Source organism: Lactimicrobium sp., from assembly GCF_036453465.1.
Taxonomy (GTDB): domain Bacteria; phylum Bacillota_I; class Bacilli_A; order Erysipelotrichales; family Erysipelotrichaceae; genus Bulleidia.
Window position 1 is genome coordinate 1 of record NZ_JAZHUW010000001.1, and the last position, 113,832, is coordinate 113,832.

The 113,832-nt window shown below is 47.8% G+C and carries 127 protein-coding genes and 1 tRNA gene (1 of these 128 only partly in view); 109 read left to right on the forward strand and 19 right to left on the reverse strand.

Features of this window, described 5'->3' with window-relative positions; genetic code table 11:
• The first annotated feature begins 318 nt into the window (after nt 1-318).
• The 8 genes from SOI44_RS00005 (at nt 319) to SOI44_RS00040 (ending at nt 9,108) form a co-directional block, all read left to right on the forward strand.
• On the forward strand, nt 319-1,494 hold the full coding sequence (locus SOI44_RS00005) for a BMP family lipoprotein (RefSeq protein WP_331347196.1): 1,176 nt from the start codon (nt 319-321) through the stop codon (nt 1,492-1,494).
• A 130-nt stretch (nt 1,495-1,624) separates the two neighbouring features.
• Nucleotides 1,625-3,172 carry an ABC transporter ATP-binding protein gene (locus SOI44_RS00010; protein WP_331347197.1) on the forward strand — a complete coding sequence of 516 codons (1,548 nt, stop codon included), beginning with the start codon at nt 1,625-1,627 and terminating at the stop codon, nt 3,170-3,172.
• Nucleotides 3,169-4,296, forward strand: coding sequence for an ABC transporter permease (locus SOI44_RS00015; protein ID WP_331347198.1), 1,128 nt, complete (start codon nt 3,169-3,171; stop codon nt 4,294-4,296). The genes SOI44_RS00010 and SOI44_RS00015 overlap by 4 nt, the downstream gene beginning before the upstream one ends.
• Complete coding sequence (locus SOI44_RS00020) at nt 4,293-5,234, forward strand: ABC transporter permease (protein WP_331347199.1); 942 nt, start codon at nt 4,293-4,295, stop codon at nt 5,232-5,234. The genes SOI44_RS00015 and SOI44_RS00020 overlap by 4 nt, the downstream gene beginning before the upstream one ends.
• Before the next feature lie 68 nt (nt 5,235-5,302).
• Nucleotides 5,303-6,520 (forward strand): class I SAM-dependent rRNA methyltransferase, encoded by a 1,218-nt coding sequence (locus SOI44_RS00025; protein ID WP_331347200.1) that lies wholly within the window; start codon nt 5,303-5,305, stop codon nt 6,518-6,520.
• A gap of 67 nt (nt 6,521-6,587) precedes the next feature.
• Entirely contained in the window at nt 6,588-7,046 is a 459-nt protein-coding gene (locus SOI44_RS00030) for a TM2 domain-containing protein (RefSeq protein WP_331347201.1), read from the forward strand.
• Between the two features lie 64 nt (nt 7,047-7,110).
• Nucleotides 7,111-7,629: a CarD family transcriptional regulator gene (locus SOI44_RS00035; protein ID WP_277008529.1), complete on the forward strand. Its 519-nt coding sequence runs from the start codon at nt 7,111-7,113 to the stop codon at nt 7,627-7,629.
• A 3-nt stretch (nt 7,630-7,632) separates the two neighbouring features.
• A complete protein-coding gene (locus SOI44_RS00040) occupies nt 7,633-9,108 on the forward strand; it encodes an alpha-amylase (protein ID WP_331347202.1) in 1,476 nt (491 codons plus the stop codon).
• A 44-nt stretch (nt 9,109-9,152) separates the two neighbouring features.
• Here the strand turns inward: SOI44_RS00040 and SOI44_RS00045 are convergent, their stop codons facing one another.
• Nucleotides 9,153-9,884 (reverse strand): NAD-dependent protein deacylase, encoded by a 732-nt coding sequence (locus SOI44_RS00045; RefSeq protein ID WP_331347203.1) that lies wholly within the window; start codon nt 9,882-9,884, stop codon nt 9,153-9,155.
• A complete protein-coding gene (locus SOI44_RS00050) occupies nt 9,862-10,866 on the reverse strand; it encodes a helix-turn-helix transcriptional regulator (RefSeq protein ID WP_331347204.1) in 1,005 nt (334 codons plus the stop codon). The genes SOI44_RS00045 and SOI44_RS00050 overlap by 23 nt, the downstream gene beginning before the upstream one ends.
• Before the next feature lie 96 nt (nt 10,867-10,962).
• On the opposite strand from SOI44_RS00050, the gene SOI44_RS00055 reads away from it, so the two are divergent.
• The 6 genes from SOI44_RS00055 to SOI44_RS00080 all read left to right on the forward strand — a co-directional run bounded on the left by SOI44_RS00055 (nt 10,963) and on the right by SOI44_RS00080 (nt 15,972).
• Nucleotides 10,963-11,445 carry a hypothetical protein gene (locus tag SOI44_RS00055; RefSeq protein ID WP_331347205.1) on the forward strand — a complete coding sequence of 161 codons (483 nt, stop codon included), beginning with the start codon at nt 10,963-10,965 and terminating at the stop codon, nt 11,443-11,445.
• Nucleotides 11,442-12,626, forward strand: coding sequence for a cation diffusion facilitator family transporter (locus SOI44_RS00060; protein ID WP_331347206.1), 1,185 nt, complete (start codon nt 11,442-11,444; stop codon nt 12,624-12,626). The genes SOI44_RS00055 and SOI44_RS00060 overlap by 4 nt, the downstream gene beginning before the upstream one ends.
• Nucleotides 12,623-13,531, forward strand: coding sequence for a DMT family transporter (locus SOI44_RS00065; protein WP_331347207.1), 909 nt, complete (start codon nt 12,623-12,625; stop codon nt 13,529-13,531). Before SOI44_RS00060 ends, SOI44_RS00065 begins: the two co-directional genes overlap by 4 nt.
• 284 nt (nt 13,532-13,815) lie before the next feature.
• Entirely contained in the window at nt 13,816-14,037 is a 222-nt protein-coding gene (locus SOI44_RS00070) for a hypothetical protein (RefSeq protein WP_331347208.1), read from the forward strand.
• A 466-nt stretch (nt 14,038-14,503) separates the two neighbouring features.
• On the forward strand, nt 14,504-14,971 hold the full coding sequence (locus SOI44_RS00075) for a hypothetical protein (protein ID WP_331347209.1): 468 nt from the start codon (nt 14,504-14,506) through the stop codon (nt 14,969-14,971).
• A 569-nt stretch (nt 14,972-15,540) separates the two neighbouring features.
• The gene (locus SOI44_RS00080; RefSeq protein WP_331347210.1) at nt 15,541-15,972 is read left to right on the forward strand and encodes a hypothetical protein; all 432 of its coding nucleotides are present in this window, start codon (nt 15,541-15,543) and stop codon (nt 15,970-15,972) included.
• Nucleotides 15,973-16,121: 149 nt separating this feature from the next.
• Here the strand turns inward: SOI44_RS00080 and htpG are convergent, their stop codons facing one another.
• On the reverse strand, nt 16,122-18,140 hold the full coding sequence (gene htpG, locus SOI44_RS00085) for a molecular chaperone HtpG (RefSeq protein WP_331347211.1): 2,019 nt from the start codon (nt 18,138-18,140) through the stop codon (nt 16,122-16,124).
• Nucleotides 18,141-18,299: 159 nt separating this feature from the next.
• Between htpG and SOI44_RS00090 the strand changes: the two genes are divergently transcribed.
• From SOI44_RS00090 to SOI44_RS00115, 6 genes are read left to right on the forward strand one after another with little or no spacing between them, the layout of a single operon-like run.
• Nucleotides 18,300-18,809, forward strand: coding sequence for a helix-turn-helix domain-containing protein (locus SOI44_RS00090; protein WP_331347212.1), 510 nt, complete (start codon nt 18,300-18,302; stop codon nt 18,807-18,809).
• Nucleotides 18,810-18,862: 53 nt separating this feature from the next.
• Nucleotides 18,863-19,702, forward strand: a complete 840-nt coding sequence (locus SOI44_RS00095) for a fumarate hydratase (RefSeq protein WP_331347213.1) — start codon at nt 18,863-18,865, stop codon at nt 19,700-19,702.
• The gene (locus tag SOI44_RS00100) at nt 19,702-20,241 is read left to right on the forward strand and encodes a Fe-S-containing hydro-lyase (RefSeq protein WP_331347214.1); all 540 of its coding nucleotides are present in this window, start codon (nt 19,702-19,704) and stop codon (nt 20,239-20,241) included. Before SOI44_RS00095 ends, SOI44_RS00100 begins: the two co-directional genes overlap by 1 nt.
• Complete coding sequence (locus SOI44_RS00105) at nt 20,238-21,419, forward strand: NAD(P)-dependent malic enzyme (RefSeq protein ID WP_331347215.1); 1,182 nt, start codon at nt 20,238-20,240, stop codon at nt 21,417-21,419. Before SOI44_RS00100 ends, SOI44_RS00105 begins: the two co-directional genes overlap by 4 nt.
• A gap of 27 nt (nt 21,420-21,446) precedes the next feature.
• The gene (locus SOI44_RS00110; RefSeq protein ID WP_331347216.1) at nt 21,447-21,854 is read left to right on the forward strand and encodes a hypothetical protein; all 408 of its coding nucleotides are present in this window, start codon (nt 21,447-21,449) and stop codon (nt 21,852-21,854) included.
• Complete coding sequence (locus tag SOI44_RS00115; protein ID WP_331347217.1) at nt 21,844-22,359, forward strand: hypothetical protein; 516 nt, start codon at nt 21,844-21,846, stop codon at nt 22,357-22,359. The genes SOI44_RS00110 and SOI44_RS00115 overlap by 11 nt, the downstream gene beginning before the upstream one ends.
• Before the next feature lie 4 nt (nt 22,360-22,363).
• Here SOI44_RS00115 and SOI44_RS00120 read toward each other — a convergent pair whose 3' ends face one another.
• A complete protein-coding gene (locus SOI44_RS00120) occupies nt 22,364-23,152 on the reverse strand; it encodes a putative RNA methyltransferase (RefSeq protein WP_331347218.1) in 789 nt (262 codons plus the stop codon).
• 90 nt (nt 23,153-23,242) lie between these two features.
• Here SOI44_RS00120 and SOI44_RS00125 point away from each other — a divergent pair, with 90 nt between their 5' ends.
• Nucleotides 23,243-23,821 (forward strand): TetR/AcrR family transcriptional regulator, encoded by a 579-nt coding sequence (locus tag SOI44_RS00125; protein ID WP_331347219.1) that lies wholly within the window; start codon nt 23,243-23,245, stop codon nt 23,819-23,821.
• On the forward strand, nt 23,814-24,128 hold the full coding sequence (locus SOI44_RS00130) for a hypothetical protein (RefSeq protein ID WP_331347220.1): 315 nt from the start codon (nt 23,814-23,816) through the stop codon (nt 24,126-24,128). The genes SOI44_RS00125 and SOI44_RS00130 overlap by 8 nt, the downstream gene beginning before the upstream one ends.
• A gap of 43 nt (nt 24,129-24,171) precedes the next feature.
• Here SOI44_RS00130 and SOI44_RS00135 read toward each other — a convergent pair whose 3' ends face one another.
• The 3 genes from SOI44_RS00135 to tgt are packed head-to-tail and all read right to left on the reverse strand — an operon-like array spanning nt 24,172 to nt 27,031.
• Nucleotides 24,172-24,858, reverse strand: coding sequence for an epoxyqueuosine reductase QueH (locus tag SOI44_RS00135; RefSeq protein ID WP_331347221.1), 687 nt, complete (start codon nt 24,856-24,858; stop codon nt 24,172-24,174).
• Nucleotides 24,851-25,882 carry a tRNA preQ1(34) S-adenosylmethionine ribosyltransferase-isomerase QueA gene (gene queA, locus SOI44_RS00140; RefSeq protein ID WP_442914571.1) on the reverse strand — a complete coding sequence of 344 codons (1,032 nt, stop codon included), beginning with the start codon at nt 25,880-25,882 and terminating at the stop codon, nt 24,851-24,853. The genes SOI44_RS00135 and queA overlap by 8 nt, the downstream gene beginning before the upstream one ends.
• An 18-nt stretch (nt 25,883-25,900) precedes the next feature.
• Complete coding sequence (tgt, locus tag SOI44_RS00145; RefSeq protein ID WP_331347223.1) at nt 25,901-27,031, reverse strand: tRNA guanosine(34) transglycosylase Tgt; 1,131 nt, start codon at nt 27,029-27,031, stop codon at nt 25,901-25,903.
• A gap of 89 nt (nt 27,032-27,120) precedes the next feature.
• Here tgt and SOI44_RS00150 point away from each other — a divergent pair, with 89 nt between their 5' ends.
• From SOI44_RS00150 to SOI44_RS00170, 5 genes are all read left to right on the forward strand, one after another.
• Entirely contained in the window at nt 27,121-27,582 is a 462-nt protein-coding gene (locus tag SOI44_RS00150; RefSeq protein WP_331347224.1) for a hypothetical protein, read from the forward strand.
• Nucleotides 27,579-27,920: an ArsR/SmtB family transcription factor gene (locus SOI44_RS00155; protein ID WP_331347225.1), complete on the forward strand. Its 342-nt coding sequence runs from the start codon at nt 27,579-27,581 to the stop codon at nt 27,918-27,920. Before SOI44_RS00150 ends, SOI44_RS00155 begins: the two co-directional genes overlap by 4 nt.
• The gene (locus tag SOI44_RS00160; RefSeq protein ID WP_331347226.1) at nt 27,917-28,474 is read left to right on the forward strand and encodes a 3'-5' exonuclease; all 558 of its coding nucleotides are present in this window, start codon (nt 27,917-27,919) and stop codon (nt 28,472-28,474) included. The genes SOI44_RS00155 and SOI44_RS00160 overlap by 4 nt, the downstream gene beginning before the upstream one ends.
• Nucleotides 28,464-29,552 (forward strand): MocR-like pyridoxine biosynthesis transcription factor PdxR, encoded by a 1,089-nt coding sequence (gene pdxR, locus SOI44_RS00165; protein ID WP_331347227.1) that lies wholly within the window; start codon nt 28,464-28,466, stop codon nt 29,550-29,552. Before SOI44_RS00160 ends, pdxR begins: the two co-directional genes overlap by 11 nt.
• A 62-nt stretch (nt 29,553-29,614) precedes the next feature.
• Nucleotides 29,615-30,007, forward strand: a complete 393-nt coding sequence (locus tag SOI44_RS00170) for an Inorganic pyrophosphatase (protein WP_331347228.1) — start codon at nt 29,615-29,617, stop codon at nt 30,005-30,007.
• 44 nt (nt 30,008-30,051) lie between these two features.
• On the opposite strand, the gene SOI44_RS00175 is transcribed toward SOI44_RS00170, so the two are convergent.
• Nucleotides 30,052-30,879 carry a YwaF family protein gene (locus tag SOI44_RS00175; protein ID WP_331347229.1) on the reverse strand — a complete coding sequence of 276 codons (828 nt, stop codon included), beginning with the start codon at nt 30,877-30,879 and terminating at the stop codon, nt 30,052-30,054.
• 550 nt (nt 30,880-31,429) lie between these two features.
• Here SOI44_RS00175 and SOI44_RS00180 point away from each other — a divergent pair.
• On the forward strand, nt 31,430-31,735 hold the full coding sequence (locus SOI44_RS00180) for a hypothetical protein (protein WP_331347230.1): 306 nt from the start codon (nt 31,430-31,432) through the stop codon (nt 31,733-31,735).
• A complete protein-coding gene (locus tag SOI44_RS00185; protein ID WP_331347231.1) occupies nt 31,735-31,911 on the forward strand; it encodes a hypothetical protein in 177 nt (58 codons plus the stop codon). The genes SOI44_RS00180 and SOI44_RS00185 overlap by 1 nt, the downstream gene beginning before the upstream one ends.
• A gap of 95 nt (nt 31,912-32,006) precedes the next feature.
• Here SOI44_RS00185 and SOI44_RS00190 read toward each other — a convergent pair whose 3' ends face one another.
• Genes SOI44_RS00190 through SOI44_RS00205 form a run of 4 tightly spaced genes read right to left on the reverse strand, consistent with a single transcriptional unit; the run spans nt 32,007 to nt 35,418 of the window.
• Nucleotides 32,007-32,870, reverse strand: coding sequence for a zinc dependent phospholipase C family protein (locus SOI44_RS00190; RefSeq protein ID WP_331347232.1), 864 nt, complete (start codon nt 32,868-32,870; stop codon nt 32,007-32,009).
• Nucleotides 32,871-32,890: 20 nt separating this feature from the next.
• A complete protein-coding gene (locus SOI44_RS00195; protein WP_331347233.1) occupies nt 32,891-34,126 on the reverse strand; it encodes a pyridoxal phosphate-dependent aminotransferase in 1,236 nt (411 codons plus the stop codon).
• Between the two features lie 2 nt (nt 34,127-34,128).
• Entirely contained in the window at nt 34,129-34,776 is a 648-nt protein-coding gene (locus tag SOI44_RS00200) for a YggS family pyridoxal phosphate-dependent enzyme (protein WP_331347234.1), read from the reverse strand.
• Between the two features lie 57 nt (nt 34,777-34,833).
• On the reverse strand, nt 34,834-35,418 hold the full coding sequence (locus SOI44_RS00205) for an energy coupling factor transporter S component ThiW (protein ID WP_331347235.1): 585 nt from the start codon (nt 35,416-35,418) through the stop codon (nt 34,834-34,836).
• A 211-nt stretch (nt 35,419-35,629) separates the two neighbouring features.
• Here SOI44_RS00205 and SOI44_RS00210 point away from each other — a divergent pair, with 211 nt between their 5' ends.
• The 5 genes from SOI44_RS00210 (at nt 35,630) to SOI44_RS00230 (ending at nt 41,510) form a co-directional block, all read left to right on the forward strand.
• Nucleotides 35,630-36,838, forward strand: a complete 1,209-nt coding sequence (locus SOI44_RS00210) for a bifunctional folylpolyglutamate synthase/dihydrofolate synthase (RefSeq protein ID WP_331347236.1) — start codon at nt 35,630-35,632, stop codon at nt 36,836-36,838.
• Nucleotides 36,839-36,913: 75 nt separating this feature from the next.
• Nucleotides 36,914-37,795, forward strand: a complete 882-nt coding sequence (locus tag SOI44_RS00215; RefSeq protein ID WP_331347237.1) for a U32 family peptidase — start codon at nt 36,914-36,916, stop codon at nt 37,793-37,795.
• Nucleotides 37,758-39,023, forward strand: coding sequence for a peptidase U32 family protein (locus SOI44_RS00220; RefSeq protein ID WP_331347238.1), 1,266 nt, complete (start codon nt 37,758-37,760; stop codon nt 39,021-39,023). The genes SOI44_RS00215 and SOI44_RS00220 overlap by 38 nt, the downstream gene beginning before the upstream one ends.
• A complete protein-coding gene (locus SOI44_RS00225) occupies nt 39,010-39,732 on the forward strand; it encodes a TrmH family RNA methyltransferase (protein ID WP_331347239.1) in 723 nt (240 codons plus the stop codon). The genes SOI44_RS00220 and SOI44_RS00225 overlap by 14 nt, the downstream gene beginning before the upstream one ends.
• Nucleotides 39,733-39,803: 71 nt before the next feature.
• On the forward strand, nt 39,804-41,510 hold the full coding sequence (locus SOI44_RS00230; protein WP_331347240.1) for a hypothetical protein: 1,707 nt from the start codon (nt 39,804-39,806) through the stop codon (nt 41,508-41,510).
• A 61-nt stretch (nt 41,511-41,571) separates the two neighbouring features.
• Here the strand turns inward: SOI44_RS00230 and SOI44_RS00235 are convergent, their stop codons facing one another.
• Entirely contained in the window at nt 41,572-43,257 is a 1,686-nt protein-coding gene (locus SOI44_RS00235) for a sensor histidine kinase (RefSeq protein ID WP_331347241.1), read from the reverse strand.
• Nucleotides 43,254-43,928 carry a response regulator transcription factor gene (locus tag SOI44_RS00240; protein WP_331347242.1) on the reverse strand — a complete coding sequence of 225 codons (675 nt, stop codon included), beginning with the start codon at nt 43,926-43,928 and terminating at the stop codon, nt 43,254-43,256. Before SOI44_RS00240 ends, SOI44_RS00235 begins: the two co-directional genes overlap by 4 nt.
• Nucleotides 43,929-44,141: 213 nt before the next feature.
• Here SOI44_RS00240 and SOI44_RS00245 point away from each other — a divergent pair, with 213 nt between their 5' ends.
• Nucleotides 44,142-44,906, forward strand: a complete 765-nt coding sequence (locus SOI44_RS00245; protein ID WP_331347243.1) for a TrmH family RNA methyltransferase — start codon at nt 44,142-44,144, stop codon at nt 44,904-44,906.
• Here SOI44_RS00245 and SOI44_RS00250 read toward each other — a convergent pair.
• Nucleotides 44,903-45,190, reverse strand: a complete 288-nt coding sequence (locus tag SOI44_RS00250; RefSeq protein ID WP_331347244.1) for an acylphosphatase — start codon at nt 45,188-45,190, stop codon at nt 44,903-44,905. The two genes, SOI44_RS00245 and SOI44_RS00250, sit on opposite strands and share 4 nt — an antisense overlap.
• A gap of 44 nt (nt 45,191-45,234) precedes the next feature.
• Between SOI44_RS00250 and SOI44_RS00255 the strand changes: the two genes are divergently transcribed.
• The 3 genes from SOI44_RS00255 (at nt 45,235) to pheT (ending at nt 49,699) form a co-directional block, all read left to right on the forward strand.
• Nucleotides 45,235-45,969 carry a hypothetical protein gene (locus tag SOI44_RS00255; protein WP_331347245.1) on the forward strand — a complete coding sequence of 245 codons (735 nt, stop codon included), beginning with the start codon at nt 45,235-45,237 and terminating at the stop codon, nt 45,967-45,969.
• Nucleotides 45,970-46,252: 283 nt separating this feature from the next.
• Nucleotides 46,253-47,287 (forward strand): phenylalanine--tRNA ligase subunit alpha, encoded by a 1,035-nt coding sequence (gene pheS, locus SOI44_RS00260; RefSeq protein WP_331347246.1) that lies wholly within the window; start codon nt 46,253-46,255, stop codon nt 47,285-47,287.
• 15 nt (nt 47,288-47,302) lie between these two features.
• The gene (gene pheT / locus SOI44_RS00265) at nt 47,303-49,699 is read left to right on the forward strand and encodes a phenylalanine--tRNA ligase subunit beta (RefSeq protein ID WP_331347247.1); all 2,397 of its coding nucleotides are present in this window, start codon (nt 47,303-47,305) and stop codon (nt 49,697-49,699) included.
• 207 nt (nt 49,700-49,906) lie between these two features.
• Here pheT and SOI44_RS00270 read toward each other — a convergent pair whose 3' ends face one another.
• Both SOI44_RS00270 and SOI44_RS00275 read right to left on the reverse strand, forming a co-directional pair.
• Complete coding sequence (locus SOI44_RS00270; RefSeq protein WP_331347248.1) at nt 49,907-51,646, reverse strand: hypothetical protein; 1,740 nt, start codon at nt 51,644-51,646, stop codon at nt 49,907-49,909.
• On the reverse strand, nt 51,631-53,601 hold the full coding sequence (locus SOI44_RS00275) for a phospholipid carrier-dependent glycosyltransferase (RefSeq protein WP_331347249.1): 1,971 nt from the start codon (nt 53,599-53,601) through the stop codon (nt 51,631-51,633). The genes SOI44_RS00270 and SOI44_RS00275 overlap by 16 nt, the downstream gene beginning before the upstream one ends.
• Before the next feature lie 136 nt (nt 53,602-53,737).
• Between SOI44_RS00275 and SOI44_RS00280 the strand changes: the two genes are divergently transcribed.
• From SOI44_RS00280 to SOI44_RS00415, 28 genes are all read left to right on the forward strand, one after another.
• Nucleotides 53,738-54,538: a helix-turn-helix domain-containing protein gene (locus tag SOI44_RS00280; RefSeq protein WP_331347250.1), complete on the forward strand. Its 801-nt coding sequence runs from the start codon at nt 53,738-53,740 to the stop codon at nt 54,536-54,538.
• A gap of 88 nt (nt 54,539-54,626) precedes the next feature.
• On the forward strand, nt 54,627-54,917 hold the full coding sequence (locus tag SOI44_RS00285; RefSeq protein ID WP_331347251.1) for a co-chaperone GroES: 291 nt from the start codon (nt 54,627-54,629) through the stop codon (nt 54,915-54,917).
• Nucleotides 54,918-54,947: 30 nt separating this feature from the next.
• On the forward strand, nt 54,948-56,561 hold the full coding sequence (gene groL / locus SOI44_RS00290) for a chaperonin GroEL (RefSeq protein ID WP_331347252.1): 1,614 nt from the start codon (nt 54,948-54,950) through the stop codon (nt 56,559-56,561).
• A 128-nt stretch (nt 56,562-56,689) separates the two neighbouring features.
• Nucleotides 56,690-58,285: a hypothetical protein gene (locus SOI44_RS00295; protein ID WP_331347253.1), complete on the forward strand. Its 1,596-nt coding sequence runs from the start codon at nt 56,690-56,692 to the stop codon at nt 58,283-58,285.
• Nucleotides 58,286-58,346: 61 nt separating this feature from the next.
• Entirely contained in the window at nt 58,347-59,351 is a 1,005-nt protein-coding gene (locus SOI44_RS00300; protein ID WP_331347254.1) for a glycosyltransferase family 2 protein, read from the forward strand.
• A gap of 28 nt (nt 59,352-59,379) precedes the next feature.
• Nucleotides 59,380-60,759, forward strand: a complete 1,380-nt coding sequence (locus tag SOI44_RS00305; RefSeq protein ID WP_331347255.1) for an NAD(P)/FAD-dependent oxidoreductase — start codon at nt 59,380-59,382, stop codon at nt 60,757-60,759.
• 200 nt (nt 60,760-60,959) lie between these two features.
• Nucleotides 60,960-61,172, forward strand: coding sequence for a FeoA family protein (locus tag SOI44_RS00310; protein ID WP_331347256.1), 213 nt, complete (start codon nt 60,960-60,962; stop codon nt 61,170-61,172).
• Nucleotides 61,173-61,184: 12 nt separating this feature from the next.
• Nucleotides 61,185-61,403, forward strand: coding sequence for a FeoA family protein (locus SOI44_RS00315; protein ID WP_331347257.1), 219 nt, complete (start codon nt 61,185-61,187; stop codon nt 61,401-61,403).
• A gap of 19 nt (nt 61,404-61,422) precedes the next feature.
• Entirely contained in the window at nt 61,423-63,585 is a 2,163-nt protein-coding gene (feoB, locus tag SOI44_RS00320; protein ID WP_331347258.1) for a ferrous iron transport protein B, read from the forward strand.
• A 117-nt stretch (nt 63,586-63,702) separates the two neighbouring features.
• Nucleotides 63,703-64,128: a flavodoxin gene (locus tag SOI44_RS00325; protein ID WP_331347259.1), complete on the forward strand. Its 426-nt coding sequence runs from the start codon at nt 63,703-63,705 to the stop codon at nt 64,126-64,128.
• Nucleotides 64,128-64,874, forward strand: a complete 747-nt coding sequence (gpmA, locus tag SOI44_RS00330; RefSeq protein ID WP_331347342.1) for a 2,3-diphosphoglycerate-dependent phosphoglycerate mutase — start codon at nt 64,128-64,130, stop codon at nt 64,872-64,874. Before SOI44_RS00325 ends, gpmA begins: the two co-directional genes overlap by 1 nt.
• Before the next feature lie 163 nt (nt 64,875-65,037).
• The gene (locus SOI44_RS00335) at nt 65,038-66,681 is read left to right on the forward strand and encodes a polysaccharide biosynthesis protein (RefSeq protein ID WP_331347260.1); all 1,644 of its coding nucleotides are present in this window, start codon (nt 65,038-65,040) and stop codon (nt 66,679-66,681) included.
• Between the two features lie 355 nt (nt 66,682-67,036).
• Nucleotides 67,037-67,933 (forward strand): ROK family protein, encoded by an 897-nt coding sequence (locus tag SOI44_RS00340; RefSeq protein WP_331347261.1) that lies wholly within the window; start codon nt 67,037-67,039, stop codon nt 67,931-67,933.
• A 96-nt stretch (nt 67,934-68,029) separates the two neighbouring features.
• Nucleotides 68,030-68,617, forward strand: coding sequence for a TetR/AcrR family transcriptional regulator (locus SOI44_RS00345; RefSeq protein WP_331347262.1), 588 nt, complete (start codon nt 68,030-68,032; stop codon nt 68,615-68,617).
• 174 nt (nt 68,618-68,791) lie between these two features.
• On the forward strand, nt 68,792-70,186 hold the full coding sequence (locus SOI44_RS00350; RefSeq protein WP_331347263.1) for a radical SAM protein: 1,395 nt from the start codon (nt 68,792-68,794) through the stop codon (nt 70,184-70,186).
• Nucleotides 70,187-70,262: 76 nt separating this feature from the next.
• Nucleotides 70,263-71,030, forward strand: a complete 768-nt coding sequence (locus SOI44_RS00355) for a hypothetical protein (protein WP_331347264.1) — start codon at nt 70,263-70,265, stop codon at nt 71,028-71,030.
• Nucleotides 71,031-71,064: 34 nt separating this feature from the next.
• The gene (locus SOI44_RS00360) at nt 71,065-72,102 is read left to right on the forward strand and encodes a 3-deoxy-7-phosphoheptulonate synthase (protein WP_331347265.1); all 1,038 of its coding nucleotides are present in this window, start codon (nt 71,065-71,067) and stop codon (nt 72,100-72,102) included.
• 158 nt (nt 72,103-72,260) lie between these two features.
• Nucleotides 72,261-73,178: a phosphate ABC transporter substrate-binding protein gene (locus SOI44_RS00365; RefSeq protein WP_331347266.1), complete on the forward strand. Its 918-nt coding sequence runs from the start codon at nt 72,261-72,263 to the stop codon at nt 73,176-73,178.
• Between the two features lie 59 nt (nt 73,179-73,237).
• Nucleotides 73,238-74,149 (forward strand): phosphate ABC transporter permease subunit PstC, encoded by a 912-nt coding sequence (gene pstC, locus SOI44_RS00370; protein ID WP_331347267.1) that lies wholly within the window; start codon nt 73,238-73,240, stop codon nt 74,147-74,149.
• Nucleotides 74,146-75,042, forward strand: a complete 897-nt coding sequence (gene pstA, locus SOI44_RS00375) for a phosphate ABC transporter permease PstA (RefSeq protein ID WP_331347268.1) — start codon at nt 74,146-74,148, stop codon at nt 75,040-75,042. Before pstC ends, pstA begins: the two co-directional genes overlap by 4 nt.
• Nucleotides 75,043-75,045: 3 nt before the next feature.
• Nucleotides 75,046-75,798, forward strand: coding sequence for a phosphate ABC transporter ATP-binding protein PstB (gene pstB, locus SOI44_RS00380; RefSeq protein ID WP_331347269.1), 753 nt, complete (start codon nt 75,046-75,048; stop codon nt 75,796-75,798).
• A 6-nt stretch (nt 75,799-75,804) separates the two neighbouring features.
• Entirely contained in the window at nt 75,805-76,458 is a 654-nt protein-coding gene (gene phoU, locus SOI44_RS00385; protein WP_331347270.1) for a phosphate signaling complex protein PhoU, read from the forward strand.
• A gap of 89 nt (nt 76,459-76,547) precedes the next feature.
• Complete coding sequence (locus SOI44_RS00390; RefSeq protein WP_331347271.1) at nt 76,548-77,477, forward strand: PfkB family carbohydrate kinase; 930 nt, start codon at nt 76,548-76,550, stop codon at nt 77,475-77,477.
• Nucleotides 77,478-77,554: 77 nt separating this feature from the next.
• Nucleotides 77,555-77,791, forward strand: a complete 237-nt coding sequence (locus tag SOI44_RS00395; RefSeq protein WP_331347272.1) for a hypothetical protein — start codon at nt 77,555-77,557, stop codon at nt 77,789-77,791.
• A 67-nt stretch (nt 77,792-77,858) separates the two neighbouring features.
• Nucleotides 77,859-78,980: a butyrate kinase gene (buk, locus tag SOI44_RS00400; RefSeq protein ID WP_331347273.1), complete on the forward strand. Its 1,122-nt coding sequence runs from the start codon at nt 77,859-77,861 to the stop codon at nt 78,978-78,980.
• Nucleotides 78,981-79,078: 98 nt separating this feature from the next.
• Complete coding sequence (locus SOI44_RS00405) at nt 79,079-80,377, forward strand: glycosyltransferase family 2 protein (RefSeq protein ID WP_331347274.1); 1,299 nt, start codon at nt 79,079-79,081, stop codon at nt 80,375-80,377.
• Between the two features lie 84 nt (nt 80,378-80,461).
• Nucleotides 80,462-81,079 carry a tetratricopeptide repeat protein gene (locus SOI44_RS00410; RefSeq protein WP_331347275.1) on the forward strand — a complete coding sequence of 206 codons (618 nt, stop codon included), beginning with the start codon at nt 80,462-80,464 and terminating at the stop codon, nt 81,077-81,079.
• Nucleotides 81,080-81,143: 64 nt separating this feature from the next.
• Nucleotides 81,144-81,231, forward strand: a tRNA-Ser gene (locus SOI44_RS00415).
• Nucleotides 81,232-81,268: 37 nt separating this feature from the next.
• On the opposite strand, the gene SOI44_RS00420 is transcribed toward SOI44_RS00415, so the two are convergent.
• Both SOI44_RS00420 and SOI44_RS00425 read right to left on the reverse strand, forming a co-directional pair.
• Nucleotides 81,269-82,324: a site-specific integrase gene (locus SOI44_RS00420; protein WP_331347276.1), complete on the reverse strand. Its 1,056-nt coding sequence runs from the start codon at nt 82,322-82,324 to the stop codon at nt 81,269-81,271.
• Nucleotides 82,325-82,539: 215 nt separating this feature from the next.
• Entirely contained in the window at nt 82,540-83,163 is a 624-nt protein-coding gene (locus tag SOI44_RS00425; protein WP_331347277.1) for a LexA family protein, read from the reverse strand.
• A gap of 144 nt (nt 83,164-83,307) precedes the next feature.
• Here SOI44_RS00425 and SOI44_RS00430 point away from each other — a divergent pair, with 144 nt between their 5' ends.
• The 43 genes from SOI44_RS00430 to SOI44_RS00645 all read left to right on the forward strand — a co-directional run.
• Nucleotides 83,308-83,517 carry a helix-turn-helix domain-containing protein gene (locus tag SOI44_RS00430; RefSeq protein ID WP_331347278.1) on the forward strand — a complete coding sequence of 70 codons (210 nt, stop codon included), beginning with the start codon at nt 83,308-83,310 and terminating at the stop codon, nt 83,515-83,517.
• A gap of 52 nt (nt 83,518-83,569) precedes the next feature.
• On the forward strand, nt 83,570-84,346 hold the full coding sequence (locus SOI44_RS00435; protein WP_331347279.1) for a phage antirepressor KilAC domain-containing protein: 777 nt from the start codon (nt 83,570-83,572) through the stop codon (nt 84,344-84,346).
• A gap of 97 nt (nt 84,347-84,443) precedes the next feature.
• Entirely contained in the window at nt 84,444-84,707 is a 264-nt protein-coding gene (locus SOI44_RS00440) for a hypothetical protein (protein ID WP_331347280.1), read from the forward strand.
• Complete coding sequence (locus SOI44_RS00445; RefSeq protein WP_331347281.1) at nt 84,697-84,879, forward strand: hypothetical protein; 183 nt, start codon at nt 84,697-84,699, stop codon at nt 84,877-84,879. The genes SOI44_RS00440 and SOI44_RS00445 overlap by 11 nt, the downstream gene beginning before the upstream one ends.
• Nucleotides 84,876-85,181, forward strand: coding sequence for a hypothetical protein (locus SOI44_RS00450; RefSeq protein WP_331347282.1), 306 nt, complete (start codon nt 84,876-84,878; stop codon nt 85,179-85,181). The genes SOI44_RS00445 and SOI44_RS00450 overlap by 4 nt, the downstream gene beginning before the upstream one ends.
• Nucleotides 85,178-85,471, forward strand: a complete 294-nt coding sequence (locus SOI44_RS00455; protein WP_331347283.1) for a hypothetical protein — start codon at nt 85,178-85,180, stop codon at nt 85,469-85,471. Before SOI44_RS00450 ends, SOI44_RS00455 begins: the two co-directional genes overlap by 4 nt.
• On the forward strand, nt 85,458-85,676 hold the full coding sequence (locus SOI44_RS00460; protein WP_331347284.1) for a hypothetical protein: 219 nt from the start codon (nt 85,458-85,460) through the stop codon (nt 85,674-85,676). The genes SOI44_RS00455 and SOI44_RS00460 overlap by 14 nt, the downstream gene beginning before the upstream one ends.
• Nucleotides 85,663-85,890, forward strand: coding sequence for a hypothetical protein (locus SOI44_RS00465; RefSeq protein ID WP_331347285.1), 228 nt, complete (start codon nt 85,663-85,665; stop codon nt 85,888-85,890). The genes SOI44_RS00460 and SOI44_RS00465 overlap by 14 nt, the downstream gene beginning before the upstream one ends.
• Before the next feature lie 240 nt (nt 85,891-86,130).
• Complete coding sequence (locus SOI44_RS00470; protein WP_331347286.1) at nt 86,131-86,826, forward strand: YqaJ viral recombinase family protein; 696 nt, start codon at nt 86,131-86,133, stop codon at nt 86,824-86,826.
• Nucleotides 86,827-86,842: 16 nt separating this feature from the next.
• A complete protein-coding gene (locus SOI44_RS00475) occupies nt 86,843-87,817 on the forward strand; it encodes a DUF1351 domain-containing protein (protein WP_331347287.1) in 975 nt (324 codons plus the stop codon).
• A 15-nt stretch (nt 87,818-87,832) separates the two neighbouring features.
• Nucleotides 87,833-88,543 (forward strand): phage recombination protein Bet, encoded by a 711-nt coding sequence (bet, locus tag SOI44_RS00480; RefSeq protein ID WP_331347288.1) that lies wholly within the window; start codon nt 87,833-87,835, stop codon nt 88,541-88,543.
• The gene (locus SOI44_RS00485; RefSeq protein WP_331347289.1) at nt 88,543-89,031 is read left to right on the forward strand and encodes a hypothetical protein; all 489 of its coding nucleotides are present in this window, start codon (nt 88,543-88,545) and stop codon (nt 89,029-89,031) included. The genes bet and SOI44_RS00485 overlap by 1 nt, the downstream gene beginning before the upstream one ends.
• A 2-nt stretch (nt 89,032-89,033) precedes the next feature.
• A complete protein-coding gene (locus SOI44_RS00490; protein WP_331347290.1) occupies nt 89,034-89,558 on the forward strand; it encodes a single-stranded DNA-binding protein in 525 nt (174 codons plus the stop codon).
• An 8-nt stretch (nt 89,559-89,566) separates the two neighbouring features.
• Nucleotides 89,567-90,412, forward strand: a complete 846-nt coding sequence (locus SOI44_RS00495; RefSeq protein ID WP_331347291.1) for a helix-turn-helix domain-containing protein — start codon at nt 89,567-89,569, stop codon at nt 90,410-90,412.
• Nucleotides 90,360-90,872: a hypothetical protein gene (locus SOI44_RS00500; protein ID WP_331347292.1), complete on the forward strand. Its 513-nt coding sequence runs from the start codon at nt 90,360-90,362 to the stop codon at nt 90,870-90,872. The genes SOI44_RS00495 and SOI44_RS00500 overlap by 53 nt, the downstream gene beginning before the upstream one ends.
• Nucleotides 90,869-91,081: a hypothetical protein gene (locus SOI44_RS00505; RefSeq protein WP_331347293.1), complete on the forward strand. Its 213-nt coding sequence runs from the start codon at nt 90,869-90,871 to the stop codon at nt 91,079-91,081. The genes SOI44_RS00500 and SOI44_RS00505 overlap by 4 nt, the downstream gene beginning before the upstream one ends.
• Nucleotides 91,047-91,289, forward strand: coding sequence for a hypothetical protein (locus tag SOI44_RS00510; RefSeq protein WP_331347294.1), 243 nt, complete (start codon nt 91,047-91,049; stop codon nt 91,287-91,289). The genes SOI44_RS00505 and SOI44_RS00510 overlap by 35 nt, the downstream gene beginning before the upstream one ends.
• Entirely contained in the window at nt 91,273-91,686 is a 414-nt protein-coding gene (gene dut / locus SOI44_RS00515; protein WP_331347295.1) for a dUTP diphosphatase, read from the forward strand. Before SOI44_RS00510 ends, dut begins: the two co-directional genes overlap by 17 nt.
• A gap of 178 nt (nt 91,687-91,864) precedes the next feature.
• Complete coding sequence (locus SOI44_RS00520; RefSeq protein WP_331347296.1) at nt 91,865-92,023, forward strand: hypothetical protein; 159 nt, start codon at nt 91,865-91,867, stop codon at nt 92,021-92,023.
• 47 nt (nt 92,024-92,070) lie between these two features.
• Nucleotides 92,071-92,862, forward strand: a complete 792-nt coding sequence (locus SOI44_RS00525) for a DNA-methyltransferase (protein WP_331347297.1) — start codon at nt 92,071-92,073, stop codon at nt 92,860-92,862.
• Between the two features lie 259 nt (nt 92,863-93,121).
• Nucleotides 93,122-93,418, forward strand: a complete 297-nt coding sequence (locus SOI44_RS00530) for a hypothetical protein (RefSeq protein ID WP_331347298.1) — start codon at nt 93,122-93,124, stop codon at nt 93,416-93,418.
• 275 nt (nt 93,419-93,693) lie between these two features.
• Nucleotides 93,694-94,518: a sigma-70 family RNA polymerase sigma factor gene (locus SOI44_RS10375; RefSeq protein WP_442914570.1), complete on the forward strand. Its 825-nt coding sequence runs from the start codon at nt 93,694-93,696 to the stop codon at nt 94,516-94,518.
• 51 nt (nt 94,519-94,569) lie between these two features.
• Nucleotides 94,570-94,986, forward strand: coding sequence for a hypothetical protein (locus SOI44_RS00545; RefSeq protein WP_331347299.1), 417 nt, complete (start codon nt 94,570-94,572; stop codon nt 94,984-94,986).
• A 423-nt stretch (nt 94,987-95,409) separates the two neighbouring features.
• Nucleotides 95,410-95,769 (forward strand): HNH endonuclease, encoded by a 360-nt coding sequence (locus SOI44_RS00550; protein WP_331347300.1) that lies wholly within the window; start codon nt 95,410-95,412, stop codon nt 95,767-95,769.
• Nucleotides 95,770-95,881: 112 nt separating this feature from the next.
• Nucleotides 95,882-96,202: a P27 family phage terminase small subunit gene (locus SOI44_RS00555; protein ID WP_331347301.1), complete on the forward strand. Its 321-nt coding sequence runs from the start codon at nt 95,882-95,884 to the stop codon at nt 96,200-96,202.
• Nucleotides 96,199-96,585 carry a hypothetical protein gene (locus tag SOI44_RS00560; protein WP_331347302.1) on the forward strand — a complete coding sequence of 129 codons (387 nt, stop codon included), beginning with the start codon at nt 96,199-96,201 and terminating at the stop codon, nt 96,583-96,585. Before SOI44_RS00555 ends, SOI44_RS00560 begins: the two co-directional genes overlap by 4 nt.
• A 4-nt stretch (nt 96,586-96,589) precedes the next feature.
• Nucleotides 96,590-98,254 carry a terminase TerL endonuclease subunit gene (locus SOI44_RS00565; RefSeq protein ID WP_331347303.1) on the forward strand — a complete coding sequence of 555 codons (1,665 nt, stop codon included), beginning with the start codon at nt 96,590-96,592 and terminating at the stop codon, nt 98,252-98,254.
• The gene (locus SOI44_RS00570; RefSeq protein ID WP_331347304.1) at nt 98,247-99,515 is read left to right on the forward strand and encodes a phage portal protein; all 1,269 of its coding nucleotides are present in this window, start codon (nt 98,247-98,249) and stop codon (nt 99,513-99,515) included. Before SOI44_RS00565 ends, SOI44_RS00570 begins: the two co-directional genes overlap by 8 nt.
• Nucleotides 99,499-100,263, forward strand: coding sequence for a head maturation protease, ClpP-related (locus SOI44_RS00575; RefSeq protein ID WP_331347305.1), 765 nt, complete (start codon nt 99,499-99,501; stop codon nt 100,261-100,263). The genes SOI44_RS00570 and SOI44_RS00575 overlap by 17 nt, the downstream gene beginning before the upstream one ends.
• Nucleotides 100,260-101,390 (forward strand): phage major capsid protein, encoded by a 1,131-nt coding sequence (locus tag SOI44_RS00580; RefSeq protein ID WP_331347306.1) that lies wholly within the window; start codon nt 100,260-100,262, stop codon nt 101,388-101,390. The genes SOI44_RS00575 and SOI44_RS00580 overlap by 4 nt, the downstream gene beginning before the upstream one ends.
• 18 nt (nt 101,391-101,408) lie before the next feature.
• Nucleotides 101,409-101,681 carry a hypothetical protein gene (locus SOI44_RS00585; protein ID WP_331347307.1) on the forward strand — a complete coding sequence of 91 codons (273 nt, stop codon included), beginning with the start codon at nt 101,409-101,411 and terminating at the stop codon, nt 101,679-101,681.
• Entirely contained in the window at nt 101,668-102,036 is a 369-nt protein-coding gene (locus SOI44_RS00590) for a hypothetical protein (protein ID WP_331347308.1), read from the forward strand. The genes SOI44_RS00585 and SOI44_RS00590 overlap by 14 nt, the downstream gene beginning before the upstream one ends.
• Nucleotides 102,037-102,381 (forward strand): hypothetical protein, encoded by a 345-nt coding sequence (locus SOI44_RS00595; protein WP_331347309.1) that lies wholly within the window; start codon nt 102,037-102,039, stop codon nt 102,379-102,381.
• Nucleotides 102,381-102,779 carry a hypothetical protein gene (locus tag SOI44_RS00600; protein ID WP_331347310.1) on the forward strand — a complete coding sequence of 133 codons (399 nt, stop codon included), beginning with the start codon at nt 102,381-102,383 and terminating at the stop codon, nt 102,777-102,779. The genes SOI44_RS00595 and SOI44_RS00600 overlap by 1 nt, the downstream gene beginning before the upstream one ends.
• On the forward strand, nt 102,776-103,405 hold the full coding sequence (locus SOI44_RS00605; protein WP_331347311.1) for a major tail protein: 630 nt from the start codon (nt 102,776-102,778) through the stop codon (nt 103,403-103,405). Before SOI44_RS00600 ends, SOI44_RS00605 begins: the two co-directional genes overlap by 4 nt.
• Nucleotides 103,406-103,411: 6 nt before the next feature.
• Complete coding sequence (locus tag SOI44_RS00610) at nt 103,412-103,936, forward strand: hypothetical protein (RefSeq protein ID WP_331347312.1); 525 nt, start codon at nt 103,412-103,414, stop codon at nt 103,934-103,936.
• Nucleotides 103,937-104,104: 168 nt separating this feature from the next.
• Nucleotides 104,105-106,636, forward strand: coding sequence for a phage tail tape measure protein (locus tag SOI44_RS00615; protein ID WP_331347313.1), 2,532 nt, complete (start codon nt 104,105-104,107; stop codon nt 106,634-106,636).
• The gene (locus SOI44_RS00620) at nt 106,633-107,349 is read left to right on the forward strand and encodes a hypothetical protein (protein ID WP_331347314.1); all 717 of its coding nucleotides are present in this window, start codon (nt 106,633-106,635) and stop codon (nt 107,347-107,349) included. Before SOI44_RS00615 ends, SOI44_RS00620 begins: the two co-directional genes overlap by 4 nt.
• The gene (locus tag SOI44_RS00625; protein WP_331347315.1) at nt 107,346-109,292 is read left to right on the forward strand and encodes a phage tail spike protein; all 1,947 of its coding nucleotides are present in this window, start codon (nt 107,346-107,348) and stop codon (nt 109,290-109,292) included. The genes SOI44_RS00620 and SOI44_RS00625 overlap by 4 nt, the downstream gene beginning before the upstream one ends.
• Nucleotides 109,293-109,544: 252 nt before the next feature.
• A complete protein-coding gene (locus SOI44_RS00630; RefSeq protein WP_331347343.1) occupies nt 109,545-111,020 on the forward strand; it encodes a DUF859 family phage minor structural protein in 1,476 nt (491 codons plus the stop codon).
• Nucleotides 111,021-111,037: 17 nt separating this feature from the next.
• Nucleotides 111,038-111,691, forward strand: a complete 654-nt coding sequence (locus tag SOI44_RS00635) for a BppU family phage baseplate upper protein (RefSeq protein ID WP_331347316.1) — start codon at nt 111,038-111,040, stop codon at nt 111,689-111,691.
• Complete coding sequence (locus SOI44_RS00640; RefSeq protein ID WP_331347317.1) at nt 111,691-112,977, forward strand: hypothetical protein; 1,287 nt, start codon at nt 111,691-111,693, stop codon at nt 112,975-112,977. Before SOI44_RS00635 ends, SOI44_RS00640 begins: the two co-directional genes overlap by 1 nt.
• A 260-nt stretch (nt 112,978-113,237) precedes the next feature.
• Nucleotides 113,238-113,832: the 5' portion of an RNA-directed DNA polymerase gene (locus tag SOI44_RS00645; protein WP_331347318.1), read on the forward strand. The gene runs 566 nt beyond the window's last position; 595 of the gene's 1,161 nt are visible here — the first part of the coding sequence; its start codon is at nt 113,238-113,240; the stop codon falls past the right edge of the window.

Below are 113,832 nucleotides of genomic sequence, written 5' to 3' on the forward strand. Positions count from 1 at the left end.
TGGTCAGCCTCATACTGTACGGTTTCATCAATCAAAGCACCTTTGACAAAGACGGGCTTATGATGTTCATAGCCGATGCCTTCGCCATTGATGCCGGTTTTTACGATTCGAATCTGTTTCATACGCTTATCCTTTATAAATGCACGCAACATTATACACAATCCCCGTATTTTATCTGAAAGATTTGAAGCTTTGAAAATTGTTTCAGTATAAGACAAACTTCATGCTCTATAGCACCCAAATGTTAAAGATACGTTGCAAACGCTTTCAGATTTTCATAAAATGATAGTAGCGTGAAATCACGTCAGGAGGAAAGAAATGAAGAAATTCTTAACAGCAGCTCTGGCAGGCTTCATGAGCATTTCGCTCGCAGCCTGCGGCTCATCAAGCAGTGGTACTGCAGCCTCATCATCATCTTCAGCGGCTTCTGGTTCTAGTGACAGTTCTGACATGAAAGTGGCCATGATCACTGACTATGGTGACATTACTGACCAGTCCTTCAACCAGACAACTTATGAAGCATCCAAGGCATGGGCAGAGAAGAACGGTGCAAAGTTCAACTACTACAAGCCGGCTTCTGATGCCGATGCAGATCGTGAGGCTTCCATTGAACAGGCCATTGAGGAAGGCTACAACATCATTGTGATGCCTGGCTATGCATTCGCAAAGGCAATCGTGGATGAAGCTGACAACTATCCGGATGTCAAATTCGTTGGTATCGATGTTTCCCAGAGTGATCTGGACACAAATTCCAATGAGACAGGCTGGACAAGAGACAATACTTACACAGCTGTTTATCAGGAAGAGCTGCCTGGCTACATGGCAGGCTATGCAGCTGTAAAGCTTGGCTATAAGAAGCTTGGCTATCTTGGCGGTATGGCAGTGCCGGCTGTTATCAGATACGGCTATGGTTATGTACAGGGCGCCAATGAAGCAGCCAAGGAACTTGGTCTGAGCGATGTTGAAATCAAGTATGTCTATGGCGGCGCATTTGCAGGCAACGCTGATATCACAGCTGCTATGGATACATGGTTCTCCGGTGGAACAGAGCTTGTCTTCGCTGCCGGCGGTTCTATCTACACATCTGCTGCTGAGGCTGCTGCCAAGGTCAATGGCAAGCTGATCGGTGTCGATGTCGACCAGGCTGCAACAATCGATGGCAAGTATGGTGAAGGCATGACAGTAACTTCTGCTATGAAGGGTCTTGCTGCAACTGTCAATGCAGTTCTTGATGGCATCAAGGCTGGCAAGTGGGACAGCGACTATGCTGGCAAGGCTGATAATCTGGGCCTTGTTTCCGGAACAGATCTGAGCAAGAACTATGTCCAGCTGGCTGATTCCACACAGTGGGGCGATGGCTTCACAGAAGATGATTACAAGGAACTCGTCAGCAAACTCTACAATGGCGATCTGAAAGTTGATAATGATACAACTGTTGATCTGTCCAAGTACGATGGTGTTGTCAAGGTTGACTACCAGGGAAGCCTGAAGTAATTACCTTGTTTCATTCCTGAAAATTTACGACTGCAGAGAACAATCTGCAGTCTTTTTTCATTGTTTGTGGGGTACGATTTGCATTACAATAGAGCTAAGGGATTTACAACAAGAAAGGAGATCATTAATCATGGCGGATGAAACACCGTATGCAGTAGAGATGCTGCATATTACGAAGAGATTCCCGGGAATTATCGCCAATGATGATATCACTCTGCAGTTGAAGAAGGGCGAGATCCATGCCCTGCTTGGCGAGAACGGCGCTGGCAAGTCAACACTGATGTCTGTATTGTTTGGCCTGTATCAGGCTGAAGAGGGTACCATCAAGAAAGATGGAAAGGTTGTAGAGATTCATGACCCGACCGATGCCAACCGTCTTGGCATCGGCATGGTCCATCAGCACTTCAAACTAGTGCAGTGCTTTACCGTACTGCAGAACATTATTCTCGGTGTGGAGGATACCAAACATGGCATCCTGCAGACCGACGAGGCAAGAAAGAAGGTGCTTGCCCTCAGTGAAAAGTATGGCATGCAGGTTGATCCGGATGCCCTCATTTCCGATATCACTGTCGGTATGCAGCAGCGTACTGAAATTCTCAAGATGCTGTACCGTGACAATGACATTCTGATCTTTGATGAGCCGACGGCTGTCTTGACACCGCAGGAAATTGAAGATCTGATGCAGATCATGAAGAACCTTGTCAAGGAAGGCAAGTCCATCCTGTTCATCAGCCACAAGCTGAATGAGATCATGGAAGTTGCTGACCGGGTTACTGTATTGCGCAAGGGTAAATGCATTGGCACAGTTAATGTCAAAGATACCAACGAGCAGGAACTTTCCCGCATGATGGTCGGCCGTGATGTACAGCTGGTTGTTGACAAGACACCGGCAAAGCCTGGCAAAACCATACTTTCCGTGAAGAACCTGGTGGTGCCTTCCCGCAAGCACAAGAACAATGCTGTCAAAGGCGTTTCCTTTGATGTGCATGCCGGTGAGATCGTCTGTATTGCCGGTATTGATGGCAATGGCCAGACCGAACTTGTTTATGGCCTGACCGGACTGGAACAGACCACGGGTGGGACCATCACCATCGATGGCAAAGATATTACGCATGATACGATCCGTCAGCGCAACCATCTGCTTTCCCATATTCCGGAAGACCGCCAGAAACATGGCCTTGTCCTGGATTTCCCGCTGGATTACAACATTGTTCTGCAGCGCTATTTTGAACCGGAATTCACCAATAAGGCAGGCTTCCTAAAAACCGGTGCCATCCGCAGCTATGCCAACAAGCTGATCAAACAGTATGATATCCGCTCCGGCCAGGGAGCAGCGACCATTACCCGCTCCATGTCCGGCGGCAACCAGCAGAAGGCCATTGTGGCAAGAGAGCTTGACCGCCAGCACAAACTGCTCATTGCAGTACAGCCAACCCGCGGCCTGGATGTTGGTGCCATCGAATATATCCATAAGCAGCTCATTGCCCAGCGGGATGCCGGCGATGCCGTCTTGCTTGTCTCACTGGAACTGGATGAAGTCATGAATCTTTCTGACCGCATCCTGGTGATGTATGAAGGTGAGATTGTCGGCGAAGTCGACCCGAAGAAAACAACGGTCGAAGAACTTGGCCTGTATATGTCCGGTGCCAAGCGTGATCATCAGGAGGCCCGTTCATGAAGAAGAAAAGTTTCTGGAAACAGCCTGGCGTACAGGCCGTATGTGCTTCTTTGATCTGTATTGTCATCGGTTTGTTGATCGGCTATCTTGTTCTGGTCATCATTTCACCAAAGGATGCCGGCAAAGCAATTTCAACAATTCTGCTCAACTTTATGAGCCGCAATACCACACCGGCAAGACTCAAGGCCCTTGGCAATACTCTTGTCAAGACGGCACCACTGTTAATGTGTGCATTGAGCATCTGCTTCTGCTACAAGGCAGGCCTGTTCAATATCGGTGCAGCCGGTCAGTATGAAGCCGGTGCTGTGGCAGCCCTGTCCTGTGCACTCTTCTGGCATCTGCCCTGGTATGTATGTGTACTTGCCGCAGCGGCAGCCGGTGCCATCCTGGCCGTGATCTCCGGTGCTCTGAAAGCATACCGCAATGTCAATGAAGTCATTTCCGGCATCATGCTCAACTGGATCATGCTGTATATCACCAACACGGTTCTCAGTTCCAACGGTGCCAAGGATACAGCATCCCCATATACACTGTCCCTTGACGCGGCATCTCCATCTTCCCTGATGCCAGGTGCGGGTCTGGGCAAACTGTTTAACAACAATGCCAACGTGACAATTGCAATTCCGCTGTCCATTCTGATTGCCATTCTGATCTGGATTATCCTGAAAAAGACTAAGTTCGGCTATGAAATCATGGCAACCGGTTTTAACAAAAATGCTGCCAAGTATGCCGGCATGAAGGAAAAGAAAAACATTGTTGTCACGCTTGCCATTGGCGGTGCACTCGCCGGTATCGGCGCAGCCTTCATGTATCTGTCCGGCTTCTCCAAGTGGGAAACAACAGCCGCTGCTGTACCGGGCATGGGCTTCAACGGTATCGCCGCAACCTTCCTTGGCGGCCTGAATCCGATTGGTACGATCTTTGCTTCATTCTTTATCCAGTCCATCACCGATGGCGGTTCCATGATCGACCGTATGGTATATGCCTCCCAGATCTCTGATCTGATCTCCGGCATCATCATTTATGCCTGCGGCTTCGTACTGTTCTTCAAGTATGTGCTGAACAAGATCGGCACAAAAGATAAGAATCATCAGAAACCTGAGAAGGGAGGTGCCCAGAAATGACCCTGTTATTACAGTACATGTTAATCTTTGCCTCCGTGCTTGGTTTAGTTGCCCTGGGCGGCTGCTTCTCTGAACACTCCGGCGTCATCAACCTCGGTCTGGAAGGCATCATGGTACTTGGTGCCATGGGCGGTGCTTTGGCCATGAAACTCATGCCTGCCTCCACACCGGCATTCTTCATGATCCTGATTGTCTGTCTGGCCGCTGCAGCCTTTGGTGCTTTATTTGCCTGCCTGCTTGGTGTGGCCTGCATCAACTTCAACGCCGATCAGACATTGATCGGTACCGCTATGAACCTGCTTGCAACCGCGGTGGCATCCGTCATTGTCAGAACATACAACACAGCGCATGATTCCTCAGATGTCAGTACGATTCTGGCATATGTCGATCAGAAAAAGAAGTTTGTCATGTATTTTGGCAGCTTCGAATTCAGCTGGTTCATGGCCATTGCCCTGGCAGCCCTGATCATTTCTTTCATTGTTCTGTATAAGACAAAGTTCGGTCTGCGCTTAAGAGCATGTGGTGAAAACCCACAGGCAGCTGACTCTGTCGGTATCAATGTCTATAAGATGCGCTGGGCAGGTGTACTGATCTCCGGTGTACTTGGCGGACTGGGCGGTATTGCCTATATCACAGCCGGTGTCTCTGAATGGAAATTCGAAGTCGGTGTTGCCGGCTTTGGCTTCCTGGCACTGGCCGTCATGATCTTCGGTCAGTGGAAACCATGGCGCATTGGCTTTGCGGCACTGCTGTTCGGTTTCTTCCGTGCACTTTCCAATGTTTACACCGGCATCCCGTTCCTACGTGCCCTGAATATTCCAAGCACGGTATACAACATGATGCCATACATCATCTCCCTGGTTGTGCTTGCCTTCACCTCTGCCAATTCGGCTGCCCCGAAAGCAGAAGGTATTCCGTACGACAAGGGTTCCAGATAAGCAAATCGAGTGTTTCTTTCCGGAAACACTCTTTTTCTGTGCTAGGATAATGGCCGGGAGAATTGCATATGAAGATGGAAAGAACATACCCAAGGGCTATTGTGACCAAAAAACAGGCTAACCGCATTCATGACGGGCATCCCTGGGTATATAAAGATGAGATTGTTTCACAGGAAGGAAATATAACAAACGGCTGTCTGATTGATGTGTTTGGCAGCCGTGACAATTATCTTGGTACAGGCTTTTACAGTGAACAGAGTAAGATCCGTATCCGTCTGCTGTCACGCAATGCCAATGATGTCTTTGATGAAGCTTTCTGGGCCAGAAGAGTCAGATATGCGCTGCAGTATCGTCTGGATGTCATGCCAGAAGATTTCAGGGCCTGCCGGCTGATTCATGGTGAAAGTGATGAGATGCCCGGTTTAACAGTAGACCGCTATGAAGATATTCTTGTAACGGAGGTTGCCAGCTATGGCATGGAACAGGTCAAGGATATCATCTACAAACAGCTGGTTGATCAGCTGGCACAAAAGGGTGAAGTCATTCATGGCATCTTTGAGCGCAATGAAGGTGAACTGCGCAAAAAGGAAGGTTTGAAACAGTACAAGGGATGGTATGGCGAAAACCATCCGGATACACCCATTGTGCATATACATGAAAATGGCGTTGAATATGAAGTGGATGTTGAAAACGGTCAGAAGACAGGGTTCTTTCTGGATCAGAAATACAACCGTATGGCGGTCAGACATCTTGCCAAAGACAGAACTGTGCTGGACTGCTGCACGCATACAGGCTCCTTTGCCATGAATGCTGTGATGGGCGGGGCAAAGCATGTCACCGCCATGGATATCTCTCAGGATGCCCTGGATATGGCAAAAAAGAATGCGATCCTCAATCACATTGAAAACAAGATGGACTTTCTGCAGGGAGATGTCTTTGAAGTATTACCGAAACTACGGGCAGAACATGCGTTCTTTGATCTGATCATCCTGGATCCACCGGCCTTTACCAAAAGCAGAAAGACATATGGACATGCCCGCAGCGGCTATACAAGCATCAATGCCATGGCAATGAAACTTTTGCCTAGAGGCGGGTATCTGGCCACATGTTCGTGTTCGCACTTCATGCCGACCGAAGCTTTCAAAGACATGTTAAAAGATGCCGCAAGAGAGGCAGGCGTACAGGTGCGCATTGTCGAAGAAAGACATGCCTCCATGGACCATCCGGTTCTGGTGGCAGTACCGGAAACCGATTATCTCAAATATTTCCTTGTCCAGATCATTTGATGCATTCTTAAGAGTCAGACAGCAGGCACCTATGCTATCATGACCTTACCAATGGGGGTGAATGCATATGAGCTGGAAAGTATTGAAAGTTGACCAGGAACACAGAACGGTATCACTTGGGAACTATCATAACAATACATTGAAGGAACTGCCGCTGTCTGCCTTCAACTTTACACCCATGCAGGGTGACAAAGTGGATGTGTATGAAGGAGATGGCAAAGTCATGGCAGTTCTGCATGATGGTCATACAGAACCCGATACCATTGATGAGGCATTTGCCCGTGAAAGTGATACGGTCACAGTCAATGCGGCTGTCTATGCACTGCTGGCCTTTCTGTTTGGCATCTTTGGCGTTCATCATTTCTATGCAGGTGATAACAAGCGCGGTCTGAAGTATCTGTTATTGACACTGATATTTTGGTGGACCATTGCCATTCCGATTATTCTTGAAGTTAAATCCATCATTGCGGCAGTCAAAGTTCTGAGTCAGCCATCTGTAAATGGCATGACCGAGCTGCACCGCTGACCCCATAACTGGAAAAAAAGCCCTTTTTATGCTATAATGTCAGTTAGCGAAAGGGGTGATAACCGTGGATCAGAAAAGATATAAGAAGGGTGACCTCGTTGTATACCGCAGAGATGTATGCAGGGTTGTCCGGATTGCGAAAAGTGACTTTACAGGTGAGCAGTGCTATATTCTCGTGCCATACCTGAAACCGGATGGATCGGTGAAGATGCAGGTCCCGGTTTCCAACAAGGGAGGCCATCTGCGTGACCTTGTCACCCGCCAGCAGATCCGTGAGCTCATTGACAATACACCGGATATTGAGACACTTGTCAGTAAGCCTGCGAACATGAAGAGTCAGTATGCGACGTTGATGAAGGGGGATGACATTGAGGATCTTGTCAGGATCATCAAGACATCCTATGCCCGCAATGAGGAGCGCATTGCCAATCACAAGAAGCTGGCATCGATTGATGATGAATATCTGCAGAAAGCAGAGCGTTATCTCTATGATGAGATCGGTGCTTCCCTTGGCATGAGCTTTGATGAGTCCAAGGCATACTTTGAAAAGGAAGTTCAGAAGGCTTCTGCACAGAAAGAGTAACGAATGTCACAACAGAGCAATGAGACAATTCTGCAGTGCTTTGAGTGGTATCTGAGTGAAGATGGATCATTCTGGAAGAAGGCAGCAGCACTTGCGCCTTCTTTTTCTTCACTTGGACTGACCATGATCTGGCTGCCGCCGGCCACTAAAGGACAGGGCGGCATACATGATGTTGGCTATGGCATCTATGATCTCTATGATCTTGGTGAATTTAACCAGAAAGGCACCATCAGAACCAAATACGGCACAAAACAGGAATACCTGGACTGTGTCAGTGCCATGCATAAGCAGGGGTTGAAAGTGTTGGGAGATGTGGTCTTCAACCAGAAGATGGGTGCCGATGAAACCGAAGAAGTTGAAGCCATTGAAGACAACCCAAGCAACCGCGAACAGGATATCTCCGGAACTGAGACAATCATTGCCTGGACAAAGTTTACTTTCCCAGGCAGACAGGGAAAATATGATCCGTTTATCTGGGACCATACCTGTTTCAACGGTACTGACTGGGATGAAAAGAGCCATCGTTCTTCCATTTTCCGCTTTGTGGGCAAACACTGGGATTCTGATGTGGATCCTGAAGATGGCAACTTTGACTATCTGATGGGATGTGATCTGGATATGACAGATCCCAAAGTCATTGAGGAACTCAATCGATGGGGCAGATGGTACCTCGACCTGGTCCATCCGGATGGGGTACGGCTGGATGCAGTCAAACATATCCACTTCGAATTCTTCCGTGACTGGCTTGCCAATATGCGCAGCTATGCAAAGAAGAATCTGTTTGCACTAGGTGAGTACTGGAATGGTGATGATGGCAGATTGCTGCATTATCTGGATGTTACCAACAACACCATGTCATTGTTTGATGTGCCGCTGCATTATCATTTCTATGATGCTTCTCATGGGTGGGGCAACTATGACATGGGCTCGATCTGGAACAATACGCTGGTATTGCAGCGGTCCGCACAGGCTGTCACCTTTGTTGATAACCATGACACCCAGCCCGGACAGGCCCTGCAGTCATGGATTGAAGGCTGGTTCAAGCCGCTTGCCTACGCACTGATTCTTTTAATTGACAAAGGCATTCCCTGTGTATTCTATGGAGATCTTTATGGCATCCCGCATGACAATTATGGCCCGGTCGCAGAGCTTCCCACACTGATCCAGATCCGGCATCTGTTTGCCTATGGCCAGCAGACCAGTTATTTTGATGATGCCAATGTTGTCGGCTTTACAAGAGCCGGAGATAATGATCATTCAGACAGCGGCATTGCTGTGATCATGAGTGACAATGCCGGCGGATATAAACAGATGTATGTGTCAAAAGAACTGGCAGGTGTGACAATGGTGGATGCCCTTGGCCATGTGAATCAGGAAGTAACGATCAGCCAGGATGGCACGGGTACCTTTGCCTGCAATGGCGGATCCGTATCTGTCTACATCAGAAAAGATGCATTGAACATGATTCATCAGCCGTAAGAAAAGACCTCAGAGCCATAAACTCTGAGGTCTTGCTGTTTCTTTCAGATTTTAATCTTTGGCAGCACGTTGGCAAAGGTATCCTGAATCAGCAGGTCTGCCTGCTGGTCATATGGGGTAACTGATTTGTTAATGAGAACAAGGTGATTGCCACGGTAGTATCTCAATAAGCCGGCAGCCGGATAGACAACCAGGCTTGTGCCAAGCACAATCATGACATCGGCCTGCTCAATGGCATCAACAGCGCCCTGGACAACTTCCTCATCCAGACCTTCTTCATACAGGACAACATCCGGACGGATGATGCCGCCGCACTTGTCACAATACGGAATGCCCTTGCTCTGGGCAACATATTCTGCTGAGAAGTGTTTGCCGCACTTTGTGCAATAATTGCGCAGGGTGGAGCCATGCAGCTCCCACACATGCTTACTGCCGGCTTTCTGGTGCAGGCCGTCAATGTTCTGTGTCACTACACCAAGCGATTTACCTTTCTCTTCCAGCTTTGCAATGAATTCATGGGTATAGTTTGGCTTTGCGTCCAGGTGCAGCATCTTGTCATGATAGAAACGATAAAACTCATCAGGATGCTTGTAAAAGAACGTATGGGAAACAATCTCCTCCGGCGGATAGGCATACTTCATCTGGTACAGTCCGTCCTGTGAGCGGAAATCCGGGATGCCGCTGTCTGTGGAAACACCAGCTCCGGTAAAAAACACAATCTTCTTGCCTGCATCAATAATCTTCTGCAGGGCTTCAATCTTTTCTGGATCGCTCATGTTCTGCCTCCTGCTTACTATTATAGTTTTTCTGAATGCCATCAGCGATGGCAATCATACTGTCAATCAAAGAATGTGGCTTCAATACATGCACCTGATCACCAAACTGCAGCAGCCAGGCTGTCAGGGTAGGGGTGATGGCAGCAGGGATCGAAGCCGTGAAGTGATCTTGATCACGATGCGAGATAATGATATCCATGCCAAACTGATCAAACAGCTGCTGGGCCATACGGTTGTCAAAGACAGCCGTAATAGTATCGGCATCTCCGGTATAGGCATGGAATGTCTTGCGCATCCATTCCTCAGGATCAAAGCGGACCGGATCATGGATTGCATCCATCATACGGGCATCATCCATCTTATCAATGCGGTAAGAAGATAATCCCTGATATTTATCACTCCAGAAGACTGCATAATAACGTCCGTCATTGGCATACAGCCACACCGGCATCATCGTATACACAGCACCATCACGGCGCATCTTTTTCTCTTTTCCCGGAGTTAGATCATAGTAGTGAAAAGAAACAAGATGATACGAGGCAATGGCATTGATCAAAAGACCAATTGTGGCAAGCACCTGCCGGTTTTCCGTCTTCTCTTTGACACTTGTTACAATCGGCAGCATATCTCTTTCCCGATGTGACAAGAGATCTCTAAGCTTCTCATAAAATGCCTGTTTATCTTCCGTTGTCAAAGCAGAAGAAGAACGGATGGCATCCACCAGTACAAATGCTTCACCAAGTGAAAAGCGGTGATCCAGATAGTACGTATAGGCATTGTTTTTATGCACACGCACGAGCGGATATCCTGCTTTTTCCATCGCATCCAGAGTCCGATACAAAGGACGGCGGTCGGCACTGATGCCATGCTCACTCAGAAAGCTCTGCATCTGCACCAGGGAAATGGGGCTGCCGGCATCACTTTCCTCACTCAGATACTGTAATAGTAACAACGTAATATACTCACGATCTCTCTGCTGCATAAGACTCCTTTTTCTTTTATTGTACGCGAACACGTACAGTAAAACCAAATCTTTTCCGTATCATCATAGCTGTCAAAGAAAAGAGGGGATGTGAACATGAATACAAAAGTACAATACCAGCTGATGATGACAGGACTGCTGTTTGCCTATGGCATGGCTGCCCAGTATCTGCAGGTGCCGGCCTTCCTGCTTGGCACAGTCATTCTTGCCATGGCAATCCTACATCTGCATAAAGATATGATTCTTCCGGCCATAATAGGCACAGCGATCATGGAAGGCTATCTGCTGGTGTGCCATCTGTTCTTCAAAGAACCCGTATTTATTCTACTGGAAGCCGATGCTGTACTTGTCTCTGTACGCTATGCTGCCAGACAGGAAAGCTGCATGAAAACATCACTGTATCTCTGTGCATTCTATGCTGTGATGAGAATCATTGCCATGGCCGTACTGGTGCCATCCTGCACTTCCATTCTTGATCTGCTTTTTATGCCAGTGGCAGCCGGGACTGCAAAACAGCTGCTTTTTGCGAAGAGGAGACATGACAGAAGGAGGACAACCGGTGTAGAATACCAGTTATGACGAAATGGCTGGTACAAAAACTGATCCCGGACGCAAAGGATACCCAGAAAGAAAGTGTAAGGCTTGCCTATGGCACCCTTGGCAGCGGGGCAGGCATCGTATGCAATCTGTTCCTGTTTGCCCTCAAGCTCACCATTGGCATGGTAATGCATGCCATGGCCATCACCGCTGATGCCTTGAACAATCTGTCTGACTGCATCACCTGCATCGTCTCACTGGCTGGCTATCACATGGCCGCAAGACCAGCAGACAAGGGCCATCCCTTCGGTCATGGCCGCATGGAATATGTCATCAGCTTCGGTGCATCCATCCTGATCTGCCTGGTCGCTCTGGAACTGTTCAAGAGCAGTATTACCTCAATTCTGCATCCAGAGACAATTACGTTCTCACTGCCGTTATTTATCATTCTGCTGGCATCCGTACTTGTCAAAGTATGGATGGCATCCTTCTATCAATACCTTGGCAAGGCAACCGATAACACCATTCTTCTGGCCAGTGCCCAGGATTCAAAAAGCGATGTACTGACAACCAGTGTCACACTGCTCTCTTTGATCCTTTCCCTGGTTTTTAAAAATTTCCCGATTGATGGCATCATGGGAACTCTGGTTTCCATATTGATTCTGAAATCCGGATTCTCACTTGCCAAAGACATCGTCGATCGGATTCTGGGAAGGCCGGTGGATGCGGCATTGACCAGCCGCATTGAAGCAATGATCCTGGCCCATCCGGAAGCACTGGGCGTGCATGATCTGATTATTCATGACTATGGTCCCGGCCAGAAGATCGGTTCTGCCCATGTGGAGCTTGAGAGTACGATGAGCTTTGTCGGTGCCCACCAGCTGGCCGATACATGTGAAAAGGAAATCCGTGATCAGCTCCATGTGGATATAACCCTGCATACAGATCCAGTTGATACTGAAGATCCTGAGCGGCAGCACTACCGTCAGGAAATCCTTGATCTGCTTAAGGAAATGAATGCCGGCATCACCATGCATGATTTCCGTATCGATCATGATGAAGAGAAGATTATCCTGATCTTTGATCTGCTGGTCCCGTTTGAATGCCCATTGTCACAACAGGAAATTACCCGGAGAATCAATAGTGAACTCAAGTGTGATCCTGCCAGCCTGGAAACAAGAATCACCTTTGACCATGCCTTTACAGAAGGAGACCAGCCATGAAAAACAAGGGAAGCTTTCTGCTGTTATTAACTGCATTCATCTGGGGTATGGCCTTTGTCGCCCAGAGTGCTGCCATGGACAGTATCGGTCCATGGACCTTTAACTGTGTCAGATCCATCATTGGCGGTCTGACATTACTGGTCCTGATGCCTTTTCTCCATAAACTTGTACCACCGGTACATTCCTCAAAGAAGGAACTGATCAAAGGCGGCATTGCCTGCGGCTTATTGCTTGGCATCAGTTCCATGCTGCAGCAGGTTGGAATCATCAGCACTGCGGTAGGCAAAGCCGGCTTTCTGACAGCTCTCTATGTTGTCTTTGTCCCGCTCTTTCTTGCTCTGGGCGGCAGACACCTGCAAAAGCGCATCTGGATCAGCGTAGCTCTGGCAACAGGTGGTCTTTACTTCCTGTGCATGAACGGCTCATTCTCTCTGGCAAAGGGAGACATCCTGTTACTGCTATGTGCCTGCGGCTTTGCATTGCATATCATAACGGCGGATCACTTCACATCCCATACCGATGGCATCTGGCTAAGCTGCCTGCAGTTTTTTACAGCAGGACTGCTGTGTGCCGGACCAATGTTTCTCATTGAAAAGCCATCGCTGCATGATCTGTACAATGCAGCAGTGCCAATCCTGTATGCCGGTATCTTATCCAGTGGAGCAGGGTATACCATGCAGATCATCGGACAGAAAGACACCGAGCCAGCCATTGCTTCCCTGCTGATGTCACTGGAATCTGTCTTTGCATGTATAGGAGGATTTCTGCTGCTGCACCAGGTATTGACCATCCGGGAAATCTTTGGCTGCATGCTGACCTTCAGTGCAGTTATTCTTGCTCAGCTGCCATTGGATAAAAAGAAGGAAACACTGCCGAAAACATCTGCCAGCCGGAATGATTCCTGATCCCAGATAGATATTTGAAAATGTGAAGCTTGCTTCACCAAATTGTGTAACTGCACCAGAACAGGTACAACAGCTCCAGCCTTCCTGGTTGCCATTCTCTGCATACGAAAAGAATTTGCCAGATTCACTGACAGCCAGAAAGAGACTATCTGTAAAACAGTCATGGAAATGATCCGGATTCATGATAATCTGAACGCATGTGTACCTGAGGTATGCCTTGTATGCGGTTCAGAGCGCATATGTTTTTATCGCCGCGATATTCATGGCAGGAAGCACAGATCTGCATGGATACACTTAAGCTGGTTCCCATCAGGAAGACTGCAGAACGGGCTGATGTCTCTGTTAAGTGTGACTTCAACAATCGTCATACGTTTCTCAGTCTTCTGGAAGAGATTCTCGGGAAAGAAAAGGAACTGATGGCAGGAACAACACAATGGTTTCATTGCCATATCACCGGGGAATCTTTAAAGGAGCAGCATTTATTCAGGATCAATGCGTCCTATTAAAGCATTCATACCCATGTGGGTGAATTAAGCATTTTGCTTTTCACTATTGAGAAATGGCTGACTTTTATACATCAACTCTTTCATTTAATTCATTTATCATTTAAAGTATTTCTGAAAAGAGTATAGAGGGATCTGTATGTCAGTCAGCAGGTACAAAAACGGTGATATCTGTAACCACTGATTTATTATGCAAATGTATGATTTTGCTGATTTATCAGGTTTTGAGCTGCTTCTGCTTATTGTACACTTCCTGAGGAAAAAAGCCGAAATAGCTATGTTAATAATGCTCTCTTTTTCGGTAAGCTCGACATGCGTAATACACAGGTAGCGCTGTCAAAGCTCATCAGAGAGTGTGTCGTTTGTTGTGGATTCTATCTGTTTCCTACAGTACGACTTCGTATCTTACAGCAACGCGCTTTTATGTCCAATCAGATGTAACCAGAGGGAAAGGAGCATATTCTCCATCATGGTCACGAAGTTTTTAAACCAGAATATTCTGCTTTCGATGAGTCTTGTTTTTGCTGGTATCTTCAGTGGATGCCAGAAGAAAGATGATGCGGCAGTGCATGTAAAAGGCTGTCAGTTTATTATTCCGCATGGCGATCACTATGATATCGGTACCGAACTTCATCTGGATCAGCCAATGAACAGGCATACCGGAAGTATGCAGATTGAAGACCAGAAATTTCTGGACATGGTCACCATTATTGACAACGCAGACGAATCACTAGATGATACAGATCTTTGTCCCGCTGAAGGGTATACAGCAAGCACAGCCAAGGAACAGATATCTGTAAAGATTCCGGATGATAAAGTGGATGATGTCAAAGCTATCATGAAAGAGTATCAATATAAGATTGCATATGACAGCAGTGACGGCTATCCGGGTTTCTCTTATACTATGACACTTCCGCTGATTGACAAAACGGAATAACAGACAGATATGAATTACCTGCAGCAATTTCCCTGTATGTATTCAGTTGTATTTTGGACAGACAGCTATGTGAACTTGCATTCCGTCTGTGCTTGTTGCTTTGAACTCGTCTGATACGGATGCAGCAGAAATAGTGATAAGACGGGCAGCAGAGGAAAGAAAAAGCGTCTCCTGATTCTTTCATTACTGTCTTGCTTGCGTCCATGATCGGAATGCAAGCCAATACAATGCAATAGATCTGTTGCACTGCGTTTTGCAATTTAGAAACTATCAGGAAAATATTATAGAAATGATGAGACCATAAAGATAGATTGATTGTGACAACATCTATAATTTGTGATTTGGTAAAATGAAACTTCTCAAGGTCGATGTATAAGACTGTTTGAACTTACAAGCAAATACAGAAATATTAGATAAAATAAGTGCAAAAATGAATAATAGTACAAAATAAGATTCTGCTGATCGCTGTACTTGTTTCATTGGGACTGAATGTTTTTCTTGGCATAAAGCTCTATCAGAACAGGACAACGAGATCAGATGTTGAGATCAGCTATGATGCGATCAATCCTGTGGACTTTCAGCAGGGGAAGAATGTGATTCTTGCTCAGGGAACCTCACAGTATCCCCATGATGCACTGAGCTACTTTTTGCTGGTTGACAATGAAGGGCAGATTGAGAAGATCTATTGTCTTGATGGGCAGTATGGTGCGATTGCGTTCAATGATCAGACAGGTGAAGTGGTTGTGCTTGGAGAGAAAAATGTGCTGAGAATTGGGACGTCTGTGGCGCAGAAACAGGATGTCAATCCACAGTTTCTTTCGCAGCAACGCAGTGACATCTATTTTAGCAGGAACCGTATCTATGTGAATCCGCAGCCGGTGAAGGATGAGAGGCTTGGCTTTACGCCGAAGCTAGGCTATGCAGGATTTGTGGATCTTTCTTCTCTTGGTACCGATCTGCATATGATGCCGGTTGGTGTTGTGATTGTTTCGGGAAAATAGATAATTGTAACAATATGGCAGCAGGGGATTTGAAGTGATCTCCTTATCGGGTGCAAGAGCTTGACAGTTTAAGAGGATATAGGATTAGTATAAACTAATTTCTTGCATATGAAAAAGACGCATTGTCATGATGCGTCTTTTCAATGGTGTTACTGATTGTTAGCAGTTTCCTCTTTTTCCGTCTTTTCTTCAGTTTCTGCCTTTTCAGTTTCTGCTGTTTCGCTGTTTTCTTCTGTCCTGGCAGGTTCAACAGGATCTTCTTTGCCTGCGTTGCTTCCGGCAGCTTTCAGCATCAGCTCAGTTACCTTGCGGGTATAAGCAACCGGATCATCAACCGGCAGACCCTGGATTAACATTGCCTGATCATACAGGACACCGGCATAGTCTTTCAGCTGTGCCTTATCATTCTTGTAGGCATCCTGCAGAACTTTGAAGATCGGATGGTCAGGATTGATCTCCAGAATCTTTTCAGCCTTGATATGCTGGTTCATCGGATCCTGGGACATATACTTCTCCATCTCCAGGGAAACACCTTCATCAGAAACAATGATCACCGGATCATCCTTCAGACGGGAAGAAATACGGACTTCCTTGACCTTGCCATCCAGGTCATCCTTAATGGCAGTAAGCATATCCTTGTTCTTTTCAGCAGTTTCTTCCTTGGCTTTCTTTTCTTCTTCTGTATCCAGATCCAGATCACCCTTGGAAATATTCTGGAAAGGCTTGTCAGCATAGGACTGCATGATGCCGGAGAAGAACTCATCACGCTCATCCAGGAAGTAGAGAACTTCATAACCCTTGTCAATGACCTTGGCAAAGATCGGTGAACGCTTGATCTCTTCGATGGAACTGCCGCAGGCATAATAGATCGCCTTCTGCTCCTTTGGCATTCTGTCTGTATATTCCTTCAGAGTGACATACTTGTCTTCCTTGCTGGACTTGAACAGAATCAGATCCTGCAGCTTCTCTTTGTTTACGCCATAGTCACGATAAACACCATACTTCAGATTCAAACCGAAGTTGTCAAAGAACTTCTCATAGCCTGCTCTGTCATTTTTGAGCATTTCTTCCAGGGCATTGTGCACCTTGGTTTCAATGGACTTGGCAATGGCCTTGACCTGACGGTCCTGCTGCAGCATCTCTCTTGAAATGTTCAGATTCAGATCATCACTGTCCACCAGTCCTCTGACAAAGCGGTAATACTCCGGCACCAGATCCTTGCACTTATCCAGGATGAACACACCCTTGGAATACAGCTGCAGGCCTGGTTCATAATCCGAGTAATAGAAGTTGTACGGTGTCTTGGAAGGAATGAACAGCAGGGCAGTGTAGGACACATTGCCTTCGACATGATAGTGAATGACTTTCTGCGGATCTTCCCAGTCACCGAACTTTGCCTTGTAGAATTCATTGTATTCTTCCGGCTTGATCTCATTCTTGTTCTTCTTCCACAGCGGCACCATGGAATTCAGTGTCTGTACTTCTGTGGTTGTGATCGTCTTATCCTTATCGGTTGGATCCGGAATGCTCTTTTCACACTCCATCTCGATCGGATAGCGGACATAGTCACTGTACTTCTTCACAAGATCACGGATCTTGTATTCCTGCAGATAGTCTGAATATTTCTCATCATCGGTATCATCTTTCAGATCCAGGGTGATTCTGGTACCCACACCATCCTTTTCAATCTTGGAGATGACATAGCCATCTTCACCAGAGGAACTCCAGGAATACGCCTGGTCACTGTGCACACTCTTTGTTTCGACAAGCACATGCTTGGCAACCATGAAGGCAGAATAGAAACCAACACCGAACTGGCCGATGATGTTAGTATCCTCATCTGCTTTTTCCATGGCCTGACGGAACTCTGCAGAACCGGATCTGGCAATGGTGCCAAGATTCTTCTCCAGTTCCTCATCTGTCATACCAACGCCATTGTCCTCAATGACAAGCTGACGGGTATCCGGATGGCGCTCAATCACAATCTTGAGATCCTTTGCATCATCAGGATGATCATGATCCGTCAATGATAAATAGTGGCGCTTGTCCAGCGCATCACTGGCATTGGAAATCAATTCACGCAGGAAGATTTCCTTATTCGTGTAAATGGAATTGATCATCAATTCCAACAGTCTCTTGGATTCGGCTTTAAACTGTCTTTTTGCCATCGTTACACACCTCCATTTAGCACTCTTGCTTTTAAACTGCTAATGTATATTAGCACTCCTGTATGGTGATTGCAAACGGTATCTGACAGTATGCAAAAGGTGTAGTTCCATTTATAATGGCAACATAGTGAACAGACAATCAATTGCGGAGGTATAGAAATGTCTAGCAAAGATCATGGACAGGATAACAGCAGAAAACAGGAAGAAAGCCTGCACAGGGTGAATCTCAATATGAGAAAGCTGCGGATCCAGGCAGGAATGACACAGCGCGAGCTTGGTGAGAAGATCGGCCTTGACCACCGCAGCATTTCTGCCTATGAAAACGGGCATTATGAACCGGGTGCCTCAGTCATCATCAAATACTGTGATGTATTTCACACCACCCCGGATGAACTGCTTGGCTATCACTCCCATGAAGAGAATGCCGGATGGCATCTCAGCGAAGAAGAAGTCAAGATGATCATGGCATACCGCCGGCGGCCGGAGTATGTACAGACATCTGTGAAAACACTCTGCCTGCACGGCATGAAATATCTGAGTGAAGAAGAGGATATCCGTCAGGATATGGAGTGGGTGGAAAACCGCAAACGGCAGATGAAGATCCAGAAAAATATGGAAAAGTGGGCCAGAAATGCGAAAAAAGCAAGTGATCTGAAAGGGAAGGAATGAACCGGCAGACAGTGATGATAGAAAACACGGCCTGTTTGTACTAAAATAGTCGTATGAGAGAAATTGAAGCCGGTCAGCTTGTGCCGCTGATCCGTGATGCCTGCGGCCGCATGAATGTCCATTATCAGCCTGATGTAAAGGCTGCCCTGCAGCAGGCCAGAAAGAAGGAAACCGGCATTTCCGGCCAGGTGATGGATATCCTGCTGGAAAATGCGGATATTGCTGCCAAAGAACATCTTCCCATCTGTCAGGATACAGGCCTTGTGACGGCATATGTCACCTTGGGCCAGGATGTTCATATCAACGGACCGCTTGCTGCAAACATCCAGCGCGGTGTGGCAGAAGGCTACACCAGGAATTACCTGCGTGCTTCGGCAGTCAGTGATCCACTGTTTGACCGTCATAATTCCGGTGATAATACACCGGCCATCATCTATACGAATATTGTTGAAGGAGATACTTTTACCATTGATCTGATGGCAAAGGGATTTGGCTCTGAGAATATGTCCGCTTTAAAGATGCTCAAACCTGCTGAAGGACTGGATGGTGTCAGAAAGTTTGTGCTGGATACGATTGCCAAGGCCGGTCCCAATGCCTGTCCGCCCATGGTTGTCGGCGTTGGCATCGGCGGTACCTTTGACTACAGTGCTTATCTTGCCAAGAAGGCACTGCTGCGGCCGCTTTCTCAAAGCAATCCGGATCCCCGCTATGCCAAGCTCGAAGACAGCCTGCTGAACGAGGCCAACAAGCTTGATATCGGCCCCATGGGCCTGCATGGCCATACCACTGTGCTGAAAGTACAGACCGAGTATTATCCAACTCATATTGCCGGCCTGCCATGTGCAGTGAATATCTGCTGCCATGTCTGCCGCCATGAAAGGATCGTACTGTGATGAAAAAAATCCAACTGCCGCTGAAAGAGGAAGATATTGAAAGCCTGCATGCCGGGGATGGCGTCCTGCTGTCCGGGGTTATCTATACAGCCAGAGATGCGGCGCATAAGCGCATGGCACAGCTGATCAAAGAAGGTAAGCCGCTGCCTTTTGATCTAAAGGGCAGTGTGATCTACTATGTCGGGCCGACACCATCAGATGGCATTCATCTGATCGGCTCAGCCGGACCAACCACCTCATCCCGTATGGATGCCTATACTCCGGAACTGCTGGACCTGGGACTGAAGGCGATGATCGGCAAAGGACGCCGCAGTAAAGAAGTCAAAGAAGCCATTGTCCGCAATCAGGCGGTCTATTTCATTGCCGTCGGCGGTGCCGGTGCCCTGATGTCACACTGCATCACGTCCTGTGAAACGATTGCGTTTGACGATCTGCTCTCGGAAGCCATCCGCAAACTGACAGTAAAGGATATGCCGTGTTTTGTCGGCATCGATGCCAGAGGCAATGATATTTATGATCAGAAAGGAAGTCAGTTATGAGTGATTTATACGAAGAATCCCTGCAGCTGCATGCAAAGTATCATGGCAAACTGAAAGTGGAGCCAAAGGTTCCCTGTCAGAATGCCCATGATCTTTCCATTGCCTATACACCAGGTGTTGCCCAGCCATGCCTGGAAATCCAGAAGAATCCTGAAAACAGCTATAAGTATACAGACCGCGGCAACACGGTAGCGGTTGTTTCAGATGGTACGGCGGTGCTTGGCCTTGGTGATATCGGGGCTGAGGCAGCCCTGCCGGTCATGGAAGGCAAGGCATTGTTAATGAAGCGCTTTGCCGGTATTGACGGCTGGCCGATCTGCCTGGATACCAAGGATCCGCAGGAAATTATCAAGATTGTCAAAGCCCTGGAGCCAAGCTTTGGGGCAATCTGCCTGGAAGATATCTCTGCACCGCGCTGTGTTACCATTGAGCGCACATTGATCCAGCAGATGCATATTCCGGTCTTCCATGATGACCAGCATGGCACTGCCATTGTGGTTCTGGCAGCGTTGATCAATGCTCTGAAGCTGCGCCATGAAAAGCCGGAGAATATGAAGGTTGTCATCAGCGGCACCGGTGCCGCGGGATCCAGCATCATCCGCATGCTGTACCACTATGGCTTCCATCACATCTATGCCTTTGATATCAATGGCTGCCTGCGGCCGAGCCACAAAGATGAATACGATGATCTGCGCCAGGAACTGCTGCAGTATGTCAACCTGGATGGCAGAGATTACCAGAGCCTTGCGGAAGGTCTGAAAGATGCCGATATCTTCATCGGTGTATCTGCACCGCGTCTGGTTACCAAAGAGATGGTAGCTTCCATGCATGAAAAGAACATCGTCTTCCCGATGGCAAATCCGGAACCGGAAATTACCTACCAGGAAGCCAAAGAGGCCGGGGCATGGATTGTGGGAACAGGCAGGAGTGACAATCCCAATCAGGTAAACAATCTGCTTGCCTTCCCGGGTCTGTTCCGCGGTGCCCTGGATGCCCATGCGACCAGAATCACTGAAGATATGAAGATCGCCGCTTCCATGGCCATTGCTTCACTGATTGATGAGAAGGATCTCAGCACAGATCACATTATTGCATCGCCATTTGATGAGAGGGTTGTACCGGCAGTTGCCAAAGCAGTTGCCGAGGAGGCAGTCCGCTCTGGCTTTGTACGTTCATAAATAAGAATAAACAGGGGTGGGGAACACATGACACAAGCGCAGGACAGTGATTACCGAAGTTGGCTGACATCCATTCGTATTTCAGGACGGCTGTATCTGCTGGAAAAAGCAGAAATACAGCGGATTGAAAAAGAACATCCGGAATTCAAGGATATGTCGTTTTCACCAGAGCTGATCAAGATCGGCGTAGCCGATGAAACCGGCAGGGGAGAGCTGGAACTGTATCAGTATCTGCTGGAAGATGTGGCAAGGGTAGACCATGTCTTTACCGCTGCCGAGAATCTGTGCGGATCATCCGCAAAACAGATTCTCTGGCATCACTTTGTAGAAATGGATACCCAGGAAGATCTTGCCAGCCGTCTCAGTATTTCCAGAAGGCAGCTGCAGTATGCAATGAACAAATGGATGAAGAAGGTATATGACGATGGACAATGAGTGCACGGATCAGTATACATTTGCCTATTTCAAAAAGGCATGCCGCGGCTATTTTGATGACCTTGGCAGACTGCAGCGGCTGCAGCTGCGCCGCAGCCATCTGATCCACAATGCCGAAGGCGTACATTCCGTTGATCTGAGTAAGGTGATGGGGGCGGACAATCATCAGCCATCCTCTGATCCGCGGCTGGAAATCATGCACCAGAAAGATCTGGTTGAGGAAGAAATCCAGCAGGTGCTGGATCGGATTCAGTATATTATTACCGTATTGGAAAATATACCGGATCCTGGCTGCCGGGGACTGCTGTGGCGTGCCTATGTTCAGCGCAAACCGGTGAATCTGATGGCATCCCATCTGTCTCTGTCAACTGACTATGTTCTGAAACTGTTGAAGGAAGAAGTCAGAGCCAGTCTGAAAAAGATGCAGAACCATGATGCACTGCAGCAGCGCAATGCTGTTGTTTCCGGCAGAGAAAAAGAAAAGCCAGAAGAAATCAGCCTGTGAGCTTTCACAGTTGTTCTTCCGGCTGTTTCTGATAGATACGTATGACAAACTGGGCAGTAAGAGGGAACGATCCCGCCTGCACCAGTTTTTCTTTGCCTCTGGCACCGGTCCGGTAGGCATAGGGTGTCATGGCAAACAATGCCTGCATCAGATCCGCAGAAACGCAGAACGTATCTGAAATCATCTTCTGATCGATCAATGCAAGTGAAGTATCCAGCGGCTTGATGATATTGCGGTAGGGATGATCATACAGAACCTGTTTCATCTCAATCAGATGGTCCGGTCCCGGTGTGACAAAGACAAAATGCCCGCCCGGCACAAGCAGACGTTCCACTTCTTCTCTGGCAAAAGGGGCAAAACAGGTCAGTATCATATCGGCACACTGATCCGCAAAGGGCAGATCAAAGATCGAAGAAAGAAGATATTGGGTTGATGCATCCTGCTTTGCAGCATGTTTCAAGGCATCCTTGGATAGATCAATGCCATACTTTTCTTTCACCGGTATTTTCTGTGTATAGTAGCCTTCCCCACAGGCAAGATCGAGAAATGTATGCGGATGATACTGCTGCACTTCTTTGACAAGCGCATCCCGCAGAAAGCCATAGGCACCGCTGTTTAAAAAGGCACTTCTTGCCTGAATCATTTCCTTATTGTCACCATGAGCTTTCTTCTGCGAAAGAAACAGGTTCAGATAGCCGCTGGAGGCATAGTCAAAGCTATGGCCATTATGACAGACGGCCTGATGATCCTGATGCATAAGCGGCATATGGCAGATCGGACATAGAATTTGCATGGCTCTATTGTAACAAAATCAGACCAGCAGAAAAGGAAAGAATATTGACTGGGAGTCAGTCATGTGCTATATAACTGGCAGGAGGTATCCATGAAAGATAGTAAGAATACAGAAGAAAGAAAACAGGAATTCGTGGATGCGGCGGAAAAGCTGTTCAAGGAGAACGGCATCATGGACACAACGGTCAATAACATCGTAAAAGAGCTAGATGTGGCCAAGGGACTGTTCTACTACTACTTCAAATCAAAGGATGATGTGATTGATGCCATCAGTCAGAAATACAATGAGGCATTCAACCAGTCCATGATGAAGGATATGAGCAGTACTGACTGGAAGCAGCAGGTGGATCAGTTCATTGACAACTGCATTCAGTCCTTTGCGGATATGGACGCAAAGCTGAAGGGCAAGCGGGATGATGTGGATCTTTCTGCTTTGAGCAGCCGCAGTGTTCATGAGGCAAAACAGGCCAGTTCAGCGGCATTGAAGAAGCTGCTGGAAGAAGGAAACCGCATCAAGAAGACAGCCATCTGCAATGCCGATTATTATGCCGATCTGATCACCGGCGGGATTGCCTATATGGTATCCAAGGGTGATAAGGATGCAGAGAAAATCAAAGAGATTGTGTGGGATCTGATTAACAGATCCGGAAAGGATGAAAACAATGAGTGATTTTGACAAGCAGTTTAATGATTTCGCAGATATGGTCGCAAAGTATATCAACGACGGTGCAAAGAAGGTAAAGGATGTGGCTGACTTCCAGGCAAAGAAGATGAAGCTGCAGTCTGAGATCGGTCAGAACCAGCGTGATATTACCAAGGCCTATACAAAGCTTGGCCAGGCATACTATGAGGCAAAGGAAAACAATGCCCAGATGTCTGATGTAGAAGATGTCATGGAACTGATCCGCTCCAAGAAGAAGCTTGTGGACATGCTGCAGGAAAAGCTGGATGCCATGAAAAGCAGTGAAGAAGAGTAAAGAATAAACACCAGAAAATCAATAGAAAAAGACACCGGAATGCTTATTTATCATCCTGGTGTCTTTCTTTGTAGGAATATACACATCCACAGTAATCCTGATGATACAGGTTGTACTGTGAGACGATCTCATCCCGGCGGACCTGGCCGCCTTTTTTCTTGAAATCTGAAACAAAGTAGTGGATATCCGGATAGTCCTTTGCCAGTTCGAGGCCGATCTGGTTCAATACCTGGCTGTCTTTCTGGCGGGAAATCGTCATCACCGTCGTAAACCAGGTAAAACCATGTTCATGGGCATAGTGGAAACCTTCTTTCATCCTGGCACGGTAACAGCCAAAGCAGCGCTTCCAGCCCTCCGGATCATCTGCCCGTGAAGAGAGAATTTCCCTGGTATATGTCTGATTGTCATACGGCGGCACAACAACCCTGACATCCTCCATGCCAAGCAATGGCAGCAGCCTTTCCAACTCCTTTTCCCGCCGTGTATATTCACTGGCAGGGTAGATGTTGGAATTGTTATACAGAATCGTGATGTCAAAATAATCATGCAGAAATTCCAGCGGCCAGCCGGCACATGGCCCGCAGCATGCATGCATCAGCAGCTTTGGCTTTGTGCCGGATGCCTTCACCTGTTTCAGCTCATCCAGTGATTTCAGATACCAGTTGGTACGATTGGATGATTTCCGGCTGGCCAGATAAGCACGGTATTCTTCTTTTTCCTGTTCATTCATGGGTTAAGAACATGCAGTCTCCAAACGAGAAGAAACGGTACTTTTCGTCTACGGCATGCTTGTATGCCTTCATGACAAGATCATAGCCGGCCAGGGCACAGATCATCATGATCAGCGTGCTCTTGGGCAGATGGAAGTTTGTTAACATGCCATCGATTGTATGATACTGATAGCCCGGATAGATGAACAGCCTTGTCTCCATTGTGCACTCATGGAAGCAGCCATACTTATTCCAGACTGACTCCAGTGTACGTACGGAAGTTGTACCGATGGCAATGATTCTTCTGCCCTCGGCCTTTGCCTGATTCAGCGTATCCGCAGCCTCTTTGGACATATAGCATACCTCGGCATGCATCTGATGTTCCTTGACATTCTCTGTATCCATCGGACGGAAGGTGCCAAGGCCTACATGCAGCGTGACATCCACAATGGTGACGCCTTTCTCACGCAGCTTTGCAAAGATTTCCGGTGTAAAATGCAGGCCTGCCGTTGGTGCTGCAGCACTTCCTTCCACTTTGGAATACACAGTCTGATAGCGCTCCGGGTCATTCAGCTTTTCATGAATATACGGGGGCAGGGGTACCTCACCAAGCTGATCCAGAATCTCATTAAAGATGCCATCATAGATCATCTTGAACTTGCGCAGGCCTTTATCTTCTACCTCAACACACTTTGCCTTCAGCCTGCCATCATGGAACGAGACAACCGTGCCTAATTTCACAACATGGGCATTGCCAACCAGGCACTCCCAGATATCATCTTCCATCTGTCTCAATAACAGCAGTTCCACATGGGCTCCTGTTTCTTCCTTGGTGCCGTATAGACGGGCTGGGATGACACGTGTATTGTTGCGGACCAGAACATCACCCTTATGGAAGTAGGACACAATGTCATAGAAATGCTTGTCTTCCAGCTCACCGCTGTTCATATGCACAACCATCATCCGGCTTGCCTTGCGGTCCTTTAACGGTGTCTGCGCAATCAGCTCCTTCGGCAGATCATAATCAAAATCACTTGTTTTCAGATTGTTGATATCCATGTATTAAAACCCTCTTTCATCAAACTTCATGTTTGCCAGCGTTTCCCGTTTGAAATCATCATAGCGGTCTTCTTTAATCGCCTGGCGCACCTCTTCCATCAGCTTTAACAGGAAGCGCGTGTTATGGATCGACAGCAGGCGGGTGCCAAAGCCTTCCTTTGTCCGGGTCAGATGATGCAGATAGGCCCGTGAATAATTTCGGCATGTATAGCAGTCACACTGCGGATCCAGCGTTGCAAAATCATCTCTGTACTGCGGCCGGCTGATATTGATGCGGCCCTGGCTTGTCATCAGGGTGCCATGGCGGGCAATGCGGGTAGGCAGCACACAGTCACACATATCAATGTTCAGCGATACTGCTTCCAGCAGGTCATTGACCGCACCGACACCCATCAGATAGCGCGGCTTGTCAAACGGCAGCTTTTCCTGGGACCACTTTACCATCCTGTACATGGTCGTCTTGTCTTCGCCAACAGATGTACCGCCGATGGCATAGCCGTCAAAATCCATCTCGACAAGCTTTTCAGCACAGTAATCACGCAGATCTTCATAATCACCGCCCTGTACAATGCCAAACAAAGCCTGCTCATCAGGACGCTGGTTGGCATCCTTGCCGCGCTTGGCCCAGCGCAGGGTGCGCTCCATGGACTTCTTTGCATATTCATAGGTAGCAGGATAGGGGATGCACTCATCAAAGGACATCATGATATCTGCACCGATGCAGTTCTGGATATGAATTGATTTCTCCGGAGAAAGAAACAGCTTGTCGCCATTGCGGGGATTGCGGAAGGAAACGCCTTCTTCCTCGATCTTGCGCAGCTTTGACAAAGAAAATACCTGAAACCCGCCGGAGTCTGTCAACATCGGGCCATGGTAGTTCATGAACTTCTGCACACCGCCGGCTTTTACCAGAATGTCTTCACCCGGCTGCAGCCACAGATGATAGGTGTTGGCAAGCACAACCCCAGCGCCCATGTCATACAGCTCTTCCGGGGAAATGAATTTTACGGTTGCCTGGGTGCCTACCGGCATGAACATCGGTGTTTCCACATCACCATGCGGTGTATGAAGAATGCCGGTGCGTGCCCCCGACTGCCGGCATATATGTGTGATTTCAAACTCAACTGGTCTCATAACTCCTCATTTCTGCCTGTCTAGTATAGCAGATACGCGAAAAAAATCAGTGCATGGGAGTGCACAGCCCGGTGTATAATCAGGGAAGTATGAAGTCTCAGTATATCAAAATCAGAAATGTACCCGAAGAAGTCCGCCGCAATGCGGCATCCATCCGGGTCAAGCCATGGTGGCTGCTGTTTGTATTTCTTGCCATTGGCATTGCTTTGCTGATATGGAAACCATATATGTTCGGCATTGCACTGCCAATGGTCATTCTGACCGTATTTGCCATTACCGTCATGCCGGACCGGATTCTGGTGCAGTTTGCCAGTGAGTATATGCTGATGTACAACCACAGCGACCGCACGGAATGCACGATGATTTATTATGATGAAATTGTATCCTGGCACTATGAGTACCACCGTTCGTGTGATCAGCTGGTGGTAGAGCTGGTCAACGGGAACAGTGAAAGTGTTGAGATGTTTTCCCGGATACGGATCCGCAATATGATGAATCTGTATGCACCTGGCAAAGAGATGAAGCGTTCATCGGGAAGGAGAAAGGCATGAAGAAAGACATTGCGGCTGTAGATCCACAGGCTGTACAGGCCTGTAAGAAACAGATGCTGAAAGAAAGAGAATATGATGAGCTTTCGATGATCTTTGAGATGTTTTCAGACAGTACGCGTCTGAAGATCATGAGTGTTCTGTTTACAAATGAACTGTGTGTTTCCGATCTTTCTGCACTTCTGGAAATGAGCCAGAGTGCTGTTTCCCATCAGCTTGGCTCCCTCAAGAAGACCAAGCTTGTCACTTCCCGCAAGGCCGGCAAGAATGTGTATTACCGCATGGCTGATGAACACATTCAGAATATTTACAAGATGGCACTGGACCATATCCGCGAATGAAGATCGCTGCAATTGACTTTGAAACGGCCAACCAGGCAAGTGCATCCGTATGCTCAGTCGGTGTTTCCATCATGGAAGACGGTGCCTGTGAAGAAAGCTATTACACATTGATCCAGCCGGAAAGCAATGTCTCTTACTTCTCAAAATGGAATGTCAGAATTCATGGCATTCATCCCCAGGATGTCAAAGATGCACCAACCTTTGATGTGATCTATCCTGAACTGATGCACCAGCTGGATGGTGCCCTGGTCACCGCCCACAATGCCCGCTTTGACATGAAATGTCTCAAGGATACGTGTCTCAATACCGGCAGGCCCATCCCGGTGCTTTCCTACTTTGACACAGTAGAACTCAGCCGCCGGGTATTCCCGCAATTGACGCATCATGGTCTTGGTGATATGTGTGACTATCTTCATATCGAACTGAATCACCACAATGCCTTGTCTGACAGTTATGGCTGCCTGATGATTGTTGCCTCCGTCATGAACATGACCGGCATTTTTGACATTGAGGAACTGCTCAAGGTCTGCCATACAAGAATCTATGAACTCTGAGAAAAAAGACGCATCCTATCTGATTGTCTATCAGGATCTGCGTGACAAGATCATCAGCGGGGCCTATCCGCTGCATCACTTTCTGCCATCCAAGCGCACCTGTGCCTTGCAGTACAATGTTTCTTTGATCACCATTGAACATGCCATGCGGCTGCTGGATGAAGAGGGTTATATTACGCCCAGGCCAAGGCGCGGCTATGAAGTCATCTATCAGTCCGGTGATCTTTTCAATGTTCCTGTAACAATCACAGAACCAGTGCTGGAAAGAAAGCGGGAAGACTATACAAAGCTGTTTCCTTATCCTCAGCTGGCATCTACGATGCGCCATGTGCTCAGTGAATATCAGGAAGAAATTCTGGAACGTAGTGAGGGCAGCGGCTGCTTGATCCTGCGTCAGGCCATCGCAGCCTATCTTTCCAGAAGCAGGGATATGCATGTGTCACCGGATCAGATCATCATCGCAGCCGGCAGTGAATCTGCCTATGCCCTGATTGTACAGATGCTTTCAAGAAAGCAGATCTATGGCATCGAAGATCCCGGCTATGCCAGAATCAAGCGCATTTATGAAAACGAAGGTGTCAGAGTGGACAGGCTGAAAATGGGGCCAAACGGCATTCAGACAAGTGAGCTGCAGCGCACCCATGCCCATATTCTGCATGTCACACCGGTTTCATCCTATCCAACCGGTGTCAGTGCCGATGCCGGCAAACGCCAGGAATATCTCAAATGGGCTAAAGAGAGACAGGGCATCCTGATCGAAGATGACTATGCAAGTGAATTTGCGGCATCCTCACCAATTCAGAAAACGCTGTTTGCCATGGAACCGGAAAGCAGTGTGATTTATCTCAACAGCTTTACCCGTACCATTGCTCCCTCATTCCGGATTTCCTATATGATTCTGCCTGCAAGACGAAAAGAAGAGCTGCTTGGAAAGATTGCGGATCTTTCCTGCAATGTTTCAACGTTTGATCAGCTTACTGTTGCCCAGCTGCTGAACAACGGCGGTTTTGAGCGTCATCTGAACAGAGTGAAACGCCAGCAGAGAATGCAAAAACATATGAAAAGTTTTCAAAAATAATGAATGTGTTTACATCGTGAAAGATTTTAGTATAATTAGTACGTATATGTGAGGTAGCAGTAATGGCAGATTATGAAAATAATGCTTTCTTCTGGCAGAAAGTAGATACTCTCTTTTTGTCGGGAAAACTTGTCTTATCAAAGAAAAAAGGGGAAGTTCACGATACATTCCGCAATCTTGTTTATCCAACCGATTATGGTCATCTTGGCGATACAAAGAGTACGACGGATGAAGGTGTATCCGTCTATGCCGGCAGCGGGGACCGCAGTCAGATCACGGCACTTGTTGTGGCAGCTGACATTTTAACCAAAGAGCTGGATGTCAAGATGCTCATTGGATGCACGGAAGAGGAAGTGATGGCGGTGCTGCGGTTTCTGAATCAGACCGACTTCCAGAAGACAGTGCTGATCCGCCGCTCCAATGTCATCCCGTCCTGGGGCGTTTCGGATAATTGACAATCAGACTGTGAAGGTGTTCCTTCACAGTTTTTTTATGCCTGTCAGCGCCAGAAAACATGATGGCAATGCAGTGCACTGACCGCTGCCATGTCATACCAGGCTGGCCGGCTGAGCAGGGCAGTATTGTTCTTAAACCACAGAATCACGGCAAACGGTATGGTCATCTGGATCAGGATCATCACCGGTGTATACAGCTTCCCGCAGATTTTTCCCATCAGCTGGTACATGGTTCCATCAAGCGGTTTGCTGATAAACATCAGATTGGAACCTTTCCTCTGATTTAAAATCAAGGCAAGTATACAGAAGAACAGTACATACATTGCATAATAACGGAAATCAGATGATTTCAGAGAGACAAGCCCGCTGCGGTTCATCAGGATGCCAAGATAGGTCATACAGCCATGATACAGAAAACTGTGTATGCTAAGGAAATGAAAAGCAGGAAATGACATCAGTGATGTTGCTGGGTACATCAGAAAGACAATGCCGCCGCACAAACCTCCGGTACAGAGAAATACATCACCGATATGCTGCAGCGTTCCTTTTGCAAAGGCACTCAGAATACCGGCAAACAGGGTAATACTGCAGAAATACAAAGGAACCCATGTGTTGAGCTGCCGGCCATAGCCATAATAGAAACGCCAGCCGATCTTGATGATTTCCAATGTACAAAGCATGACAATTATGGCTTTGATCAAAGACCGGATTTTTGTATAGGACCACTGCAGGGTATGTTTCAAACCACAATAAATACAGAAAACAGTAACGATGATCAGCACAAAATATCCTTTCGATGGAATACCGGCAGCAGGGTATACCCCTTCATCCGCAAAGAATCGTGCCAGAACATCGCGCAGTATCTTTTTCATGTCATTACACCTGTCCTTTCTGCCTCTTCTTACCTGATTCTAGTATTCCTTTTCATGAAGGAGACATAACAGAAATCAAACTGTGTATAGGACAGTTTTTACCGCTTGTATAAAAAAGACTGTGAGAAAATGTTCTCATAATCTTCTTTTCAAGAACAGATTTCCTGCATGCAAAGGTCTGTTCGCAGATGGTATGTCATATCATGCAGGCCGTGAGAAAAGAAACATATCGTTTTATACCAGAGCATGACAATAAAGGGCAGAATCATCTGAACAAACATCGTGACACGAGAATATATTATGTGGAAAAACATCCCATTGGTTGATATGGAAACTTTAAGAAAATAGTAACTATATAATACAAAAAAATAATTATATAGGAATCAAATTTCAAATAAAAGCCTTCTTTATAAATAATAATAATTTACAATGTAACAAAATAGGATAGAAAGGAATAATCATCAGGAAGATTGCAATTGATCAAACAGGAATATATATGATCTGATAATTTTATTTGACCTGAAATCCTTTTTATCAGAAGGAGGAAGAAATGATTCTTAAAAAGGCAATTCCAAGTCTGCTTGCTTTAGCAATGATCTTTTCTCTATGCACCACAAAGATTGAAGCGAAAGAACTACCACAACAGGATACTCCCATTACAGAAGTTGAAGAATCAGAGATAGCAATGAGTGGAGCAGTTGCCACTGCACTGCTCTGGGTTCTTACATACTATCCACAAATTTATAATGTTGTTGTTAATTACGTTAATAGAGCTGCCTGGGCACCTGGTGTATCGCCAATAAAATTGGCAAATGCGATTTACCGATATGCCAAAACTGGCGTCTGGAGCTTCTGATGTTAGAACAGATTTTGGATTTTATCAGCTTTTTCATCATCTATAAAGCAGATGAAAATCTTTCAAAGGGAAGAAAGAAAAAGGCCATGCTTTTGATAATATTATTCGTTGTGTTTTTTCTTGCTATGATAGGATTATTCTGGCTGCTTGATACGCTGAATCTTCAGGAATTTTAACTAAGACTAAGGATTAGAAATGTTATCCTGCATATGTATTTTGACAGGCAAAAAGAAAATGACTGCGGCAAGATCCACAGTCATATCTCATCAATTTATTTGATCGGTTCACCGACAAAGTTCCGGCAGAAATCAGCCTCAGTATGATGGATGATCCACTTTACAGCATCTTTCTCTGCTTTTTCATACAGATCCATGAAGGATTCTGTATGGACTTCCTGTGGTGCATAGACAGGATGCCATACTTCGTGTGCTTCATTCAATGCCGTTGGTTTCTTGTCGTCACTGAGCATCATGCCGCTGACCATCTTTGGTGCCTTGATCAAAGACTCTACGTAGGAAGCCAGATGATATTTGAACTTTGATGGCTTGAGATAGCGGGTCATGCGGTGTACATCCCTGATGTCATCCATCAGCTGTTTCACAGTCAGATCAATGCCAAAGACATTTTTGATCATGCTCTGATACATCAGGGCAAGCTTTTCCGTATCTTCCTGAGAAAGCTGCAGATATTTGTAAACATCGTAATCTTTCCAGCTTCTGCCTTTCAAAGAAAGAATGTAGACATCAAATTCACCTTCGATGCGGAAATGAATTTCACTTTCTGTTCTGCCTGTCCGCATGCTTTCATGATGTGCATAGGCATTGATCAGAGGATGCTCATTCTGATCCAGGGCATAGTGGCAGAGATACCCGTCAAAATAGGACCGCAGGGCTGGATCACGATGGGCATAATTCTCAAAAAAGGACAGGACTTCCCGGATCTTTTCATCGTGCATTTTGCCGCCAATCGGTGCAAGGGTGCCAGGCAGAATGGAAAAACGGGAGAAAAACAGCATATCCGGACCCTGAGATCCCATGTAATACATAGGCATGTCCGTGATTTCCTGCTTCTGTGCTTCCGGCAGGGCACGGAATACATCTTTGGCAAATTCTACATGCGTTGTTGCGGCTGGCATGAATCAAACCTTCCTTCTGTTTACTTCGTCTTTTCAGCAACTTCCTTGATCTTAGCGGCAAGACCATGCACCTTGACCAATGGCAGGGAACAGATGGCAATCCGGATGCCATGATTGACACTGACCGTATAAATATGATTGTCCATCAGTGCCTGGTGCAGACGGTCGCGGTACTTGTTATCATCAATCCGCAGTGTCACAAAGAAGCCTTCATCATATGGATAACAGTCCAGAGCAGCTTCCTTTGCTTCTTTGATGAATAAAGAAGAACGCTCCCGCATCAGATCAATATATTTCTGCTTTTCTTTCAGGAAGGCATCCCGATTCTCAGTCACCGTCCATACAAAGTTGGCCATGGCCGCATTTGGAATGTTGCTCCAGGTAGCACGGGCCTTCTTCTCCATGATGATCTCGGCATCACGGACATCTTCTTTCTTCTGCGCCAGAACAATAGCAGCACCGCAGCGAAGGCCATAGGATGTCAGTGTCTTGGAGCAGGAGAAGCAGATCTCCACCATGACATTATCAGACAGATCATTGAAGTAAGACATATAATGTCTGGCATCTTCCATGGAACGATAGGAATAGTCGATGTAGGCAATATCATTGATCAGGATGATATCGCAGCCTTTCGAAGCTTCATTCAGATAGCTGACAAAATCCTTCCATTCCTGTTCCTTCAGACAGTAGCCGGTAGGGTTCTGGCAGGGATCATTGAGCACAATCACAACTCTGTCCTGCTTTGCCTTGACGGTATTGACACATTCCTTCAGACTCTCCAGATTGAAACGGTCACCATCAAAGTTCTTGTAGGTGATGTAATTCATATTGTTCTCATGTGCCATCAATGCATAAGAACCCCAGGCAATCTCCGGCAGAATGACGGTTTCACCTTCATCCAGGAAGGTTGTAAAGCCAATGGAAACAGCACCGGATCCACCCGGTGTGGCAATGACTGTATGTGCAAGATTCAGCTTCTGGCCGTATGTCACCCAGTTATAAACCTGCTGCCGGTAATCCGGGTTGCCAGTGAAGCTGGCTGCATAGGAAGCTTTGATCCGGTGGTCAATGGCATCATAGTGATTAAAGACGGTATCATAGGCAACCAGATGATTGTCCTCATCATAGAGAGAGCCAATCGTCGCATTGACAACCGCATCGCCATTGACGGCGGCATCTTCCTTAGCCTTGGCAATTACTGCAAAGACCGTATCTACAATCGGGGTTAAATCAGCACTTTTTCTGACAAATGACATGTTCAGTCCTCCTTAAACAGATATGTTCCCACCCGGACCATATTCGACCCGCAGGCGAGTGCTATTTCATAATCACTGCTCATACCCATGGAAAGGGTATGGATCTTTTCTGCACCATAGATGCTCTGCAGATGTTCATATAAAGCATGCGTCTTCATAAACACATCCCGGATCCTCTTTGTATCATCTGTATGCGGGCCCATAGCCATGATGCCGCACACATTCAGATGCGTAAAAGACATACAGGCTTTCACAAAATCATCCGCATCCGCAGGATCATGGCCGCTCTTGTTTTCATCCTCATCCGCCATATGAAACTCACACAGCACATCCACGGTTTTGCCAATCCGTGCACACTGCTTGTCAATTTCTTTGGCAAGCTCTACAGAATCCAGCGATTGAATGCAGGATACATACGGAATGATCGCTTTGACTTTATTACGCTGCAGATGGCCGATGAACTGCCACTGGATATCAGAAGGCAGATCAATCTTGCTAAGCAGCTCCTGGGCATGGTTTTCACCAAAGATGCGCTCACCGGCATCATAGTAGGACATCATCTCTTCTTTGGAGCGCTTCTTTGTCACCACACACAGCTTTGCCTGATCGCCACAGGCTTTCTTCACTTTTTCATAATGTGATGGAATCATACCGCTATTATACTCCGGTAAAACAGCATGGTTATGGGCAAACCGCAATATTTGCACTCAGCGTACAAGTGACATCGGGGATTTCTGTGCCTTGATGAAATGATGGCGGGACAGATAAGGAATGAGCAGATTGACAAGCAGAACGATCGCAACTACCTGGAAGGGATAGAGAATGGCATTCTTGAAAAGACTTTTGCCGGCATAGTAAAGATAAGCTTTACTGCCGCCGGTCAGAATATATGTCCAATAGGATCCAAGCAGTACATTGACACCAAAGGAAGAAACTGCCTTGGCAATGGCAATCTTGAGTACGGATTGTTTCTGATCATACATGCAGAAGGCATAGCACAGAATGCCAAGCACCGCCGTCAGGGTATAGCCGGCAAAAAAGCCATAGCCATCCGGAAACAGCATATAGGACATGATGTCTTCCACTACGGCAAAGATAATGCCTGCGGTGGGGCCCAGAATCATGCCGCAGATGGCATTGATCAGAAAGTCAAAGGAAAAGTACAGGTTGACGCCGACCGGAATCGAAAAGCGCGAGACGACAATGCGCAGGGCAAGAAAGATGGCCATGACAGCCAGCCAGCGCACCGACTTCAGCTTTTCTGCAGATGACTTCCACATTTCTTTTCTCATATAAAAAACCTCCTTTCACCAACCCGTGAAGGAGGTCATATTCACGTTTTGGGAATCAGACAGCTCACCGCAAGAGTATTGTTCTTTTCGTCCGTGTACTTCCCGGTACACAGCACTTGACGCGGACTGTTGACGGCCATACTGTAACGCATACACAATGATCAGGCAAGAAAAAAACAATGTGATACCATGGACACAAAAGAGGAAAGCAATGACACAAACAGAAAATGATGAAAACTGGGTGATGGCACGAAAAAGCAGGCATCATGGCCTGCAGCCATTGCGCAATGCTCTGCATGACACCGGCGATGTACAGAACAAACTGCACTTCATCCATGTGGCCGGCACCAATGGGAAAGGATCCACCTGTGCCTTTCTGATGGAAATTCTAACATCCTGCGGTATCAGAACAGGTATGTTTACTTCTCCTCATCTTGTCTGTCACAATGACCGCATTCGGATTGGACATCAATGGATTCCTCATGACACCTTCACAAAGCTTCTCAAGAAGCTGCTGCCGGTCATTGAAAAATATGACCTTGGCATGTTTGAAATTGATTTTCTGATCGCACTGCACTGGTTTGTGGAAGAAGGCGTGGATACTGCCATCATTGAAGCCGGCATCGGCGGGCGGGATGACAGCACCAATGTGATCCCGGTACCGGACCTTGCCATCATTACAACCATCAGCTATGACCACATGCAGATTCTGGGATCCAGAATCTCCCAGATTGCCTTTGCCAAAGCCGGTATTCTCAAGCCATATGGCCATGGCCTTTGCGGCACTGATGATCCCCATGCCAGAGCCGTCATCTCTGCATATGCACACCAGCAGCACTGTGCTTTGACATATACAAAGCCATGGTATGACCGGGGCAGACAGGCATTTTCCTTTGATCATGATACCTTTCATCTGTCCATGCCAGCCCAGTATCAAAAGGCAAATGCTGCCCTGGCATTACAGGCAGCGTTCCTGCTTGGCATCAATATTCACACACCTGCGGTTCATCAGGCCATCCAGCAGACCCAATGGGCAGGCCGGTTTGAAGTGATATCCACACATCCATGCATCATTGTGGACGGGGCACATAATATCGAAGGTATGGAAGCTCTGTGCAGGACACTTGCAGTTATGCCAGGACCAAAAACCGCTGTCTTCAGTGCCCTGCGTGATAAGCCCGGATACCAGATGGCTGTGATGTTGAAGAAGGTATGTGACCAGCTCATCATTACATCCTTCCAGGATGATAGGGCTGATTCTCTGCAGGAACTTGCGGTGCCAGGAGCGATCTTGATACCGGATCCCGCAAAAGCCATTGCCTGTGCAAAAGAACAGAGGAAAAACGAAGGCTTTGTGATCGCAGCTGGATCACTGCACTTTATTTCACTTGTCAGAAACATGGTTCTTCCAGAGCCATAAAAGCCAAAAACAGTGCATTTTCAGCCGTTTCATATATCATAAAACAGAATCACAATGCAGAAAGGATATACAAATATGCAGTATACACTGACAGCACTGATCGAACAAAAGCGGGATCTGCCAGCCCTTGCCAATGCCGGTGCCACCCAAATCCTGATTCCGCTGTCCGGATACAGTTTTACTTCTGCCAGCAAAATGAATCTTCAGGATGCTTTTGATCTGGCACAATCCGCCCATGCCTTTGGCATGCAGGCAGCACTGCTTGTCAACAAGATCTTCGCCCAGGAAGAAATGCATCTGCTGGATGATCTGTTTGCACATATCAATGATGACATCAAACATCTTTACTTTGCGGATCTTGCCGTGCTGGAAACAGCAAGGCAGTACCACATGGAAAACAGACTCGTCTATCATCCGGATACACTGTTAACCAGCTCTCAGGACATTTCCTTCTGGCACAGCTGCCATCTTGCCGGAGCCGTTGTTTCACCATTGCTGACAATTGAAGAAACGATTGATGCGGCAAAAGGCAATCCGGATGCGATCCTCTTCATCCATGGTCATCCGGTGCTTTCCCGTTCCCACCGGCCATTGCTTTCTGCATGGAAACAGGCATTCTCTTATCCGGAAGAATTGAAAGAGAGAAAGGACCTGTTCCTGCAGGAAGCCAAACGGCAGGGAAAGATGCCCGTCTATGAAGATGAAAACGGCACGATTATCTACTCTGATGACAGGCTGGAATCCTGGCAGGAGATGAACCAGTTCATGCAGGCTGGTATCTGCCACTATCTGCTTTCAGGCCTGTATGAAGACCGTGTGAAATATTTTGAAAGCATCAGGGGCTACAGCCGCATCCTGCAGTCAGAAGATGTGGAATCTGTCACAAATGAAGTAATGACAGCAATGGGAGAAAATGCATATGACAGTGGATATTATCATGAGAAAACCGTCCGGTAAGCTGAAGAAACCGGAGCTGCTGGCCCCGGCAGGTGATCTTTCCAGGGCACGTACTGCCATCCTATATGGCGCTGATGCCGTGTATCTTGGCGGGATGAACTTCTCCCTGCGCTCAAGAGCATCCAACTTTACGATGGATGATATCAAAGCAGCCTGTGATTTTGCTCATGCCCATCATGCCAGAATTCATGTGACGGTGAATGTGATTCCGCACGGCGAAGACTTCATCGGCCTGAAGGAATATGTACAGGCACTGGAAGATGCCGGTGTGGATGCTGCGATTGTCGCCTCCCCATCGATCATGAAACTGATCAAGGAGAATACGACACATATCGAAGTACATGGCAGCACCCAGATGTCGATTACCAATGTGCGTGCCGCAAAGTTTCTGCATGAGACACTTGGCATTGACAGAGTGGTGCTGGGCAGAGAATGCACCATGAAAGAAGTAGAAGAAATCACAGCAAACTGTCCGATTGAAACAGAAGCCTTCATTCATGGCGGTATGTGTGTCAATTACTCAGGCAGATGTACGCTATCCAACCGGATGACCCTGCGTGATGCCAACCGGGGCGGCTGTGCCCAGAGCTGCCGCTGGCAGTACCGCCTGTTTGAAAATGACAGACAGATTAATGATGAAAACAGCTGGTTTACGATGGGTTCACGTGATCTGATGGCAGGCAGATGGATCAAAGACCTGATGAAGGCAGGCGTGTCTTCACTGAAGATTGAAGGCAGAATGAAGACCGAATACTATGTGGCCAATGTTGTGTCGGGATACCGCAGAATGATTGATGATCTGTATGAACATGATGGCAATATTTCTGATGAGAAACTGGAAGCACATATTGCCCAGATTATGAGAGGGGAAAACAGGGAAGTATGTGATGGCTTCTATGGCGGCATTGCCAGCCAGGATTCGATCATCTATCATGAAAACAGCAACAACCATGTTAACCATGACTTCCTTGGCACGATCATGCGCTATGACCGTGATACACACACAGCATGGATGCAGGTGCGCAATGCCTTTGACAACCATGAAAAGGCAGAAGTCCTTTCGCCAGGCAGAGAAATTCGAAACATTACACTTTCATCCATTCAGAATGACCAGGATGAATATCTGGATACCGTGCGCAAACCGATGTCCATCATTCATTTTGCAAGCGAAGACGAATTAGCCGCAGGCGATATTATCAGAAAGGCAGCAGACGATGATACAGATTGAAGGAGGCCTCAGTGTAAAGGCCGCAATGCTGGCAGGCAGAAGACAGATTGAAACAATTTACCTGGATGAGGCAAGACATGACAAAGATGCACATTTCATTGTCAGAAAAGCACAGGAGAAAAACATTTCCGTCATCTTGAAAACACGTTCCTGGATCGATGCACATGCCCAGGGCAGAACCCATGGCGGCCTGATTGCACAGGTATCGCCAAGATCCTTCCAGCAGCTGTCTGAAGTACTGTCAGACAATCCCTTTGTGTTTGTTGTGGAAGGGGTGGAGGATCCCTTTAACCTAGGCTATATCATGCGCTCACTATACAGTGCCGGGGCCAGCGGCTTACTGCTTTCTGCAAGAAACTGGCAGCCTGTAGAGTCTACGATCCTGAAAGCAAGTGCCGGAGCCAGTGAATATCTCAATGTCGTCCTCAGTGAAGATCTGCCGGGTGATATTGCCGCTTTGAAGAAACAGGGACTGAAAGCCTATGCCGCCATGCGCAAAGATGCCATTGCCTATTGGGATGCAGACTATACAGAACCATGTCTGATTGCCATTGGCGGCGAGATGCGCGGGCTGTCTTCCAAAGTACTGAAAGAAATGGACCAGAATATCTATATTCCGTATGCAAACGATTTCAGAGCCGCATTGAACGCAGCTGGTGCTGCTGCAGCTATTGCATTTGAAGGATTCCGGCAGAGAAATGGCCATTAAACCGTTATTTTTCATTCCGGACGATCTGTTTTCTGATAGAATTTTCAAGTAGTCTGAAAAAGGAGGCATCAATGAAAGAAGCTTACTATTATCACAACAACACCGTGATTATCAACTATTCCAAGGTTTATGTGCGCAGCATGCATGAACTTGTGGAAAGTGACTGCTTCAATTCCTTTCTGCACCATTATCTGGAATATCTCGCGCAGCAACATTATGACCTGCATGAATTCCTGTTCAAGGGACATGACTGCGAAGAGTCAGTCCGCCAGGAAATCAAGAAGGTTCTTAATCTGCTGATTGTATTGGAAATGAAGGATATTGACCATCCGTATACAAAAGCACCGCATATCCTGCTGGAGGTTATCGAAGAAGGCTATCATTACTGGCGTTCACTGCAGCGTTATTCTGTGCTGTATACCCACAATGAAGTCGGCTATCAGCTGCAGTCATTTATCCAAGCTGACTCTGAATTCAATGCCACAGCCCTGAAGTTCTACCGTACCGTACAGCAGAAAGTACAGGGATCCCGCAACAAGGTATACCGTCAGCTGCAGGCCGGCACAAATGCCGCATTATTACTGCAGTACTATCAGTGGAAAGCACCTCATGGCTATGAAGTTCTCGAAGGCATTCCGTTCATTCATGAAATCATGCTGCGGACACCGCTCATCCTGCATCCGCATTCCAACAAGCGTACAAACGTCTTCAAGGATGATGACCACAATCCGATCACAGATTTCATCAAAGGTGATGAAGAGTGGGTCTGCTTCCCTGCTAAGGTTGGCAGCCTGCTGATCTACTGCTATTTCCACCGCGACTATCTGACCAGTGCTGTGGCAACAGCAAACCTGTTTGAGCTTGCCAGCATGCAGGATACGATCAACCGCAAGCCGGATGCGATCATGCTGTTTGGCAACCCGGATGGACGTGATGATACTGTCTTCTATCATGATGAGGAAAACGATATCTGGGTCGGCAAGGACTCTGCAACGGAAAAGATTGACTACTTCGGCTATACCAAGAAGACAATCCTGACACTGCACAACCTTGCCATGATCAACCGCGGCTGGCTGCCGATTCATGGTGCCATGGTCAACATCTATCTCAAGGATGGTACCAAGAAAGGCCTGATGTTCATGGGTGATTCCGGTGCCGGCAAGAGCGAAACAATTGAAGCACTCAGCGCCCTGGCATCTGATATCATCGATCATCAGGAAACCGTCTTTGATGATATGGGTACCATCCATCTGGATAAAGATGGAAATCTGCGTGCCCAGGGCACTGAGATTGGTGCTTTTGTCCGTCTGGATGATCTTGACAAAGGAACTGCCTACAAGGACATGGACCGCTCGATCTTCTTCAATCCGGAAAAGCCGAATGCCCGTGTTGTCCTGCCGGCTGCACCATATGATGTTGTCACATCCGATCATAAGATTGACTGCTTCCTGTATGCCAACAATTACACTGACAAGCGCGGCCTCCACTGGTTTGAGGACAGAGATGGCGCTGAGAGTGTCTTTGTCCAGGGCAAGCGGTTTGCCCTTGGCACAACCCAGGAAAAGGGCCTGTCCACAACCTTCTTTGCCAATCCGTTTGGACCAATGCAGCGTCAGGAACAGTGCGGCAAGCTCATCAACAAGATGTTTGATGCTCTGTTTGAGCAGAACATTCCGGTTGGTGAAATCTATACATGTCTCGGTCTGCCGAACAAGGGAGACCATGGCATTGATCAGGCTGCTCAGGCACTGCTCGACTTTGTCAAAAACGGCAAGTAATCAGGCTGTCTGCAAACAGTATCAAAGCATAGTAAAAGAAGCCTCGCGGCTTCTTTTCATGTTATTCAGCATCACCCGGATCTTCCGGGAATTTCACCGTAAATACAGAACCCTTGCCAAGCTCGGAGGCAACCGTGATACGCGCACCACAGATCGCTGCGGCATGTTTGACAATAGAAAGGCCAAGACCTGTTCCGCCCGTTGCCCGTGAATGAGATTTATCTACCCGATAGAAGCGTTCAAAGATGCGGCTCTGCGCTTCATGCGGAATACCAATACCGGTATCTGCCACAGAAAGAACACACTGGTGATGTTCATGATCTGCATAGGTCTTTATCGTGACACTGCCATTTTCATGGTTATAGCGGATCGCATTGTCCAGCAGATTATAGGCAATCTCATAGACAAGCCGGCTGTTAGCCTTGATCGGTGCATCCTGTAGATCCATTTGAATCGTAACATTCTTCTTTTTCGCACTTGCCGCAACAGCTTCCTGTGCCTCTCTGGCAAGGTCTTTCAGCTGCAGATGGCTCACTTCCACAGAAGCATTTTCATCCAGCTGAGACAGCCGGATAATATCATCAATCAGCGTGAGCATGCGGGCACTTTCAAAGCGAATCTTATGGATGAACTTGTCCGTATCCTCCGGCTTGACCAGATGATTTTCCAGCAGTTCCGCACTGCCCATGATCGACTGCAGCGGTGTCTTCAGCTCATGAGAAACATTGGCCGTGAATTCACGTCTTGTCTGTTCGGCTTCATAAACAGAAGTAATATCACAGGCGAGAATACTGGCACCTGTCAAAACACCATGGGATGTGATCGGATGTCCGGTCAGCCGGATATCGGCATCATGGAACTGAATGATCTCCTCACTGCTGCCGCCGGCCAGTGTTGTTTTAGCAAGACGGTGCATCTGTTCAGAGTCACAAAGATCATCCAGCGTATGCACATCCATATCATCTGTTTTATCAAACAGACTGCGGGCCGCATCATTGATGGAGACAATCTCTTCATTGCGGTTCAGCAGAATAATACCTTCCGAGATCGATGAAGTAACGGTTTCAAACTCTTTCTTTTTCTGATGAAGCTCATTCAGCTGCTCATCAATCTGTTCATTCTGCCTGTCGATCCTGACAAGCAGAGGCTGAATTTCATCATATGTATCCTGCTGCAGGGGATGATCCAGATCCAGTGTATTGATTGGTTCGGCAATCTCATCTGCCAGCCGTCTGGCAAGCAGCGATGAAATCGTGATGGCCGCAATCAGAATCAAAAGGATCGGTGAGATCATCCGCATCGTCAGAATGCCCGCTGTGTCATAGTTCTCCGCAATCCGGATGACAGATCCATCCGCACATTTGCGGGCGGCATAGATGGTACGCACAGAAAGCGTATGGGAATACCGGGAAGCAGTGCCACTGCCCTCAGACAGGGCCTCCTTGAATTCTTCGCGGTCACTGTGATTTTCCATCGTACTGACATCCGTTACCTCGGAATCATACTTGACGGTGCCATTGGGGGCAATCCAGGTAATACGGTAATTGGCATTCTGTGTATCCAGACTGTTCAGCCAGTCCTGGGCACCGGCATCAATGCCCGCCTGGGCAAGCTCTGCCTCACTGGCCAGCCGCTGTGTTTCCAAAGAAATAAAGTGATTGTTCAGAATGAGAATCATCACGGCCATGGCCGCTGCCAGGATTACCGCCATGGAGAGAGATACATAGCGGAATATTTTCTTCTTCATGCGTCCTCCTTATAGCGGTATCCAACCCCGCGTACCGTGTCAATATGATGGCTTGCAGAACCAAGCTTCTGGCGCAGTGTACGCACATGCACATCCACCGTTCTTGTTTCACCATCATACTCTGTTCCCCAGATCTGATTGAGCAGCTGATCACGGGTAAAGACAATACCCGGATGGCTCAGCAGAAGATACAGCAGATCATATTCCTTCAATGTCAGAACAACCGGTTCCCCATCCACCAGTACCTCATGGCGGCTGGCATCCATGCGGATTCCGCTGTTTTCGACAACCTGCTCACTGGAAGCATTGACTCTTCTAAGAACTGCCCGGATGCGGGAAACCATCTCCATCATGCCAAACGGCTTGGCAAGATAATCATCTGCACCTGTATCCAGACCCTGTACCTTGTCATATTCTGTACCCTTGGCACTGGCCATAATCACCGGAATATCCCTGGTCACCGGGTCCTTCTTCAGCTTCTTCAATACCTGGGTGCCATCTTCATCCGGCAGCATGATATCCAGCAGAATCAGATCAGGCTTCTCATTATGCAGTGCCGCAAAAAAATCAGCAGCCGTCTCAAATCCTTTTGCCGCAAAGCCAGTCGATTTCAGTGTATAAATTTCAATTTCGCGGATGCTGGCATCATCCTCAACACAATAAATCATCATATCAGGCAGTATCTTTCCTTCCGTAAAACATATTATAAAATGCAGGTAAAATGCATGACAGAGTGAATGTAATAATTGTGTAAAGAAGGTAAGAAAGTGTTAAATTCAGATACACTCATACCGGCAGAATCAAGGTAAACAAAGCAGGAAGGTGAGGATGGCATCGCAAAGTACTGTTTTGTTATGTAAAATGTTGTTCTGAAAAGAGAGAAGGTGAATGGCACCGCCGCAGAAAACGGGGCAAAAGAGCATATGGAAACAATCACTTCACTGCAGAATGCAAGAATCAAGGAATGGACAAAGCTGCATAACAAGAAGGACCGTGATGTGTGCGGCTGCTTTCTGGTAGAAGGAGAACATCTCATCCAGGAAGCCCTGAAAGAAAACTGTGTGGATGTCATCATCACGGATCAGGACTGCCCGCTTTCCTTTACAAATACGGTCATGGTGACACCGGCCATCATGAAAAAACTCAGTGCCAATGTATCAGCAGTGCATCTGATTGCGGTCTGCCATAAAAAGAAATGGGAGAAGAAAGAAATGAAAAGGGTTGTGCTGCTGGATGGCGTGCAGGATCCTGGCAATCTTGGCACGCTTGTGCGCACAGCACAGTCTTTCTGCTTTGATGCTGTGATCTGCTCGCATGCCTGCGCTGACCTCTATAATGAAAAAACAGTGCGCAGCACCCAGGGCGCACTGTTCCACCAGCCCGTTTTCTATGAAGATCTCAATGATGCGATCACCATGTTACAACAAGACCACTTTGCCATCATTGGCACAAGCCTGCAGTCATCCGTACCGATGGCATCCATTGACAGACAGGATAAAATGGCTTTTGTGCTTGGCAATGAAGGCAATGGCGTCTCATCACAGATTCTTGCCATGTGTGACAAAAACATGCGCATTGAAATGTCCGGCTTTGAGTCACTGAATGTCGCCGTTGCCGGCGGTATCATCATGTATCATTTCCGGCCTTAAAAATACTGTCCCATACCGTAGCCAAAGCGTTTCTCACCCGGGACAACCGGCACTTCCTTGATGCTCATATCATCGACCCGGATAAACTGATTGCCAGCCTGCACAGCTTCCAGAAAGCTGTCAATTCCCTCCTGTTCTCCCTGGACAAAGATTTCCACCAGGCCATTGGGAAGGTTGGTGACACTTCCTGTCAGATGCCGCTGCTGGGCCTGCATCATGCAGAAACCACGGAAACCGACACCCTGTACACGTCCTTCGACAAACACATGAAATCTTTTCACCATATGATTTACCTCTTGCTTACATTATAAAAGGAGTGATGCATCACATGACAAACATTCTTTTAAATACAGAAAATTTTGATGAGGACTGGGCATCCCCGACACTGACAAGCTATCTCAATTCCACCAGCAGGGTTTTACTCATGCCATTATCCTATCAGGAAGGCTGGGCCAGCGATGAAGATGCCTGGCGGCAGAGATATGAGGAGCCAGGTGAAGATGTGAATGCATATTACCGCCTTGCCAGACCGTTTCATGCCTATGGCATCCCGGATGAGAATATTCATTTCTTTGACTACTATGAAGAAGATCCGGAACGTGCAGCAGAGAAACTGAAGGATGCGGATGTGATCTATCTGACAGGCAGACATCCCCAGCTGATGATGAACAGTCTGCAGGATCTTGGCCTGGATGAAACCATCAGGCATTTTCCTGGTGTGGTTATGGGCAGTCAGGCCGGTGCATTGATTCAGCTGGAAAGATATCCGATCATTCCGGATCTCGACAATGAATTCGGCTATGGAGACGGCCTTGGCCTTGTCCATGGCTTTGCGGCAGACATGAACTATGATCAGGATTCACGGCATCTGTATGCCATCATCCGTGCTCTGGAGGACTATGGCCAGCCGGTTGTCTGTGTGCCGAGAAAGGGCGGTATTGTTGTGGACCAGGGCACCGTGGATATGCTGGGTGATGCCGCTGCGGCCGCCCAGGATGATCTGGATGCTTTATATCAGGCTCTGGATGATGCCAGAGTGAACGAATACCGCAATGAGTGGTAAGTTCTCTTTGTGACATTGAAACCATGATGCTATAATGGCAGGCGTAAAGCGATAAAGAAAAGACAAGTAGCTGAAACAAAAAGGAAAGTGAAAGAGAGGGATTCCACAGCTGAAAAGATCCTGCTTTCCCAGATCAGTGAATTCACTTTTCCAGCGGGATTAATCCTCCCCGGATGTCTCCGTTACAGACGAATTGAGGTGCGCACGCAAGTGCGAATCAGGATGGTACCGCGTGATCAGCGTTCCTGTTACAGGAACGCTTTTTAATTGTTCAGGAGGAAGTATGGAAGAGATTCAAAGCGTGAAAGAAGAAGCCCTGCAGAAGATTGCCGCAGCCAGTGATCTGGATACCCTGCAGCAGCTGCGTATCAGCTATCTTGGTAAAAAGGGCTCCGTACAGCAGCTGATGGCTGTGATGAAGACACTGCCAAGAGAAGAAAAACCGGCATTCGGTCAGCAGGTCAACCAGGTCAAGAAAGAAATTACCGATGCCCTGAGTGCCCGGATTGAGCAGGTGCAGAAGGAAGCTACGACAAAACGCCTGGAAGCAGAAAAGATTGATATCACTCTGGCTGGTGAAGCCATGGAGAGAGGCACCGTCCATCCGCTGATGATGATCCAGCAGGAACTGGAAGATCTGTTCATCGGCATGGGCTACAAAGTAGCCGAAGGACCGGAAGTAGAACAGGATTACTACAACTTTGAGCTTGCCAACCTGCCTAAGGACCACCCGGCCAGAGACATGCAGGATACGTTCTATATCGATCCCAATACACTGTTACGAACACATACAACTGCCATCCAGATGCGGGAGCTCGAAAAAGCACATGGGCAGCTGCCCATCAAACTGATCTGCCCGGGCAAGGTATACCGCCGCGATGATGACGATGCGACCCATTCCCATCAGTTCATGCAGTGTGAAGGCCTTGTTGTCGGTGATCACATCACTCTGGCAGATCTCAAGGGAACACTGGAATACATGGCCAATGCCATGTTCGGCAATGGCCGCAAAGTACGTTTCCGTCCGTCTTACTTCCCATTCACGGAGCCATCCGTTGAAGTCGATGTTTCCTGCCCGTTCTGCAACGGCAAGGGATGCTCGGTATGCAAAGGCTCCGGCTGGATTGAAATTCTCGGTGCCGGCATGGTCCATCCGCATGTTCTGGAGATGAACGGCTTTGATCCGAAGAAGTGCTCTGGCTTTGCCTTTGGTGTCGGCCTGGAGCGTGTTGCCATGCTCAAGTACGGCATTGACGATATCCGCAACTTCTACACAAACGATGTCCGTTTCCTGAAGAATTTCGACCGGTTTGACTAAAGGAGAGAAAAGATCATGAGATTAAGTTATAAATGGCTGCAGGAATATGTCGATCTGGATGGCATATCCCCGGAAGAACTTGCATCACGTCTGACATCCGCCGGCCTGGAAGTAGAGGGCATTGAACCCATGGCACAGGCTTCCAACCTGGTCATTGGTGAGGTTGTTTCCTGTGAGGATATCCCCGGCACCCACCTGCATGATACTGTCACAAAAGTAGGTGAGGGCGAAGATAAGCTGATCCACATTGTCTGCGGTGCACCCAACTGCCGCAAAGGCCTCAAGGTCATTGCCGCACTGCCCGGTGCAAAGCTGCCAGGAGGTACCATCGAAGCCAAGCCGCTGCATGGCTATCCATCCAACGGTATGCTGTGTGCGCTCTATGAGCTTGGTGTCAGTAAGAAGCTGCTGAATGAAAAGCAGCTCTCCGGCATTGAAGAACTGCCTCAGGACGCCCCGGTTGGTGAAAGCAATGTACTTGGCTATCTGGGCCTGGATGACACCATTCTGGATGTTTCTCTGACTCCTAACCGTGCCGACTGCTCTGCCATGTGGAACATGGCCAAGGAAACAGCTGCCATTCTTGGCAGAAAAGCAAAGTGGCCGCATGTGGAAGGCATGGCCGATGGCGGTGCAGAAAGCAGCTTTGTTCTCCGCAGTGAAACAAAGAAGTGCCCGCTGTACTATGGCAAGGTCGTCAACCATGTCAAAGTAGGACCAAGCCCTGCCTGGATGAAGCAGTACCTGCAGGCGTATGGCATGAACTCCATCAATAATGTTGTTGATATCTCCAACTTTGTCATGCTGGAAACAGGCCAGCCGCTGCACTTCTATAATCTTTCCCGTCTGCCCGCCAGAGAAATTACTGTCAAAGACGGCATGACGATGGACATGACAGCTCTGGATGGCAACACGTTCCACATTGAAAACAGTGATGTTCTGATCACAACCAATGGACAGCCGACAGGTATTGCCGGCATCATGGGTGGTGAAGAAAGCATGATTGGTGATGATACCGATGCCATCTTCATTGAAGCTGCCCACTTTGATCCGGTTGCGATCCGTCATACCAGCATCCGTCTGAATCTTCTGACTGAGGCTGCCCAGCGTTTCACCAAAGGCATTGATCCTCTGGCTGCCCGAAAGGCAATGGACCGCTGCGTAGATTTGCTGACAAGATATGCCGATGCATCCGGCTTTGAAAAGACAGTTGTCTGCGGAGATGACAGTTATCAGGAAAAGGTCATCACAGAAACCCTGGAACACTGCAATGGCCTGCTGGGTACTTCCTATACAATGGACCAGATCACGGATGTATTGACACGCCTGGATTTCAAGCCGGAAGTCAATGGCACCTCCGTTGTCTGCCATATTCCTTCCTATAGAACAGATATGGAAGGACAGGCAGATGTGGATGAAGAAGTCATCCGTCTGCTTGGTTATGATGATCTGCCCAGCACGCTGCCTCAGATGGCACCGACCGTAGGCATGCTTTCACCAGTACAGAAGGCAAGAAGACAGATCCGTGATATTCTCAGCGGCTTCAACCTGCATGAGATTGTCACCTATACACTTGTTTCCAAAGCCTATACCGATGATACCTTCTTTGCGGCAGGTGAGCCGATTGCTCTGAGCATGCCGATGAGTGAAGCACGCACCCACATCCGTACCGGCCTGATGAACTCGGTGCTGGAATGTGTGCAGTACAACGAAGCACATGGCTCAAAAGACAATAATTTCTATGAACTTTCCAAAGTCTATGCCAAAGATAAAGAGCAGGAGAGGCTGGCCATTGTTCTGGATGGCATGTTAAGAAATGACAAGCTGCACAAACAGGAACAGCCGGTATCTTTCTATACACTGAAGGGTATTCTGATGACCTGGCTGGAGCGCAATGGCTTTGCTGCTGCAAGAGTACGGATCTCTGAGAACAAGTATGATACAGAGCACTTCCATCCATACCGCTCTGCTGAAATTGCCCTGGATGGCAAATTCCTGGGTGTCTTTGGTGAAGTGCATCCGGAATACGCGGCTAAGTTTGACCTTGGCAGAGTCTATTATGCAGAACTGGATCTTGATCCGATTTTGACCTGCAAGCCGGGCCGTCTGCGTTTCAATCCGATTCAGCGCTATCCAGGTGTCACCAGAGATATTGCCCTGATCGTTGACAAGAATGTCACTGCCCGCGATATCCTCAACATTGTTTCCCGCAATTCCCACAAGATTGCAAAGAGTGCAGAAATCTTCGATGTCTATGAAGGTGAACATGTCGAAGAGGGTAAGAAGAGTGTTGCCCTGCATATTGTCTATCAGGCAGATGACAGAACCCTTCGCGAAGAGGACATCGCACCGGTACATGAGCGCATTCTGCAGCAGTTTGCTGAAAAGCTCGGTGCCCAGATGAGATCCTGATAACAGACATGTATCTAATATGAAAGGATGCCTCTGTGATGAGACATCCTTTTTTTATCCTGACACACACCTTTGAAACTGGTACAGATAAGCATCATCTTTCTGCTCAGCGGGTATGACCATATTCTCTTTAGAAGTGATATTGATAGAAAAAGAAAGAAAAGAGGTAGACTTAATGATCTTCTGTCTCTTTTCCAGAATGGTATTTCAGAATATCTGATGATCATGATTTGATGTGCCGTTTGCGGAAGTGCGGCATCTGTTTCTGTCTTTTAGATACAGCAGAATGACAATCACAAAGCAAATCATCGAAACTGCAATGCATATATTCCGCAGAATGGTACTTTCATAAACACATATATAGTTTCCAGCCTGATCTGCTTGGAAGCTGACAAGTCCACCTTCGGTTGGCTGTATCTGTATTTCTGTTTTGATGCCATTGTAAATCCGGTACAGATGATAGCCAAGATACCATGTTAATGGCAGTACGATTGTTTTGTTTGTATCTTTGTTTATCAGTGAGAAGGAAAGCCTGTTATAGTCCTTCTCAAAAGAAATATTCAGCGGTTGTAAATCAGAATCCATGATTTCCTGCTTGATCGTGCGGTAATCCACGGAAGGCAGGGGCAGATAATCTCCCCCGGCAAGTTCTACCCGCATGTAGGTTGCCGAATAATACGGATCGCAGAGTTTTCCATTCTGCACATCCTGCCAGCTTGTTGTGCTGGTCATGCCAAACGTCCTTGTAAATACCGGAACAACATGATAGATGCCTTCACAGCACAGCGCACACACAGCGATAACCTGGAGTGTTTTCTTTTGAAAAAAGGAAGAAAAAGCAATGCCGGCTGGCACACACAGACAGACAAGACCGATTTCCAGCAGCCGCCAGGGGAACTGCATGATCCGCAGGACATCCATATAATCCCATGGGATCAAAGAACAAGGCAGCAGAATCGATATATATCCGATGATCAGCAGAGATGTGACAAAACGACTGTTTTCGTTTTTCTCTTTCTTTTTTGCAAACCACAGCAATGGTGCAAAAGTTACAAAATAACCAACATTGAGAACCATCTGCCGGTTATGGGGAAGAGAATTATCTGAATAGCCAAAGACCGTCTTTTCTGCAAAGTATTTCCAGAGTCCCAGAGATCCAGCGCCAAGATCACTGCTGCTGCCATAGTAGTCCAGATAAAAGGTATTGCTGTGCAGCTGCTGCAGCATAGGCAGTGAAAAGAAGACCGTCATCAAAAAGGCTGCCAGAACACCTTTGCATAGAGTGGCAAACTGCTCTCTGGTCATCGTTTTTACATAGAGCAGACACAGAATCACCAGCAGAATGCATCCCATCAAAAAGGTGAGATTATGGCTCAGCAATAAACAGGCCAGCCCGGCTGCCAGCATATACCATCTGCGGCTGTTTTCTACCAGGATGATATACACACCTTCAATGACAATGGGCAGAAAGATCAGGGCCTGCACTTCCCCAAGAGCCCCGCGCACATATACATCCGTGACATGATAATTGGCAAAGACATAGGCACATCCTGCCAGTATGGCAGCACTCTGCTTTTTACTGATGCGGTATACCAGCACCATCATGGCATAGCTGGCCAGCATTGTTTCCAAAAGGATCAGCAGCTTATAGCTGTTGGCCACCGGCATGCCCAGTCTGACCAGCAGGGCACCAGGCAAAAGAAACAGATCATTGTAGAACAAAGGACTGGCATAGCCATAGCCATTATTCTGCAAAGGAAAGATGGCAGGCAGGAAATCCTTGTGACCGATGGCATCTGACAATGCCTGAATTCTTGCTACATGGAAAAACGTATCATGCTCAATCGGCAGTAAGTCTTTGCCAAGATAGGGAATACAGAAAAGCAGGGCAAAGATAACGGATGCCAGCAGAAACCAGCGCTTAGGATGTCTCATCCGAAATACCATGTCGGGAACCACTCCAGCAGCTTGATATATGCCTGACTTGTGCCAAAGCCTGCCGTTGCCGGTAAAAACATCAGGAACAGGAAGATATACACACCTTCAAAGATATGAATCCATTTCAGATACTTTCCATCTTTCTTCAGCAGTGCCTGGGCTGCATAGACAATGGCAAGCATTGTAAAGAAGCTGGTTGGATAGAAATGATAGGCAAACACACAGCGTTTCACCAGCAGCACCCAGGGACCCAGTGCGGTCAGATAGCCAGCCAGGATGATACCGGCATTTCTGTCCTTTCTGCGGAAGAAGTCAACGGCCGTGTAAATGATCGCAGGAAGACCGGCCCAGGTCAGCAGTGGATTAGACAAGCAGGAAATGGAATGCGAAATACCTTCTGCTTTCACACCGGAGAAATACCAGATCGGCCTTGCGTCCACCAGCCACATATACCAGGTGGACTGATACGGATGGGTTGCCTTCAGGTTTGTATGGTAGTTGTACATGTACATGTTCTGCTTCCATACATTAGCAATGGACCATCCATCCCGCCACACATGATCCGGCAGATAAGACAGCCAGTAAATCACAACCGGAATAAAGATATAAAACGGGAAACAGCAGAGGAACGTTGTCCGCATTGCTTTTGGAAATGTAGAAACTACTTTTCTGGCAAATACCTTCTGTTCTTCATTTCCTGATCCCTCTTTCAGAAACTGCTTTGCTTTTCTGTACTCACGCCAGCGGCAATAGAAGCTGGCAAACAGGATGATGGCAAGACCGACGGCGGAATAGCAGGCTGTCCATTTGGTCGCAATGGCAACACCCATTGAAATGCCGCCCCACAGCAGCAGTTTCAATGAACTGGAGAATTTCGTATCGTACCAGCTTGTCTGACACCAGCGGATCATCCAGTAGAACATCAGCAGAATGAAGAATACACTGAACGGTTCCAGGGTACCGATTCTTGATGTTGTCAGATGCATGAAATCCGCCGCACAAAGAATGGTCCCCAGTGTGCACAGACGGATATCGCCAAACAGCATTTTCAAAATGGCATAGAACATCGGGATGATCATGACACCAAAGATGGCACCCGGCAGACGCCATGCCAGCGGATTCATACCGAACAGTTTGATGGAAAGAGCCATGATGTTGGTGCCGACAAGAGGATGCACCGTGGCATACATATACTCAGCATTGGCAATCTCCCAGGCATTGCGCGGATGATAAATCTCGTCAAAGTATGCCTGCTGCATATACGTAGGATGAATGGACACAAGATTCTGTTCATCAATGACAAGTGAAGCCGGATATTTGGATGAGAAGTTGTCATCTTCTTGCACCGTTACCGGCAGCAGGCTGTCTTCACCTGTTTTCTTAAAGGCAATCTCAGTCAGAGTCTGGTTCTTGTTGGCGGCAGTAACACGGATATAGCGGTAATTCCAGCTGCCCTCAATAATCGAGTATTCATAAATCGATCCTTTTTCCAGTGTCGTAATCGGCGTCCAGCTGCTCAGATCATTGGACCCTTCAATCGTCATGCCCTCTACGCCAAGCTGCAGAGAACTGTAGTTGGCGTTGTTGTCACCTTCACCATAAATCACATTGATCTGATCAAACGAAGTATCCTCACTCAGCTTGAGAACAAATGACTGATTCGGCTGATCCGCCTGCGGCTGCCAGGTCGTATGGGGAAATTTTGCACTGCCAAGCTCCCAGAAGGAAAACAGGGCATACAGCACACATGCCGTAATCATGACCAGCCGGTCTTTACGGTTGTAAACAGTACGATGGCTGGCCCGCACAAACGGCAGGGGAAGTGACTGTTCCTTTTGTTCATCCTTTTCTGGCATGGGATGCCTGATGTAATAGAATCTGATGACGAGCAGTATAAGTGCTGCACACAGCAGCAGCGGAAGCAGTTCCGTATCCTGAAACAACAGTAAACTTAATTTTTTCATAGCGCGTTAATTATACCAGCACTGTCATCATGATTCGCCGGGAATTGACGATCTTGAAATAATGTATCCAAAGTCATGGAAGGGCTTGCACAGTTGCAGGATTTTGCTAAGATTTTGATTGAATTTCTTAAGTCTCATGAAAAATCAGCATGCAGGTGAAACAAGCAGACAACTGAAGAATATCAGAAAAAATCTGATTGAACTGGAAGAAGGAAATTCTTTCCACATGATCATGACTGCCGATCTTGACAGTCTTTTCCCTCTGACATCTACTTCCCTCTGGATCATTCATCATATTGAATGCAATACATCCAGCCTGGATCATCTGCTGGACTGTATCCGTACCATTTCGCCAGGCTGTGCAGCTGTCATCTGCGGCCATGATCTTCTTGCCTATCCCATCACCGGGCAGGATGAGAAGGAAATCGACAGGAAATCGCAGGATCTGGCTGCTTATCTCAAGGCAGAGCAAAGCAGGGCAGTACTGCTGGAATGCCCGGATCTGCATGGAACCAAAACACCTGCATATTTATATGGAATATCCATTGGTTTCATACATGATGCCAGAATCATCTATCCCCATGCCAGCTATCTTTCCATGCAGAAAATCCGGTTTGCCCGCATGGTCCGCCTGACGATGGAAAATGATAATCTGCTTGCCGTGTATACTGGCGTGATGCAGTTTCTGGAGAAAGAAGATCCCCATGCCGAACCGTGCACACTGCTTTGTACATACTATCTGGACTGCCGCTGCGATGTGGCAGGTACGGCTGCCATGCTCTATCTGCACCGCAATACCGTCAAATACCGTATCCGCAAAATATCGGCACTGCTTGGCTATGATATAACGGACAGCAATGAGAACATCAATCTCATCGTTGCCTGTGCGCTGAACCGCCTGTACCGTGCAGAAGAAAAAATGTCGAAAAAGTTTTAGCACTCGTATTGACAGAGTGACAGTGGTGCTTATAATAGCAGGTGTTAGCAATCAAAAAGTATGAGTGCTAAAGCACAGGAGGTAACGTATGATTAGACCTTTACATGATTATGTCTTGCTTGAAAAAGTGAAAGAAGAAGAAAAGACAGAAAGTGGCATCATTCTGACAACAAAGGAAGCAAAGGATGAACCGAGCCATGGCATTGTCGTTGCAGTTGGACCTGGCAAGGTTGAAGATGGCAAGCTGACACCGATTGATCTCAAGGCTGGCCAGCAGGTTATCTATAAGAAGTACTCCGGCACGGAAGTGAAGGAAAAGGATGACAAGAAGGATTATCTGCTGATCAGTGCAGATGATATTCTTGCAGTTGTTGAGTAAAGAGATAAATCAGGAGGATAAATAATACATATGGCAAAGGAAATTCTGTATTCCAAGGACGCTAGACAGAAGATGCTGGACGGCGTCAATACATTGGCAAATGCGGTTAAGGTAACACTGGGCCCGAAGGGCAGAAACGTTGTTCTGGAGAAGAGCTATGGTTCCCCGGTCATCACCAATGATGGTGTGACAATTGCCAAAGAGATTGAGCTGGAAGACAAGTTTGAAAACATGGGCGCAAAGCTCGTGTATGAAGCTGCCAACAATACAAATGATGTTGCCGGTGATGGCACAACCACAGCAACACTGCTGACCCAGGCAATGATTACAAGCGGTCTGAAGGCTGTTGACAAGGGTGCTAACCCGGTTCTGATGAGAGAGGGCATGGACAAGGCTGCCAAGGCTGTCTCTGCTGAGCTGCTCAAGGAATCCAAGCAGGTTGAGACCAACAGCGATGTCAAGAATATCGCAACCGTATCTTCCGGCAATGAGGAGATCGGTTCCATCATCGCCCAGGCGATGGAGAAGGTTGGCAAGGATGGCGTCATCAATGTTGATGAGTCCAAGTCTTTTGAGACAACTCTGGAAATGACCGAAGGCATGCAGTATGACAAGGGCTATGTTTCCCCGTATATGGCAACTGACCGTGAGAAGATGACAGCTGAGTTGGACAACCCGCTGATCATGGTTACCGATCAGAAGATCAATACCATTCAGGATATCCTGCCGGTACTGGAGGAAGTTGTTAAGAGCAACCGTGCTCTGCTGATCATCGCTGATGATTTCGATAATGAAGTCATGAGCACATTGATCCTGAACAAACTCAGAGGCACATTCAATGTTGTTGCCACAAAGGCTCCGGGCTTTGGTGACAATGCCAAGAACCAGCTCGGCGATATCGCTGCTATGACTGGTGCTGTTGTATGCGCAAAGGATCTGTCCATGAATCTGGCCGATGTCAAGATTTCTGATCTTGGTTCTGCCAAGAAGGTTGTTGTTACAAAGGACAAGACCACAATCATCGATGGTGCCGGCGACAAGAATGTCGTTGCTGAAAGAGTTGCTGAAATCAAGGCTGCCATCGAAGAGACAAAGAGCGACTATGATAAGAAGAAGCTGCAGGAGCGCCTCGGCAAGCTGACAAACGGCGTTGCCCTGATCAAGGTTGGTGCTACAACTGAGACTGAGCTGAAGGATAAGAAGCTTCGCATTGAAGATGCTTTGAACGCTACAAAGGCTGCTGTTGAAGAGGGCGTTGTCACCGGCGGCGGTCTGGCTCTGGTCAATGCCTACAAGGCAGTCAAGGGCAGCCTCAAGGATGACGTTGTTGATGTGCAGAGAGGCATCAATGTTGTGCTGGATTCTCTGCGCGAGCCGATCATGCAGATTGCTGAGAACGCAGGCTTTGATGGCAATGAAATCTTTGAGAAGCAGCTCAAGGAAGAGCCGAATGTCGGCTTCAATGCCAAGACTGGTGAATGGGTAGATATGTTCAAGGCTGGCATCATTGATCCAACCAAGGTTACAAGAACTGCTCTGCTCAATGCTGCAAGCATCTCCGGTCTGTTCATTACAACCGAAGCTGCTGTTGCTGAGATTCCGGCTAAGGAAACACCGGCACCGCAGCAGATGCCGCAGTATTGATTCCCCGCTGAATCATGACAGGTTTAGAAGGAACCCACGGGTTCCTTTTTTTTGCGTCTGATGTAAAATAGTTCTGTTTGGATGGCAGAAGGATATCAGATCTGCCGCTTAGGAGTATTGCAAATTCTATGAAAAATCTGCTGCTGTATGCACTTGCCGGTCTTCTGGCTGCCATTTTGTGCGAAGGACTTGGCACAGGCATTCTGAAACTGCTGAAAACAGCAAAGCGCGGCTTTGCAGCACCAGCCGGTGCAGCCATACTTTTCACCGTGCTGGAAGTATTTTATATGCCATGCACTGTCTTTCATGCACCTGTTCTGTATGCACAGATCATCACCATCATTGCTCTGACTGCTGCTGCCGGTGTTACGATCTGGCAGTGGAAGGATACCTTCAGGACATTCTGGCAGCGGGATACCATCGGCATCCTGGCATCTGCCTTCCTGTTTGTCATCCTGATTGCCACTGCTGCCAATCTTGACGCTGCCGTCAATGCCCTCAAATCCATTCAGGCAAATTCATTTTCCGCTCATTATTATGATTCTCTCTATCCTCTGCAGGGATACAGAGTACTGCAGGCAGTCCTGCTGCGGTATATGAGCCCGGCAGAGAATATCATGTATTCAGGTGTGTTCTACCATCTGATTTTTGCCGCAGTCTGCCTTAATATCATGCGCACATTCCGCCTCAAAAACCCATGGTTTTCATTCACACTGGTTGTCTATGCACTGTTTTATGCTGCCTTCCGCGGCTGGCAGCTTGCTTTGGCAGGATCCGGTGCCAACTGGCGCATGGTATTCATTGCACTGCTGCTATGGAATCTGTACTGCTGGATCAAAGACGGCAATGAACAGGAAAAGTATGTATCCATGTTTTACATGGCCGGGGGCATGTTTGTATCACCGGGCTTTGGTGTCATCAGCTTTCAGATTCTCTACTGCCTGGCAGCCTGGCTGTTCAAACAGCAGAAGGTACGCTCCTTATTTGATATTACGACACTGATTGTTCCCCATATCATCTATGCCAGTTTTCAGCTGTGCTTTGCACACCCACTGGCTGGTTTCAGTCTGATTGCGGCCTGCATGATCTTCCTGCGCCTGCGCTATCAGAAAAAGCTGCGCCGTCTTTTATGGCGGGCAGAAGACTGGATGTTTGACCATGGCAGTCTCATCCTGTATGTCATTGTCCCGGTATCCCTGATGGCCGTTAATCTGTTTCTGACCATCTTCTTTCCATCCATTCCGGTTTCCCTTGCCAGCTACAAACAGTTTCTGCATGAAGAACCTGTACGCAGCTACCTGTTCCTTGACCAGCGTATCACCACATATGTGCTGGATGTATTCCGTTGGGGCGGCATGCTGCTGTTTCTGCTGCATGCCAAAACCAAACCGCACCAGCAGCTTCGCAGCATGATGCTGCTGATGCTGGTCATCTTCCTCAACCCGCTTACCATGGGTGTGATTGCCCGTCTGGTCGGCACAGATGTCTATGGCGACTGCTTTGAGATTCTTTTCAATCCTTTTACCGACCTGATTTTCTTCATTGCCATCTACCATACATTTGAATGGCAGCCCTTAGGCCAGTGGATTCTGGAACTGTGCCTGATTGCCGCCGTTCTGATTGGACATGGTGCCTCCTGGCTCGATCTTTCCCAGGGGCTTTATACCGATTACATCAAGGATGATGCCAAGCTTGTCGTCCATGACACCCATACAGGCAGCTGATAGGTGTGTCTCAACAGGGAAGACAGGCATGCTATAATACGAATAGATTGGAGGATATGCTATGCAGGAAGCTACCATCATCGTGCCTGTTTATAATGCCGAAAATTATCTGGGCCAGTGTTTTGCATCGCTGCGCCGCCAGAGTGTCCAGAACTTCCGTGTTCTGATTGTCAATGACGGCTCCACAGACGGTTCGCAGAAATGCATTGATGCATTCACAGCGGAAAATCCATCCCGCTATCATGCCATTGTCAAGCCGAATGGCGGCTATGGTTCCAGCATCAAAACAGGTATCCGCAATTGTGAAACACCTTACTTCATGATCCTGGATCCGGATGATACTCTCAAAGAAACAGCGGTGGAAAAGCTCTGCCGCATGGCAGAAGTCTCCGGAAGCGATCTGGTCATCCGAGCCCGTATGGACCAGTATTCCTACAGCAGGCGGCCTGTCTATGACTGCTGCTACCAGAGTGACAGGACCACTCTGCAGAAAGATACGGTATACAACCGTCATTCAGACCATTTCTCTGATCTGTTTCTGGTTGATCCGCGCTCTCAGGCAAAGCTTTACCGGCGCAGCTGTGCAGAAGGCATCCGTTTTGCTTCAAGAATCAGCTATGCCGATCATATGCTGTTCTGGCTCACGCTGTTAAGAGCATCCAAAGTTATCTACACAGATGAACCGCTTGCGGTTTACCGTAAGCGCAGACTGGAACGTGAAGAGGATATCATCGGCCAGATGAAAGGCGAAATCTTCTCTTACCGCAAGATCCTTTCCCAGTCACAGCATATTTCCGATGTTCCGGAAATTTTCTACTGGCGGATGTTTGCCGTCTATCTGGATATCATGGCCCGGCTTGATGGCATCGCGGTACAAAAGGAGCAGAAACAGCAGCTGCTGGATGATCTTGATGTTTACCGGTGTGAACTTGCCGTCTATGCATCAAAGATCAGAGGAGGAGCACGTCAGGCAGGAGTGCCGTTTCAGGAAAGAGTGCGCCATGAAGTCATGCTGTCAAAGGCAGGAGAGCGCATGATGGCTCTGAAAAAGAAGAAATTACAGTAATACGAAGTAACAGGAGAACAGATTGAACATGAAAGATACATATGATGTTGTGATTATCGGCGGCGGGATCGGCGGCCTGATGTGTGCCTACCGGCTGATGGAGAAAAGTCCGTCTTTGAGTGTATTGATTCTGGAGAGGGGCAGAAAGCTTGAAAACAGAAGCTGTCCGATTCTGGCCGGCAAGGTGGAAAAATGCATCAAGTGCAATCCCTGTGCCATTATGGAAGGCATGGCCGGTGCCGGTGCATTTTCCGACGGTAAATACAACATTACAACAGAATATGGCGGCTGGCTGCCGGATGTGATGAAGGCAGAAGATGTTATGAAATACATCCGCCAGGCCGATGATATTCTGGTCCGCTATGGTGCGGATCAGGAGGTATACCATCCTGATAACCAGCTGAAGGCCCTGTGTCTGCAGTATGATCTGCATATGCAGCAGGCAGAAGTGAAACACCTTGGCACCGATGCCAACTATGGTACGATGCTCAAACTGATTCACTCCATGGATGGACATGTGGATATTGAAACCGAAGCGGTTGTCAGTGATGTAGACAAAGAAAGCCATGATGTTATCTTTACCCAGAAGGGAAAAGAAAAACATGTCAAGGGCAATACTGTTGTCTTTGCTGTAGGCAGAATCGGCAACCGCATGTTCCAGAAATGGTGTGAGGATAATCATGTGGCCTGCACAAACAATCAGGTGGATATCGGCGTGCGTGTTGAGCTTCCCTATGAAATCTGGGAACCTTTCTCCAAGCGTATTTATGAACCGAAGATCCTGTACAAGTCCGGGCACTATGGCGATACAACCCGTATGTTCTGCTTCAATGAAAGAGGCTATGTTGTAACCGAAAACAGCGACGGCGTACTGACCGTCAACGGACACAGCTACAAGGACAAGGCAAAACAGAGCAATAATTCCAATTTTGCCCTGCTTTCCAGCACATACTTCACAGAACCGTTCAATGAACCGGTTGCCTATGCCCGTGATATTGCGTCTCTTGCCAACAAGATTTCCGGCGGCTATGTGCTTGTGCAGCGTCTTGGCGATCTTGAAAAGGGACAGCGCACAACCGCAGCCCGGCTTGCCAAGAGCAGTGTCAAGCCAACCCTGGATGCCGTGCCGGGCGATCTGTCACTGTGCATGCCCAAACGCCAGCTCGATAACATTGTGGAAACACTGCATGCCTTGAACAAAGTGGCTCCTGGTACAGCCAACTACGATACCCTGCTGTATGGTGTGGAATGCAAATACTACAGTGCCCGTCCCCATGCGAAGGATTTCGTGCTGGAAGGAACAGATGAGATCTATGCATTAGGTGATGGCGCCGGCTTTACAAGAAGCCTTGCCCAGGCAGCAGCGAATGGTCTGATTGTTGCTGATATCATCGGAAAGAAGCACTGAGACATCATCATTGAAGCTCCGTGGTCAAACATGATCATGGAGCTTTTTTATGTTTCTGCCTAACAAATTACCGAGGCAAAAGCAAGCTGTTTGCTCATAAATCAGAAAGAAAGATTGACGGCATCTGTTAGTTAGCGTAAACTAATATACGTGTTAGATAAATCTAACTATTACTGGAAGCAGCTGAAAGAGAGGTGTATATGATGCCTTTGGCATTTGCTGATCCTGGTCTGGATCACACCGTAAAAAAGATTAATGGAAATGTACAGATGCGCCAGCATCTTGCGGATATGGGCTTTGCGGAAGGAACAACGGTCAAGGTTGTTTCCCGGCTGAATGGCAGTCTGATCGTGAATGTGAAGAACACGCGGATTGCGATCGGTGAAAGCATGGCAATGCGGATCATGGTATAGAAAGGGGACAAAATGACTTTAAAAGAGGCAAAGATTGGATCAACGGTTACGGTTGTGAAGCTGCATGGTGAAGGGGCTGTGAAACGCCGCATCATGGACATGGGTATTACCAAGGGAGTGCAGGTTTACGTTCGGAAAGTGGCTCCGCTTGGTGATCCGATTGAGGTAACGGTTAGAGGATATGAGCTTTCCATCCGTAAAGAGGATGCCAATCAGATTGAAGTTGCATAAATAAGGGGAAAAATGAGAAATGGCTGAAGGGAAAATCAGAATTGCCCTGGCTGGCAACCCGAACTGTGGCAAGACAACATTGTTCAATGCCCTGACGGGTTCCAACCAGTACGTCGGCAACTGGCCGGGCGTCACGGTTGAAAAGAAGGAAGGTAAGCTGAAGAAACATGAAGATGTCATCATTCAGGACCTTCCGGGCATCTATTCATTGTCACCATATACACTGGAGGAAGTTGTTTCCAGAAACTATCTGGTAAAAGACAAACCGGATGTTATCCTGAATATCATCGATGGCACCAACCTGGAAAGAAACCTGTATCTGACTACACAGCTTGCTGAAACAGGCATTCCGATGGTAGTCGCTGTCAACATGATGGACCTTGTCCGCAAGAACGGTGATGATATTGATTTCAAGGCACTTGGCAGCAAGCTTGGCTGCAAGGTTGTTGAAATCTCTGCCCTGCATCAGGAAGGCATCATGGAAGCTGCGGATCTTGCCATCAAGGCAGCCAAAGCACATACCCTGCCGGCGAAAATGAAATATCGCGGCCAGGTTGAAGATGCGATCAATATGATCGAGAATAAAGTGCTTGGCACATGTGATGAAGCACAGCGGCGCTGGTATGCTGTCAAAGTGTTTGAGCGTGATGAAAAGGTAATGGAAGAGCTCACATTAAGCGAGCAGGAAAAAAACATTGCCGAGCAGACAACCAAGGCTGTTGAAACTGCTCTGGATGATGATGCTGAGTCCATCATTACCAATGAGAAATACGAATATATCGCTGCCCTGCTGAAAGGCATCTATAAGAAAAAACATGCCGGCAAGATGTCGGTATCTGACCGCATTGACCAGGTTGTGACCAACCGCTGGCTGGCTTTGCCGATCTTTGCCGTCATCATGACATTGACTTATCTTATTGCTGTATCCGGCATCGGTCAGTGGATGACAGACTGGGTCAACGATACACTGTTTGGCTCCATCATTCAGCCAGGTGTACAGAGCCTGATGGAAAGTGCTGGCTGCTCGGCATGGCTGGTATCCCTTGTCGTTGATGGTATCATCGGCGGCCTGGCAGCACCGATCGGTTTCCTGCCGCAGATGATGTGTGTCTTCTTCTTCCTGTCTGTTCTGGAAGACTGTGGATACATGTCTCGTGTTGCCTTCATCATGGATCGTATCTTCAGAAGATTCGGCCTGTCCGGAAAGAGTTTCATTCCATTCCTGATTTCTTCCGGCTGCGGTGTGCCTGGCATCATGGCTACCCGTACTATTGAAAACGAGAAGGACCGCCGCATGACCATGATCACCACAACTTCCATTCCATGCGGTGCAAAGCTTCCGGTCATTGCCATGATCGCCGGCTATCTGATGGGCGGAACATGGTGGTTTGCACCGGTAATGTACTTTGCTGGCATCGGCGTGGTTGTCATCATGTGCATCATCATGAAGAAGTCAAAGATGTTTGCAGGTGATCCGGCACCATTTGTCATGGAACTTCCGGCTTACCATATTCCAAGCCTGAAAGGCGTGCTGATGCACGTCTGGGAAAGATCCTGGGCATTCCTCAAGAAAGCCGGCACAATCCTGTTCCTCTGCTGTGCAGTGATGTGGTTCCTGGCTTCCTTCGGCATCCAGAATGGTGTCTTCGGACTTGTTGATACCGAAGCTTCCTTCCTTGCCTATATCGGCCGTGCGATTGCCTGGATCTTTGTCCCGCTGGGATTTGGTACATGGCAGGCAGTTGCTTCCTCCATTTCTGGATTCGTTGCCAAGGAAGGCATCGTCTCCACAATGGGTGTCCTGGCTGGCCTTGGTGATGTCGAAGAATACACAGTCTCCATGCATCAGGCATTTGCAGCCTTCTTCCCGACCGGCATTGCAGCTGTATCATTCCTTGTGTTCAACTGCTTTGATTCTCCGTGTCTGGCAGCCATCTCCACGATGGCAAAGGAAATGAACAACAGACGCTGGTTCTGGTTTGCTATCCTGGTACAGAATCTCAATGCATACTGCATTTCCCTGATGGTTTATCAGCTTGGCGGTCTGATGGTTGGTGAGGTTGCCTTCGGCGCTGGTACGATTGCCGCAATCGTTGTTCTGCTGATCTATCTGTATCTGCTGCTGCGTCCGGATTATGAACACCGCACCAGAGCAAAGACAGTTTTGGAAGAAGCAGCCTGAACCATCAAAAATCAAATATTTCAGAAGAGCAGCTGAGCATGCTGCTTTTCTAAAACATATAGGTTAGTATATACTAACTATAGTCCCGTAAGGGAAATGAAAGTAGAGGAATAAATAATGTCAAAAACAGCAGTTGTATATTGGTCCGGTACAGGCAATACCCAGAAGATGGCTGAAGCCGTCGCTGAGGGTGTCAAGGCAGCCGGAGGACAGGCAGAAGTGATCTTCAGTGATAACTTCTCAGCCAATGATGTCAGCAGCTATGATACCTTCGCCTTTGGCTGCCCGGCAATGGGTTCCGAGAATCTGGAAGAGGGCAGCTTTGACCCGATGTTTGCCAGTGTTGAAGGAAGCCTTTCCGGCAAGAAGGTCGGTCTGTTTGGCTCCTATGGGTGGGGTGATCAGACATGGATGCATGACTGGGAGTCACGTGTGCAGGGCGATGGTGCCCAGCTGGTTGAAGATGGCGTAACCTGCCTGAATGAACCGGATGATGCTGCTCTGGATGCCTGCAGAGATCTTGGCAGAAAGCTGGCGGCATGATGTACCGCCTTGTACTTGTCAGACATGGGGAAAGCGAGTGGAATAAGCTGAATCTTTTCACCGGCTGGACCGATGTGGATCTGAGTGAAAACGGTCATAAAGAAGCCATCAGGGCGGGACAGCTTCTGAAAGATGCTGGCTATGACTTCGATCTTGCCTATACATCCTATTTGAAACGCGCCATCCATACGCTTCATCACATTCTGGATGAAATGGATCTCGATTGGATTGAAGAGCACAAATCCTGGCGGCTGAATGAGCGCCACTATGGTGCCCTGCAGGGGCTTAACAAAGCAGAGACAGCTGAAAAGTATGGCGATGCGCAGGTGAAGATCTGGCGGCGCTCCTTTGCAGTGTGCCCGCCGGCATTGGAACAGAATGATCCGCGCAGCCCGGCAAAGCAGAAAATGTATGCCGGCATTGATCCAAAGCTGCTTCCGCAGACGGAATCACTTGCGATCACGATTCAGCGTGTTGTGCCATACTTTGAAACCGAGATCAAGCCGCAGATTCTTGCTGGCAGAAAAGTACTGATTGCAGCCCATGGCAACTCTCTGCGGGCACTGGTCAAGTACTTCGACAATATCTCGGATGAAGAAATTGCCGATGTCAATATTCCAACCGGGGTTCCGCTTGTCTATGAGTTCGATGATCAGTTCCATGTGATGAAACACTATTATCTGGGTGATCAAAGTGAAATCCAGGCAAAGATGAAAGCTGTGGCAGACCAGGGTAAAGCAAAATGATTTTCCAAAATCTTCTCTTCAAAAAGGGAAGATTTTTTATGGCCGGGTCAAATGCCAGACAAAATATGGGATTCTTGTCAAAATGACTGCCTCATTTCTTGAGAAAATTCCCACCATTGCAAGAATCAGAGTACAATAACGAGGCATGAAAGGTAATGTGAAAATGAATAAGGCTAAAAATGCGGATCGTGTCAAAAACAGTATTGTTCTGAGTGGCATGGTTGGAACACTTGGCTTGTTTATTGCCAAGATGCTCGGCCTGTTTTACTCGATCCCGCTGTCCAGCATATTGGGCTCCGACGCCTATATGAGCTACTATGGCACCTCATTCAGAATATACAGCTACATTTTGAATGTCTTCACTGCTGGTTTCCCGTTTGCCATTGCCACAATGGTTGCCAAGTATTCCGTACGCGGCGATGCCAGAGCATTGCGCAAGATCAAGAAGGTAGAGCTTGTTCTGCTTGCTATGACAGGTTTTGTGGGAATGCTGCTGCTGTTTGTGCTCTCCTGGCCGCTGTCACATGTCATTGCAACAGGCACGGATGTTGCAATCATGGGAAAGTGCCTGCGGATTCTGTCACTGGCAATCTTCTTTGTACCGATTCTTTCCGGTTTCCGCGGATTCTATCAGGGCCGCAAGGAAATGAGCCAGTACGCCGTATCACAGGTATTTGAGCAGATTTTCCGGGTTGGCTTTTTGCTGAGTGCTGCCTATGTGATTGTCTATGTCCTGCATATGGACAGACGCTATGCTCTGTATGTGGCAGTCATGTCCACAAGCATTGCGGCTGTGGCAGGCATTCTGCAGTTTGTCTACTTTGACCGCCGCCACTTTCCGGCGATTGAAGAAGCAGCCCGCAGTCAGACAACAAAGACAGTACGCAAGAAAAAGCTGTTTCAGGAACTGATTGCTCTTGCCATTCCGTATCTTCTTGTAGCTGTACTTGGCTATTGTGATGATATTTTCAACTCGGTTCTGCTGCCGGTAGGACTCAAGGTCCATGGCTATTCTTCCTCCCAGCAGAGTATCATCCTTTCTGCCTTCAACTATGTCGGCACCAAGATGACTGCCATTCCGATGATTCTGTCTCCTGGCTTTGCGGCCGCATTGATTCCCCATATCACTGCAGCCCGCACCGAGGGCAACCGTAAACTTGTTTCCCGCAATGTTCTGGACTGCCTGAATATTATTGTCTATATCGGCATTCCGGTTTCCTTCTGCATCTTCCTGTATGCAAGGGATGTCTTCCATATCCTGTTCTATACAAGTGATGAAGTTACCGCAGCCAACTGCCTGCGCTGGCTTGCTCTGGAAGGGTTCCTTGCGACTATCACACCGGTCATCACAAATATTCTGATGGCCCTTGGCATGAAACATGAGGCATTGAAAAATCTGGGTGTCAACCTGGTCATCAAAGGTGCTTCGATGGTACCGCTGATCTGGATGTTCGGCTATGCCGGTGCTGTTCTTTCCACGGTGCCAGGCAACCTATACATCGTCTTTGCGAGTTTCAAGGCAATGCATAAGGAATATGGCATTTCCTTCAGATCGGTCGGCAATATCTTCCTCAAGAGTATCATCTGTGTCGTACTGATGTTTGCCGTATCATCCTTACTTGTCAGATTCGGCATTACCGGTGCCTCCGGCCGCAAGATAGTGGCCCTTGGCAAGACAGTCATTAACGTGATCATCACACTGGGGGTTTACTTTGGAATCAGTGCTGTACTGAAGATGCCGGAGCAGGTATTCCATCGCAAACTTTCGGCGGTGGTCAAAGCGCGTCTGCAGAAAAACAATGCATGATATATCGACAGGATGCATCTTCGCATCCTGTTTTTTAAGGAGCCAGAAAAAATCCCGGCTGTTACACCGGGATTCCTTCAAGGATAAGGTACATCGACACATCTGCCAGTTACAGATTGATTGCGCATACATATGTTAGGAGAACATATTTGAATGGATTGATTGAATTTGAAGGATTGAGGATGTATGCGATCCGTCAATGTAAGTTAGCATTAACTAACTATCATTAATATACAGGATGATCTGTCTGCTGTCAATATAAACATAAAAAATATGAGAAATGAAGTGGAATGGAAAATCTGTATCCTGCTGGCAGAAGTATAATGTGTATAACAGAAAAGCATGGAGGAAGATCATGAGTGAATATCTGACAATTGATGTCGGCGGTACGGCCGTCAAGTATGCTTTGATGAATGAGGAAGCAGAAATCGCAGAGAAAGGTGAGGTGGGGACCCCGCACGGCAGTCTGGAAGACTTTGAGAAGCTTGTTGTCGAGCTGTATCAGAAGTATCAGGACAGAGTTGAAGGCATTGCCATGAGTGCACCTGGCAGGATTGATGCCTCACGCGGTTATTTCTATACAAGCGGAGCGCTTGGCTATCTGGATCATACTGACTTTGCAGGCCTGCTGGCTGACAAGATAAAAGTTCCCTTCAAGGTGGAAAATGATGCCAAAAGTGCAGCCTTGGCTGAACTCTGGAAGGGCAGTATGCGCGGTGTAGGCAATGGCGCTGTTGTTGTTCTGGGCACTGGCATCGGCGGTGCAATTATCATCAATGGAAAACTGTACCGCGGCACCACTTTTGCGGCCGGCGAATTTTCACCGATTGCCACACGTCTCGATCTGCCATTTGATCCTAACAATACATGGGCAGCTCAGAATGGTGTTGGCTCACTGGTCAGGAAGTATGCAGAACTCTCCGGACAGGATGCGTCAGTGCTCAATGGGCGTATTCTGTTTGAGGCAGCCAACCATGACGACCAGCAGGCAATCGCAGCACTGCAGTGGTACTGTCAGGGACTGGCCACAGGCCTTCTGACAATCCAGACCATTCTTGATGTCGAAAAAGTGGCAATTGGCGGCGGCATTTCCAAACAGCCGCTGCTGCTGGAAACACTGCAGAATACCATTGAGAAGATGGCAGCACCATATCTTGCCTATATGCCATTCTCTCTGCCGGAAATCTGTGCCTGCACATTTGGCAATGATGCCAATCTGATTGGCGCGCTCTATCATTTTCTCAACGAATAATTCCGCAGAAATGTGTGAAATTCCGCCAAGCAGTGACAGCGCTTTCATCTGACTTTTTCCATATGGTACAATGCCCGCATATATAGGGGAAGGACAATGGGGTATCGTACAAAAGAACAGTTAATGAAAGCATATCATGATATGACAGTCGAAAATCCTTCTGGCAGGATCACGGTCGTTGATCTTTGTACAAAATGTCATATCCGCCGGCAGACATTTTACAATTACTTTTCAGATATACCGGATCTTGTTCTGCAGTACTGCATACAGCAGATCAGGGAAGGCAGCCGGCATAGCAGAAGACACGCTGACTGGCAGAAAGTGATGCAGTCTGCACTTGCATACTGTTATACAGACAGCCGTTTTATACAGGCAGTATTGTCAACTGATGCAAAAGACCGTCTGATTCAGTACAGTCATGCCAGAATGCATGATTTCCTGTGTGGCCATATCGAAGCAGTGACAGCGGAAACAGCCTTGAGCACTCTGCAGAAAGACTATCTCTGCCGGTATCACCAGCATGCCCTGGCTGGCATCATCACTGACTGGTTTGTACGCGGCATGAAGGAAGATCCCGAAACCGTGATTGATCTGATGGATGATATTCTGAAGGACAGCCTTTCTTCTGCCATCGGCAATTTCCAGGCAAGAAATGATCTTTTTGGCATGCCTGAATGCATATGACAGCAGGAAAATAGAGCGGATTGTCAGATGTAAAGGCATACAATGTTAAATTCTGTATACGGTTTCGCTGTTTTGTCTTTCACATTTTGGGCAGATTCATTGCATACTAGAGATAACACCGGGATATATGCATGAATGTTTCCTGATGAATATGATTGAAAAGAGGGATTGAGTATGGATTATGATATTGCACATGCGGCAGAGCGCAAGGCATTTCAGGCAGCTTTGAACCTTGCCTTCAAGAAAATCGACAAGGATGATGAATCAGGTTACGTTGACATAGTCAATCTTGGCCAGAAGGTATTAGGGGATACCTGGCCGGATGAGGCATGGGATCATCTGCGTACAGCCTTTGGCAAAGAGGGCAAGTACAATCATTTTCTCAACCGCATTCACCGCGATGTCGATGAAGAGTATCTGAAGAAACTTCTGATGGCATTTGGCTTTGAGGCTGGCTTTACTGGCTTCAAGCGCACCCAGAAGGTTGGCAAGAAGGAAGGCATCCGCATTCCGTGGGTCATCCTGTTTGATCCGACCAGTGCCTGCAACCTGCATTGCACAGGATGCTGGGCAAGTGAGTACAGTCACCAGCTGAATCTGTCCTATGAAGATATGGACAGAATCGTGACCGAAGGCAAACAGCTTGGTATTCATGGCTATGTCATGACCGGCGGTGAGCCGATGGTCCGCAAGAATGATATTCTCAAGCTTGCCAAGAAACATTATGACTGCGGCTTCATGATCTTCACGAACGGCACGCTGGTTGACCAGGCGTTCTGCGATGGCATGAGAGAGGCTGGCAACATCGTTCTGTCCATGAGTATTGAAGGCGATGAAAAGGCAACCGATGCCCGCCGCGGCCAGGGTACATTTGCCAAGGTCATGGCAACGATGGACCTGCTGCACAAGAACCGTCTTGCCTATGGCACTTCCATCTGCTACACAAGAGCAAACTGCGAAGCTGTCACATCCGATGAATTCTATGATTTCCTGATTTCCAAGGGTGTTCTGTTCAGCTGGTACTTCCACTTCATGCCGGTTGGCAATGATACCGATATGTCTCTGGTACCGACCGTTCAGCAAAGAGAATACATGTATCATCGTATCCGTGAGGTCAGAAACTATACCGGCGGCAAGGAAATTTTCTGCATGGACTTCCAGAACGATGGCCAGTTTGTCGGCGGCTGCATCGCCGGCGGCAAGTATTACTGCCACATCAACCCGAATGGCGATATGGAGCCATGTGTCTTCATCCATTACTCCAATGCCAACATTCATGACAAGAGCCTGCTCGAGTGCCTCAAGCAGCCTCTGTTCAGAGACTATCAGGCAAATCAGCCGTTTAACCAGGATCATCTCAGACCGTGCCCGATGCTCGAGAATCCGCAGTTCATCAAGAAACTCGTGCATGAATCCGGCGCTCACAGCACCGATATGGTAGATCCGGAGAATGTTGATGAGCTGTCTGCCAAGACAACAGAGTATGCCAAGGAGTGGGCTCCGGTGGCCGAAAAGCTCTGGGCAGAAGATCAGGCAAAGCGTGCCGAGCGCAAAGCAGCAAACAAGTAAATCATCATTGCATCCAAGATGGCTGTACTGGTATCCAATACCGGAACGGCCGTCTTTTTTGTGTTACTATTGCTGCATGGCAAAAACAGAAGAAACCCTGCAGCTGGAAGATGCGCTGCGCACCCGCAGCCGGAAAAAGAGAGAATACGGCTGCGAAGAAGTCACGATCGGCTTTGCCTGGGAAAACAAAGGCAATGAAATCGTGGACTATATGTCAATGGATGCCCATGAGACATTCCGCTGCTATGAGATCAAGATCACAGCATCTGATCTGAAAAGTGACAATGCACTTTCCTGGTATGGCGACTACAACTATCTGGTCATATCAGAAGATCTCTGGATGCGGGATATTGATTTCGACAATTACATTCCGCCATATGCCGGCATTCTTGTGTCAGAGAATCTGCAGACCATGCGCAATGCAAAGAAGAAAGCTGTTTCTGATACAGATCGGGCAATGCTCAAAGACAGCCTGCTGCGCAGCCTGTACTGGCGGATGGTACAGTACCGTGATGCCGGCGATGATGCACTGCTCAGGCAGATGCAGAAGGATCAGGAACAGCTGCAGGCAGAATATGATCAATACCGCCGTCAGGTGGACCGCACGATGTTTGCACAGGAAGACTATGTACGCTACTACGGCCTGAATCACCAGTGCAGTATCAGTCTGGAACAGCAGGCAAAGGTGGAAAGAGAACAGTACTTTCTGCGCAGAGACGGAAAATTTTTATGGCAGAAAGATGAGCAGGGATTATGCTGTCCCGTATGCGGCTATCATACGGATGAAAAGACACCGTTTTGTCCTGCCTGCGGTGCTGATCTGCGCCCTGTGAAACAGAAATGAGGTACAATACACTCCGGTAAAGAGGAATAACAATATGGAAATGCAGATGGAACACATACAGGAGCTGCCAACCCCGGAAGAATTGAAGAAACAATTCCCGCTCAGCCCTGCAATCAAGGAAAGAAAAAAAGTACGTGATGAAGAAATTGCCCGTATTATGACGGGTGAAAGTGATAAATTCCTGCTGTTGATCGGACCGTGCAGCGCTGACCGTGAGGATGCGGTGCTGGATTATATGACCAGGCTTGCCAAAGTACAGGAAAAAGTAAAGGATAAAATCCTGATTGTGCCGCGTGTCTATACAAACAAGCCCAGAACAAAAGGGCTCGGATATAAGGGCATGCTGCACCAGCCGGATCCCCATAAGGGAGAAGATCTGCTGGCTGGCATCATTGCCATCCGCGAGCTGCATACCCGGGTTGCCGAACAGACAGGCTTCTCCTGTGCAGAAGAAATGCTGTACCCGGAGAATCATGCCTATCTGGATGATCTGCTGTCTTATGTTGCCATTGGGGCAAGAAGCGTTGAAGACCAGCAGCACCGCATGGTAGCCAGCGGCATTGGCATTCCGGCCGGTATGAAGAATCCGACCTCTGGTGATCTTAGTGTCATGATGAATGCGATTGTCGCTGCCCAGAATCCGCAGACTTTCATTTACCGCGGCTGGGAAGTACAGACCCAGGGCAATATGCTTGCCCATGTGATCCTGCGCGGCTATCAGGACCGCTATGGCAACCTGCAGCCAAACTATCACTATGAAGATCTGATCCATGTATATAACCTGTATCAGTCTTTGAAACTGAACAATCCGGCCGTGATTGTGGACTGCAATCATGCCAATTCCGGCAAGAATTATATGGAGCAGATCCGCATTGCTAAAGATGTGCTGCACAGCCGCCGCTGCAATCCGCAGATACATGATCTGGTCAAGGGACTGATGATCGAAAGCTATCTTCTGGATGGCAATCAGCCATCGATCGGCGATATCTACGGACTTTCCATCACAGATGCGTGCCTTGGTTGGGAGAAGAGCGAAAAGCTGATTCTGGACATTGCGGACGAACTGGATTAATCAGAATTTAACAGGCTTCGGCCTGTTTTTTATTTGTAAAGTTAAAAATCGTGAGAAAAATGGTGCGATTTTACAAAAACTTTTCATTTGCCCTTCTGTGGACTTTACACAGCCCGTATATCCTTTATTACGTACCAAGGAGGAAAAGAAAGACAGGTATGAATAGAACAAAGGGTATCATTGCTGGTTTACTGACAGCTGCCATGCTGGCAGGCTGTGGATCTTCCACAACTGCTGCTGCAACAAGCGCAGCGTCTACAGCTGCTGCAAAGGATAGCAGTTCTGCTGCTGTTTCCGGAACAGTTACCGCTGCAGGTTCCAGTGCTCTGCTCCCGCTGGCACAGGAAGCTGCTACTGAGTTCATGAAGAAGAATCCGGACTGCGTCGTTACTGTAAACGGCGGCGGTTCTGGTGAAGGCCTGAAGCAGGTTGCGGATGGCAGTGTGGATATCGGCGATTCCGATGTGTTCGCTGAAGAAAAGCTGGACGCAAGTGCAGCCAGCGGCCTGACAGACCATGAGGTTGCTCTGGTTGCCATGGCACCGGTTGTTTCCAAGGATCTTGATGTTGATAACCTGACAACAGATCAGCTGATTCAGGTATTCACAGGCAAGGTTACCAACTGGAAGGATGTCGGCGGACCGGATGAGGACATTGTCCTTGTCACAAGACCTTCTTCTTCCGGCACAAGAGCTACCTTCAAGAAGTATGCTCTGAATGGTGAGGAAGAGGCTTCCAACCAGGCTCTGGAAACAGATGACTCCGGCACACTGACACAGACAGTTGCTTCCACAAAGGGTGCAATTGGTTATGTTGCTCTGTCTTATCTGACAGACAATACAGATCTGAAGGCCGTTTCCATTGATGGTGTTGAGCCGACTCTGAAGAACGTATACAGCGGTGATTATAAGGTTTGGTCTTACGAGCACATGTATACAAAGGGTGATGGCAGTGAAGCTGCACAGGCATTCCTGAAGTTCATGGTCAGTGATGAATTCGCAGCTAACGTCGAAAAGATGGGTTACGGTGTCGTTGCCAGCCTGAGCGATGCGGCTGTTGCCACACACAAGAACTAAACAGGTGCTTAATGATGCCGGCCTTTGCCGGCATCTTCCATGAAGGAGTGATATGCAGCATGATTGATCAATATACTCTGAAAATGGTAAAGAAAGACCGCAGATGGAAAGGCATTTATACCTTCTGCGGTTTCTTTATCATAATCCTTACCGTTGCCATTGGTATCTTCCTGATTCTCAAAGGAAGCGATACCTTTGTCAAAGCTCACCATTCTGTCTTTGAATTTCTGTTCTCCTCTGACTGGAGTCCATCTGATTCCGTCGGCGACTATTCCGGCAGTGTAGGCTCACTTGTCTACATCTGCGGATCTTTGATGACATGCGGTCTGGCACTGCTCTTCTGCATTCCGCTGGCTGTATGCTCGGCCGTCTTCCTCAGTGAAATTGCCCCGAAGTTCGGTGAAAAGTTCTTCCGTCCGGCAATTGAAATCTACGTTGGCATTCCATCCGTTGTCTATGGCTGGATCGGCCTGACCGTTCTGGTTCCATTTATTGCCAATGTCTTCCATGCCAAGATGGGCGGCTTCTCAGTACTGGCAGCAGCCATCGTACTGACGGTCATGATCTTTCCGACCATCACAACTGTTGCGGCTGATGCGATCAAGAATGTCCCACAGGGATATCGTGAAGCAGCCTATGGCATGGGTTCTACCCGCTGGCAGGTCATCCGCCACGTGGTTCTGCCGGCTGCCTTCCCGGGCATTGCGACCGGTGTCATTCTTGGCCTGGCCAGAGCCATTGGTGAAGCACTTGCAGTTGCCATGGTCATCGGCAAGACCAGAAGCTTCCCGAAGAACATTCTTTCTCCAACCAACAACCTGACGGCAGCCATTGCCGCAGATATGGGCAACACTGCCAATGGCGGCCTGCATAATATGGCCCTGTGGTCCATGGCACTGCTGCTGTATCTGATCTCTATCCTGCTGATCTTCATCATCCATCGTATGTCCAGGAAAGGAAAGAAAGCATGAATAAACAGAACGAATCGCTTTATAAACATGCACGTGCTGCTGATCGTGCCATGACCGGCGTCTTCGGTGCTGTCGGTCTCTTCATGGTCGCTTTCCTGATCCTTCTGACCGGTTATATCATCATCAACGGTTTCCGCGGCTTCATGCCGGAAATGCTGTCTACCGGTCAGAACGGCATTCTCAACCAGCTGTTCAATACCGTCTATCTCGTTGTCCTTTCTCTTTTGATTTCCGTGCCGCTTGGCATTGGTGCCGGTGTTTACCTGGCTGAATATTCCCGCCCTGGCAAACTGCTGGATTTCCTGGAAATCAGTATTGAATCACTGTCTTCGCTGCCTTCCATCGTCATTGGTCTGTTCGGCTATCTGGTCTTCATTCTGATGACAGGCATGAAGTGGAATCTGTTTGCCGGTGCCCTGGCAGTATCCATTCTGTCTCTGCCATTGATTACCACTGAAACAAACAGTGCCATCCGCTCGCTGCCGCCGGAGTACAAAGAAGGCTCTCTGGCAACCGGTGCAACTCTTGCCCAGACGATCCGCCACGTACTGATCCCGGCTGCAATGCCGCAGATCCTGACTGGCGTGATCATGGCAGCAGGCCGTGGCTTTGGTGAAGCTGCTGCTCTGCTGTATACCAGCGGACAGTCCACTGTCATCAACTGGTCCAACTGGAATATCACATCACCAACCTGTCCTTTGAATCCATTCAGAGCTGGTGAAACACTGTCACTGCACATCTGGGTGCTGCGTACAGAAGGCTCCTTGAATGCCAATTCCGAGGCCATTGCCGGCTTTGCCTCAGCCGTTCTTGTGATTCTGACATTGTGTGTATCCGTCATCACAAGAAGACTTTCCGACAGTATCCGAAACAGAAATCAGAAGGGAAAATAGTCTATGAGTAAGATCAGTGTTCAGAATATGAATCTCTGGTACAGTGACTTCCATGCACTGCACAATATCAATATTGATATCGAACCAAATGAAATCACAGCCTTCATCGGTCCGTCAGGCTGCGGCAAAAGTACGCTGCTGCGTTCTTTGAACCGTATGAACGACCTGGTGGAAGGATGCCGCATTGAGGGAAAAGTCCTTCTTGACGGGGAAGATATCTATCATGGCAATCTGGACGTCAACGTGCTCCGCAAGCGGGTAGGCATGGTGTTCCAGAAACCAAATCCATTCCCGATGAGTGTCTATGACAACATTGCCTATGGTCCGCGCATTCATGGCATCCGCAATAAGAAGATGCTGGATGAGATCGTAGAAAAGGCATTGAAGGATGCTGCTATCTTTGACGAATTGAAGGACCGTCTCAAGAAGAGTGCGCTTGGTCTTTCCGGCGGCCAGCAGCAGCGTCTGTGCATTGCCAGAGCACTTGCCTGTGATCCGGAAGTACTGCTGATGGATGAGCCGACCAGTGCCCTTGACCCGATCAGTACATCCAAGATCGAGGATCTTGTCACAGAGCTGAAGAAGAAGTACACAGTTGTAATCGTTACACATAATATGCAGCAGGCTGTGCGCATCTCCGATAAGACAGCATTCTTCCTGCTTGGCGATCTGATTGAGTACGGACCGACAGACAAGGTCTTCTCCACGCCGCAGGACAAGCGTACAGAAAATTACATTACAGGAAGGTTCGGTTGATAACTTATGAGAAATCGTTTTGACAATGAACTGCAGACACTTGATGCAACCATGCGGGAAATGGGTGAGCTGTGCGAAAGTTCCATTTCCCTGTGCATCGAAGCACTGATGGACGGCAATCCCAAGAAGGCACAGGAAGTTGTTGCAAAGGCTGTGACCATTTCCCGCAAAGAGCGTGAAGTGGAGAATATGTGCCTGAAGCTGCTAATGGAGCAGCAGCCGGTCGCAACTGACCTGCGTGTGATTTCTGCGGCACTGAAGATGGTCTCGGATCTGGAAAGAATCGGTGATCAGTCCAATGATATTGCGGAAATTGTGATTACGGAGAATCTGTCTGCTGCCAATGATATTCTGAATCTCCGCCATATGGCAGATGTCGTCAATGACATGGTGACAAGCTCCATTGAGGCATTTGTGAAAAGGGATGCCGAACTTGCCCGTCATGTAATTGCCAGAGATGATGAAGTCGATAAGGCATTCAATGATGCCAGACAGAAGCTGATTGAAGTCTTTGGCGGCAAGAACAATGTAAACATGGAATATGCACTGAATCTGCTCATGATTGCCAAGTACTTTGAGCGTATCGGCGATCATACTGTAAACATTGCCCAGTGGGTGATCTTTGCCATCACCGGTGTTCGTGAAGGAAATACGAACTGAAGATTTACAGGCTGCCTGCGGGCAGCTTTTTCATTTTGTCATGTAAGATTCTTTCGTGTATAATCGGCTCCATTAATGGAGGCACAATCATGGGAATTGTCGTTTTCGGAGCTTCATTTGTAGATATCAAGGGATATCCTTTTGGAAAGTATGTGGCGGATGGCCGCAATGCCGGTACGGTTGTGGAAGTGCAGGGCGGTGTCAGCCGCAATGCGGTGGAAGATATCGCAAATGTGGAGCTGAAGCCGACCTATGTGTCCGTACTGGATCATTCTTCTGCCAGCGACGAGATTATTGCCAAGCTGAAACGGCATAAGGTGAATACAGATTATATCCGCAGAGGAGATGACGGTCTTGGCAAATGGCTTGCGATCTTTAATGAAGAAGGGGATGTGGTTGGCTCGATTTCTCAGCGGCCTAACCTGAGTGATATCAGCATTACTCTTAAAGAGCATGGTGATGAGATTTTCTCTGCCTGTGACAGTGTCGTTGTAGAGATTGATATGGACGCAGATCTGCTCAAGGAAATTTTTGCCCTTGCAAAGAAATATGACAAGAAAGTCTATGCACTTGTCTCAAATATGTCGATTGCCATGGAACGCCGTGATCTGATGATGTGCACGGACTGTGTCGTCTGCAATCAGGAGGAAGCAGGACTGCTGTTCTCAGAAGATTATTCGGGTCTTTCTCCGGAAGAACTGGCCCCTGTCATCAGCCGCAAAGTGCAGCAGGCGGGCTATGTTCAGATGGTTGTGACAATGGGAAGTCAGGGTGCTGTCTATGCATGCCATGGCAGAGAGTATGGCGTTGTGCCTGCCCAGCGCACAGCCGTTGTGGATACAACTGGCTGTGGAGATGCTTTCTTTGCGGGTGTGACCATTGGCCTGACCTATGGCAAAACACTGGCAGAGGCCTGCCGCATCGGCACCAGACTTGCGTCCAGTGTCATTGCAACGACAGAAAATGTATGTCCGCGCTTCCAGCCATCAGAATTCAATCTGTTCAACTGCGTGAAATGAAACGTTTCCATTGCATTTTCTTTTGATAATCCTATAATAGAAACTGGCAAAGGAAATACAGTTTCCTCAGGTAACCTATGAATGATTTTCTGACAAAAGAACAATGCAATATGCGCCATTATGCCAATGAGGTGCATGCTGTCATGCATCACCGCTGGGATATGACGGAAATCAATGGTCTGTACTATCATATTCAGATCAAACCGGATACGGTATGGATTCAGGATCCGGACAATTGCAGCAATGATCAGATCATGCCTACGGCAGAATTTGCCAGAATTCTGGATGGCTTTCTTGCCAAAGGAGCGTTCTGATCTTTTTTTCATTTCTGGCTTACATTGTGTCATATAATAGAAGACGTTGAGGAAAGAGGAATAAGAAATGGCGGATGAAGAAAAAGTTTATCATGTCCTGGTGATTAATCCGGGATCTACTTCTACCAAGATTGCTTTGTTTGAAAACGAGAAATGTGTCCTTTCCAGAAGTGTATTTCATGATAGTTCTGAACTGCTGAAATTTCCGACAATCAATGATCAGCTGAATTACCGCATGCATGTCATGCGGAAGTTCCTGAAGGATTCCAATGTCGATCTGCATCATATCGATGCGGTGGTCGGCAGAGGCGGACCATGCTATGCCTGTGCATCAGGCTGCTATACCATTGATCAGAAACTGGTTGATGATACCCGTGCTGTCAAGGGCCACTTCTATCACAGCTCCATGCTTGGCGTGCAGATGGCCTATGAATTCCAGAAGCTGTATGGCGGCATTGCCCTGATGGTCGATCCGCCGGTGGTGGATGAACTTTGTGATGAGGCCCGTATTACCGGTGTCAAGGGTATCTATAGAAGAGCGACGGCCCATGTGCTTAATGCCAAAGAAACAGCCCGCCGCTATGCTGCATCCATTGGCAAAAAGTATGAAGATCTCAATCTGATTGTTGCCCATATTGACGGCGGCATTTCCATTACCTGCCATAAACACGGCCGTATGATTGACGGCAATGATGCCGGCGGCGGTGAAGGTCCGTTCACACCGACCAGAATGGGTTCCATGGCTGTGACCGATGTTCTTGATTATCTGTTTGACAAAGATAAGTCTGAAGTCAGAAAGCTCTGCTCTCAGGCAGGCGGTCTTTCTTCCTGGTTCGGCACCTCCGATTCTGCAGATATCTACTATAACAAAGTGCGCAAAGGCGACAAGATGGCAGCACGTGTCTGGACCGCAATGGAGTATCAGTGTGCCAAGTGGATCTGCATGATGGCTGCTCCGCTGGAAGGCCATGTGGATGCGATTCTGCTGACAGGAGGTCTGCTGCGTATTCCGGGTGTCATAGATTATATGCGTGAACATTGTGAATGGATTGCGCCAATTCAGGCCTATCCGGGTGAGTTTGAACATGAATCCATGGTTGCCTCAGCCCTTGCTGTGCTGCGCGGTCAGCTCAAGCCAATGACCTATACCGGCAAGCCAGTATGGGACGGCTTCCACGACAACGACTGATATAAAATCATAAGCATCCTGCGGGATGCTTTTTTATGTTTGTCTGGCAGCTGTGATACCATAATAGGGCAATCAGGAAAGAATAAAGGGGTGAATATATGCCGGAAGTCAGTATCATTCTGCCGGTTTACCAGGCTGAAAAATATCTTGTCAGGTGCATTGACTCTGTTCTGCATCAGGAATATCAGGACTTTGAACTCATCTGTGTGGATGATGGTTCCAGGGACCACAGTCCTTCCATACTGGATGACTATGCCAAAAGGGATCATCGGGTTGTTGTAATTCATCAGAAAAATGCCGGTGTTTCCACCGCCCGCAACAATGGCCTTGAAAAAGTAAAGGGGACCTATATCCAGTTTCTGGATGCGGATGACTGGATTGCGCCCAATGCCACCATGGAACTGGTACGGGCCATCAGGCAGAGCAATGCCGATATGGTTGTGGCAGACTTCTACCGGGTTGTCGGCAGTAAAGTTGCCCGCAAAGGCTCCATCGTCTCAGATGATGTGCTGACACTGGAGGAATATGCCGACTGCATGAAGCTTTCTCCGGCTGACTTTTACTATGGCGTTCTCTGGAACAAGCTTTACCGGCATGACATCATACAGGAATATGGCCTGAAGATGGATCCTTCCATCAGCTATTGTGAGGACTTCATCTTCAATCTGGAATATCTGCTGCACTGCCATAGCATTGCCCCGCTGCAGATTCCCATCTATTACTATGTCAAAACAGAAGGATCTCTGGTCACCCAGAGCCTTTCTCCCAGCCGCATGCTGCGGTCACGCTCCCTCGTCTTTTCCTATTATGATGCTTTCTTCCGCAATGTTCTCAATGAAGAAGAATACCGCCGTTCCCGTACAGAAATCGCCGGATATCTTGTCTCCGCAGCCTCTGACAACCTGGTCATGCCAATGGCACCAGGCACAATGAAACTTGGCAAAGAGACAGTGCAGGCCGTATGGCGTACAGATGGCAGCTTCCATTACTCTGTTTTGCTGTTCTATCTGCACAAAGCCTATGAAACCCAGCTCAACACCGTTGCCATCAAGAACAATCTTGAACTTGAGGATGTACTTGTCTTTGAGGCAGTGCGCAATTCCAATCTGTTTTCTACGCTTCGGGAAATCATGGATTTCACCGGCCTGTCCTATGCCGCCACAGCCGGCAGTGTACAAAAGCTTGTCTCACGGCATCTGCTGCATATTGAAATCATGAACAGCTTCCACATCAAGACCGGATCCCGCAGTCAGGATCTGTCCAATGATATCGACACAGCACTGGCTGATCTGCGCAATATTGCCGCCAAAGGCCTGGATAAAAGCCAGGCATATCAGATGATGCAGTATCTGCGGACAATTGTCCACAATCTGGAAACCTTTGTGCATCATGTCTGATCTGTACAAGGGCTGCAATACCTTAAGAATCAACCGGTCATTTTCGCTTGCTTTCCACTTATGGCCTGCTAAAATACCAACCGTATGGAAGAAACAACAGAAAATCAGAATATCAGTGCTGTCCTTTGTTCCGTTGGCGATGCCTATTTCAGCGGTCTGGGCATGAAGTCCAATCAGAAAGAAGCACTGCGTTTTTACAGAAAAGCCGCATCTCTTGGCAGCAGTTATGCCATGTTCCGTTTAGGAGAATGCTATGAGAAGGGAACCGGCATTTCCCAAAATACCGATGAAGCCTTTCAGTACTATCAGAAATCAGCTGAATCCGGATGTGTGCCGGGCATGCTGAAAGTCGGTGATTATTACTGGAACGGCACCGATGGTGTTGTTGCCCAGAGTAAAGATATCGCGGCCCAGTGGTATCTGCAGGCACTCAAGAAGAATGATGATGAACAGGACAGCCCGGATGAACCGCTCGTGTATATCAGGATTGCGGACTGCCTGAAAGATGGAATCGGCATGGAGAAGAATCTGCAGGCTGCCCATGAGCTGTATCAGGCTGCTGCCGATGATATGATGGATATCATGCCGTATGACCGTATGTTTGATTACAGCATACTGGAACGGGCAGAAAAGGGGGAAGAAGAACTGCGCAGCAGGCTGCATCTGCCAAAACGTGATCAGGCAGGTCATTTGATTTCCTGAAAACATCTCTTTCCTTTTTTGAAATTTATGGTATCATTAACAAGCGTCATTAATGAGACCACATGCAGGAATACCCAAGTGGTTGAAGGGGCAGGCTTGGAAAGCTTGTAGATCGGTAACACGGTGCCAGGGTTCAAATCCCTGTTCCTGCGCTTTATGCTAAAAAGCCCTTGAAATAGGGCTTTTTTCTTACCGTGGCACCATCGTGGAACCATTTTTAGAATTATTTATAATTTTCATCATTTCGTTATCAGTTGATTCCAGCAGATGCGTGTATGTCTTGAGCGTCTGCTCTATCGAGGAATGCCCTAGCCGCTTTGACACCGCCACAATGTTAACTCCATGATTGATCAGCCATGTGGCATGACTGTGCCTGAGATCATGCAGCCGGATCTTCTTCACGCCGCTCTGCTTGATGGCAGCATTGAAGATGCGGGAGATCTGCGTTGGTGACAGTGCCGACTCACCACCAAAGAGATATCCGGCCTTGTATGCCTTCTTTAAGGCCATCAGCTCATCGTTGAGCGCATCATCAATCTGGATCTTTCTGGCGGCCTTCGTTTTGGTCGGTTTTAAGCCCGTAGAGGCGTCTCTCTGGCTGGCATGGATATTTATCCATCCATCGCTGAGATCGCTGCACTGCAAGGCGATAGCCTCACCACGGCGCATTCCTGTCCAGTACAGTGCGTCAAAGTATGCACGATACAGCGGATTGTCTACGCATGCCAGGAACGAATTGAACTCTTCAGGTGTCCACACCTGCATTTCCTGCATGACTTCCTGATCGGTCCGCTTCAGATTTTTCAACGTTCTGGCCGGATTAGGATAGCCATACACATCAGCTGCATACTGGAAGACAGCCCGAACATATGTCAGTGTGACGTTCTTTGTCTTTGTGGCGAAGTCAGACTGAGACAGTTCATTCCGCCACAGGATCAGATCAGATCTAGTGATGCTGCGGAGTTGCCTGTCCTTCAGATCGGCAAAGCGCATCTTGAAGTGCTCATTGTGCTGCCGGATAGAAGCTGGTGAGCTCTGGATGGATATTTCCCACTCATGAGCAATCTGAAGAAAAGTCTTGCTTGTCGGTATCTCATCGCTGGTGGAAAGCGAGGACTCATACTGCTTTGCTTCGCGTTTGGTAGCAAATCCGCGCTTCTTATGAGTATGCCATTTCCCGGTTAGCGGATCTTTGATCTTAACCTGGACGTACCATGTATTTCTTTTTTCGTCTTTAGCAATCATGTTATAATATACCTGTTCTTGTGTAATGCATTCTTCTGGATCTCATGCCGCTTGTTTCGAAGGCAGTCGGCATGATTTCTGACTGCATCCTTTTTCGCCCAGTGCTGATACACTGGGTGCTTTTTTTATGGTCGCAATTCGGTTGCAATTCCGGTTGCATTATTTTCTAAATGCTTGAAAAAGGAAAATAAGAGGCGGCATATTTTCCTTATGAACTACCCATCCCGGCGGTCGGACACAACGAAGGCAAGCTTGCCCAGACACTTGAAGCTTTCAGCAGGAACGATGATAGGAGTGTAGGCGGGATTTTCAGGGAGCAGGATGATCTGTGTGCCTGATATGCTCAGACGCTTGCATGTGGCGGTGTTATCGTCTATGCAAAAGCAGCCGATCATGCCATTGACAGGCTCAGACTGCTTCTGGAAGATCACCAGATCTCCATCGTGGATGTTGGCCCCTATCATGGAGTCACCATGTGCATACTGAGCGAAGTACTCTTTAGAAGGCGAGAACATCTCAGCAGGCAGAACAACATAGTCTATGATCTGATCATCGACGAAGCCACCGGTCCCGCAGCTGATCATGTCGTATAAAGGAATGCGGAGAACGGGATGATCAGACGCGCTCATGTCGTCTGTGAGATCACGCATGCTGACGCGGAAGTAGTCTGCCAGTGCTTGCATCTTGTCAACTCTGGGATAGCTTGCGCCGCTATGCCAACTGGATACAGTTGACAGTGGGATGTTCAGTGCTCTGGAAATATCTGATTGCGTCTTGCCTGTTCTGCGCATCTCTCTTTTTAGGTTTGTAACAAAAATCTGTCTTGCCTTACTGTTCATACTGTTACCTTCTCTCTATATCTATAATACATTGAAAACGTAACAAATTGCAGACCATCCGTAAAAAAATACAAATAAATCGTTGACGCTACGATTTAACCGTAGTATATTAAAGGAGCCGAAGGAAAGGAGGCCAGGCAAACAGTGAGTGAAAAAGATGTACGAATTGGCTATGCGGCGGCGCGCATAAATGCCGGCTATGAGCAATCAGAAGCGGCTAAATTGCTAGGAATTTCCATGTACACTCTGTCAAATTATGAGCGTGGCAGAACTATCCCAAACTGGGACATGCACAACAAGATGGCAGAGCTATACAGGATCCCAAAGGAAATGCTCTGTCCACCAAAGAAGTGAGTTTTATTATGCAGTTTCAATACGATTAAATCGTAGCAAGAAAGGAGAAACTATGAACGATTTACAGATTTTCAAAAGCCAGGAATTTGGAACCATCAGAACCACAGAGATCAACGGTGAGCCGTACTTCGTTGGGAAGGATGTTGCGGAGGCACTCGGATATGAAAAGCCAAGAAATGCTATTGCGCAGCATGTCGATCCGGATGACGCCCTGAAACAGGGCCTCACCGATTCACTAGGAAGAGAACAAGAAGCAATCTTCATTTCCGAGTCCGGAGTCTATGCGCTGGTCTTCAGCTCAAAGCTGCCGAAGGCAAGAGAGTTCAAGCACTGGGTGACATCAGAGGTTCTGCCAACCATCCGCAAGCACGGCGCGTATGCCACAGCCCCCACGATCGAGAGCATCATTGCCAACCCGCTGAACGGAATCAAGCTGCTGCAGGCACTGGCTGATGAGCAGGAGAAGCGGAAGGCACTTGAAGCACAGAGCGAAGTGATGAAACCCAAGGCACTATTCGCCGATGCGGTAGCTGCAAGTGACACAACGATCCTTGTCAGGGACCTTGCCAAGATTCTCAAGCAGGAGGGATGCGACATCGGCGGCAACCGATTGTTTGCATGGCTGAGAGATCACGACTACCTGTGCAAGAGCGGCAAGTCAAAGAACATGCCAACGCAGAAATCTATGGAGCTGGGATTGTTCAAGGTGAGGGAAGGATCCTACATCAACTCCAAGGGTGACAACATCATCACCAAGACATGCCTTGTCACGGGCAAGGGCCAGATCTACTTCGTGAATAAGTTCAAGGAGATGCAGGAAACAGCATGAAGGCAAATAAAAATGGCGCCATGCCCGACAAGCAAATGAGCGCCATTGATGGTGTACCTAAAACACCATCTCCATTTTATCAGAAAGGAAGTCGCACATGCAGAAAAAGAAGACACGCGCTGAGCTGCTTGCACAGCAGTACCTGTCAAAAAGTGACATCCGGCATCTGCTGATGATGCCATGGGCCACAGCTACGCATGTCTACCAGAAAGCACAGGAACTTGATGATAAAACGCTGAAGTTTCGCGTATATGAGACTCACGTGAGAACATCATCGGTGCTGAAGGTAACAGGGCTAAGTTACAGCCTGCTTGAGAGGCAGATAAAAGGAGAGAGATATGAGAACAGTAATGAGAATTAAGTGGGGCCGCCTGATCGGCGAGATCCTGATCGGAGCGGCATTGGCTATCGGACTTCTGGCAGTGATGGCCGGAGCAGTGCTGCAAGAGAGCTTCAAAATTACACCGCCAACCGCTGAAGAGTTGGCTGAAGATCCGTCACTGGCGGTCTACACGGAGGGATACGGGAAATGATGACTGAGAAGCAAAGAAGAGCAGCGCTTGAAGACGAGACCAACTTCTTCTTTACCCGCAGATTCCCATATCGGGAAGGTGATCCAATCAAGATTACAGAGTTCGAGTTCTATGGCCTGCGGATCTACAAGATGGATATCTATACTACCTGTTTCAATTACGCCGCAAGGCCACAGTTTCATCCTGGATGGCAGTTCCGGTTCTACTTTGTCGATAGCAGAGATGGCACCATCGAAATCATCAGCAAGACGGAAGTGCTTGCCAGAATGAAGGAAGCAGAAAAGAAGGAGGAAGAAGCATGACAATTTTCTTAGCAACAGCAGCAATCGTTTTGTCAGTGGTATTGGCCTTCTGCGTTGCCTTGCAGCAGCGCATGATCGAGGATCTTGACAGAATGGTAAAGATCAATTCAGAGCGCGTCAAAATGACTCAGGACGATCGCAACAGGGACCATACTGACCTGTCTAACTTAAAGGCCAACTATGACAGCACACACCGCCTCGCTTTGCAGGCATATTACGATGTGCAAACCATCATCAACGCCCCGGTAGAAGGTGAGCACGCAGAGGACAGCAGCAATGATCAGATATGAAGAGGACTGCGTTGAGTGCGGTAAGCCGTGCATGACTTCCTGCCCTCTGTACCGTCCCCATCGTCACTACTACTGTGATGTGTGTGGCAATGAGTTTGATCGGGAAGACCTCACTAATGTGGATGGCGTACATGTATGTGGTGACTGCCTGATCGGATATTTGGAAAAGAAAGGAATAATCGGGAGGATTGATGATGACGATTGACGAGCTTGAAACATTCCAGAGAAAGTACCGTTTTAAGAGCACATCCAAAGCAGCCATCGAAGACAGGTCAGCTCTTTCTGACTGGGCATATGGCAGAATCACGCTGCCGGCATTGTTGGCAAGCTTGGCAAAGCACAACGGATGGAAAGATGTGCCGGAAGGCGAACTGTTCACAGAGTACATCGCCACGCTTGGCTATCGGAGACATGAATAAAAAATAAATAGCATAGCAGCAGGTATCATGCAGGGCATCACTCATACTTAGCTGGTCCGGTGCTTACCAGCTCTGCCGCACATCCGGCATCTTGCGATATACAAGAGTAGCTCAAAGCACCAAAAGCAACCCCATATCAAGACTATTGCAAACTCATAATCCCCCTTAATAGCGCACATGTCACTTGGGTGGTGCTTTGCATGATGCCTGCTACTAAATTCAACTAATTATGAAAAATTTATGATTCGATACGGAAAATCACTGTACAAAGACACGGATGTCTACAAGCTGCTGAGGTTTGGAAACCGTGCCGACTGGCTGAAAGGAAGGCTGACAGGCATTGGCGGATCAGATGCATCCGCAGCCATCAGTCATAACCGCTGGAAGAGTGCCAGAGATCTGTGGGCCATCAAGACCGGCAGAGAGCAACAGGAAGACATCAGTGACAGGCCGGTTGTCCGGTATGGAACGGACATGGAGCATGTCCTGAGAGAGTCATTCGCAATCAAGCACAGAGATCAGTACTCAGTCGAGTACATGAAAGACGTTACGTTGCAAAACAATGCCAAGCCATTCATGCTGTACAGCCCGGACGGTCTTCTGGTCGAGAAGAAAACGGGGCGGCATGGGATCCTTGAGATCAAGACGCATCAGGTCAGCAGAAACAGCGGATGGAAAGACTGGGACGGCAAGATCGGCATGGATGAGTACTTCATCCAGGTATTGCATGGGCTGAATGTTACCGGCTTTGACTTTGTGGAAATGATCGTGGAGCTGAGAAGCACGATGGAATACCAGCAGATCAGAACATACCACATTGACAGAGCAGATGAAGGCATTGAAGACACTATGCAGTACATCGATCAGGGAGTCACTGACTTCTGGAACAACTACATACTGACGGATGAAGAACCGCCAGTCATCAAATATCTATGAAAGGAAAAAGACAATTATGGCAGCAGAAAATGCATTGGTTATCCGGTTCTCAACAGCACCGGGAACCGTAGACGAGAATATCGCACAGGTAAGCGCTCAGGTCGATTCCTGGCTTGCCGACTTCCAGAATCTGGCTGATGTGTCAGACGAAGGAAAAGCTGATCTTGACGAGAAGCTGAAGGAACTGAGAGCAGGCAGGAAGACGATTGATGATGAGCGCAAGCGCATCAAGAAGAAATACTTAGAACCACTGGATGCATTTGAGAACAAGGTAAAGCCGATCACAGAGAAGATCGATAAAGCTATTGCCATTGGCAAAGAGCGGTCAGATGAGATCCAGTCAAAGATTGATGAGAAGAAGAAGGCAGAGATTGAGACATGGTGGAATGCCCATAGACCGGGCGGCATCGTGTTCAGCATCGATCAGGTGTGGGACAAGAGATATCTGAATAAGACAGGGCTTGGCATCACCTGGAAGCAGGATCTGCAGGAGAAGATCAGCCGGATCAATAAGGATGAGGATGCCATTGCAAGCATCATCATGGGAGACGTTAACAAGGGCAACTTTGTATCGCTTGACTACTCAAAGAACATGGATCTTGCCGGCGCGCTTAGCCGCTGGGAAGAGCACAAGCAGCAGCTTCAGGCAACCGAACAGCTGCGCAGGGAAGCAGAAGAGCGCAAGGCACAGCTTGAAGCTGAAAGACAGACGCTCGAGAAGGCCGAAAACAAGCCGATACATGCAGATGCCAATGAGCATGAAGAAGTATCAGCACCAGCGACAAATGAAGCTGTGGCAAAGCAGGAAGCTAATCAGGCAGAGCCTGAGCCAACTTACTGGGCCGACTTCACGATTGATCAGGCGCGGCTGCACATTGATCATGCTTCGCTTGAACAGATGAAAGCATTGACGCTGGCACTTAACAACGCATTCGGAAATACCTGGCATGTGGCCAGAGACGAAAACGGAAATCCAAGAAAGGGACACTGAGAGGAGAAATAAATCATGGCAGTTACTAACAGCATCAGACCTGCAGCTGCAAAGCAGGAAACACACGTCACTACATTCATGGCAAATGGCATCGAGGTCAAGCTGACACCTGAGATTGTCAGAAACTATCTGGTATCTGGCGGCGGCAAGGATAAGGTTACGCTGCAGGAGGTTGGCATGTTTATCAATCTCTGCAAATACCAAGGCCTGAATCCCTGGCTTAAGGAAGCATACTGCATCAAGTATGGCAGCGAACCGGCGACGGTTGTGGTTGGCAAGGAAGCCTTCCTCAAGCGTGCCGAGTCCGATCCTAACTTTGACGGCTTTGAAGCAGGAGTTGTTGTTGAGAAGGAAGACGGCACGATTGAATACCGCACCGGAACGCTGATCGTAGACAAAGAAAAGATCATTGGCGGCTGGGCTGAAGTATATCGCAAGGACAGATCACACTCTTACAGGGAAGAGGTCAGCATGCGTGAGTACAGCACCGGCAAGTCTAACTGGGGCACCAAGCCGGCAACTATGATCAGGAAGGTTGCACTTGTCCAGGCGCTCAGAGAAGCATTCCCGGTACGCCTTGGCGGCATGTATACCGCTGAAGAGCAGGGACAGGAAGAGAATGAGCAGCAGACGGCAATGGATGCCATCGATGCTGAGACGGGCGAAGTAAAGCCTGCTGCAGAAGCACCGAAGCCAGCACCGGCTGAGAAGGAAAGCCTGTTCTGATGGGCTACACACTGGCAATTGATCCTGGAACGACGGAGTCAGCGTGGTGCTTGATCGACAGCACTACGCTGCAGCCAGTGCGCTTTGCTAAAGAGTCTAACTATGATGTGATTGAGCATCTAACCGAGATGTACATGAGTACAGATCACATTTGCATTGAAATGCTTGCCTGTTATGGAATGCCTGTTGGCCAGGAAGTACTTGACACATGCAAATGGGTGGGCCGCTTCATGCAGCATCTGATCGATCATGGCGTTGATAAAGATAACGTTGGCCTTGTATTCCGCAAGGATGAGAAGATGACGCTCTGCCACTCCATGAAGGCTACAGACGCAACAATAACGCAGGCATTGGTTGACCGCTTCGCTTACGGCCAGAAGAATCACGGGAAAGGCACCAAGAAGGACCCCGGATTCTTTTATGGCTTCAAAAAAGACATCTGGCAGGCTTATGCGGTCGGCATAACGTACTTGGAAATGAGGAAATAACAATGATCAATAGAGTTGTACTGATTGGCAGGCTGACCAAGGATGTTGAGGTCCGCAAGACGAATTCCGGTCTTTCTGTTGCACAGTTTACGGTAGCGGTTGACCGCAGAGTGTCCCGTGACAGTAATGGTCAGCAGAACGCAGATTTTGTGCCGTGTGTTGCCTGGCGTCAAAGTGCCGATTTCCTTGGGTCTTATGCCAGAAAGGGAAATCTGGTTGGCGTAGAAGGCCGCATTCAGACCAGAAACTATGATGACAAGGATGGCAAAAAGGTCTATGTGACCGAGGTTGTCTGTGACAATGTGCAGCTTCTTCAAAGCAAAGGTGCGTCTCAGGGAACGGATGAGCCTCAGCCCAGATCCTCAGCAGAGTATCGGCAGCAGAAAGCGGAAGAGAAGACAGAGGCGCAGCCCAATCCGTACTCCATGAAGGAGATTAAGAAGAACAGCACAGCGCAGCAGATCGGTGCTGATTCCCTGAGCTGTGGAACGGATACAACCATCAATCCGGACGATCTGCCATTCTAGGAGATGCCATGTCTGATGAAGGATTCATCATAATACAGCGCCGCATTGAGAATTGGCAGTGGTGGGGAAACATCTATGCAATGGCGATCTGGCTGTACATTATCGAGAATGCCAATTGGAAAGATGGCTATTGGAGCGTCACAGGTGAGAAGGTTGAGCGTGGCTGCTTCATAACTTCAAAGCAAAGAATTGCAGAGGAGCTTAACATCAGCAGGAACACAGTAGACAGGTGGCTGAAGCAGTTTGAAAAGTGTGGCCAAATCACATGCCACGTGACAGGTAAGTATACACGAATAAACGTAGTAAACTACGGCAAATATCAAGCTTACGAAAGTGTCAGAGGGCAGGTCATTGAGCAGGAGACTGAGCAGGAGACTGAGCAGGAGACTGAGCAGGAGACTGAGCAGGAGACTGAGCACAATAGAACAAAGAAACAAAGTAACAAAGAAACAAAGGAACAATATAAAAAAGACATGGTCAAATCCGCACCTGCCGGTGCTGAGATTGTTGATGCAGTTGACCTGTGGTTTAAGGAGTTCTGGTCTCTGTACCCGAAGAAAGTTGGGAAGAAACCTGCTGAGCAGAAATTCAAGAAGTGTTGCAAGTCTGAGAAAGACTATGCACAGATCATGTCTGCCCTCAGATCACAGATCGAGGCTAAGTTCTCACACACAGATATGCAGTACATTCCCAATCCGCTGACATGGCTTAACCAGGAGCGGTACAAAGACGAGACTATTGTCTCCACAAAGAAAAATTATCAGGAGAGGATGAGAGAGCTATATGAACAAAACAGAAACAATGAAGATTCTTATGTTGATCCATTCGATCTATCCGCCAAGCAGCGAGATTGATGCAAGCTTTGAGGCGGATGTGTGGACATCACTCTTTCCAGAGTCGTTTGATGTTGTGCTTGCTGCCACAAAGCACTGCCTGCAGACAATGCACTACTGTCCAAAGCCTGCCGACATCAGATCTGCCATGTATGAGACATCAACAGAGATGCTGCCGGAGGATGAGGCATGGAGCATTGCCAGACGTTTCTGGAAGTCCATCTCATCCACACGGCCGTCTGAGATCGAGGAAGACTGGAAGCTGCTGCCGGAAGAAGTGAAGGCAATCTATAAACCTATGGACATGGTGGAGCTTGGCTTCCACCGCACTGTCTCAGACATCGAGAACTTCGAGAGGCAGCGGTTCCACAAGGCATATGAAGCGATGGCAGCCACAAAGAAGAGCAAGGCAATGACAGCAAGAATTGGCTCAGATGATGTTGTGCTGCTGAGCCATGACAAGCCAAAGGAGATCGAATGATCTTGAATTGTATGAAGACAACGATTAGCGTGAATGCCTTGCTTAGACGCATGGCAATTGAGTACATCAAGATGGATGATGCCATCCCAGTTGAAGAAGAAGGCCGCTCAACATTCCGCAATGGTGAGCTGGTCGGCTTCAAGAAAGCAATGAATATTGTGGAGACAATGAGAAATGAAAAAGAAGGCAGAGACAGACATAGCGATTGACAAGCTGCTGAAGCGCATGGGCAAAGATGCATCTGCAATCGCAAGTCTATGCGGTCAGGTTGGGGATACGCTGACATGGTGGCAGGAAGGCAAGGTATGCGACATCATGATCATGGCTTTCCACTGCGGTCAGCTGCAGGAAGCACTTAATCACTATGTCTTTCAGCACATGGATGAAGAGGAGGAGAACGATGAAAGTGAAGATTGATGACGGCGGATATATGCCGAAACGAGCGCATTCAACAGATGCCGGTCTGGATCTATATACGCCAGAGCTGATCGTAGTGCCTGCACATGGAGCATGTGTAGTAGACACAAGAGTGCATCTGGCTATCCCGGCTGGATGGTTTGGCAAGATCGAAAGTAAATCTGGCCTGATGTTCAGGAATGGCATAGTGGTTCCTGGAGGAGTGGTGGACAGCGGATATACTGGCAGCATCATAGTTAAGTTGGAAAACCACACCATGGCACCATACAAGTTTGAACGCGGTGACAAGATCGCTCAGATCATCATCCTGCCGTGTCTGCTTGATGAGCTGCATCAGGTGCCGGATCTTGATGCGACTGACAGAGGTGACGCAGGGTTCGGGAGCACCGGCAGATGACGGATGAAGAGATGAAGCAGTATGTGGATGATCACTGGATCAGCGTGACATTCTGCCATGAGTGCAAGCATCTGAAGTGGGAAATGATGTCCAGTGGATGTCGTGTCAGCTCATGTAGCAAGCTGAAAGTTCCAGTTACTACCACCTTTTGGTGTGCTTTCGGGGAGAAGAAGAAAAGATGATCACAGTGGCTTTTGCACTTCTGCGTGCCATGCTCTGGATGATCTTATGGTTCGTCAGGACACTGGCAATCGCGGCTATCCTGCTCATCTTGATCATGGCGGCGATAGCAGCTTATGCAATGATTAAAGGAAATGATGATGGCGAAGGAGAATAGCATGTCACCTCAAAGCATCCGCACCACAGGAAGGAAGATAAAAAAACATGGCAACAAAGGAAAACAAAGTGGAGCAACACGAAAAGAGAATCAAGATTGAATTGTATAATGATCATTTCGAAAATGCGAAAAGATATCAAATACCTCGTGCGCAACTAATAATTGCAGATATTCCCTACAACATAGGGAAAAATGCATACGGCTCACGATGTGATTGGTATATCGGTGGAGATAAGAAAAACGGAGAAAGCAGTAAGGCAAATTCTGAATTCTTTGATACAGATAAAGACTTCAAGATTTACAACTTCTTTCAATTCTGTACAAGACTTTTGAAGAAAGAACCTAAAGAAACAGGGAAAGCACCATGCATGATAATTTTCTGCTCATGGCAACAATTAACACCTGTTTCAGATTATGCAAAACAATTCGGTTTTAAGCATTCTCAACCGTTGTTCTTCATCAAAAATTATTCTTCACAAGTTCTTAAAGCTAATATGCGTGTTTGTGGCGCAACAGAGTGCGCATTAGTTCTTTACAGAGATAAACTACCGAAATTCAACAACAACGGAAAAATGATTCTAGATTGGTTTAAGTGGGACAGGGATAGTAGATATCCTAAAATACATCCGACACAAAAGCCAGTTGAAGTTATTAAACAACTAGTAGAAATATACACAGATGAATATGACGTTGTGATAGATCCCGTTGCTGGCAGTGGTTCAACCCTTAGAGCGTGTGCAGAACTAAACAGATCATGTTATGGGTTTGAAATTAAGAAAAATTTTTACAAGTTGGCAAAAGAAAATATGCTAACAAATATAACTCCACAATTATTTTGAGAAATGGAGATAAAAGAACATGTATAGAGGTGAATGTGAATGAGGTGTGATTTATGCCCGCTATGCCCAACGCATGGCGAATATGGTGATGATGTGTGCCCGGAGATGGATGGCCCATTAGGAATTGTACACAGAGACGGGATGGGTGGTTGCAAGCATCCGTACAATTGGGTGAAAAAGAGAGACGACGAGTACAGCGACTATCTGGGAAAGATGGGCGAGGAAATGGGAAGAGAAATGATGCAGGAAGGATGCAAAAATGAAGATTGAAAAAAGCGAGCCGTTCTCAAGCGGCACTGAATACGAAGTGTTTTTATACAACTTGTGTGAGAGGTGCGTTCATTACAAGTTAAGAGAAAATGACGGTTTTCCGGAGTTCCCAGAGAATGGCGGATGTCGCATTCTTGACGCGATGGAAAGGGCGCGGTTTGACAGAATGTGGTGGCCGTGCAAAAAGATCGTAACGGAAAAGGATGAGAACGGCGATGTGAAATACTGGCATAAGTGCACCAGCTTTATGAGATCCAAACGGAGTGAAGGCAATGAGGCTGATTAACCCGGACGAGATCCGGTTTGTAGGGGCTCCAATCGCGCCACTTCTTGCTAGAGGGTCCGTGCACTACGAGTGGATAGCATTCCGGGATGAAGTAAATCAAATCCCTAGAATTGAAGCAGAACCAGTGAAGCATGCGCACTGGATCATTAAAGCCTTACACGATGCTAACGGAGAACCCGATTTCGTATGCAGCTCATGCTTTTGTATCTCACCTACACGGGGTTACACCAGGTACTGCCCGAACTGTGGGGCAGAAATGAGTAAGGAGACAGACAATGATTGAAACATTAGAAGAAAAATTCAGCAGAAATACTGCATGGTCAGAAGAATTCAAACGTGGTTATAAAAACGGATACAGTGCAGCAAAATCACACTGGAAATCTGAAATGAAAAAGGCGCTTGACGCTAAAGACCGGGAGAGAGTCAATCTGCTGAAAGTATATCCGTACAATCTGATCCCTTTGATCAATGGAGAAGACGATGACAGCTATCTGCGTATAAACGCCGATGAGGACTACCAAGAACCGAAAAAATACTACTCTCTGGGAATCATGGAAGAAGTCATGAACGAGGTGCTTACTGAACGCGAGAACAAGGTTCTACAGATGCGGTATCAGTGGGGCATGACGCTTGAAGAAGCTGGTAAAGAATGTGGAGTTACCAGGGAGAGAATCAGACAGGTTGAAGCTAAGGCTATCAGAAAGCTGAGATTTCAACAGTACAAAGGTACGTTAAGATGCGTTCCAGAAGCGGAACTGAGAGAAGCGCAAGGTGAAGCAGAGCATTACAAGGCACAGGCAGAATACCTGCAGGCTGAATTGGACAAGATCAGAAATATCACACCAAAACAGAGAGCAGAAGCAGAGAAGAAAGGCACGTGTCTTGAAACTTCGATTGAAGAACTTGATCTGAGTGTGCGGTCATATAACTGCTGCAAACGTGCCGGGATCAATACGCTAGGCGATCTGTGCGGGAAGACATACACCGAAATGCAGAAAGTAAGAAACCTGGGGAAGAAATCACTGCAGGAAATTGAGAAGAAAATGGCAGAATACGGCCTCAGATTCAAACCGGAGGAAGCGAAAGATGAGACTGATTGAAGTCCTCGGTAAGTGCCTTAGCATCGTGTGTACTGCAGTTATTGTGGATATGTGTGCCGAGGAATTAGGATTGTGACGATTGAGGATCTTAAAGAGCTGCGCTATCTTGATTCCGAGATCAAGGCTGTGCAGCAGGAAATCAAAGGCATGTACAACACATACCGGTCTCCGGCATTCGAGAAGATCGGGCAGTCTCCGCTGTCCCCGGGTGATCCTACTTCTGAAGCGGTGCAGAAGATCACGACACTGCAGCAGAAGTATAACCGGATGTTTACAGAGATGGCTGACAAACGGGATCGTATCAATGCCTGGGTTGCCGAGCTTGATGATCCGGAGATCCGCAGCATAATCAGGTGGCACTATCTCAATGGCAAAAGTTGGAAGCAGACCAGCAAACTGGTGTACGGAGCAAACAGCTACTACAACGCAAGGAAGACACTGATGCGCTTCTTCGGCAGGGAGAAGTGACTGTGACGCTCTGAGACAGGCAGAGTATGGCATGCTCAGTCGATCTATACTATTGACGCATAAATTATCATCAAATCAGAGATGTGCCTAAAACGGCCTGAAAACGTCCAATTCAGGCAAGATAAAAAGCGGTCGGCTATTTGCCTTCTGCTTTTTTCTGTACTTTTCTATATCTCGTCCAAATTGTCCAAATTGCCTGTGCTACTATGATACCGTCGAGATCAGCATTGAAAGAGCTGGTCTCTTTTTGTATGGATGACGATGATGTGATCAGAGTGCCGGACGATGAAGATGAAAGCCGTGCGGCGTTACGCCGCCTCGATCAGCTGTATACCTGCCCATGTACGAGCTGCGAGGCAAGGTGCTGGGACACCGGGCACATGCGCAGCTGCCGGCTATATCGCAGATGGTGGAAGGCACAGCATGGCATTAAGTGACAAGCAGGCCAATGCTTTCTATTGGTCAAAGAAGTGGAAGCGCAAGCGTGATGAGATTCTACGGCGTGATCACTACGAGTGCCAGATGTGCAGAGCACGGATCAAGGAGGCCGCTCGCAATGGTGAGCAGCTACATGGTTACGATTCACGCATTCACAGGGCAGTGTGTGTGCACCATATTAAGGAGCTGAAGGATTATCCAGAGTTGGCATTGGATGATGACAACTTGATCAGCTTGTGTCATGTGTGCCATGACAGAATCCATGGCAGAGACAGTGATCATTTGTCTGCTTTCAGGTACACACAGAAATTTCCTGAGAAGGAAGAACTGAAAGAAAAATGGTAACTACCCCCGGTCGATTTTTTGAGTGAATTTGAAACGGACCTAGCGGGCGTTGAGGGGTATAGACAAAACGTCTAAACTGCGCGTAAGAGGTTTCCAGAAAGGAGGATGGACTATGGCAGCCAGGAAAATGACAGAGCAGAAGTTGAGAAAAGCTCTGGTTGAGCAGCTCAAAGAAAAAAATATCATGACAGATTACAACCTGGCCGAAGTCGAGGAGTACATCCGATACTGGAAGGCCAACGAGTTATTGTTTCGAGATATCGAAGAGCGCGGTGTGAAAGTCACTTACCTGACGACTAAGGGCACTGAGACTACCAAGACAAACGAAAGTATCAGTGATGCGCAGAAGAACAGCGCCACGATGCTGAAGATCATGCAGGCATTGGGACTGCAAGATCCGGTGATTAAGGGAAGCAACAGTGACTATCTATGATTTATTTCGTGTGTGGCCTGATTGGTGCCGGTAAAACAACATGGGCAAAGAAGCATTTTCAAACTGTGACTGATGCCGATGAAGAGCGGTCAAAGACAGAACAGATCAGAAAGACACTCACGCTGTCAGAACATGGTGATGTTGCACATATCACTTGCTATCCAACCGAAGAAGAGCGGCTGGTGTTTCCTGATGCCAAATGGATTTGGATTGATACTGATCCGGTGAGGGCAATGACAAATGTCATGACACGAGGACGCATTACTGACATGGTGGATCTTCCACATGTCAGAAATAAAAACGAGATGCTGTATGTCAAGCTGGCAAGCTGCAGTCATCCGATCAGAAGAATAACAGTTTTCAGCGATAACGAAAGGTGGTGATCATATGATTGAATGTGCTGAAATCGATGAATATATTCAGTACATGAACGATCACCCAGAATGGATTAACAAGGATCGCAACCGTTTGATTGACAAAGTTGTGATTCCTACACTGAAGCGTGACGATATCTATTTCGATGCCAAAACGTATCGCAACTGTATCAGATACTGTGAAGCCAATTACTATCCGCTGTTTCCATACCAAAAATTCATCTATGCGTTTGTCTTCATGTACCGGAAGTCAGACGATCAGCCGGTATTTCGTAAGATATTCATCATGATGGGCCGTGGAAATGGTAAAGATGGCATGATGGCACCGTTAGCCAACTTCTTACAGACACCACTATACGGTGTTAAGGGATACAACATTGAACTGGTGGCAAACAGTGAGGACCAGATCAAGGATACGTACAAAGTGCCTTATGACATGTTGTACGGCAATCCAAAATTTAAGGGCAAGTTCTCTGTAACGAAAGAGAAGATCATCAATTTAGAGACGAAATCTGAATTGAAGTACAACACGTCAAACAGCAAAACCAAGGATGGCAAACGTCCAGGCTGCGTGTTCTTCAATGAGATTCACGCTTACGAGAACTATGACAACATCAATGTGTATGAATCTGCTGCCGGTAAGGTTCCTCAGTTTCGAGAAATCATCATCACGACAAACGGATATGTGCGGGAAGGCCCGCTCGATGATACGCTGTCAACATGTGAGCAGATTCTGAGAACCGGTGAGAATCCACTGAGGATCTTTCCATTCATCTGCAGATTGGACAGCAAAAAAGAGGCCGGCGATGAAATGGCCATGCACAAGGCAAATCCTTCCATGGAGTACATGCCTGTGCTTGCCGATGCGATCAGAATGGATTGGCTGGAAGCACAGCAGAATGCATCCAAGCTGCCGGAGTTTCTGACTAAGCGGTGCAACCTGCCCGAAAAGAAGGAACTGGAGGCAGTCACTTCCTGGAATAACATTCTCAAGTGCTCCTACTCTGATCCCGATACAAAGACGCTGAGAGCGTCAGAGGACACAACCGGACAGCTTGCGATCATTGGCATTGATTATGCAGATGTCCGTGATTTTGCATCATGTGGTGTGCTAACCATCGAAAGCGATGGTAGTCATAAATGGAGACAGCATAGCTGGATATGTTCATGTTCTCCATTTTTTAATTCAATTAAATTCCCGATTGCCAATATAGGACAGAAGGGATTTGAAGATTACGAAGTGACAGATGCCCCGTCACTTCCGGCAGATGACATCGTGAGGTACTGCTTAAATCTCATGCAGCAGTACGCTGTGCAGAAGATCACGATGGATACTTATCGGTACACGATCTTTAAAGAGCTGTTTGAACGGTCGGGGATCACGATAGAAAGCAAGGACAATCCGGGCGGTATTGTTCGGCTGGTGCGGCGAGTAGGATCGGCATCCGCAATCATTGCACCACTCATTTCACAGCTATTTGCTGATGGAAAAATCGATTTTGGAGACAGTGCGATCATGCGCTGGTACACAAACAATACGGCGACACAGATCGGGCGGTATGGAAATACCCAATACGTTAAGATCGAGCCGAAACTGAGAAAGAATGATGGCTTCATGGCATTCGTTGCCGCTGAATTTTCTTCCGAGCTGCTAAAGGAACAGGTGATTTATGTTTGATTTTATTTTTCAAAATAAGAATGGCGAGTTGAAAAGCCTGGTTGATCTGATCAGCATCAATCTCGATAAAATCCACCTGTCCGATCTGGCACAGGAAAAGGCGATGTCAATGATTGCCAAGGCAATCGCGAAGAGTGAGATCGTGCTGCTGGATAAGCAGCACAATCAGAGATTTGACCATCAGTACTTTCAGCTAAACGTGCAGCCTAATGACAATCAGACTGGGACGGACTTTTGGTATCAAGCGGCTATGGAGCTGCTTCACAAAGGCGACTGCCTGATCGTCATGGTGAATGGCAAATATTACATTGCACAGTATTATACAGCATCCAACACTGTGCTGTATGGCAAGTCTTACAGTAACGTTTCGGTGTGGGATGGAATAGATTCTTACCGCTTGGATCGGTCATTTACTGAGGCAGAAGTCGTACATCTCAGATATGGCACTGATCAGCTAAGGCTGTGGACCAGGAACGTGCTGAAACTGTACAATGACACGATATCAGCAATCAGGCAGGCAGAAACGATCAGCAATACGCCGTTATTCAAATACAAGATCAATGGGAGCCGTCCGATCTATAAGACGCTGGATGAAAACGGTAATGAGATCACCGTCACGTCAGATTATGTGATCGACAAATTGAAAAAGAAGATCACAGATGGCGGTCTGGTGATCATCCCGGAAGGTGCAGAGGCGAATCTGTCTTACCTGAAGATTGACAGCAATGCATCTGTCGGAGATATGCACACGATGGCCGCTGAGATCAATGAGCAGTGTGCCAAAGCGTTTGATATCCCGCTAGGAGTTTTCAACGGGCAAATAACGGAAAATTCAGACGCAACCAATGAGTTCATCACATACGCAGTACAGCCGATTGCTGAGATCATCGCTGACAGTCTAAACGCTAAGTTAGTTGGCGAAGCTGACTATGTGAACGGCGAAAGAGCGATTGTATGGCTGGCAAAGTTCAAGCACAGAGATGTATTGGACAATGCTGACAAGATAGACAAACTGAGGGCCGATGGATTCTCACTCGATGAGTGCAGAGATTTGGCCGGAATGTGGACGCTTGATACGGACTTCTCAAAGTCTCGTGTGATAACAAAAAACTACTCAACGGAAGGAACCGGGAAGGGTGCTGCTGATGCATCTGATGACGGATCTGATGAATTGGGCAGTGATCAACAAGTCACACAGACAGAACAAAAGAACGTGTCAAAGCACAAAGAAAGGAGGATAAAGCGTGAAAAACGAAGCTAATAGATACTACATGCTTGAGGATGGCGAAGACCATGCTGATCTGTATATCTTTGGTGATATTTCAAGCTGGGGCCAGTGGGGTGAAGATGATCCTACCAGATCCGCTTACAACATTGTCAAAGAGCTGCAGGCAGTACAGGCACCATCTATCAACGTGCACATTAACTCAAACGGCGGTGATGTCAGCGAAGGTCTGGCTATCTACAACACACTGAAAAACAGCGGTAAGACAGTAACCACATACTGTGATGGTTTCGCGTGTTCCGCTGCCAGTGTCGTATTCATGGCTGGAAGTAAGCGCATCATGTCCAATGCTTCACTGTTGATGATTCACAATGCGTGGATGTTCACGATGGGCAATTCGTCCGAATTGCGCAAGCAGGCAGACGATTTGGAAAAGGTGAATCAGACAGCTGTAGAAGTATATAAGAGTGTGGCGAAGATCTCCGAAGATGACATCAAGAAGATGATGGATGAATCAACATGGATCTCAGCAGCAGATGCATTGAGCTATGGTTTTGCCACAGAGATCAGCGGAGAAACAGCCGATGGTGCACCGAAGCAGAGTGCAATGCAAATGATTCATGATCAGCTGACTGCGAAGAAACCAACACCGCAGCCAACACTTGAAGATTTCAAAGAGGCTATGCGTTCCATTTTGAAGGAAGCGCACAAGCCTGAAGAAGTAAAGGAAGAGACAAAGCCTACTGATGGTTGGGCTAATTATTTTGGAGGAAACAGAAAATGAAGATCGATACAAAGACTAAGGAGCAGTTTATCGAAATGCTCAAAAATTCTGAAGACAAGCCTGAAGCTATTTATGACGCTATTTCTGAGTATGTATCTCAGGCAAATGCCGATGTAGTACAGAGCATTCTTGCACAGGCAGAAGAGGACAAGGCAAAGGATGCACGCGATGTTGCAAGATCCTTCCGCCCGCTGACTGCAGGTGAGCGCAAGTTTTATGAGATGATCAAGGAAGGTCCGAAGATGAATGTTACGGGCAGCCAGATCGACTTCATCCCGGCAGAAACGATTGATTACACACTGAACGAGGTAAAGAAGGCATCCGGCATCACTTCCCTGATCACATTCACACCGGCAAACGTTAAGAAATGGCTGTTTGGCAGCAAAACCGGTGCAGCGGCATGGGGCAATCTGACAGATAGCATTACATCTGAGCTCACAGCTGGCATTACTTCCCTGAATATGGATGTATTCAAGCTGTCTGCATTTGTCGTGATTCCAAAGGCCATCCGCGAGCTGGAAGTTGGATACGTTGACAGATATGTAACAGCTATTCTGTCCGAAGCTATGCAGGATGGCATTGTTAAGGGATATCTGAATGGCGATGGTAAGAAGGCACCGGTTGGCATCATGCGGCAGCTCGGCGCTACCGAAACAGACGGCACAGCCAAGGCAAAGACAACTGTCACTACTCTGACTTCCTTCTCTCCGAAGGGCATGGCTGCTGCACTGAAGACACTGTCTCATGGCGGTGTACGCACACTGACACAGCTTGCACTGATTGCAAATCCGGCAGATGTATATGACTATGTCAACCCGGCACTGTATGCTGATTCCATCGTGGCCGGTTATGCTCAGAAGTCTGCGCTGCCTATCACTGTATATGCTGACGCTAACTGTGCACAGGGCACCGCTGTCCTGACAATCCCGGGTGTTTATACCATGGGCTTCCAGGGTGTACAGGTCACCGAGTATAAGGAGACAAAGGCACTGGACGATGCCGACGTCATTATCGCCAAGGTATACGGCAATGGCCGCGCAGCAGATGATGATGCTGCTGTCGTATTTGATCCGACCAAGCTGGCAGAGTATGAGCTGCCTGCGCACAAGACAAAGGCTGCAGCTTAATTAGAGTGAGGTGAGAGCATGGATGAGGTCGCATTTATCAAAGAGATGAGGGAAGACTACCAGCTCCCGCCATATCTTGATGATTCCGTGATTAAACGGGCAGGGGAAGAATGCTCTGCCCGTTTATCTTTTATTGTTCCAGGCGCTGATTTTGACGATGACAAGCAGGGAAGAATGCTGCTGAAGAATGCAACCTATTACCTGATCAATCACAGGTATGAAGATTTTGAGCAGAATTATGCCGATGTAATTCACAGCTGGCAGTTAGGAGCGCGTTATGAATCTAAGTAAGGCAGCGACAGCACCACAGTACGTTGACGGATGCTTCACTTTGTATGACAAGGTGAATGTCTCCGATGGTGACTATCAGGAAATCCGGCTGAAGAAGCGCGACATTCCCCCGATCTGGTACCGAGAATTGTCTGTATATGACCGCACACAGCTGCAGTTTGAACAGGCACACAAGGAAGTTACGATCAAGCTGTCTATCCCACAATGGGATGGCGTGGATAGTAATTGCGTGTTGATGATCAACGGCAAGCAGCATGACGTGTTCAACGCTACTCAGATTATCAGCAAGACCGGGTATCGTGAGACAGAGATCACATGTGTATCACCGGAAATGAATTATGAGGTGGAGAAATAAATGACGAAAGATGAATTGTCAAAGCTGCTGCATAGTGTATCCGGTGTTGAGATGGTTGCGGAAGGCGAAGCAGCTATTGAGGCAAAGGGCAATTATCCGCGCATTGTGTACTGGGAAACGGTATGGACTGACAATATGGCATCTGGTGATGATTATCACGTCACAGTTACCTACCAGATTTCATTCTGTGATCGAAAGCCAAGAAGCCAGGCATTGCTGAACCTCAAAAAGGCACTCAATGATGCCGGATTGCATCCGACATGGTATCACGAGCACGTTGTTCCCACTTCCAGTCCTCAATACTTCCACAGCTATTGTGCCCTGGACGTTGAGGAAGATCTGTAATGTCGATATACGTTGAAAAAAGCGGCTTTGACGATCTTGAAAAAGAGCTGGAAGACATGATGAAAGAGATGGACGACGAGTCCATCACTAATACATTGAAGACTGGCGCGGAGGAGTTCCGAGATGATCTGCTGAAGCTTCCATCGCCGAGATCCAGAATCAATACCGCTGGTCATACGCATTTGCTTGACACGTTTGCTATCAAGCAGGAAGGCACAGGGTGGCTGGTAGGATGGGGCAGATATTACGGCCCTATCATTGAGCGCGGATGGACCGGTGCTGGGAAAAGCCATAAAAGTAAGCATTCTGCAATCCCGCATTTTCGTCCAACATTCGCCAGGAACAAAGAAAAGTATTACGATGATATGATTTCAAAAATTTTTGGAGGAGATAAATGACCACAACATTCAAACATCCCGCCACAGTTGAAACGGTGGGCAATCAGTTTATCTGCTTTGATACGATGGACACAGACGGAAGCTGGACATCCACTTTTGCCACTGATGTTTCCGAGTATCCGACAGTGACTGAGATTGAGGTTGCCGACAATACAGATTCCTATGATTCTTACGCTTCCGGTAAGATTTACGAATCTGATGCACCGGTGACATCAAAGACAATTACCGTCACCAATATTGCGTTTGATTCCATCACAATCGAAAAGATGAAGGGCGCAGATATTGACGGTGGTGTTGTTTTGTCCGGCGGCACAAAAAATACCCGTCCGTATTTCGCATATGGCGTTGATGTCATCAATAAAGACAAGACACACGAGTACAGATGGTATCCTAAGTGCAAGCTGACAGATAATGATGATAAGACATCCACATCTGCCGACAAGCACTCCGATCAGACTAAACAGCTCACAATCACTGCTTATGGCTTCGATGATGATGGCCACATTGATTGCAAAGTGTTCACCAGCGAAAAGGGATACGAGAATGTAAAGGCAGCGGATTTCTTTACTAAGCCTATCCTGACACTGGCAGATGCTAAGAAGCTCGGCACTGCTGCAGGAGCATAATCGGGAATGAATGGAAAAATCGAGGCGGGCAACACCGCCTCTTTTTCTTTAAATCCGCTGTGTGCCGATGATCTTTGGGACCTGGGGGCGTTGATTAAAAAGCTGGGTGTCACGGAAGCAATGCAGGCACTTCCCAAAAAGGAATTGACCAAACTGCAAAACTACAAAGCACCGACAATGCTTGATGATTCCGGCAATGTCGTACCGATGCCGCGTGACAAGTGGAACGACAGGCAGATCAAGGCTGAAGAAGATGCCGAGATTGCACAGAGTATGGTGATCGGCAAGTTTGTCGAATGTATCTTTGATCACATCTTTGACTGCAAGGCTGAGGTGAACAGGCTGCTGGCAAGGGGCATTGGTGAGGACTTAACCGCCTTATCAAAGATGCCGATTACTGAATATGTGCAGCTCATTTACGCATACTTTGACCGGGATGAGATGATCGATTTTTTCAGGCAGGCGCTGAAATCAGCGCCAACACAAATGAAGTCACGGATGTCCTATACCGCCGGTATGGCAGCGCAGTAAATGACATTTTGAATCTGCATATCCGTATGCACGATATCAGTAACTTTATTTCATGGGTGATCCATAAAGAAACGAATGATCGCAAAGATCAGATGATGTGGGAGTTGTATCTGCATACAGGTGCAATGACCGGCATTTCATATAAGGAATGGAAAGAAGGAATAGACAATGGCAGATGATTTAAAGCGTGTTGGCTTGAAGTTCACAGCCGAAGGTGCAGAAGATTTTAAGAGTGCCTTAAAGTCCGTTTCTGCTTCCACCAAGGAGAACTACTCTGAGTTAAAGCTGGCACAGTCTCAGTACGATAAGAACACAAGCAGCACAAAGAAGCTGGAAGATCGGCAGAAGTATCTTGCCAGTCAGACAGAAGACTACAAGAAGAAACTTGGCATCCTTAACACGCAGCTTGCTGAAATGGAAAACGCTGAGAATAAGGATGAGGCTGCTATTGCCAAAAAACGCGCGGAGATCAACCAGACAACTGCAAAGCTTAACGAGTATCAGGATAGCCTGGAAAAAGTCAACAAGGCACTCGAAAACCATGTCGGTGACATTAAAGACATGGGTGCAAAGCTGACCGATATGGGCGGTAAGGTTGAGGGCGTTGGCAAGGCGCTATCTGTAGGCGTTACCGCGCCAGTTACCGCTGCAGCTGCAGCATCTGTCAGTGCATGGCATGAAGTTGACGAGGCAATGGACACTGTCACGACTAAAACGGGCGCGTCCGGTGCGGCTCTGGAGGATATGCAGAACCGCGCAAAGAGTATTGCTGAGACTATTCCGGTTTCGTTCCAGGATGCTGGCACTGCAATCGGTGAGGTTAATACCCGTTTCGGCGTGACTGGTGATCAGCTGGAAGGATTATCCAAGCAGTTTTTGGAGTTCGCACAGATAAACGGAACAGATGTAAACAGCAGCATTGACAGTGTACAGAAGGCTTTATCTGCGTTTGGACTAAGTGCTGATGATGCCGGCAATATGCTTGACACCTTGAACGTTGTCGGACAGAACACGGGCATCTCAGTAGACACACTTGCACAGGAGATGACCGCCAACGGCGCAGCTATGCGTGAGATGGGATTCAGTGCATCAGACGCGGCTAACCTGTTGGGCACATTGGAAAAATCCGGCATCAATACTAACGATGTCATGACCGGTCTGAAAAAGGCTATGGCTGAGAGCCAGAGCACAGGCGAGAGCATGGGCGATGTCCTGCAGCGTGCCTTCAGCAGTGCTGGTGATGCGTCAGACGTTTTCGGTGCAAAGGCAGGGCCGGCACTCTATAATGCCATGCAGTCCGGCATCCTCAGCATGGATATGTTTGTGGCAGGCACGACAGATCTGACGGATGCTGCCGGATCTGTCAGCGATACATTTGAACAGACACTTGATCCGCTCGATCAGACGCAAGTGGCAATGAACAACTTAAAGGATGTCGGCGCGCAGCTAGTTGATGCGGCGGCGCCTTTGATCACTGATGTTCTGGGCGCACTGACAGATGGCATTAAGAATCTCAAAGGCATGCTGGACAGTATGCCGGAAGGCGCGCAGCAGGCCATTGTGCAGTTTGCATTGATGGCGGCAGCTGTCGGCCCGGTTGTGCTTGGAATCGGTAAGCTGATGACTGGCGTTGGTGGACTTATCACTAAGTTTGCTGGGGCACTGGAAAGCGCTGGATCATTTGGAGGTGCGCTGACATCACTGGCGGGTGGCCCTGTTGGACTGATCATAGGCGCGATCGCTGCTGTAGTGGCAGCACTGGTTGCCTTGTACATGAACAATGAGGACTTCCGCAATTTCGTAAATGAGGCATGGACTAACATCCAGAGCGTGATCGGCACGGTAATTGACGCGATTAAAGGATTCTGGGAGAGCACACTGCAGCCTGTATTTCAGGCAATCGGAGACTTCTGCCAGAACATTCTCTGGCCGGTTATTCAGCTGGTGTTCATGTCAATCAGTGAAGTTGTCGGTGCTGTTTTCCAGGTAATTAAAGGATACTGGGACAACATCCTTCAGCCTGTATTCAGTGCCATTGGCAGTTTCTTACAGGGCACTGTATGGCCAATTGTGCAGACGGTGTTTAATGCGATCGGAAGTGTAGTAAGCACTGTTTTCAATGCAATTAAAGCTGTTTGGGATTCTGTGCTGCATCCGGTATTCAGAGCGATAGGTGATGCTGTACAGGCTATGGCTAATGTTATTTCGCCAATTCTTGATGGCATCAAGGGAAGCTTTGAGCGTGTGTTCAATGGCATTAAGAATTTCTTGTCACCAATCATCAGTTGGCTGAAAGGAATCTTTAACTTCCACTGGTCACTGCCTGGTATTAAGCTTCCACACTTCCACATTACCGGAAAATTCAGTTTGAAGGATCTCACAGTTCCGCATATCAGTGTTGACTGGTACGCAAAGGCCATGTCACGAGGCATGATCCTGAATGGAGCCACGATCTTCGGGGCATCCGGTGGCAGTCTGCTTGGCGGCGGTGAAGCTGGGCCTGAAGCAGTAGTAGGCGTGAACAGCCTTGACCGGATGATCCAGCAGTCAGTCATGCAGGCATCCGAACAGAGCATCAGCTATGGCGGCATTACGATCAACGTGTATGGCGCGCAGGGCCAGAGCGTGAAGGAACTGGCAGACGAAATCGAAGACCGCATCAATGACAAGATGCGGCGCAGGCAGAAGGTGTTTGAATGAGAAATTACTTAATTTACAACGGTGTTAGTACCGCTGATTTTTGCGTTGAAGTCTCAGGCACGAACGCCTTTGGATCTGCTGAGCCTGACTATGAAACGGTAAGCATACAAGGCCGGGCAGGTGATCTGTTCATCGATCATGGCAGATATAAGAATGTGGAGCTGACATATACATGTCTGCTACAGAAGGATTTTGATCGCAATTTCAGTGGATTGAAAGGCAAGCTGTTAAAAAGCCCTGGATATCACAGGTTGGAAGATAGCTTTCATCCGGAAGAGTACCGGATGGCTATCATTTCAGGCAGCATTGATCCGTCTATGGCTGTAAGGCTGAGAGAAGGAACTTTTGATATTACTTTTAGCTGCAAGCCGCAAAGATATCTGAAGTCAGGTGAGCAGGTGATCACACTTACGGCATCTGGGAAGATCTACAATCCTACGGACTTTGATGCAAAGCCTCTGATCAGAGTGTATGGCAGCGGAGATCTTTGCATTGGTGATAAGTCAGTCACGATCAGCACTACAGATGCTTACACTGACATTGACTGTGAGACAGGTGAGGCATACATGAGTGACGCGTCTAATAACAGGAACTCAAGCGTCACAATTCCAGGACATGTCTATCCGGTGCTTGTCGGATCAGAAGCAACTGGAATCACTCTGGGAACAGGAATTACAAAAGTCGAAATAACGCCAAGGTGGTGGATCTTATGATTCCGATTTTATACAAGCAGGATGAGAAAGAATTTAAATCTGAAGGCATTGGCCATCTCACAGATGCAATCGAGTGCGCAGTGCCAGAAGAAAGAAACGGCCTTTTTGAACTGAATATGACCTACCCTGTCAAGGGTATTCACTTTGATGATCTGAAGGTTGGAAATATCATCCTTGCAAAGCCAAACTGGGTACAAGATCCGCAGCCATTTGACATCAAAACAGTCACACCATCGACAGATGGCATGACAGCGAAGATCTACGCACAGAATTGGGGCTATCGGCTATCTGGTATCCCGGTCAAACCATTCACAGCTACAGGCATTGTGAATGCCTTAAATGGATTGATTTCAAACTCAATGATTGCACCGGGCTTTTCAGTGTGGACAGATATCGACAACACGACCACAAAATTCACAGTGTCGCATCCTCAGTCTTTCCGGGCATGCCTGGGCGGAACTGATGGATCGATTCTGCAGACGTTCAGTGGATCTGGATCGCTGGAGTACATGTGGGACGGAAGCACTGTTAAGGTGTACCGCCATAGAGGACAGGACAACGGCGTTTCGATCAGATACGGAAAGAATCTTTCCAGTCTGAAGCAGGAAACGAGTATCGAAAACACATACACTGGCTGCCTTGCATATTGGATTGATTCCGAAAAAGGGAAGTATGTATGCAGCGCAATTCAGTACACCGACAATCACAAGTCTTTCGCACATGAGCGGATCTATATGCTGGATGTCTCATCCGATTTTAATGAAACAGAGCCGACAGTAGACCAGCTAAACGCGAAGGCATCAGCGTACATAGTTGACAACGATATTGGTACACCAAGCGTCAATCTTGAAGTGTCCTTTGTGGATCTGTCACAGACAGCGGAATACCAGAACATCGCGCCGCTTGAAAGAGTAAATCTGTGTGACACGGTGCATGTCTACTTCCCGGATTTTGGCGTTGATGCGAAAGCCAAAGTCATTAAAACAGAGTGGAATGTGCTGATGGATCGCTACAATTCCATCACACTTGGTGATGCAAAAAGTAATTTCTCAGACACGATCAAACAGGAAGCACATGACGCTGTTGATCCGGTGATCGACACGACAAAATCTTTCCTGGAACAAGCAATCGCAAAAGCATCCGAGCTTCTCAAGGGCGGCACCAGCGGCCATATGGTCATCGGTACCAATGCCAACAGCGAGGCCAATGAGCTTTTCTTCATGGATACGGATAGCAAGGCTACTGCCAAGAATGTTTTCCGACTGAACATGAACGGCTGGGGACTGAGTACAACTGGCATTGACGGGCCATACACGACAGCCTGTACCATTGACGGCAACTTTAATGCATCGATCATAAATTCCGGCGAGATCAACGGCTTGCTCATCAAAGGCGGAACCATCGCGGCCGGAGCGCTTGACGATGATCTGTCCGGCAAGTTGTCCAGTGCTCAGGCGACTGCCACTGGTGCGGCGAATGCGGCCGCAAATGCGATTATCGACAGAAATGTCGAGTATCTGCAGACAACAAGTACCGTTCCACCCAGTCAGTCAGATAGTGGATGGAACCATAATAAGCCAACATACGATGCCGAGAAGTACACTTGGGAACGTGTGAAGTATTTCTATAATAACGGAACCATTAAATATTCTGATCCAGCGTGTGATACGGTCGGAGTACAGGTCGATATCAGCACCTTTAAGCAGACTTTTTGGGCTGATAGCACGGGCGCTCATGTAAAGTCTGGCAGTGGCGGTGAAACAGTTGTCAAGGGAGACGGTGTTTACATCTTAGTTAATGGGGTTGAAGTTGCTAAATATACCGCGACAGGCGGTGAGATCACGCAAATGAAAGTAGACACCTATCTGTATGTTGGTACACACCGATTGGAGAAATGTAAGATGTTTGGCGAAGATGGATTCGGAGCCTTCTGGAATGGTTAAGGTGGCTAAATGGCAGATTTAAGTTTTTGGGTAGGCGCCGGAGACTACGGCGGAGGTAACGCCCATGGGGCGCAAGTCTATGGATCAGCTTGGGAATCCGGGACATCAGTAGACGGCAATTATTCCACTGTAAGCTGGTCGATCTCGGCCACCTATACATGCCGAAGCGGATATACATGGGGAGGCTCAACAAGATCATCAGCTGGATACCTTGACATGATCGTTAATGGGTCTGTCGTTGGGACTATCACCATGTCCATCACCAAAGGATGGGGCAATGGGACATCCATCGGCAGCTTGTCAGGCAGCTTGAACATCGGTCATGCAGCAGATGGATCTGGCAGCTTCAGCTTCGGCATTCGGGTAAGGACCGGTGGAGGTAACTTCTCGGGTGATCAGGCGGTGTATGGAAGTGGCAGTCAGTCAAGCAGCAAAGGTCTGTCTACAATCCCGCGCGCATCACAGCCGAGCGCGTCAACTGGTGACCCGACAGCTGGATCAGCATTCACGGTTTACACGAACCGGAAAAGCAGCAGCTTCACGCACACCATCTATTATGAAGTCCGCTACGGCGGAAACAACGGCGCGCATGTGCAGGTAGCATCCGGTGTGGCAGGCTCATGCACTGTGACGGTGCCGGAATCTGTTTTCGACAGCATCGGCTCATCCAGTACCGTGCCGCTGAGGATCTTGTGCTACACGTATAGCGGCAGCACACAGATTGGTGATGTTAAGTACACAGATCTCACTCTGCACGCAAGCAATAGCATGGCTCCGTCAATATCGAGTTTTGCCATTACTGAGACAAATAGCAGCGTAAGTGCCAAAGGATCCTCAATCACGCTTCGCTATCTGTCACGAAAAGTGGCCACATGCAAGGCAACCGCTAAAAACGGGGCATCAATAGCAAGTGTTGTAGTCACAAACGGAAGCAATTCATGGGCCATGCCATTGACGCTGAGCACTTACACCAGTGCAACGATGGATATGCTCGCGTCTGGGCATTACGTTGTGACTGTGACAGACAGCCGAGGGCTAAAATCCCAGGCTGAAATCAATCAGACATATTACAGCTACAGTGCGCCAACAGTTTCAGGCAGTGCATCGAGGGCAAGCGCTACAGGTGCTGCTGGATCGCTTACTATCAAGGGCACATACTGGAATCAGCTAAGCAATACAGCGTCCATCACTTATCAGAGAAACGACGCGTCCGCAACGAAATTGTCGGCAACTGCTTCTAACGGTTCTGTGAGCGGCTCAGTGCCCTACACAGATCTGGACTATCAGACCGTGTATCGATGGACGCTTACTATTACAGACAGCTTTGGCGAGTCTGGCAGCGTAACTGTGACGCTGCCGGCAAGCGTACCGTCTTTTTGGATCGGTAAGACCACGATAGCAATCAACGGCGTCAAGCTTGACGACTACGTTGCGGGATGCTTTAAGGTGGTGTCATTTAACAGCACAATTGATAAAGCAATTGGTTTTAAGACCGTGAACGTGACTGTCCCGGATGGGTATGTGCTGCTAATACCGGCGCCGCTTGGTGCTTATGTATCCGGTGATCCGTTGGTGTATGTGACAGATAGATCGGCGGTTCAGACAGCGGCAACTACAGTCACGGTATCGTGCTATACAACTGCAGGCTCGTATGACATGACACTGTATGGATGGCTGCTGCTTGTTAAGGGCACGTGGTCATCTACACCGCCAGTACCACAGACTTGAGAGGAGAGGAGGATTAAATGGCAAATCAAACAGTAAAACTTGACATGACACCGGGATGTCTTCAAAGCGCGGTGAGTGTGTCACAGTATGATGATGGCTTAAGATCAATTGACTTTGAGCTGTATAAAGACGGGGCAGTTTATAACATTCCGTCCGGTGCAACCGTAACGATCAACGGACATAAGCCGGACGGCAATGTGTACTCGGTTCCGTGCACATATTCTGGCAATGTGGTAACAGTTACATTCACCAAGCAGATGACCGCTGTTGACGGCTTCAGTGCTGCGGAAATCAGCATCGTATCCGGTTCGACAAGATTAGGCTCTGCAAATTTTAAGGTCATCGTCGAAAAATCGCCAATGTCAGACGGTGCGGTGGTTTCTGAATCTCAGATCCCTTTGATCGAAGAGGCAGGACAGCACGCTGCAGAGGCACTGATCAGCCGGAATGCAGCTGCAGAGAGCGCTAAGTCTGCGGCAAGCAGTGCGGCTGCCGCATCAACTTCCGCATCGGAAGCAAAAGGCTACAATGAGCAGGCCTTAAAAAGTTCGACTGAAGCTAAGAATTACAGAGATCAGGCAGCAGGATATGCAGGCGCCGTTTCTTTCAGCTTCATGGTCGATTCAGAGGGTTATATTTGCTTACACTACAAGGAGGATACAAAAGCATAATGGCAGATTATACGGACAGACTGATTAACCACGCAGATGGAATCGGCATCAAAGAAGCGCTCGATAGGATCGCAGATGCGGTTGGCACACAGAGTAAAAACCCAGTCCGCTATGGGATCCGCATTGATAAGAATGACGGAAATGCGGACTCCAGAATTACCTACATTTTTGATGCAGTGGGTATGACGCCTGCTAAGATGGACTACACGAGCGGTAGGTTCGATTATGGCTCATGGGCGGATGCATTTTTTGTAAAAAACAATTATCCGGCATTCTACAGCTTTGAAGGAAAAGAAGAGTACAAGCTCGATCCAAATGATCAGACGAAGAAGGTTGACGGTTCAGCTTCAGGCATTGCGGATACATCCGTGAAAGGAAATTTCTTCAGTGTTTTTGATGGCTCAAATGGCAACAAGATATACCTATGCCAGGAAGAGACAGCAACAGGATATGAGTACATCATCGTTTCCAACTACAAATGGTCTGATAAGTATGTGGATGATGCGTATGTAAGAGAAGACGGATCATACGCTGATAAGCTGCTGTATCCGATGTTCAAGGGATCAGTTGTTGATGGCAAGCTCAGATCCATTGCAGGGCAGAATCCGACAGGAAACACATCAGCACAGGAAGAGATCAACTATGCAGCGGCCAACTCTGACAAGGCAAAATATCGGATCGGAGACTGGGCACACTACAATCTCATCTGGTCTCTGTTGAAAATCATGGGTAAGTCCGAAAACTTACAAAGTGTTTTTGGAAATGGTGATATGAGCACTTATGATGATAGTAATACGACAACATATGGAAAGATTGACACCGGAACCTTAAAGGACAAGGGACAGTTCTTTGGATACAGCGACGGATCTCACGATGTTAAGTGCTTCTTTATCGAAGGCCTGTGGGCTGACAGATGGGAACGCCTGCTCGGCTTTATTCAGAAGAATGGCAAAGCGTTAATTAAAATGACGCCGCCATACAATTTGACAGGTGATGGCTATACAGATGCAGGTGCTGTAAGTTCAACTGAAGGATGGGCTAAAGGGACTACATGCAATCGATATGGCAGATGGACGACCACAGTTGGCGCCAGTGATAGTACCTTCTTGTGTGATTACTACTACGTTAATACCGCAGTAACAGCCGTTCTGCTGGTTGGCGGCGCTTGCGACAATGGCTCGAGCTGTGGAGCGGACTTGAACCTCGCCAATGCTGCTGGCGCTCGGATCTGGTACATCGGTGCCTCGCTTTTCTTAGAACCCCTTGTTGGGGGTGCGGGGGCGTAAGCCCCTGCCAACGGTCGGCCGCTGCGCTAGTGCCGGTCTGCTTCTGTGTTCTGCTGGTTGGCGGCAATTGCAACAATGGCTCGAAATGTGGAGCGTACTTGAACCTCAACAATGCTGCTGGAAATCGGAACTGGAACATCGGTGCCTCGCTACTCTTATCAATGATCAAATGCAACGGCCGGTCGACAGCCCTTGCTGAAAATTTCCGAAACAAGAATGGACTAGTAGAATGTCGAAAGTCTGTTAGGAGATAAGAAAAAATGCAATCATACGGGAACTTATATGCCCCTATGTTGGATAAGAATTTCATAGAATCATGCTGCTATGAAGCGGCGAAAGGAAAAAGAAACCGGAGGTCAGTAAAGCATTTCTTTGACCATCTCGATAAAGAGATTGACAGCATTGCCACCATGCTTGAGAATGATGCATATTATTCGCCAAAACACGTCTCAAAAACAATCAATGAAAACTCAAGTCACAAGACGAGAGCGATCGTGCAACCATATTTTAAGTATGAGCAGATTGTTCATAGGATGTTCGTCGAGCAGTTCAAGACAGTGGTCATGCACTCACAGATCGAAACCTCATGCGGATCGATTCCTGGTCGTGGTGTTCACTATGCGAAAAGATATATAGGAAAGTGGATCAATGGGTATGGCAATAAACGCTTCTATATCCTCAAAACAGATATCCATCATTTCTTTGGAAGCATAGACAGAAGCATCCTGAAAGAGAAAATCAGGGCGAAGATTAGAGATGATCGCTTTTATACGCTTGCTTGCAGAATAATCGAGTATGACGAAAGCTCAGTCGGTGTACCGCTGGGCTTTTATACTTCTCAGTGGTTTGGCAATT

Bases quoted from the DNA above. Each gene is read 5' to 3' on its own strand.
- SOI44_RS00450 (WP_331347282.1), top strand. From the start codon at position 84,876: ATGATGACTGAGAAGCAAAGAAGAGCAGCGCTTGAAGACGAGACCAAC.
- SOI44_RS10375 (WP_442914570.1), top strand. From the start codon at position 93,694: ATGATTGAAACATTAGAAGAAAAATTCAGCAGAAATACTGCATGGTCA.
- SOI44_RS00605 (WP_331347311.1), top strand. From the start codon at position 102,776: ATGACCACAACATTCAAACATCCCGCCACAGTTGAAACGGTGGGCAAT.
- SOI44_RS00090 (WP_331347212.1), top strand. From the start codon at position 18,300: ATGTCTAGCAAAGATCATGGACAGGATAACAGCAGAAAACAGGAAGAA.
- SOI44_RS00285 (WP_331347251.1), top strand. From the start codon at position 54,627: ATGATTAGACCTTTACATGATTATGTCTTGCTTGAAAAAGTGAAAGAA.
- SOI44_RS00095 (WP_331347213.1), top strand. From the start codon at position 18,863: ATGAGAGAAATTGAAGCCGGTCAGCTTGTGCCGCTGATCCGTGATGCC.
- SOI44_RS00470 (WP_331347286.1), top strand. From the start codon at position 86,131: ATGATTCGATACGGAAAATCACTGTACAAAGACACGGATGTCTACAAG.
- SOI44_RS00550 (WP_331347300.1), top strand. From the start codon at position 95,410: ATGGCATTAAGTGACAAGCAGGCCAATGCTTTCTATTGGTCAAAGAAG.
- SOI44_RS00130 (WP_331347220.1), top strand. From the start codon at position 23,814: ATGAGTGATTTTGACAAGCAGTTTAATGATTTCGCAGATATGGTCGCA.
- bet (WP_331347288.1), top strand. From the start codon at position 87,833: ATGGCAGTTACTAACAGCATCAGACCTGCAGCTGCAAAGCAGGAAACA.
- pstB (WP_331347269.1), top strand. From the start codon at position 75,046: ATGAGTAAGATCAGTGTTCAGAATATGAATCTCTGGTACAGTGACTTC.
- SOI44_RS00360 (WP_331347265.1), top strand. From the start codon at position 71,065: ATGGAAATGCAGATGGAACACATACAGGAGCTGCCAACCCCGGAAGAA.
- SOI44_RS00560 (WP_331347302.1), top strand. From the start codon at position 96,199: ATGATTTATTTCGTGTGTGGCCTGATTGGTGCCGGTAAAACAACATGG.
- SOI44_RS00275 (WP_331347249.1), bottom strand. From the start codon at position 53,601: ATGAAAAAATTAAGTTTACTGTTGTTTCAGGATACGGAACTGCTTCCG.
- SOI44_RS00390 (WP_331347271.1), top strand. From the start codon at position 76,548: ATGGGAATTGTCGTTTTCGGAGCTTCATTTGTAGATATCAAGGGATAT.
- SOI44_RS00580 (WP_331347306.1), top strand. From the start codon at position 100,260: ATGAAGATCGATACAAAGACTAAGGAGCAGTTTATCGAAATGCTCAAA.
- SOI44_RS00455 (WP_331347283.1), top strand. From the start codon at position 85,178: ATGACAATTTTCTTAGCAACAGCAGCAATCGTTTTGTCAGTGGTATTG.
- SOI44_RS00465 (WP_331347285.1), top strand. From the start codon at position 85,663: ATGATGACGATTGACGAGCTTGAAACATTCCAGAGAAAGTACCGTTTT.
- SOI44_RS00195 (WP_331347233.1), bottom strand. From the start codon at position 34,126: ATGTCATTTGTCAGAAAAAGTGCTGATTTAACCCCGATTGTAGATACG.
- pstC (WP_331347267.1), top strand. From the start codon at position 73,238: ATGATTGATCAATATACTCTGAAAATGGTAAAGAAAGACCGCAGATGG.
- SOI44_RS00365 (WP_331347266.1), top strand. From the start codon at position 72,261: ATGAATAGAACAAAGGGTATCATTGCTGGTTTACTGACAGCTGCCATG.
- SOI44_RS00460 (WP_331347284.1), top strand. From the start codon at position 85,458: ATGATCAGATATGAAGAGGACTGCGTTGAGTGCGGTAAGCCGTGCATG.
- SOI44_RS00030 (WP_331347201.1), top strand. From the start codon at position 6,588: ATGAGCTGGAAAGTATTGAAAGTTGACCAGGAACACAGAACGGTATCA.
- SOI44_RS00345 (WP_331347262.1), top strand. From the start codon at position 68,030: ATGGGGTATCGTACAAAAGAACAGTTAATGAAAGCATATCATGATATG.
- SOI44_RS00270 (WP_331347248.1), bottom strand. From the start codon at position 51,646: ATGGTATTTCGGATGAGACATCCTAAGCGCTGGTTTCTGCTGGCATCC.
- SOI44_RS00495 (WP_331347291.1), top strand. From the start codon at position 89,567: ATGTCTGATGAAGGATTCATCATAATACAGCGCCGCATTGAGAATTGG.
- SOI44_RS00125 (WP_331347219.1), top strand. From the start codon at position 23,243: ATGAAAGATAGTAAGAATACAGAAGAAAGAAAACAGGAATTCGTGGAT.
- SOI44_RS00500 (WP_331347292.1), top strand. From the start codon at position 90,360: ATGAAGATTCTTATGTTGATCCATTCGATCTATCCGCCAAGCAGCGAG.
- SOI44_RS00505 (WP_331347293.1), top strand. From the start codon at position 90,869: ATGATCTTGAATTGTATGAAGACAACGATTAGCGTGAATGCCTTGCTT.
- SOI44_RS00440 (WP_331347280.1), top strand. From the start codon at position 84,444: ATGCAGAAAAAGAAGACACGCGCTGAGCTGCTTGCACAGCAGTACCTG.
- SOI44_RS00635 (WP_331347316.1), top strand. From the start codon at position 111,038: ATGGCAAATCAAACAGTAAAACTTGACATGACACCGGGATGTCTTCAA.
- SOI44_RS00005 (WP_331347196.1), top strand. From the start codon at position 319: ATGAAGAAATTCTTAACAGCAGCTCTGGCAGGCTTCATGAGCATTTCG.
- SOI44_RS00025 (WP_331347200.1), top strand. From the start codon at position 5,303: ATGAAGATGGAAAGAACATACCCAAGGGCTATTGTGACCAAAAAACAG.
- SOI44_RS00590 (WP_331347308.1), top strand. From the start codon at position 101,668: ATGAATCTAAGTAAGGCAGCGACAGCACCACAGTACGTTGACGGATGC.
- SOI44_RS00215 (WP_331347237.1), top strand. From the start codon at position 36,914: ATGCAGTATACACTGACAGCACTGATCGAACAAAAGCGGGATCTGCCA.
- SOI44_RS00625 (WP_331347315.1), top strand. From the start codon at position 107,346: ATGATTCCGATTTTATACAAGCAGGATGAGAAAGAATTTAAATCTGAA.
- SOI44_RS00610 (WP_331347312.1), top strand. From the start codon at position 103,412: ATGAATGGAAAAATCGAGGCGGGCAACACCGCCTCTTTTTCTTTAAAT.
- SOI44_RS00615 (WP_331347313.1), top strand. From the start codon at position 104,105: ATGGCAGATGATTTAAAGCGTGTTGGCTTGAAGTTCACAGCCGAAGGT.
- SOI44_RS00225 (WP_331347239.1), top strand. From the start codon at position 39,010: ATGATACAGATTGAAGGAGGCCTCAGTGTAAAGGCCGCAATGCTGGCA.
- SOI44_RS00220 (WP_331347238.1), top strand. From the start codon at position 37,758: ATGACAGTGGATATTATCATGAGAAAACCGTCCGGTAAGCTGAAGAAA.
- dut (WP_331347295.1), top strand. From the start codon at position 91,273: ATGAAAGTGAAGATTGATGACGGCGGATATATGCCGAAACGAGCGCAT.
- SOI44_RS00395 (WP_331347272.1), top strand. From the start codon at position 77,555: ATGAATGATTTTCTGACAAAAGAACAATGCAATATGCGCCATTATGCC.
- SOI44_RS00160 (WP_331347226.1), top strand. From the start codon at position 27,917: ATGAAGATCGCTGCAATTGACTTTGAAACGGCCAACCAGGCAAGTGCA.
- SOI44_RS00280 (WP_331347250.1), top strand. From the start codon at position 53,738: ATGAAAAATCAGCATGCAGGTGAAACAAGCAGACAACTGAAGAATATC.
- SOI44_RS00230 (WP_331347240.1), top strand. From the start codon at position 39,804: ATGAAAGAAGCTTACTATTATCACAACAACACCGTGATTATCAACTAT.
- pheT (WP_331347247.1), top strand. From the start codon at position 47,303: ATGAGATTAAGTTATAAATGGCTGCAGGAATATGTCGATCTGGATGGC.
- groL (WP_331347252.1), top strand. From the start codon at position 54,948: ATGGCAAAGGAAATTCTGTATTCCAAGGACGCTAGACAGAAGATGCTG.
- SOI44_RS00595 (WP_331347309.1), top strand. From the start codon at position 102,037: ATGACGAAAGATGAATTGTCAAAGCTGCTGCATAGTGTATCCGGTGTT.
- SOI44_RS00050 (WP_331347204.1), bottom strand. From the start codon at position 10,866: ATGCAGCAGAGAGATCGTGAGTATATTACGTTGTTACTATTACAGTAT.
- SOI44_RS00065 (WP_331347207.1), top strand. From the start codon at position 12,623: ATGAAAAACAAGGGAAGCTTTCTGCTGTTATTAACTGCATTCATCTGG.
- SOI44_RS00115 (WP_331347217.1), top strand. From the start codon at position 21,844: ATGGACAATGAGTGCACGGATCAGTATACATTTGCCTATTTCAAAAAG.
- SOI44_RS00405 (WP_331347274.1), top strand. From the start codon at position 79,079: ATGCCGGAAGTCAGTATCATTCTGCCGGTTTACCAGGCTGAAAAATAT.
- SOI44_RS00150 (WP_331347224.1), top strand. From the start codon at position 27,121: ATGAAGTCTCAGTATATCAAAATCAGAAATGTACCCGAAGAAGTCCGC.
- SOI44_RS00530 (WP_331347298.1), top strand. From the start codon at position 93,122: ATGAAGATTGAAAAAAGCGAGCCGTTCTCAAGCGGCACTGAATACGAA.
- SOI44_RS00015 (WP_331347198.1), top strand. From the start codon at position 3,169: ATGAAGAAGAAAAGTTTCTGGAAACAGCCTGGCGTACAGGCCGTATGT.
- SOI44_RS00180 (WP_331347230.1), top strand. From the start codon at position 31,430: ATGATTCTTAAAAAGGCAATTCCAAGTCTGCTTGCTTTAGCAATGATC.
- SOI44_RS00340 (WP_331347261.1), top strand. From the start codon at position 67,037: ATGAGTGAATATCTGACAATTGATGTCGGCGGTACGGCCGTCAAGTAT.
- SOI44_RS00100 (WP_331347214.1), top strand. From the start codon at position 19,702: ATGAAAAAAATCCAACTGCCGCTGAAAGAGGAAGATATTGAAAGCCTG.
- SOI44_RS00020 (WP_331347199.1), top strand. From the start codon at position 4,293: ATGACCCTGTTATTACAGTACATGTTAATCTTTGCCTCCGTGCTTGGT.
- buk (WP_331347273.1), top strand. From the start codon at position 77,859: ATGGCGGATGAAGAAAAAGTTTATCATGTCCTGGTGATTAATCCGGGA.
- SOI44_RS00620 (WP_331347314.1), top strand. From the start codon at position 106,633: ATGAGAAATTACTTAATTTACAACGGTGTTAGTACCGCTGATTTTTGC.
- SOI44_RS00355 (WP_331347264.1), top strand. From the start codon at position 70,263: ATGGCAAAAACAGAAGAAACCCTGCAGCTGGAAGATGCGCTGCGCACC.
- SOI44_RS00510 (WP_331347294.1), top strand. From the start codon at position 91,047: ATGAAAAAGAAGGCAGAGACAGACATAGCGATTGACAAGCTGCTGAAG.
- SOI44_RS00425 (WP_331347277.1), bottom strand. From the start codon at position 83,163: ATGAACAGTAAGGCAAGACAGATTTTTGTTACAAACCTAAAAAGAGAG.
- gpmA (WP_331347342.1), top strand. From the start codon at position 64,128: ATGTACCGCCTTGTACTTGTCAGACATGGGGAAAGCGAGTGGAATAAG.
- SOI44_RS00350 (WP_331347263.1), top strand. From the start codon at position 68,792: ATGGATTATGATATTGCACATGCGGCAGAGCGCAAGGCATTTCAGGCA.
- SOI44_RS00305 (WP_331347255.1), top strand. From the start codon at position 59,380: ATGAAAGATACATATGATGTTGTGATTATCGGCGGCGGGATCGGCGGC.
- pheS (WP_331347246.1), top strand. From the start codon at position 46,253: ATGGAAGAGATTCAAAGCGTGAAAGAAGAAGCCCTGCAGAAGATTGCC.
- SOI44_RS00010 (WP_331347197.1), top strand. From the start codon at position 1,625: ATGGCGGATGAAACACCGTATGCAGTAGAGATGCTGCATATTACGAAG.
- SOI44_RS00170 (WP_331347228.1), top strand. From the start codon at position 29,615: ATGGCAGATTATGAAAATAATGCTTTCTTCTGGCAGAAAGTAGATACT.
- SOI44_RS00235 (WP_331347241.1), bottom strand. From the start codon at position 43,257: ATGAAGAAGAAAATATTCCGCTATGTATCTCTCTCCATGGCGGTAATC.
- SOI44_RS00110 (WP_331347216.1), top strand. From the start codon at position 21,447: ATGACACAAGCGCAGGACAGTGATTACCGAAGTTGGCTGACATCCATT.
- SOI44_RS00435 (WP_331347279.1), top strand. From the start codon at position 83,570: ATGAACGATTTACAGATTTTCAAAAGCCAGGAATTTGGAACCATCAGA.
- tgt (WP_331347223.1), bottom strand. From the start codon at position 27,031: ATGAGACCAGTTGAGTTTGAAATCACACATATATGCCGGCAGTCGGGG.
- SOI44_RS00060 (WP_331347206.1), top strand. From the start codon at position 11,442: ATGACGAAATGGCTGGTACAAAAACTGATCCCGGACGCAAAGGATACC.
- SOI44_RS00570 (WP_331347304.1), top strand. From the start codon at position 98,247: ATGTTTGATTTTATTTTTCAAAATAAGAATGGCGAGTTGAAAAGCCTG.
- SOI44_RS00565 (WP_331347303.1), top strand. From the start codon at position 96,590: ATGATTGAATGTGCTGAAATCGATGAATATATTCAGTACATGAACGAT.
- SOI44_RS00630 (WP_331347343.1), top strand. From the start codon at position 109,545: ATGTCCATCACCAAAGGATGGGGCAATGGGACATCCATCGGCAGCTTG.
- SOI44_RS00525 (WP_331347297.1), top strand. From the start codon at position 92,071: ATGGCAACAAAGGAAAACAAAGTGGAGCAACACGAAAAGAGAATCAAG.
- SOI44_RS00420 (WP_331347276.1), bottom strand. From the start codon at position 82,324: ATGATTGCTAAAGACGAAAAAAGAAATACATGGTACGTCCAGGTTAAG.
- SOI44_RS00600 (WP_331347310.1), top strand. From the start codon at position 102,381: ATGTCGATATACGTTGAAAAAAGCGGCTTTGACGATCTTGAAAAAGAG.
- SOI44_RS00070 (WP_331347208.1), top strand. From the start codon at position 13,816: ATGGATACACTTAAGCTGGTTCCCATCAGGAAGACTGCAGAACGGGCT.
- SOI44_RS00055 (WP_331347205.1), top strand. From the start codon at position 10,963: ATGAATACAAAAGTACAATACCAGCTGATGATGACAGGACTGCTGTTT.
- SOI44_RS00335 (WP_331347260.1), top strand. From the start codon at position 65,038: ATGAATAAGGCTAAAAATGCGGATCGTGTCAAAAACAGTATTGTTCTG.
- SOI44_RS00175 (WP_331347229.1), bottom strand. From the start codon at position 30,879: ATGAAAAAGATACTGCGCGATGTTCTGGCACGATTCTTTGCGGATGAA.
- SOI44_RS00155 (WP_331347225.1), top strand. From the start codon at position 27,579: ATGAAGAAAGACATTGCGGCTGTAGATCCACAGGCTGTACAGGCCTGT.
- SOI44_RS00310 (WP_331347256.1), top strand. From the start codon at position 60,960: ATGATGCCTTTGGCATTTGCTGATCCTGGTCTGGATCACACCGTAAAA.
- SOI44_RS00210 (WP_331347236.1), top strand. From the start codon at position 35,630: ATGACACAAACAGAAAATGATGAAAACTGGGTGATGGCACGAAAAAGC.
- SOI44_RS00120 (WP_331347218.1), bottom strand. From the start codon at position 23,152: ATGCAAATTCTATGTCCGATCTGCCATATGCCGCTTATGCATCAGGAT.
- SOI44_RS00640 (WP_331347317.1), top strand. From the start codon at position 111,691: ATGGCAGATTATACGGACAGACTGATTAACCACGCAGATGGAATCGGC.
- SOI44_RS00445 (WP_331347281.1), top strand. From the start codon at position 84,697: ATGAGAATTAAGTGGGGCCGCCTGATCGGCGAGATCCTGATCGGAGCG.
- SOI44_RS00555 (WP_331347301.1), top strand. From the start codon at position 95,882: ATGGCAGCCAGGAAAATGACAGAGCAGAAGTTGAGAAAAGCTCTGGTT.
- phoU (WP_331347270.1), top strand. From the start codon at position 75,805: ATGAGAAATCGTTTTGACAATGAACTGCAGACACTTGATGCAACCATG.
- SOI44_RS00520 (WP_331347296.1), top strand. From the start codon at position 91,865: ATGATCACAGTGGCTTTTGCACTTCTGCGTGCCATGCTCTGGATGATC.
- pdxR (WP_331347227.1), top strand. From the start codon at position 28,464: ATGAACTCTGAGAAAAAAGACGCATCCTATCTGATTGTCTATCAGGAT.
- SOI44_RS00325 (WP_331347259.1), top strand. From the start codon at position 63,703: ATGTCAAAAACAGCAGTTGTATATTGGTCCGGTACAGGCAATACCCAG.
- SOI44_RS00490 (WP_331347290.1), top strand. From the start codon at position 89,034: ATGATCAATAGAGTTGTACTGATTGGCAGGCTGACCAAGGATGTTGAG.
- SOI44_RS00200 (WP_331347234.1), bottom strand. From the start codon at position 34,776: ATGATTCCATCACATTATGAAAAAGTGAAGAAAGCCTGTGGCGATCAG.
- SOI44_RS00135 (WP_331347221.1), bottom strand. From the start codon at position 24,858: ATGAATGAACAGGAAAAAGAAGAATACCGTGCTTATCTGGCCAGCCGG.
- SOI44_RS00295 (WP_331347253.1), top strand. From the start codon at position 56,690: ATGAAAAATCTGCTGCTGTATGCACTTGCCGGTCTTCTGGCTGCCATT.
- SOI44_RS00315 (WP_331347257.1), top strand. From the start codon at position 61,185: ATGACTTTAAAAGAGGCAAAGATTGGATCAACGGTTACGGTTGTGAAG.
- SOI44_RS00475 (WP_331347287.1), top strand. From the start codon at position 86,843: ATGGCAGCAGAAAATGCATTGGTTATCCGGTTCTCAACAGCACCGGGA.
- pstA (WP_331347268.1), top strand. From the start codon at position 74,146: ATGAATAAACAGAACGAATCGCTTTATAAACATGCACGTGCTGCTGAT.
- SOI44_RS00240 (WP_331347242.1), bottom strand. From the start codon at position 43,928: ATGATGATTTATTGTGTTGAGGATGATGCCAGCATCCGCGAAATTGAA.
- SOI44_RS00485 (WP_331347289.1), top strand. From the start codon at position 88,543: ATGGGCTACACACTGGCAATTGATCCTGGAACGACGGAGTCAGCGTGG.
- SOI44_RS00075 (WP_331347209.1), top strand. From the start codon at position 14,504: ATGGTCACGAAGTTTTTAAACCAGAATATTCTGCTTTCGATGAGTCTT.
- SOI44_RS00045 (WP_331347203.1), bottom strand. From the start codon at position 9,884: ATGAGCGATCCAGAAAAGATTGAAGCCCTGCAGAAGATTATTGATGCA.
- SOI44_RS00185 (WP_331347231.1), top strand. From the start codon at position 31,735: ATGTTAGAACAGATTTTGGATTTTATCAGCTTTTTCATCATCTATAAA.
- htpG (WP_331347211.1), bottom strand. From the start codon at position 18,140: ATGGCAAAAAGACAGTTTAAAGCCGAATCCAAGAGACTGTTGGAATTG.
- SOI44_RS00300 (WP_331347254.1), top strand. From the start codon at position 58,347: ATGCAGGAAGCTACCATCATCGTGCCTGTTTATAATGCCGAAAATTAT.
- feoB (WP_331347258.1), top strand. From the start codon at position 61,423: ATGGCTGAAGGGAAAATCAGAATTGCCCTGGCTGGCAACCCGAACTGT.
- SOI44_RS00190 (WP_331347232.1), bottom strand. From the start codon at position 32,870: ATGCCAGCCGCAACAACGCATGTAGAATTTGCCAAAGATGTATTCCGT.
- SOI44_RS00410 (WP_331347275.1), top strand. From the start codon at position 80,462: ATGGAAGAAACAACAGAAAATCAGAATATCAGTGCTGTCCTTTGTTCC.
- SOI44_RS00250 (WP_331347244.1), bottom strand. From the start codon at position 45,190: ATGGTGAAAAGATTTCATGTGTTTGTCGAAGGACGTGTACAGGGTGTC.
- SOI44_RS00105 (WP_331347215.1), top strand. From the start codon at position 20,238: ATGAGTGATTTATACGAAGAATCCCTGCAGCTGCATGCAAAGTATCAT.
- SOI44_RS00205 (WP_331347235.1), bottom strand. From the start codon at position 35,418: ATGAGAAAAGAAATGTGGAAGTCATCTGCAGAAAAGCTGAAGTCGGTG.
- SOI44_RS00040 (WP_331347202.1), top strand. From the start codon at position 7,633: ATGTCACAACAGAGCAATGAGACAATTCTGCAGTGCTTTGAGTGGTAT.
- SOI44_RS00255 (WP_331347245.1), top strand. From the start codon at position 45,235: ATGACAAACATTCTTTTAAATACAGAAAATTTTGATGAGGACTGGGCA.
- SOI44_RS00585 (WP_331347307.1), top strand. From the start codon at position 101,409: ATGGATGAGGTCGCATTTATCAAAGAGATGAGGGAAGACTACCAGCTC.